106 protein-coding genes (1 of these 106 cut by a window edge) are annotated in these 111,697 nt (G+C 66.1%); 53 read left to right on the top strand and 53 right to left on the bottom strand.

From position 1 onward, the window contains the following. Positions 1–196: 196 nt before the first annotated feature. From AC3FJ6_RS20285 to AC3FJ6_RS20300, 4 genes are all read right to left on the bottom strand, one after another. Positions 197–2,056 carry a chorismate-binding protein gene (locus AC3FJ6_RS20285; RefSeq protein ID WP_488773480.1) on the bottom strand — a complete coding sequence of 620 codons (1,860 nt, stop codon included), beginning with the start codon at positions 2,054–2,056 and terminating at the stop codon, positions 197–199. A 114-nt stretch (positions 2,057–2,170) separates the two neighbouring features. Continuing rightward, positions 2,171–3,313, bottom strand: coding sequence for a molecular chaperone DnaJ (gene dnaJ, locus AC3FJ6_RS20290; protein WP_092601499.1), 1,143 nt, complete (start codon positions 3,311–3,313; stop codon positions 2,171–2,173). Positions 3,314–3,487: 174 nt separating this feature from the next. Beyond that, positions 3,488–5,434: a molecular chaperone DnaK gene (gene dnaK / locus AC3FJ6_RS20295; RefSeq protein WP_400391406.1), complete on the bottom strand. Its 1,947-nt coding sequence runs from the start codon at positions 5,432–5,434 to the stop codon at positions 3,488–3,490. 169 nt (positions 5,435–5,603) lie between these two features. After that, the gene (locus AC3FJ6_RS20300) at positions 5,604–6,158 is read right to left on the bottom strand and encodes a cob(I)yrinic acid a,c-diamide adenosyltransferase (protein ID WP_488773482.1); all 555 of its coding nucleotides are present in this window, start codon (positions 6,156–6,158) and stop codon (positions 5,604–5,606) included. Between the two features lie 193 nt (positions 6,159–6,351). On the opposite strand from AC3FJ6_RS20300, the gene AC3FJ6_RS20305 reads away from it, so the two are divergent. The 10 genes from AC3FJ6_RS20305 to AC3FJ6_RS20350 all read left to right on the top strand — a co-directional run bounded on the left by AC3FJ6_RS20305 (position 6,352) and on the right by AC3FJ6_RS20350 (position 16,362). Further along, the gene (locus AC3FJ6_RS20305; RefSeq protein ID WP_400391399.1) at positions 6,352–7,770 is read left to right on the top strand and encodes an FAD-binding oxidoreductase; all 1,419 of its coding nucleotides are present in this window, start codon (positions 6,352–6,354) and stop codon (positions 7,768–7,770) included. Between the two features lie 10 nt (positions 7,771–7,780). Continuing rightward, a complete protein-coding gene (locus tag AC3FJ6_RS20310; RefSeq protein ID WP_488773483.1) occupies positions 7,781–8,671 on the top strand; it encodes a LysR substrate-binding domain-containing protein in 891 nt (296 codons plus the stop codon). Between the two features lie 220 nt (positions 8,672–8,891). Beyond that, positions 8,892–10,403, top strand: coding sequence for an FAD-linked oxidase C-terminal domain-containing protein (locus AC3FJ6_RS20315; protein ID WP_400391393.1), 1,512 nt, complete (start codon positions 8,892–8,894; stop codon positions 10,401–10,403). Positions 10,404–10,482: 79 nt separating this feature from the next. After that, positions 10,483–11,421: an ion transporter gene (locus tag AC3FJ6_RS20320; protein ID WP_400391391.1), complete on the top strand. Its 939-nt coding sequence runs from the start codon at positions 10,483–10,485 to the stop codon at positions 11,419–11,421. A gap of 48 nt (positions 11,422–11,469) precedes the next feature. Beyond that, positions 11,470–12,585, top strand: coding sequence for a glycolate oxidase subunit GlcE (gene glcE, locus AC3FJ6_RS20325; RefSeq protein ID WP_488773484.1), 1,116 nt, complete (start codon positions 11,470–11,472; stop codon positions 12,583–12,585). A gap of 42 nt (positions 12,586–12,627) precedes the next feature. Further along, positions 12,628–13,899 carry a glycolate oxidase subunit GlcF gene (glcF, locus tag AC3FJ6_RS20330; RefSeq protein ID WP_488773485.1) on the top strand — a complete coding sequence of 424 codons (1,272 nt, stop codon included), beginning with the start codon at positions 12,628–12,630 and terminating at the stop codon, positions 13,897–13,899. Positions 13,900–14,067: 168 nt separating this feature from the next. Next, positions 14,068–14,439 carry a CidA/LrgA family protein gene (locus AC3FJ6_RS20335; protein ID WP_400391383.1) on the top strand — a complete coding sequence of 124 codons (372 nt, stop codon included), beginning with the start codon at positions 14,068–14,070 and terminating at the stop codon, positions 14,437–14,439. Further along, the gene (locus AC3FJ6_RS20340; protein WP_153947309.1) at positions 14,436–15,161 is read left to right on the top strand and encodes an LrgB family protein; all 726 of its coding nucleotides are present in this window, start codon (positions 14,436–14,438) and stop codon (positions 15,159–15,161) included. Before AC3FJ6_RS20335 ends, AC3FJ6_RS20340 begins: the two co-directional genes overlap by 4 nt. Before the next feature lie 75 nt (positions 15,162–15,236). Continuing rightward, entirely contained in the window at positions 15,237–15,662 is a 426-nt protein-coding gene (locus tag AC3FJ6_RS20345; protein WP_488773486.1) for a VOC family protein, read from the top strand. Positions 15,663–15,669: 7 nt separating this feature from the next. Then, positions 15,670–16,362, top strand: a complete 693-nt coding sequence (locus tag AC3FJ6_RS20350; RefSeq protein WP_092601546.1) for a helix-turn-helix transcriptional regulator — start codon at positions 15,670–15,672, stop codon at positions 16,360–16,362. 33 nt (positions 16,363–16,395) lie between these two features. On the opposite strand, the gene AC3FJ6_RS20355 is transcribed toward AC3FJ6_RS20350, so the two are convergent. The 3 genes from AC3FJ6_RS20355 to AC3FJ6_RS20365 are packed head-to-tail and all read right to left on the bottom strand — an operon-like array spanning position 16,396 to position 19,138. After that, positions 16,396–16,890 (bottom strand): glutathione peroxidase, encoded by a 495-nt coding sequence (locus AC3FJ6_RS20355; protein ID WP_400391373.1) that lies wholly within the window; start codon positions 16,888–16,890, stop codon positions 16,396–16,398. Between the two features lie 55 nt (positions 16,891–16,945). Beyond that, positions 16,946–18,085: a PilT/PilU family type 4a pilus ATPase gene (locus AC3FJ6_RS20360; protein WP_153947305.1), complete on the bottom strand. Its 1,140-nt coding sequence runs from the start codon at positions 18,083–18,085 to the stop codon at positions 16,946–16,948. A 9-nt stretch (positions 18,086–18,094) separates the two neighbouring features. After that, a complete protein-coding gene (locus AC3FJ6_RS20365) occupies positions 18,095–19,138 on the bottom strand; it encodes a type IV pilus twitching motility protein PilT (RefSeq protein ID WP_153947304.1) in 1,044 nt (347 codons plus the stop codon). A 112-nt stretch (positions 19,139–19,250) separates the two neighbouring features. Here AC3FJ6_RS20365 and AC3FJ6_RS20370 point away from each other — a divergent pair, with 112 nt between their 5' ends. Then, positions 19,251–19,940, top strand: coding sequence for a YggS family pyridoxal phosphate-dependent enzyme (locus tag AC3FJ6_RS20370; RefSeq protein ID WP_488773487.1), 690 nt, complete (start codon positions 19,251–19,253; stop codon positions 19,938–19,940). A 92-nt stretch (positions 19,941–20,032) separates the two neighbouring features. Then, positions 20,033–20,851: a pyrroline-5-carboxylate reductase gene (proC, locus tag AC3FJ6_RS20375; protein WP_488773488.1), complete on the top strand. Its 819-nt coding sequence runs from the start codon at positions 20,033–20,035 to the stop codon at positions 20,849–20,851. Between the two features lie 51 nt (positions 20,852–20,902). Here proC and ubiA read toward each other — a convergent pair whose 3' ends face one another. The 5 genes from ubiA to recG form a co-directional block, all read right to left on the bottom strand. Next, the gene (gene ubiA / locus AC3FJ6_RS20380) at positions 20,903–21,787 is read right to left on the bottom strand and encodes a 4-hydroxybenzoate octaprenyltransferase (RefSeq protein ID WP_488773489.1); all 885 of its coding nucleotides are present in this window, start codon (positions 21,785–21,787) and stop codon (positions 20,903–20,905) included. 118 nt (positions 21,788–21,905) lie between these two features. Further along, entirely contained in the window at positions 21,906–22,391 is a 486-nt protein-coding gene (locus AC3FJ6_RS20385) for a Dps family protein (protein ID WP_153947300.1), read from the bottom strand. 83 nt (positions 22,392–22,474) lie between these two features. Continuing rightward, on the bottom strand, positions 22,475–22,660 hold the full coding sequence (locus tag AC3FJ6_RS20390) for a hypothetical protein (RefSeq protein WP_153947299.1): 186 nt from the start codon (positions 22,658–22,660) through the stop codon (positions 22,475–22,477). 243 nt (positions 22,661–22,903) lie between these two features. Further along, on the bottom strand, positions 22,904–23,860 hold the full coding sequence (locus AC3FJ6_RS20395; protein WP_488773490.1) for a LysR substrate-binding domain-containing protein: 957 nt from the start codon (positions 23,858–23,860) through the stop codon (positions 22,904–22,906). A gap of 123 nt (positions 23,861–23,983) precedes the next feature. Then, the gene (recG, locus tag AC3FJ6_RS20400; protein ID WP_488773598.1) at positions 23,984–26,212 is read right to left on the bottom strand and encodes an ATP-dependent DNA helicase RecG; all 2,229 of its coding nucleotides are present in this window, start codon (positions 26,210–26,212) and stop codon (positions 23,984–23,986) included. A gap of 182 nt (positions 26,213–26,394) precedes the next feature. Here recG and queA point away from each other — a divergent pair, with 182 nt between their 5' ends. From queA to secF, 5 genes are all read left to right on the top strand, one after another. Further along, positions 26,395–27,447, top strand: a complete 1,053-nt coding sequence (gene queA, locus AC3FJ6_RS20405) for a tRNA preQ1(34) S-adenosylmethionine ribosyltransferase-isomerase QueA (RefSeq protein WP_488773491.1) — start codon at positions 26,395–26,397, stop codon at positions 27,445–27,447. A 33-nt stretch (positions 27,448–27,480) separates the two neighbouring features. After that, positions 27,481–28,611, top strand: a complete 1,131-nt coding sequence (gene tgt / locus AC3FJ6_RS20410) for a tRNA guanosine(34) transglycosylase Tgt (protein WP_488773492.1) — start codon at positions 27,481–27,483, stop codon at positions 28,609–28,611. Between the two features lie 221 nt (positions 28,612–28,832). Then, positions 28,833–29,159: a preprotein translocase subunit YajC gene (yajC, locus tag AC3FJ6_RS20415; protein WP_061955498.1), complete on the top strand. Its 327-nt coding sequence runs from the start codon at positions 28,833–28,835 to the stop codon at positions 29,157–29,159. A 213-nt stretch (positions 29,160–29,372) separates the two neighbouring features. Further along, positions 29,373–31,235, top strand: coding sequence for a protein translocase subunit SecD (secD, locus tag AC3FJ6_RS20420; protein ID WP_488773493.1), 1,863 nt, complete (start codon positions 29,373–29,375; stop codon positions 31,233–31,235). 24 nt (positions 31,236–31,259) lie between these two features. After that, positions 31,260–32,234, top strand: a complete 975-nt coding sequence (gene secF / locus AC3FJ6_RS20425; RefSeq protein ID WP_488773495.1) for a protein translocase subunit SecF — start codon at positions 31,260–31,262, stop codon at positions 32,232–32,234. A gap of 105 nt (positions 32,235–32,339) precedes the next feature. Here the strand turns inward: secF and AC3FJ6_RS20430 are convergent, their stop codons facing one another. From AC3FJ6_RS20430 to purB, 8 genes are all read right to left on the bottom strand, one after another. Next, on the bottom strand, positions 32,340–33,332 hold the full coding sequence (locus tag AC3FJ6_RS20430; protein WP_488773496.1) for a response regulator: 993 nt from the start codon (positions 33,330–33,332) through the stop codon (positions 32,340–32,342). Then, complete coding sequence (locus AC3FJ6_RS20435) at positions 33,329–34,462, bottom strand: ATP-binding protein (RefSeq protein WP_488773497.1); 1,134 nt, start codon at positions 34,460–34,462, stop codon at positions 33,329–33,331. Before AC3FJ6_RS20435 ends, AC3FJ6_RS20430 begins: the two co-directional genes overlap by 4 nt. A 7-nt stretch (positions 34,463–34,469) precedes the next feature. Next, positions 34,470–35,801, bottom strand: a complete 1,332-nt coding sequence (locus tag AC3FJ6_RS20440) for a sensor histidine kinase (RefSeq protein WP_400391935.1) — start codon at positions 35,799–35,801, stop codon at positions 34,470–34,472. A gap of 40 nt (positions 35,802–35,841) precedes the next feature. Next, on the bottom strand, positions 35,842–37,233 hold the full coding sequence (locus AC3FJ6_RS20445; RefSeq protein ID WP_488773498.1) for a class I SAM-dependent methyltransferase: 1,392 nt from the start codon (positions 37,231–37,233) through the stop codon (positions 35,842–35,844). Positions 37,234–37,623: 390 nt separating this feature from the next. Next, a complete protein-coding gene (locus AC3FJ6_RS20450; protein ID WP_153947290.1) occupies positions 37,624–38,214 on the bottom strand; it encodes a YceI family protein in 591 nt (196 codons plus the stop codon). Between the two features lie 76 nt (positions 38,215–38,290). After that, a complete protein-coding gene (locus AC3FJ6_RS20455; RefSeq protein WP_153947289.1) occupies positions 38,291–38,866 on the bottom strand; it encodes a YceI family protein in 576 nt (191 codons plus the stop codon). A gap of 70 nt (positions 38,867–38,936) precedes the next feature. Then, the gene (locus AC3FJ6_RS20460; RefSeq protein ID WP_488773499.1) at positions 38,937–39,500 is read right to left on the bottom strand and encodes a cytochrome b; all 564 of its coding nucleotides are present in this window, start codon (positions 39,498–39,500) and stop codon (positions 38,937–38,939) included. A gap of 357 nt (positions 39,501–39,857) precedes the next feature. Continuing rightward, the gene (gene purB, locus AC3FJ6_RS20465; RefSeq protein ID WP_153947287.1) at positions 39,858–41,234 is read right to left on the bottom strand and encodes an adenylosuccinate lyase; all 1,377 of its coding nucleotides are present in this window, start codon (positions 41,232–41,234) and stop codon (positions 39,858–39,860) included. 381 nt (positions 41,235–41,615) lie between these two features. On the opposite strand from purB, the gene AC3FJ6_RS20470 reads away from it, so the two are divergent. Next, positions 41,616–42,230 carry a glutathione S-transferase C-terminal domain-containing protein gene (locus AC3FJ6_RS20470; RefSeq protein WP_488773500.1) on the top strand — a complete coding sequence of 205 codons (615 nt, stop codon included), beginning with the start codon at positions 41,616–41,618 and terminating at the stop codon, positions 42,228–42,230. A 65-nt stretch (positions 42,231–42,295) separates the two neighbouring features. Here AC3FJ6_RS20470 and mnmA read toward each other — a convergent pair whose 3' ends face one another. From mnmA to AC3FJ6_RS20495, 5 genes are all read right to left on the bottom strand, one after another. Continuing rightward, positions 42,296–43,375 carry a tRNA 2-thiouridine(34) synthase MnmA gene (mnmA, locus tag AC3FJ6_RS20475; protein ID WP_488773501.1) on the bottom strand — a complete coding sequence of 360 codons (1,080 nt, stop codon included), beginning with the start codon at positions 43,373–43,375 and terminating at the stop codon, positions 42,296–42,298. After that, positions 43,372–43,902: an NUDIX hydrolase gene (locus tag AC3FJ6_RS20480; RefSeq protein ID WP_488773502.1), complete on the bottom strand. Its 531-nt coding sequence runs from the start codon at positions 43,900–43,902 to the stop codon at positions 43,372–43,374. The genes mnmA and AC3FJ6_RS20480 overlap by 4 nt, the downstream gene beginning before the upstream one ends. A 59-nt stretch (positions 43,903–43,961) precedes the next feature. Further along, positions 43,962–44,870 (bottom strand): 4-hydroxy-tetrahydrodipicolinate synthase, encoded by a 909-nt coding sequence (dapA, locus tag AC3FJ6_RS20485; RefSeq protein ID WP_488773503.1) that lies wholly within the window; start codon positions 44,868–44,870, stop codon positions 43,962–43,964. Beyond that, a complete protein-coding gene (locus AC3FJ6_RS20490; protein WP_488773504.1) occupies positions 44,857–45,177 on the bottom strand; it encodes a hypothetical protein in 321 nt (106 codons plus the stop codon). Before AC3FJ6_RS20490 ends, dapA begins: the two co-directional genes overlap by 14 nt. A 140-nt stretch (positions 45,178–45,317) precedes the next feature. Next, entirely contained in the window at positions 45,318–46,112 is a 795-nt protein-coding gene (locus tag AC3FJ6_RS20495; RefSeq protein ID WP_488773505.1) for a TorF family putative porin, read from the bottom strand. Positions 46,113–46,454: 342 nt separating this feature from the next. On the opposite strand from AC3FJ6_RS20495, the gene AC3FJ6_RS20500 reads away from it, so the two are divergent. From AC3FJ6_RS20500 to AC3FJ6_RS20515, 4 genes are all read left to right on the top strand, one after another. Further along, positions 46,455–47,579, top strand: coding sequence for a Re/Si-specific NAD(P)(+) transhydrogenase subunit alpha (locus AC3FJ6_RS20500; RefSeq protein WP_153947281.1), 1,125 nt, complete (start codon positions 46,455–46,457; stop codon positions 47,577–47,579). A gap of 143 nt (positions 47,580–47,722) precedes the next feature. Continuing rightward, complete coding sequence (locus tag AC3FJ6_RS20505; protein ID WP_066732243.1) at positions 47,723–48,055, top strand: NAD(P) transhydrogenase subunit alpha part 2; 333 nt, start codon at positions 47,723–47,725, stop codon at positions 48,053–48,055. After that, the gene (locus AC3FJ6_RS20510; RefSeq protein ID WP_488773507.1) at positions 48,055–49,527 is read left to right on the top strand and encodes an NAD(P)(+) transhydrogenase (Re/Si-specific) subunit beta; all 1,473 of its coding nucleotides are present in this window, start codon (positions 48,055–48,057) and stop codon (positions 49,525–49,527) included. Before AC3FJ6_RS20505 ends, AC3FJ6_RS20510 begins: the two co-directional genes overlap by 1 nt. 221 nt (positions 49,528–49,748) lie before the next feature. Then, positions 49,749–50,798: a response regulator gene (locus AC3FJ6_RS20515; RefSeq protein ID WP_153947278.1), complete on the top strand. Its 1,050-nt coding sequence runs from the start codon at positions 49,749–49,751 to the stop codon at positions 50,796–50,798. 78 nt (positions 50,799–50,876) lie between these two features. Here AC3FJ6_RS20515 and AC3FJ6_RS20520 read toward each other — a convergent pair whose 3' ends face one another. The 9 genes from AC3FJ6_RS20520 to AC3FJ6_RS20560 form a co-directional block, all read right to left on the bottom strand. Beyond that, positions 50,877–52,142 carry a THUMP domain-containing class I SAM-dependent RNA methyltransferase gene (locus AC3FJ6_RS20520; protein ID WP_488773508.1) on the bottom strand — a complete coding sequence of 422 codons (1,266 nt, stop codon included), beginning with the start codon at positions 52,140–52,142 and terminating at the stop codon, positions 50,877–50,879. Between the two features lie 68 nt (positions 52,143–52,210). Beyond that, the gene (locus tag AC3FJ6_RS20525; RefSeq protein WP_153947276.1) at positions 52,211–52,816 is read right to left on the bottom strand and encodes a 2-hydroxychromene-2-carboxylate isomerase; all 606 of its coding nucleotides are present in this window, start codon (positions 52,814–52,816) and stop codon (positions 52,211–52,213) included. 35 nt (positions 52,817–52,851) lie between these two features. Then, positions 52,852–53,274, bottom strand: coding sequence for a CopD family protein (locus tag AC3FJ6_RS20530; protein WP_488773510.1), 423 nt, complete (start codon positions 53,272–53,274; stop codon positions 52,852–52,854). Between the two features lie 18 nt (positions 53,275–53,292). Further along, positions 53,293–54,573 carry a glutamate-5-semialdehyde dehydrogenase gene (locus tag AC3FJ6_RS20535; RefSeq protein ID WP_488773512.1) on the bottom strand — a complete coding sequence of 427 codons (1,281 nt, stop codon included), beginning with the start codon at positions 54,571–54,573 and terminating at the stop codon, positions 53,293–53,295. Positions 54,574–54,678: 105 nt separating this feature from the next. Then, on the bottom strand, positions 54,679–55,749 hold the full coding sequence (holA, locus tag AC3FJ6_RS20540; RefSeq protein WP_488773513.1) for a DNA polymerase III subunit delta: 1,071 nt from the start codon (positions 55,747–55,749) through the stop codon (positions 54,679–54,681). Between the two features lie 43 nt (positions 55,750–55,792). Then, a complete protein-coding gene (locus AC3FJ6_RS20545; protein WP_153947272.1) occupies positions 55,793–56,308 on the bottom strand; it encodes an LPS-assembly lipoprotein LptE in 516 nt (171 codons plus the stop codon). A 26-nt stretch (positions 56,309–56,334) separates the two neighbouring features. Beyond that, positions 56,335–58,956 (bottom strand): leucine--tRNA ligase, encoded by a 2,622-nt coding sequence (gene leuS, locus AC3FJ6_RS20550; protein WP_488773514.1) that lies wholly within the window; start codon positions 58,954–58,956, stop codon positions 56,335–56,337. A gap of 174 nt (positions 58,957–59,130) precedes the next feature. Then, a complete protein-coding gene (gene dapB / locus AC3FJ6_RS20555; protein ID WP_488773515.1) occupies positions 59,131–59,928 on the bottom strand; it encodes a 4-hydroxy-tetrahydrodipicolinate reductase in 798 nt (265 codons plus the stop codon). Positions 59,929–60,032: 104 nt separating this feature from the next. Next, positions 60,033–60,647, bottom strand: coding sequence for an outer membrane protein assembly factor BamE (locus AC3FJ6_RS20560; RefSeq protein ID WP_488773517.1), 615 nt, complete (start codon positions 60,645–60,647; stop codon positions 60,033–60,035). Positions 60,648–60,847: 200 nt separating this feature from the next. Here AC3FJ6_RS20560 and fur point away from each other — a divergent pair, with 200 nt between their 5' ends. Next, positions 60,848–61,279 carry a ferric iron uptake transcriptional regulator gene (fur, locus tag AC3FJ6_RS20565; protein WP_066732268.1) on the top strand — a complete coding sequence of 144 codons (432 nt, stop codon included), beginning with the start codon at positions 60,848–60,850 and terminating at the stop codon, positions 61,277–61,279. Between the two features lie 97 nt (positions 61,280–61,376). On the opposite strand, the gene AC3FJ6_RS20570 is transcribed toward fur, so the two are convergent. Beyond that, the gene (locus AC3FJ6_RS20570; RefSeq protein ID WP_153947268.1) at positions 61,377–62,381 is read right to left on the bottom strand and encodes a LysR family transcriptional regulator; all 1,005 of its coding nucleotides are present in this window, start codon (positions 62,379–62,381) and stop codon (positions 61,377–61,379) included. 294 nt (positions 62,382–62,675) lie between these two features. Here AC3FJ6_RS20570 and AC3FJ6_RS20575 point away from each other — a divergent pair, with 294 nt between their 5' ends. Further along, positions 62,676–63,272: a flavin reductase family protein gene (locus AC3FJ6_RS20575; protein WP_488773518.1), complete on the top strand. Its 597-nt coding sequence runs from the start codon at positions 62,676–62,678 to the stop codon at positions 63,270–63,272. A 65-nt stretch (positions 63,273–63,337) separates the two neighbouring features. On the opposite strand, the gene gap is transcribed toward AC3FJ6_RS20575, so the two are convergent. Together gap and tkt are read right to left on the bottom strand one after the other, a co-directional pair. Further along, positions 63,338–64,336, bottom strand: a complete 999-nt coding sequence (gene gap / locus AC3FJ6_RS20580) for a type I glyceraldehyde-3-phosphate dehydrogenase (protein ID WP_153947266.1) — start codon at positions 64,334–64,336, stop codon at positions 63,338–63,340. A gap of 85 nt (positions 64,337–64,421) precedes the next feature. Beyond that, positions 64,422–66,509, bottom strand: a complete 2,088-nt coding sequence (tkt, locus tag AC3FJ6_RS20585) for a transketolase (protein ID WP_488773519.1) — start codon at positions 66,507–66,509, stop codon at positions 64,422–64,424. Between the two features lie 10 nt (positions 66,510–66,519). Here tkt and AC3FJ6_RS20590 point away from each other — a divergent pair, with 10 nt between their 5' ends. The 4 genes from AC3FJ6_RS20590 to AC3FJ6_RS20605 all read left to right on the top strand — a co-directional run bounded on the left by AC3FJ6_RS20590 (position 66,520) and on the right by AC3FJ6_RS20605 (position 69,292). Further along, a complete protein-coding gene (locus AC3FJ6_RS20590) occupies positions 66,520–67,431 on the top strand; it encodes a spermine/spermidine synthase domain-containing protein (RefSeq protein WP_488773520.1) in 912 nt (303 codons plus the stop codon). 62 nt (positions 67,432–67,493) lie between these two features. Continuing rightward, complete coding sequence (locus AC3FJ6_RS20595; protein WP_400391520.1) at positions 67,494–67,928, top strand: VOC family protein; 435 nt, start codon at positions 67,494–67,496, stop codon at positions 67,926–67,928. Continuing rightward, positions 67,928–68,671 carry a 16S rRNA (uracil(1498)-N(3))-methyltransferase gene (locus AC3FJ6_RS20600; protein WP_488773521.1) on the top strand — a complete coding sequence of 248 codons (744 nt, stop codon included), beginning with the start codon at positions 67,928–67,930 and terminating at the stop codon, positions 68,669–68,671. Before AC3FJ6_RS20595 ends, AC3FJ6_RS20600 begins: the two co-directional genes overlap by 1 nt. A 15-nt stretch (positions 68,672–68,686) precedes the next feature. Continuing rightward, on the top strand, positions 68,687–69,292 hold the full coding sequence (locus AC3FJ6_RS20605; RefSeq protein ID WP_488773522.1) for a YidB family protein: 606 nt from the start codon (positions 68,687–68,689) through the stop codon (positions 69,290–69,292). An 88-nt stretch (positions 69,293–69,380) separates the two neighbouring features. Here the strand turns inward: AC3FJ6_RS20605 and AC3FJ6_RS20610 are convergent, their stop codons facing one another. The 3 genes from AC3FJ6_RS20610 to AC3FJ6_RS20620 all read right to left on the bottom strand — a co-directional run bounded on the left by AC3FJ6_RS20610 (position 69,381) and on the right by AC3FJ6_RS20620 (position 73,086). Then, complete coding sequence (locus AC3FJ6_RS20610) at positions 69,381–69,989, bottom strand: barstar family protein (protein WP_092601383.1); 609 nt, start codon at positions 69,987–69,989, stop codon at positions 69,381–69,383. After that, the gene (locus AC3FJ6_RS20615) at positions 69,986–70,333 is read right to left on the bottom strand and encodes a guanyl-specific ribonuclease (RefSeq protein ID WP_488773523.1); all 348 of its coding nucleotides are present in this window, start codon (positions 70,331–70,333) and stop codon (positions 69,986–69,988) included. The genes AC3FJ6_RS20610 and AC3FJ6_RS20615 overlap by 4 nt, the downstream gene beginning before the upstream one ends. Before the next feature lie 428 nt (positions 70,334–70,761). Further along, a complete protein-coding gene (locus AC3FJ6_RS20620) occupies positions 70,762–73,086 on the bottom strand; it encodes an NADP-dependent malic enzyme (RefSeq protein ID WP_153947257.1) in 2,325 nt (774 codons plus the stop codon). 234 nt (positions 73,087–73,320) lie between these two features. Between AC3FJ6_RS20620 and thiL the strand changes: the two genes are divergently transcribed. The 3 genes from thiL (at position 73,321) to AC3FJ6_RS20635 (ending at position 75,544) form a co-directional block, all read left to right on the top strand. After that, entirely contained in the window at positions 73,321–74,301 is a 981-nt protein-coding gene (gene thiL, locus AC3FJ6_RS20625) for a thiamine-phosphate kinase (protein ID WP_488773524.1), read from the top strand. Between the two features lie 103 nt (positions 74,302–74,404). Continuing rightward, the gene (locus AC3FJ6_RS20630; protein ID WP_488773525.1) at positions 74,405–74,986 is read left to right on the top strand and encodes a phosphatidylglycerophosphatase A family protein; all 582 of its coding nucleotides are present in this window, start codon (positions 74,405–74,407) and stop codon (positions 74,984–74,986) included. 60 nt (positions 74,987–75,046) lie between these two features. After that, complete coding sequence (locus tag AC3FJ6_RS20635) at positions 75,047–75,544, top strand: CinA family protein (RefSeq protein ID WP_153947254.1); 498 nt, start codon at positions 75,047–75,049, stop codon at positions 75,542–75,544. Positions 75,545–75,630: 86 nt separating this feature from the next. Here the strand turns inward: AC3FJ6_RS20635 and pyrF are convergent, their stop codons facing one another. Continuing rightward, a complete protein-coding gene (pyrF, locus tag AC3FJ6_RS20640; protein ID WP_153947253.1) occupies positions 75,631–76,449 on the bottom strand; it encodes an orotidine-5'-phosphate decarboxylase in 819 nt (272 codons plus the stop codon). A gap of 225 nt (positions 76,450–76,674) precedes the next feature. Between pyrF and AC3FJ6_RS20645 the strand changes: the two genes are divergently transcribed. Together AC3FJ6_RS20645 and corA are read left to right on the top strand one after the other, a co-directional pair. Continuing rightward, positions 76,675–77,559, top strand: coding sequence for a DMT family transporter (locus tag AC3FJ6_RS20645; protein WP_488773526.1), 885 nt, complete (start codon positions 76,675–76,677; stop codon positions 77,557–77,559). 475 nt (positions 77,560–78,034) lie between these two features. Next, positions 78,035–78,997: a magnesium/cobalt transporter CorA gene (gene corA / locus AC3FJ6_RS20650; protein WP_066732294.1), complete on the top strand. Its 963-nt coding sequence runs from the start codon at positions 78,035–78,037 to the stop codon at positions 78,995–78,997. Between the two features lie 152 nt (positions 78,998–79,149). Here corA and mtgA read toward each other — a convergent pair whose 3' ends face one another. From mtgA to mpl, 8 genes are all read right to left on the bottom strand, one after another. Beyond that, complete coding sequence (gene mtgA, locus AC3FJ6_RS20655; protein WP_488773599.1) at positions 79,150–79,851, bottom strand: monofunctional biosynthetic peptidoglycan transglycosylase; 702 nt, start codon at positions 79,849–79,851, stop codon at positions 79,150–79,152. Positions 79,852–79,932: 81 nt separating this feature from the next. Further along, a complete protein-coding gene (gene aroE / locus AC3FJ6_RS20660) occupies positions 79,933–80,811 on the bottom strand; it encodes a shikimate dehydrogenase (RefSeq protein ID WP_153947251.1) in 879 nt (292 codons plus the stop codon). Beyond that, complete coding sequence (locus AC3FJ6_RS20665) at positions 80,811–81,746, bottom strand: energy transducer TonB family protein (protein WP_488773527.1); 936 nt, start codon at positions 81,744–81,746, stop codon at positions 80,811–80,813. The genes aroE and AC3FJ6_RS20665 overlap by 1 nt, the downstream gene beginning before the upstream one ends. Before the next feature lie 119 nt (positions 81,747–81,865). After that, positions 81,866–83,983 carry a ribonuclease catalytic domain-containing protein gene (locus AC3FJ6_RS20670; protein ID WP_488773528.1) on the bottom strand — a complete coding sequence of 706 codons (2,118 nt, stop codon included), beginning with the start codon at positions 83,981–83,983 and terminating at the stop codon, positions 81,866–81,868. Between the two features lie 166 nt (positions 83,984–84,149). Beyond that, positions 84,150–84,890 carry a 3-oxoacyl-ACP reductase FabG gene (gene fabG / locus AC3FJ6_RS20675; RefSeq protein WP_488773529.1) on the bottom strand — a complete coding sequence of 247 codons (741 nt, stop codon included), beginning with the start codon at positions 84,888–84,890 and terminating at the stop codon, positions 84,150–84,152. Next, complete coding sequence (locus AC3FJ6_RS20680; RefSeq protein WP_488773530.1) at positions 84,887–85,537, bottom strand: chorismate--pyruvate lyase family protein; 651 nt, start codon at positions 85,535–85,537, stop codon at positions 84,887–84,889. The genes fabG and AC3FJ6_RS20680 overlap by 4 nt, the downstream gene beginning before the upstream one ends. After that, positions 85,534–86,133 carry a YqiA/YcfP family alpha/beta fold hydrolase gene (locus tag AC3FJ6_RS20685; protein WP_488773531.1) on the bottom strand — a complete coding sequence of 200 codons (600 nt, stop codon included), beginning with the start codon at positions 86,131–86,133 and terminating at the stop codon, positions 85,534–85,536. The genes AC3FJ6_RS20680 and AC3FJ6_RS20685 overlap by 4 nt, the downstream gene beginning before the upstream one ends. Before the next feature lie 17 nt (positions 86,134–86,150). Then, complete coding sequence (gene mpl, locus AC3FJ6_RS20690; protein WP_488773532.1) at positions 86,151–87,530, bottom strand: UDP-N-acetylmuramate:L-alanyl-gamma-D-glutamyl-meso-diaminopimelate ligase; 1,380 nt, start codon at positions 87,528–87,530, stop codon at positions 86,151–86,153. Positions 87,531–87,679: 149 nt separating this feature from the next. Here mpl and AC3FJ6_RS20695 point away from each other — a divergent pair, with 149 nt between their 5' ends. The 10 genes from AC3FJ6_RS20695 to AC3FJ6_RS20740 all read left to right on the top strand — a co-directional run bounded on the left by AC3FJ6_RS20695 (position 87,680) and on the right by AC3FJ6_RS20740 (position 96,788). Beyond that, the gene (locus AC3FJ6_RS20695; RefSeq protein ID WP_488773533.1) at positions 87,680–88,360 is read left to right on the top strand and encodes a UDP-N-acetylmuramate--alanine ligase; all 681 of its coding nucleotides are present in this window, start codon (positions 87,680–87,682) and stop codon (positions 88,358–88,360) included. A 67-nt stretch (positions 88,361–88,427) separates the two neighbouring features. Continuing rightward, positions 88,428–88,982 carry a TlpA family protein disulfide reductase gene (locus AC3FJ6_RS20700; protein WP_488773534.1) on the top strand — a complete coding sequence of 185 codons (555 nt, stop codon included), beginning with the start codon at positions 88,428–88,430 and terminating at the stop codon, positions 88,980–88,982. 240 nt (positions 88,983–89,222) lie between these two features. Then, positions 89,223–89,702: a type II 3-dehydroquinate dehydratase gene (gene aroQ / locus AC3FJ6_RS20705; RefSeq protein ID WP_488773536.1), complete on the top strand. Its 480-nt coding sequence runs from the start codon at positions 89,223–89,225 to the stop codon at positions 89,700–89,702. 141 nt (positions 89,703–89,843) lie between these two features. Further along, positions 89,844–90,314, top strand: coding sequence for an acetyl-CoA carboxylase biotin carboxyl carrier protein (accB, locus tag AC3FJ6_RS20710; RefSeq protein WP_400395241.1), 471 nt, complete (start codon positions 89,844–89,846; stop codon positions 90,312–90,314). A gap of 114 nt (positions 90,315–90,428) precedes the next feature. Continuing rightward, complete coding sequence (accC, locus tag AC3FJ6_RS20715) at positions 90,429–91,796, top strand: acetyl-CoA carboxylase biotin carboxylase subunit (protein WP_153947242.1); 1,368 nt, start codon at positions 90,429–90,431, stop codon at positions 91,794–91,796. 42 nt (positions 91,797–91,838) lie between these two features. Further along, positions 91,839–92,750, top strand: coding sequence for a 50S ribosomal protein L11 methyltransferase (prmA, locus tag AC3FJ6_RS20720; RefSeq protein ID WP_488773537.1), 912 nt, complete (start codon positions 91,839–91,841; stop codon positions 92,748–92,750). Positions 92,751–92,759: 9 nt separating this feature from the next. Further along, the gene (locus tag AC3FJ6_RS20725; protein ID WP_488773538.1) at positions 92,760–94,625 is read left to right on the top strand and encodes a DUF3426 domain-containing protein; all 1,866 of its coding nucleotides are present in this window, start codon (positions 92,760–92,762) and stop codon (positions 94,623–94,625) included. Positions 94,626–94,701: 76 nt separating this feature from the next. Further along, on the top strand, positions 94,702–95,202 hold the full coding sequence (gene tpx, locus AC3FJ6_RS20730; RefSeq protein WP_488773539.1) for a thiol peroxidase: 501 nt from the start codon (positions 94,702–94,704) through the stop codon (positions 95,200–95,202). Between the two features lie 105 nt (positions 95,203–95,307). Beyond that, a complete protein-coding gene (locus AC3FJ6_RS20735) occupies positions 95,308–96,255 on the top strand; it encodes a carbohydrate kinase family protein (RefSeq protein ID WP_400395572.1) in 948 nt (315 codons plus the stop codon). 65 nt (positions 96,256–96,320) lie between these two features. Further along, positions 96,321–96,788 carry an outer membrane lipoprotein gene (locus tag AC3FJ6_RS20740; protein WP_092601343.1) on the top strand — a complete coding sequence of 156 codons (468 nt, stop codon included), beginning with the start codon at positions 96,321–96,323 and terminating at the stop codon, positions 96,786–96,788. 234 nt (positions 96,789–97,022) lie between these two features. Here the strand turns inward: AC3FJ6_RS20740 and AC3FJ6_RS20745 are convergent, their stop codons facing one another. Beyond that, positions 97,023–97,673: a histone H1-like DNA-binding protein gene (locus AC3FJ6_RS20745; RefSeq protein ID WP_153947238.1), complete on the bottom strand. Its 651-nt coding sequence runs from the start codon at positions 97,671–97,673 to the stop codon at positions 97,023–97,025. A 732-nt stretch (positions 97,674–98,405) separates the two neighbouring features. Between AC3FJ6_RS20745 and AC3FJ6_RS20750 the strand changes: the two genes are divergently transcribed. The 5 genes from AC3FJ6_RS20750 to AC3FJ6_RS20770 all read left to right on the top strand — a co-directional run bounded on the left by AC3FJ6_RS20750 (position 98,406) and on the right by AC3FJ6_RS20770 (position 104,730). Continuing rightward, entirely contained in the window at positions 98,406–98,864 is a 459-nt protein-coding gene (locus AC3FJ6_RS20750) for a hypothetical protein (protein ID WP_488773540.1), read from the top strand. Between the two features lie 813 nt (positions 98,865–99,677). After that, positions 99,678–100,151, top strand: coding sequence for a DUF2147 domain-containing protein (locus tag AC3FJ6_RS20755; protein ID WP_153947237.1), 474 nt, complete (start codon positions 99,678–99,680; stop codon positions 100,149–100,151). 174 nt (positions 100,152–100,325) lie between these two features. Further along, positions 100,326–101,297 carry a Bug family tripartite tricarboxylate transporter substrate binding protein gene (locus tag AC3FJ6_RS20760; RefSeq protein ID WP_488773541.1) on the top strand — a complete coding sequence of 324 codons (972 nt, stop codon included), beginning with the start codon at positions 100,326–100,328 and terminating at the stop codon, positions 101,295–101,297. Positions 101,298–101,681: 384 nt separating this feature from the next. Continuing rightward, on the top strand, positions 101,682–103,970 hold the full coding sequence (locus AC3FJ6_RS20765; protein ID WP_488773542.1) for a TonB-dependent receptor: 2,289 nt from the start codon (positions 101,682–101,684) through the stop codon (positions 103,968–103,970). 73 nt (positions 103,971–104,043) lie between these two features. Then, positions 104,044–104,730, top strand: coding sequence for a Fe2+-dependent dioxygenase (locus AC3FJ6_RS20770; protein WP_488773543.1), 687 nt, complete (start codon positions 104,044–104,046; stop codon positions 104,728–104,730). A 67-nt stretch (positions 104,731–104,797) separates the two neighbouring features. Here the strand turns inward: AC3FJ6_RS20770 and AC3FJ6_RS20775 are convergent, their stop codons facing one another. Continuing rightward, positions 104,798–105,688: a LysR family transcriptional regulator gene (locus tag AC3FJ6_RS20775; protein WP_488773544.1), complete on the bottom strand. Its 891-nt coding sequence runs from the start codon at positions 105,686–105,688 to the stop codon at positions 104,798–104,800. Between the two features lie 153 nt (positions 105,689–105,841). On the opposite strand from AC3FJ6_RS20775, the gene AC3FJ6_RS20780 reads away from it, so the two are divergent. Together AC3FJ6_RS20780 and AC3FJ6_RS20785 are read left to right on the top strand one after the other, a co-directional pair. Then, positions 105,842–106,240, top strand: coding sequence for a tautomerase family protein (locus AC3FJ6_RS20780; protein ID WP_488773545.1), 399 nt, complete (start codon positions 105,842–105,844; stop codon positions 106,238–106,240). Between the two features lie 129 nt (positions 106,241–106,369). After that, entirely contained in the window at positions 106,370–107,203 is an 834-nt protein-coding gene (locus tag AC3FJ6_RS20785) for an aldo/keto reductase (RefSeq protein ID WP_488773547.1), read from the top strand. Positions 107,204–107,246: 43 nt separating this feature from the next. On the opposite strand, the gene AC3FJ6_RS20790 is transcribed toward AC3FJ6_RS20785, so the two are convergent. Beyond that, positions 107,247–107,741, bottom strand: coding sequence for a hypothetical protein (locus AC3FJ6_RS20790; protein WP_488773548.1), 495 nt, complete (start codon positions 107,739–107,741; stop codon positions 107,247–107,249). Between the two features lie 212 nt (positions 107,742–107,953). Between AC3FJ6_RS20790 and AC3FJ6_RS20795 the strand changes: the two genes are divergently transcribed. Continuing rightward, positions 107,954–108,553, top strand: a complete 600-nt coding sequence (locus AC3FJ6_RS20795; protein WP_488773549.1) for a BPSL1445 family SYLF domain-containing lipoprotein — start codon at positions 107,954–107,956, stop codon at positions 108,551–108,553. 175 nt (positions 108,554–108,728) lie between these two features. Beyond that, entirely contained in the window at positions 108,729–109,664 is a 936-nt protein-coding gene (locus tag AC3FJ6_RS20800; RefSeq protein WP_400395996.1) for a recombination-associated protein RdgC, read from the top strand. A gap of 81 nt (positions 109,665–109,745) precedes the next feature. Here AC3FJ6_RS20800 and AC3FJ6_RS20805 read toward each other — a convergent pair whose 3' ends face one another. Beyond that, on the bottom strand, positions 109,746–110,273 hold the full coding sequence (locus AC3FJ6_RS20805; RefSeq protein ID WP_488773550.1) for a hypothetical protein: 528 nt from the start codon (positions 110,271–110,273) through the stop codon (positions 109,746–109,748). A 604-nt stretch (positions 110,274–110,877) separates the two neighbouring features. Between AC3FJ6_RS20805 and AC3FJ6_RS20810 the strand changes: the two genes are divergently transcribed. Beyond that, on the top strand, positions 110,878–111,697 hold the 5' portion of the coding sequence (locus tag AC3FJ6_RS20810; protein ID WP_488773551.1) for a tripartite tricarboxylate transporter substrate binding protein. Its footprint extends 167 nt past the window's final position; the window shows 820 of its 987 coding nt (coding positions 1–820); the start codon lies at positions 110,878–110,880; its stop codon lies beyond the right edge, outside the window.

Here is a 111,697-nt window from a genome sequence, read left to right on the forward strand (position 1 = left end):
TTTCCCGTTTTTTGCCTGTTTTTTTAATTTTTTTTTCTCTTTTAAAAAACACCGGGGGGGGGGGGGGGCCCCCCGGCCGGGGGGGGGGGGGGGGGGGGGGCGCCCCCCCCCGGCGATTGCGGTACCAAGCGAGGATCTCGCAGCCGAAGCGTTTGCCCTCTCCCCCAACCCCTCTCCCGCGTGCGGGAGAGGGGAGTCAATCAGTAGACGGTGCGTCACGCAACCGCCCCCGCATCGTCCCCCTCAGCGCATTGGCGATGACGATCGCCTCGGCCCTCCGCACCGCCTCTCGCGTCACTGTCGTCTCGGCCACCGGGCCGTCGATCAGCGCGTCGCCCGCCTCCAGCACCACCGCGCGCATCACGCCGGGCAGGATGTCGGCAGACAGCGGCGGCGTCAGCCACTGCCCATCGACCTTGACGAACACCGAGCTGCGGCCACCTTCGAGCAGTTCGTCGCGCGTGTTGAAGAACAGGCAGTCGAATGCCCCGGCACGCTCCGCGGCCTGCCAGCCCTGATCGAAGGTATGACGCGCGCTGAGCTTGTGGCGGCGCAGCGGATCGGCCACGGGCAATCGCAGTTCCGCCATTTCGAGATCGACTGTCGCGGCTGGCAGCGGCGCGAGCGGTCCGCTGGCAAAGGCGATGCCGCCGCGCTTGTCGACGCTCATCCGCAAGCGCCAGTCGCCGTCGCCCAGCCGCGCGGCCTCGGCCTGCAACGCAGCACGAGCGGCCGGTGTGTCGAATGCGAATCCACAAGTTTTTGAAGATTTTGCGATGCGCGCGAGATGCCGTTCGCGATGCAGCACGACGCCGTCGTGCGCATGCATGGTCTCGAACAGCGTGAAGCCCGGGTCATGCGCCGTCAGGAAGCGCGCCTTCCAGCCGCATTCGGCGAACTCGTCGTCGGCCACGCTGTCATGGACGATGCCGCCGCCCACGCCCATCTCGCCGCGCCGCAGGCCGGTCTCGTCGGCTGCGGCCAGCACCAGCGTACGGATTGCTACGGACATGCCGAAAGCGCCCAGCGCGCCACCGGCGCGCGGCGCGTCGAGCCAGCCAATCGACCCCGTGTAGAGCCCGCGTGGCGAGGATTCCAGTTCGGCGATGATCTGCATGGTGCGGCGCTTGGGTGCGCCCGTGATCGACCCGCACGGGAACAGCGCCTGCATCAGGCTGCCGAACGACGTGCCGGCCTGCGCCGTGGCGGTGACCGTGGACGTCATCTGCAGCACGCGGCCGAACGGCTCCACTACAAACCGATTGGGCACCGCCACGCTGCCGGGCACGGCCAGGCGACCCAGGTCGTTGCGCAGAAGGTCGACGATCATCACGTTCTCGGCGCGATTCTTCGGATCGGCGGCCAGGACCCTGGCCGATCGTGCATCCACGTCGGCATCGCCGGTGCGCGGGGCCGTGCCTTTCATCGGGCGGGCCACCAGATGGCCCCCGCCATCGTGCGCCACGAACAGTTCCGGTGACAACGACAGCACCCAGCCATCGCCGGGCAACCGTGCCAGCGCGCCGAACGGCACGGGCTGGGCATCGCGCAGCGCGGCGTAGAAGGCCACCGGATCGCCGAACGCCTGGAAACCGAGCCGTTGCGTGAAGTTGACCTGGTAGGTATCGCCCGCCTCGATGTACGCATGGATGCGCGCGATGGCGGCGGTGTACTGTTCGCGCGACAGGTTGCCGGCCACGTCGAGCACGCCAGCCGGGCCGGGCCGGGCCTGGGCATCGACCCACTGCTTCACCTGTCCGGCGTCGAGCAGCGTCAGCGTACGGAACCACAGCAGGCGCAAGGCGCCATCGTGGAACGGTAGCCGTTCGTCCAGATGGACCGGAGCGCCGACGAGATGGCCGCCGAACTCGTACGGCGCAAACAGGGCAACGTGCAGGCCGTCGCGCCAGCCTTGTGCCAGCAGTGCGTCGAGCGCGGCGGCATCGGTGCCGGCCGGCACGATGTCCTGGCGTACGAAGCCGGTGTACAGGCGCGATGCGGCGACGCCAGGCGCGTGGGCATCGTCGAGCAGAACGAAGGGATCGGTGAGAGACATCAATCTGGCGAACGTGGTCGGGAGACGGACCGGGCCGTTCCAGCACCAACGATACATAAAAAAACCGGCCACGTTGCTCACGTAGCCGGTTTCTGTTTCCAGCGGCGCGAAGGCTTAGCTGAAGAAGCTCTTCACCTTGTCCAGCCAGGATTGCTCCTGCGGGCTGTGGCGCGAACCGCCTTCGTGCACCGAGCGGTCGAACTGGCGCAGCAGTTCCTTCTGGGCGTCAGTCAGCTTGACCGGCGTTTCCACGTTCACATGCACGTACAGGTCGCCGGGATAGCCCGAGCGCACGCCCTTGATGCCCTTGCCGCGCAGCCGGAACGTCTTGCCGCCCTGCGTGCCTTCGGGCACCGGGAAACTGGCCTTGCCGCCCAGCGTCGGCACCTCGAGCTCGCCGCCCAGCGCCGCCGTGGCGAACGAGATCGGCATCTGGCAGTGCAGGTCGTCGCCATCACGCTCGAATACCTCGTGCGGCTTGATATGCACTTCGACGTACAGATCGCCCGGGGGGCCGCCGTTGATGCCCGGCTCGCCATTGCCCGAAGAGCGGATGCGCATGCCTTCGTCGATCCCGGCCGGAATCTTCACTTCGAGCGTCTTCTGCGACTTCAGCTTGCCCTGGCCGTGGCACTTGGTGCATGGCTTGGGGATGAACTTGCCGCTGCCGTGGCACTTCGGGCAGGTCTGCTGCATCGTGAAGAAGCCCTGCGACACACGTACCTGGCCTACGCCGTTACAGGTCGGGCAGGTTTCCACCGACGACCCTGGCTCGGCGCCGTTGCCGTGGCAGTGATCGCAATCGTCCCAGTGCGGCACGCGGATCTGCGCCTCGTGGCCGTGCGCGGCCTGCTCCAGCGAGATCTCCATGCTGTAGCGCAGGTCGGCGCCCCGGTAGGCCTGCGGGCCGTTGCCGCGCCGGCCGCCACCGCCGGCCGCCTGGCCGAAGATGTCGCCGAAGATGTCGCCAAACGCCTCGGCGAAGCCGCCGCCGCCAAACCCGCCGGCGCCGAAGCCGCCGGCCATGTTCGGGTCCACGCCCGCATGGCCGTACTGGTCATAGGCAGCCTTCTTCTCGGGGTCGGAAAGCATCTCGTAGGCTTCCTTGGCCTCCTTGAATTTTTCCTCGGCTTCCTTGTTGTCCGGATTGCGGTCCGGGTGGTACTTCATCGCGAGCTTGCGATAAACCTTCTTGATCTCATCTTCGCTCGCGTTCTTGCCTACCCCGAGCACTTCGTAGTAGTCACGTTTTGCCATGGTGGCTCAATACCTGATGGGCCCGGCGGGTCATGAAAACACCCGGCGGGCGATAAGCAAAAAAGCCGAGCGCGGTGTCCGACCGTGGTTTGCACCGTGAGTCAGACCACCGTCGCCCGGCGTCGGGAACGGGCAGCGGCGCCGGCATCACCCGCGCCGCCGCCCCCTTCCCGCTTACTTCTTGTCGTTCACTTCCTTGAACTCGGCGTCCACGACGTTATCGTCCTGGGGCTGGGCCTGCTGCTGGCCGGCACCGGCCGCGCCTGCACCCGCCGCGCCGGCTTCACCGGCCTTGGCCTGCATGTCGGCATAGACCTTCTCGCCGAGCTTCTGGCTGACTTCGGACAGCGCATTGACCTTGGCATCGATCTCGGTCTTGTCGCCGCCGCGTGCGGCGTCTTCCAGTTCCTTGATCGCGGCTTCGATCTTTTCCTTCTCGCCGGCCTCGAGCTTGTCGCCATGCTCGGTCAGGGCCTTGCGGGTCGAATGGATCAGCGCATCGGCCTGGTTGCGGGCATCGGCCAGCTCGCGGGCCTTCTTGTCTTCCTCGGCGTTGGCCTCGGCGTCCTTCACCATGCGCTGGATCTCGTCTTCCGACAGACCCGAGTTCGCCTTGATCGTGATGCGGTTTTCCTTGCCGGTGGCCTTGTCCTTGGCGCCCACGTGCAGAATGCCGTTGGCGTCGATGTCGAACGAGACCTCGATCTGCGGCATGCCGCGCGGCGACGGCGGAATGCCTTCCAGGTTGAACTCGCCCAGCAGCTTGTTGCCGCTGGCCATCTCGCGCTCGCCCTGGAACACCTTGATCGTCACGGCCGGCTGGTTGTCGTCAGCGGTCGAGAACACCTGGGCGTGCTTGGTCGGGATGGTCGTGTTCTTCGAGATCATCTTGGTCATCACGCCACCCAGCGTCTCGATGCCCAGCGACAGCGGCGTCACGTCCAGCAGCAGCACGTCGGTACGGTCACCCGACAGCACCGAACCCTGGATGGCGGCACCCACGGCCACGGCTTCGTCCGGGTTCACGTCCTTGCGGGCTTCCTTGCCGAAGAACTCGCGCACCTGCTCCTGCACCTTCGGCATGCGGGTCATGCCGCCCACCAGGATCACGTCGTCGATGTCGCTGACCTTGACGCCGGCGTCCTTGATCGCGGTACGGCACGGTTCGATCGTGCGGGCGATCAGGTCTTCCACCAGGGCTTCGAGCTTGGCGCGCGTGATCTTCAGGTTCAAGTGCTTCGGACCCGAGGCGTCGGCCGTGATGTACGGCAGGTTGATCTCGGTCTGCTGCGAGCTCGACAGTTCGATCTTGGCCTTTTCGGCGGCTTCCTTCAGGCGCTGCAGGGCCAGCACGTCCTTCGACAGATCGACGCCCTGTTCCTTCTTGAACTCGCCGATGATGTAGTCGATGATGCGCTGGTCGAAGTCTTCGCCGCCCAGGAACGTGTCGCCATTGGTCGACAGCACTTCGAACTGCTTCTCGCCATCGACGTCGGCGATTTCGATGATCGAGATGTCGAACGTGCCGCCACCCAGGTCATACACCGCAATCTTGCGGTCGCCCTTCTCGTTCTTGTCCATGCCGAACGCGAGCGCCGCGGCGGTCGGTTCGTTGATGATGCGCTTGACTTCCAGGCCCGCGATGCGGCCGGCGTCCTTGGTGGCCTGGCGCTGCGAGTCGTTGAAGTACGCCGGCACCGTGATCACGGCCTCGGTCACCGGCTCGCCCAGGTAGTCCTCGGCGGTCTTCTTCATCTTGCGCAGCACTTCGGCCGACACCTGCGGCGGGGCCAGCTTCTGGTCGCGCACGCCAACCCAGGCGTCGCCGTTGTCGGCCTTGACGATCGAGTACGGCATCAGGCCGATGTCCTTCTGGACTTCCTTCTCCTCGAACTTGCGGCCGATCAGGCGCTTCACGGCATACAGCGTGTTGCGCGGATTGGTCACGGCCTGGCGCTTGGCCGGGGCGCCCACCAGGATCTCGCCATCTTCCATGTAGGCGATGATCGACGGCGTGGTGCGCGCGCCTTCCGAGTTTTCGATGACCTTTGGCGTGTTGCCTTCCAGGACCGACACGCAGCTGTTGGTGGTACCCAGGTCGATACCGATGATCTTACCCATAGTGTTCTCTCCTATTGCCCTGTCTCTCAGTCAGGGACTGCAATCTCGACTGAGAGCGAAATGTGGCCGTCCCGGGCCATTTCAAGGGTGTAATCTGCAAATCCGAGTAATTTTCTCGGTTTATCCGGCCAGACCCGCCAGCCGGCTGAAAGTTAGTTATTCGTCACAATCAGGACGGCCGCCCGCGCTGCCACAACACGTCGGTGCCGCCGTCCACGCGATTCAGCACGCGAGCCAGTACGAAAAGCAGGTCCGAGAGCCGGTTCAGGTACTGGCGCGGCGCGTCGTTGAGCGATTCGGCGGCGCCCAGTTCCACCAGGGAACGCTCGGCGCGCCGGCACACGGTGCGGCAGACATGGGCGTGGGCGGCGGTGCGGCTGCCCCCCGGCAGGATGAATTCCGCCAGGCGGGGCAGGCTGGCGTTGTAGTGCTCCAGCCAGGTATCGAGCTGCGCCACCTGGGGTTCCTTTAGCAGGGTGTATCCGGGAATCGACAGTTCGCCACCGAGGTCGAACAGGTCGTGCTGGATATGAAGCAGCGCATCGCGCACGTCGGCCGGCAGGTCCGGCTCGGTCAGCAGCAGGCCGATCTGGGAATTCAGCTCGTCGACGTCGCCGATGGCGGCAATGCGCAGGCTGTTCTTGCCCACGCGGCTGCCGTCACCGAGCCCGGTGGTGCCGGCATCGCCGGTGCGCGTGGCAATCTTGGACAGGCGGTTGCCCATGCCGGTCTCCTCGTTTTCTGGGGTTGGTGCTTCGAAGTGGCGCAATTATGGCCTGCTTCCGGTCCGGGATGGCCGTTTATCGGCCGGATGGCGGCCATTGCCCGCCCATCAGGTGGCGCACGCGGCGTAGGCGAGTCGTAGAATAGCGGCATTCCATTGCATACAGAGCCATACGGCCCGCCCGGAGACCCGCATGAACCACCCCACACCTGCCGCCGCCCTGGCGCGCCGCCCGTTCCCGTCCGCGCTGGCCGATGCCCTGACCTCCCGTTTCGGCGACCGCTTTTCCACCTCGAACGGCGTGCGCGAGCACCATGGCCGCGACGAATCGCCATTTCCGCCCGCCCTGCCCGATGCCGTGGTATTTGCCCACAGCACCGAGGAAGTGGCCGAGGTGGCCAGGCTGTGCAACACCCACGGCGTGCCGCTGATTCCCTACGGCGCCGGTTCGTCGCTCGAAGGCCACCTGCTGGCCGTTGCCGGCGGGGTCAGCCTTGACCTGTCGCAAATGAACCGCGTGCTGGCCGTCCATCCCGAAGACCTGACCGTCACCGTGCAGCCCGGCGTCACGCGCAAGCAGCTGAACCAGGAAATCAAGGACACGGGCCTGTTCTTCCCGATCGACCCGGGCGCGGACGCGTCGCTGGGCGGCATGTGCGCCACGCGCGCGTCGGGCACCAACGCCGTGCGCTACGGCACCATGCGCGAAAACGTGCTGGCCTTGACCGTGGTCATGGCCGACGGCCGCGTGATCCGCACCGGCACCCACGCGCGCAAGTCGTCGGCCGGCTACGACCTGACCCGCCTGTTCATCGGTAGCGAAGGCACGCTGGGCATCATCACCGAGGTCACGGTGCGCCTGTATCCGCAGCCCGAGGCCATTTCGGCTGCCGTATGCGCGTTCCCGAGCATGGGCGACGCGGTGCGTGCCACCATCCAGACCATCCAGCTGGGCGTGCCCGTGGCGCGCGTGGAATTCGTCGATGCGCTGGCCATCCGCGCCATCAACCGCCACGACAACCTGACGCTGCCCGAGACCCCGCACCTGTTCTTCGAATTCCACGGCACCGAGGCCGGCGTGCGCGAGCAGGCCGAGACCGTGCAGGAGATCGTGGCCGAGCATGGCGGCCAGGGCTTCGAGTGGGCCACCCGCCCCGAAGACCGCACGCGGCTCTGGAATGCCCGTCACACGGCCTACTTTGCGATGCTGCAGCTCAAGCCCGGCTGCCGCGCGGTGACCACCGACGTCTGCGTGCCGATTTCGCGCCTGGCCGATTGCGTGACCGAGACCGAGCGCGACCTGAACGCATCGTCGCTGCCCTGCCCGATCGTCGGCCATGTCGGCGACGGCAATTTCCACGTGGCGATCCTGGTCGATACCGGCAAGCCCGAGGAAATGGCCGAGGCCGAGGCCATCAACCGCCGGATCGTCGAGCGCGCGCTGTCGATGGGCGGCACTTGCACCGGCGAGCATGGCGTGGGGCTGCACAAGATCGGCTTTCTGGTGCAGGAGCACGGCGAGGACGCGCTGGACTTGATGCGCGCCATCAAGGACGCGCTGGACCCGAACCACATCCTGAACCCGGGCAAGATCTTCAGCGCGTCGCGCTGAGCCCGCGGCCATGGCATCGGTCTTCCAACGCGTTCCGCCGCTGCACCTGCTGATCGCCTTCGAATCGGCGGCGCGCCTGGGCAGCTTTGCCCGCGCGGCCGAGGAACTGTCGGTCACGCCCAGCGCGGTTTCGCATCGCATCAAGAACCTGGAGGAGCTCTGGGGCGAGGACCTGTTCGTGCGCTCGAACGCCGCGCTGCGGCTCACGGCGGCCGGCACGCGCTACCAGCGCAACGTGCAGGATGCGCTGAAATCGCTCAACGAACTGGCGCGCCCCGAGTACAACAAGCTGCGCACGCGCCTGCGCGTGGCCATTCCGCCCACCTTCGGGCGCCAGCACCTGGTGCCGCGCCTGCCCGAGTTCAGCGCGCTGTATCCGCATATCGACCTGGAACTGCACCTGGCGGTGCCGTTCCTGGATGTGAAGGCAGAGGATACCGACATCGAGATCCGCTACGGCACGGGCCGCTATCCGGACCTGAAGACCACCAAGCTGCTGGTGGAGCCGGTGTTCCCGGCGTGCGGCCGCGAATACTACGAGCGCGTGAACGGCTTTGCCATCACCAGGCCCGAGGACCTGCACAACCTGACGCTGCTGCGCAGCCCGCTGGAACCGTGGCGCCCGTGGTTCGAGACGGCGGGCCTGGACTGGCCCGAGCCGCAGACCGGCGCCCAGTTCAACGACATCGGCCTGATGCTGGAGGCCATCGTGTCGAACCAGGGCGTGGGCCTGGTGCGCCAGCGCATGGCGCGCCAGTGGCTGGCGGCCGGCCAGATGGTCAAGCTGCTCGATGTGGAATCGATCTCGCCGCACGGCTATTACATCGTCGAGCGCGAGCAGGCGCCGCTGCTGCCCGAGGCGCGCTACTTCATCGACTGGCTGCTCGGGCTGGACTGGTAGCGCCTGAGCCACTACGCTGGAAGCGTCCCCTGCCCGACGACGGTGTGCGCCGGTGCCGCCCCCCTGCCCGCGCCGGCATGAACCATTTTGATCGGGTCGGCATGCGGAATTCACGTGCCCGGGCGCCCGCCTGGCGAGGTGCCTGCGCTATAGTCTGCCGTCCCGGCCGCGTGCCTGCGAAGCAGCATGCGGCGCCCGGTCCGTCACAGGAGTTGCTGCCATGAACGCCCCGCAAGACGCCCGCACCGTTGCGGATGTATCCGCCCAAGCCGCCGATGGCCGCCGTGCCGCGCTGCTGGCCCGGCTGTCGGCCATCCTGCCCGACGCGGCCGTGCTGTGGCGGGCCGAAGACACCGTCCCCTACGAGTGCGATGGCCTGGCCGCCTACCGGCAGGTGCCCGATGCCGTGGTGCTGCCCGACACCGAGGACCAGGTCTGCGCCGTGCTGCGCCTGTGCCACGAACTCGGCGTGCCCGTAGTGCCGCGTGGTTCCGGCACCAGCCTGTCCGGCGGCGCCATGCCGGTCGCGGGCGGCCTGGTGCTGTCGCTGGCCAAGTTCAAGCGCATCCTGTCGGTCGATCCGTATTCGCGCACGGCGGTGGTCCAGCCCGGCGTGCGCAACCTGGCCATTTCCGAAGCGGCCGCGCCGCACAATCTCTATTACGCACCCGACCCGTCGTCGCAGATCGCCTGCTCCATCGGCGGCAACGTGGCCGAGAACTCCGGCGGCGTGCATTGCCTGAAGTACGGGCTGACCGTCCACAACGTGCTGCGCGTACGCGCGGTGACGATGGAGGGCGATGTGGTCGTGTTCGGCTCCGAGGCGCCCGATTCGCCGGGCCTGGACCTGCTGGCCACGATCATCGGCTCCGAAGGCATGCTGGCGGTGGTCACCGAGGTCACCGTCCGGCTCATCCCCAAGCCGCAGCTGGCGCAGGTCATCATGGCCAGCTTCGACGACGTGGAAAAAGGCGGCAATGCCGTGGCCGACGTGATTGCCGCGGGCATCATCCCGGCCGGCCTGGAGATGATGGATCGCCCCGCCACGGCCGCCGTGGAGGAATTCGTCAAGGCCGGCTACGACCTCGATGCCGCCGCCATCCTGCTGTGCGAGTCGGACGGCACGCCCGAGGAAGTGGCCGAGGAAATCGGCCGCATGAGCGAGGTGCTGCGCGCTTCGGGCGCCACGCGCATCACGGTGTCGCAGAACGAGGCCGAGCGCCTGCGCTTCTGGAGCGGCCGCAAGAATGCCTTCCCGGCCGCCGGCCGTATCTCGCCCGACTACTACTGCATGGACGGCACCATCCCGCGCAAGCACATCGGCACGCTGCTCAAGCGCATCGAACGGATGGAGCAGAAGTACGGCTTGCGGTGCATCAACGTGTTCCATGCCGGCGATGGCAACATGCACCCGCTGATCCTGTTCGATGGCGGCGACGTCGATGAATGGCACCGCGCCGAACTGTTTGGCGCCGACATCCTGGAGACCTGCGTCGAACTGGGCGGCACCGTGACCGGCGAGCATGGCGTGGGCGTCGAAAAGCTCAATTCGATGTGCGTGCAGTTCTCGCGCGAGGAATGCGAGGCGTTCTTCGGCGTGAAGGCGGCGTTCGATCCCGCGCGCCTGCTCAACCCGGACAAGGCCATCCCGACGCTGGCACGCTGTGCCGAATACGGCAAGATGCACGTCAGGCGCGGCCTGCTGCCCCACCCCGACATCCCGCGATTCTGATCGACGCGCCGGGCCCGGCGGGGGATGGCGGCACGCCGCCTGTTTATCCACCCGCCCCCGCTTACCCGTTTCGTCAGACATGCCACAACGCCACACCAACGCCATGATCCGCCAGCGCCTGGGCCAGCCCGAATCGGGCTGGCGCCAGCACTGGTACACGATCATCTTCGAAGCCGACACACGCCCGGGGCGACTGTTCGACGTCGTGCTGCTGATCGCCATCGTCGCCAGCGTCGGCGTGGTGATGCTGGACAGCGTGCCGTCCATCCACGCCCGGCTGGGCACGGCGTTCACGGCGCTGGAATGGATGTTCACGCTGCTGTTCACGGCCGAGTACGTCATGCGGCTGTGCGTGGTGAAGCGCCCGCTGCGCTACGCGCTGAGCTTCTACGGCATCATCGACTTCATCTCGATCATGCCCACCTGGGCGTCGTTCTTCGTGCCCGAGCTGGCGTTCCTGATCGACGTGCGGCTGCTGCGCCTGCTGCGGGTGTTCCGGATCCTCAAGCTCACGGTGTACTTCGAGGAGGCCGAGATCCTGGCCCGCGCACTGGCCAACAGCCGGCGCAAGATCTTCGTGTTCCTGGCCACCGTGTTCATCATCACGGTGATCCTGGGCACCGTGATGTACGTGGTCGAAGGCCCCGAGCACGGCTTCACCAGCATTCCGCTCAGCATGTACTGGGCCATCGTCACGCTGACCACCACGGGCTTCGGCGACATGGTGCCGAAGACGCCGATCGGGCAGTTCATCACGTCGCTGACGATCCTGCTGGGCTACGGGATCATCGCCTTCCCGACCGGCATCGTCGGCGCCGAGCTGGCCGCCAGCATCATCAAGCGGCCGCTGACCACGCGCTCGTGCGAGCAATGCCTGACCGAAGGGCACGAGCCGTCCGCCAGGTTCTGCCAGCACTGCGGCAGCGCGCTGCCGGCGTACCGCAGCGAGCCAGGCCTGGAGGGCCGGCTCGAAGGCGCCGTGGAGAACCGGCCGCCACCCAGGCCGCCGCGCCCATGATTGGCCCGATGCGCCCCTGACCCACCCACCCTATCACGACACGTCCTCATGCAAGCCACCCTCGACGCCACCCTCGCGACCTTCCGCGACGCGATTCGCCAGGCCGGCGACAGCCGCACTCCGCTGCGGCTGCGCGGCGGCGGCAGCAAGGATTTCTACGGCCAGGCGCTGATCGGCACCGTGCTCGACACGCGCGCGTATCGCGGCATCGTCGACTATGACCCGGCCGAGCTGGTGATCACCGCGCGCTGCGGCACGCCGCTGGCCGAGATCGAGGACGTGCTGGCCGAGCGCCGCCAGATGCTGGCCTTCGAGGCGCCCCATTTCGCCGCGCACGGCCAGGCCAGCACCGCCACGCTGGGCGGCGCCTTCGCGGCGGGGCTGTCGGGGCCGCGCCGACAGTCGGTGGGCGCCCTGCGCGATTTCGTGCTTGGCGCGCAGCTGATGGACGGCAAGGGCGAGATCCTGAACTTCGGCGGGCAGGTCATGAAGAACGTGGCCGGCTACGATGTATCGCGCCTGCTGGCCGGCTCGCTCGGCACGCTGGGCCTGGTCACCGAGGTATCGCTGAAGGTGCTGCCCGTGCCGTTCGACGACGCCACGCTGCGCTTTGCGTTGTCCCAGGCCGACGCCATCGACCAGCTCAACAAATGGGGCGGCAAGCCGTTGCCGATCGCGGCGTCGGCCTGGCATGACGGCGTGCTGTGTGTGCGCCTGAGCGGCGCCACCGCCGCCGTTTGCGCGGCGCGCGACAGCCTGGGCGGCGAGGTGGTGGATGCCAGCCACGCCCGACAGCTGTGGACCGCCCTGCGCGAGCAGACCTATCCGTTCTTCACCCCGGCACGCGACGCCGGCCGCGCGCTGTGGCGCATTGCCGTCCCGCCGGTGACAACACCGCTGGACCTGCCCGGCGAGCAACTGGTGGAATGGGGCGGCGGCCAGCGTTGGTGGCTGGCGCCCGACGACAGCGCCGCGTCGGCCGACCACGTCCGCGCAACCGCGCAGGCCGTGGGTGGCCATGCCACGCTGTTCCGCAACGGCGACAAGGCCGTGGGCGTGTTCACGCCGCTCGCGGCGCCGCTGGCGGCGATCCACCGGCGGCTGAAGGCCAGCTTCGATCCAGCGGGCATCTTCAATCCGCAGCGCATGTACAGCGGGCTTTGAGCCACGTCCGGACACGGTCCCCAACGATAACGATCCCCCACCATGCAAACCACACTGGCCGAATTCCTGCGCAACACGCCCGAAGGCGAAGAGGCGAAATCGATCGTCGGCAAATGCGTGCACTGCGGCTTCTGTACCGCCACCTGCCCCACCTACCAGCTGCTCGGTGACGAACTGGACGGCCCGCGCGGGCGCATCTACCTGATGAAGCAGGTGCTCGAAGGCAGCACGGTGACCGAAAGCACGCGCCTGCACCTGGACCGCTGCCTGACCTGCCGCAACTGCGAATCGACCTGCCCGTCGGGGGTCACGTACGGGCGCCTGGTCGACATCGGCCGGCAGATCGTCGATGACCGGCTGGCCGAACAGGGCGTCCAGCGCCCCGCCAAACAGCGCATCGCGCGCTGGATGCTGCGCGAGGGCCTGACCCGGCCCGGGCTGTTCGGCCCGGCGCTGAAGCTGGGCCAGATCGTGCGGCCGCTGCTGCCGCAGACGCTGCGCAACAAGGTTCCGGCGCACCCGACGCCGCCGGGCACCTGGCCGCGCAGCGAGCATCCGCGCAAGATGCTGTTGCTCGACGGCTGTGTGCAGCCCGCCATGTCGCCCAACATCAATGCCGCGACGGCGCGTGTGCTCGACAAGCTCGGTGTGCAACTGGTGTTGGCGCGCGAGGCCGGCTGTTGTGGCGCGATCCGCTTCCACACCGGCGACCATGCGGGCGGGCTCGACAACATGCGCGCCAACATCGACGCCTGGTGGCCCCATATCCAGGCCGGCGCCGAGGCCATCGTCATGACGGCATCGGGCTGCGGCGCGATGGTCAAGGACTACGGCCACCTGCTGCGCAATGATCCGAAGTACGCCGAACGGGCCGCACGCGTGTCGGCGCTGACGCGCGACCTGTCCGAGCTGCTGCCCGACTTCGCCGACGACCTGCACCGGCTGGCCGGCGCGGTGCCGCGCGATGGCCGCCGCGTGGCGTGGCATCCGCCCTGCACGCTGCAGCACGGCCAGCAGATCCGCGGCAAGGTGGAATCGCTGCTGACGCGCCTGGGCGTGGACGTGCGGCTCTGCGCAGACAGCCACCTGTGCTGCGGCTCGGCGGGCACGTACTCGGTACTGCAGCCCGAGCTGTCGTACAAGCTGCGCGACGACAAGCTGGGCAAGCTCCAGGCCACGTCGCCCGATGCCATCGCCACGGCCAATATCGGCTGCATCACGCACCTGCAAAGTGGCACGGACACGCCGGTGATCCATTGGGTGGAGCTGGTGGACCGCATGCTGGCGCCGACAGTGGCGGCGCAGGCGGCGTAGGGGATGGTTGCTCCCCTCTCCCGCAAGGCGGGAGAGGGGTCGGGGGAGAGGGACCAGCGCCTGCATGGCGAGGGCCGTGTTCCCGGCGCAACGGCCCGGCGCCTCATCTTGCACACATCTTGTCCGGGAGTAACATGGCGGCACATCGGATTCTCCCAAGCTGCCCCCATGCTCCAGACGTTTGCCATCCTGCTGGTCTTCCAGACCGTGGGCGAAGTCATCAGCTACGCCTTGCGCCTGCCCGTGCCCGGTCCCGTGCTCGGCATGTTGCTGCTGTTCGGCTGGCTCGTATTCGACAACCGGCTGCTGCCCGTGATCCAGGGCTCGGCCAATGACCTGCTCAAGCACCTGTCGCTGCTGTTCGTGCCGGCCGGCGTCGGCATCATGGTGCATGCCAACCGCATCGGCAGCGAATGGCTGCCGATCGTCATCGCGCTGGTGATCTCCACCTGGGTGGCCATCGCCGTGACCGCGCTGGTCACGCGGGCACTGATGCGCAAGCCGCCCGCCGATGCCGTGGATGCCGGAGCCCAGCCATGATGTCGCCGCGTCTCAATGAAATCTGGGTGTACCTGGCCGCCAGTCCGCTGATCGGGCTGACCGCCACGCTGATTGCCTATGTGTTCGCGTTCCGCATCTACGAACGGGCGCGGTTCTCGCCGCTGGCCAATCCGGTGATGATCTCGGTGGCCATCCTGGTCACGGTGCTGACCGTGACTGGCACGCCGTACAAGACCTACTTCGACGGCGCGCAGTTCGTGCACTTCCTGCTGGGGCCGGCCACCGTGGCGCTGGCTGTGCCGCTGTACACGCAGTTGCCGAAGCTGCGCAGCAATGTGCTGCCGCTGCTGGCCGGCTTGCTGGCCGGTTCGGTGGCCGCCGTGGTGTCGGCGGTGGGCATCGCCTACCTGCTTGGGGCCTCGCCCGAGGTGGTGCTGTCGCTGGCGCCGAAGTCGGTGACGATCCCGATCGCGATGGGCGTGTCCGAGAAGATCGGCGGCCTGCCGTCGCTGACCGCCGTGCTGGTGATGGCCACCGGCATCATCGGCGCAATCAGCGCCACCGGCCTGCTGAACCTGCTGCGCGTGCGCGACTACACCGTGCGCGGCTTTGCCACGGGCGTGGCAGCCCACGGCATCGGCACGGCCCGGGCGTTTCAGGTCAGCCAGGAGGCCGGCGCGTTTTCGGCGCTGGGCATGGGGCTGAATGGCGTACTGACGGCCATCCTGGTGCCGGTGATGGCGGCCTGGATGCCGCATTGAGACCTCACCCGGGCCCCTGACATGCTCCTGACAGCACGCTGTCAGGAGTGTCCGCGCATGATCCGGTCTCCCGACATGACGAAGAGGAGCGCCACCATGGCCAACCCGTCCAATGCACTGGTCAACTGGCTGGAAATCCCGGTGACCGACATGAAGCGCGCAATGCAGTTCTACGAAACGGTGTTCGAGCATCCGCTACGCCGCGAAACCGTGGGCGACGTCGACCTGGCCGTATTCACCCATGCCAGCTCGGCCGGTGCGCTGGTGCGCGGCGAGCAATACCGGTCCAGCGCGTTCTACGGCCCGGTGCCGTATTTCAACGCCCCCCAACTTGACGACGTGCTGGCGCGCGTCACCTATGCCGGAGGCCGCACCGTGCGCGGCCCGGTACAGTTGCCCGACAACATGGGCCGCTTCGCCCATATCACCGACAGTGAAGGCAACCGGATCGGCCTGCACGAACCGGCCATGGTTGCCGCACCCGCCGCCGTCGCGCACTGACGCCGCCATGAGCCGACGCGCCGACCGCCTTTTCCAGATCGTCCAGGTCCTGCGCGGGCGCCGCCTGACCACGGCCGCGCTGCTCGCGCAGCGGCTGGGCGTGTCCGAACGCACGGTCTACCGCGACATCCAGGCGCTGTCGCTGTCCGGCGTGCCTGTGGAGGGCGAAGCCGGCATCGGCTACCGCCTGCGGCCCGATTACGATGTGCCGCCGCTGATGTTCACGTCGATGGAAGTGGAGGCCATGGTGGCGGGCCTGCGCCTGCTCAAGGCCTGGGGCGGCGGCGCGCTGGCCGCCGCGGCCGAGCCATCGCTGGAAAAGCTGATGGCCGCCCTGCCGCCGCAACGGCGCCTGGCCGCGCAGCAGAGCCGCATCTTCGCGCCCGAATATGCCAACCACCCCGCCGTGCGCGAGGCGTTCGACATCGTCCACACGGCCATCGGCGCGCAGCGGCTGCTGCAGATCGACTATTCCGATGCGCAGCAGCGCGACACCGTGCGCGTGGTGCAGCCGCTGGGGTTGTTCTTCTGGGGCAATGTCTGGCTGGTGGCCGCCTGGTGCACGGCGCGCGAGGACTACCGGAGCTTCCGGCTGGACCGCTGCCGCAAGCTGACCATGCTGGCCGAGCATTTCCACGAAACGCCGGAGCGTTCGCTCAACGGCTTCCTGCGCGCGGTCCGGGCGGACTCGCACGGCTGAAGCCGGCCGCCGCCGGTCGCCGGCCGGTCTGTTTCAGGCGCCCGGATCGCTCAGCAGTGTCTCGATGTCGCCGCGAATCTCGTCAGGCTTGGTGGTCGGCGCATAGCGCTTGAAGATCGTGCCGTCGCGGCGCAGCAGGAACTTGGTGAAATTCCACTTGATGGCCTGCGTGCCCAGCAGCCCCGGCTTTTCCGACGTCAGCCACTTGTAGAGCGGATGCGCATCGGCGCCGTTGACATCGATCTTCGCGAACATCGGAAAGGTGACGTGGAAGCGCGATTCGCAGAACGCGCCGATCTGTTCGGCATCGCCCGGCTCCTGCTTGCCGAACTGGTTGCACGGAAAGCCCAGCACATCAAAGCCGCGCGTCTGGTAGCTGTCCTGCAGCGTCTGCAGACCCGCGTACTGGGGCGTGAAGCCGCACTCGCTGGCCGTATTGACGATCAGCAGCACCTTGCCCCGGAAGTCAGCCAGCGGCACCGGCTGGCCTGCCAGCGAACTGGCCTCGAACTGGTAGACGTTGCTCATCGTCGGTCTCCTGAAAGGTAATGGGCGCAAGGATACCGCGCCCCGGCCGCCTGCGTCAGATCACGTTCAGGTGTTCGGTGCCGGCGCCAAGATCCGCGTCGCGATGCCGCGTGCTATGGAGCTTGATCATCAGGCGCAGGTCGTTCAGCGAGTCGGCGTTCTTGAGCGCGTCCTCGTAGGTGATCTTTTCGGCCTCGTACAGTTCGAACAGCGCCTGGTCGAACGAGATCATGCCCTGCTCACGCGATTTCTTGATGACTTCCTTGAGCTCGTGGATCTCGCCCTTGAAGATCAGGTCGGCCACCAGTGGCGTGCCGATCATGATCTCCACGGCCGGCACGCGGCCCTTGCGGCCGGCGCGCGGCAGCAGACGCTGCGAGATCATCGCCTTCAGGTTCAGCGACAGGTCGATCAGCAGCTGCTGGCGCTTTTCCTCGGGGAAGAAGTTCACGATCCGGTCGATGGCCTGGTTGGCGTTGTTCGCGTGCAGCGTGGCCAGGCACAGGTGGCCCGTCTCGGCGTACTGCATCGCGTATTCCATCGTCTCGCGGTCGCGAATTTCGCCGATCAGGATCACGTCGGGCGCCTGGCGCAGCGTGTTCTTCAGCGCGATGTGCCACGACTCGGTATCGATGCCCACCTCGCGCTGCGTGACGATGCAGTTCTGGTGCGCATGCACGTATTCGATCGGGTCCTCGATCGTGATGATGTGGCCGTACGAGTGCGCGTTGCGGTGGTCCAGCATGGCCGCCAGCGAGGTCGACTTGCCCGAGCCCGTGGCGCCGGTCACGATCACCAGCCCGCGCTTGGACATCACGATGTCATGCAGCGACTGCGGCAGGTCCAGGTCTTCCACCGACGGGATGCGCGTGTTGATGGTTCGCACCACCATGCCGGCGCGGCCCTGCTGGATGAACGCCGACACCCGGAAGCGGCCCGCGTTGGGCGCCGTGATCGCGAAGTTGCATTCGCGCGTGTCGTCGAACTCCTTCACCTGGCGCTCGTTCATGATCGAGCGCACCAGGCCCAGCGCCTGCGTCGGGTTCAGCGGCTGCTGCGAGACCGGCGTGATCTTGCCGTCGACCTTGATGGCCGGCGGAAATTCGGAGGTGATGAACAGATCCGAGCCGCGGTTGTTCACCATCAGCTCGAGCAGGTCGTTGATGTACTTCGATGCGGATTCGCGGTCGAGCATGATCGCCCCTTAGCCCATGAATGCGTCCGGGTTCTTCGCAATCGCCCGCGCATCGTTGTAGTTGATCATGCCGCGCTTGATCAGGTCGCCCAGGCACTGGTCCAGCGTCTGCATGCCCATGCCGCTGGACGTCTGCATCATCGAGTACATCTGCGCAATCTTGTTCTCGCGGATCAGGTGGCGGATGGCGGGCGTGGCGATCATGATCTCGTGCGCCGCGGTGCGGCCATTGCCGTCGCGCGTCTTGAGCAGCGTCTGCGAGATCACGGCCTCCAGCGATTCGGACAGCATGGTCCGGACCATGTCCTTTTCCTCGGGCGGGAACACGTCCACCACCCGGTCGATGGTCTTGGCGGCCGAACTGGTGTGCAGGGTGGCAAAGACCAGGTGGCCGGTTTCCGCCGCCGTCAGCGCCAGGCGGATCGTTTCCAGATCCCGCAATTCGCCCACCAGGATCACGTCCGGGTCTTCCCGCAGCGCCGAACGCAGCGCATTGGCAAACGAATGCGTGTGCGGCCCCAGCTCGCGCTGGTTGATCAGGCTCTTTTTCGAGTTGTGGACGAATTCGATCGGGTCCTCCACCGTGAGGATGTGGCCCATGTCGTTGTCGTTGCGATGGTCGACCATCGCCGCCAGCGTGGTGGACTTGCCCGAACCGGTCGGCCCGGTCACCAGCACCAGTCCGCGCGGCTTCATGCACAGGTCGGCGAACACCGCCGGCGCATGCAGGTCGTCGAGCGTCAGCACCTTCGACGGAATGGTACGGAATACGGCGGCCGAGCCGCGCTGCGTGGTATAGGCGTTGACCCGGAAACGGGACAGGCCCGAGATCTCGAACGAGAAATCGACCTCCAGCCGTTCTTCATAGGATTTGCGCTGAACGTCGCTCATGATGTCGTACACCATGGCGTGGACGTCCTTGTGCGTCATCGCCGCGACGTTGATGCGGCGCATGTCCCCGTGAATACGCACCATCGGCGGCATGTCGGCCGAGAGGTGAAGATCGGATGCCTTGTTCTTGACCGCGAAGGCCAGAAGCTGTGCGATGTCCATCTATAATGACCCCACCCTGAAAGAGGCCCTGGCGCGAATATCGATTTGCCGGGCCTTCAAAGGTTTATTGTTGTACTTCTAGTTGTACTTCTTCGAATATATCCGCTGGATTATGTCTGTAATCGCCGCCAACTTGCAAGCCGTGAAAAATGACATCGCGGCGGCCGCACAACAAGCCGGCAGGGCGCCGGCCGATGTCACATTGCTGGCGGTTTCCAAGACGGTTTCGGCGCATCGGGTCCGCGAGGCCTTCGACGCCGGCCAGCGGGCTTTCGGCGAGAACTATGTCCAGGAAGGCGTGGAAAAGATCGCCGCGCTGGACGCGCTGCGCGGCCAGATCCAGTGGCATTTCATCGGCCCCCTGCAAAGCAACAAGACGCGGCCGGTGGCCGAGCAGTTCGACTGGGTCCATGCCATCGACCGGCTGAAGATCGCCGAGCGGCTGTCCGCCCAGCGTCCGGCAGGGCTGCCGCCGCTGCAGGTCTGCATCCAGGTCAATATCAGCAACGAGGACACCAAGAGCGGCGTGGCGGCGGCCGAGGTGCCGGCGCTGGCCCAGGCCATCGCGGCGCTGCCGAACCTGCGGCTGCGCGGCCTGATGGCCATTCCGGCGCCAGCGGCCGACCCGGCCGCCCAGCGTCAACCGTTTGCCGCCCTCCGTGCGTTGCTTGATCAACTGCGGCAATCCGGGCTACACGTGGACACGCTCTCGATGGGCATGTCCGCCGACATGGAGGCGGCCATTGCCGAGGGCGCCACGCTGGTGCGTATCGGCACCGCGATTTTCGGCGCGCGGCGCTGATGGCGCCCGGCATGGTCCGCGCCGTCTTTCGCATCCCATGACATGAAAAAACGCCGGCCGCCACGTATCGCGCCGGCACACCAGGAAACCTGATGCTCGATTCCCTCACCTTTGGCTTTCTCGGCGGCGGCAACATGGCCTCTGCCCTGATCGGCGGCCTGGTGGCCCGTGGCGTGCCGGCCGGGTCGATCCGCGTGGTCGATCCCTCGGAAGATGCCCGCCAGCGCCTGGCCCAGCGTGGCGTCAAGGCGCTGGCGGCGCCCGACGCAGCCTTTGGCGCCAGCAACGTGATCGTGCTGGCCGTCAAGCCGCAGCAGTTCCGTGACGCCGTCGCCGCGCTTGAGCCGCTGCTGACCGACAACCTCATCATCAGCGTCGCGGCCGGCATCCGGCTGCAGGACATGGCCCGCTGGCTGGGCCGCAGCCGTCTGGTACGCGCCATGCCGAACACGCCCGCGCTGGCCGGCTTGGGCATGACCGGCCTGGCCGCAGCCCCGGGGCTGTCCGGCGCCGACCGGGATATCGCCACGGCCGTGGCCGAAGCCGTGGGCCAGTGCGTCTGGGTGGACAACGACGACCAGATCGACGCCGTCACCGCGATCTCGGGCAGCGGGCCGGCCTACGTGTTCTATTTTGTGGAGGCGATGGAGCGCGCGGCCGTGGAAATGGGATTGTCCGCCGAACATGGCCGGAAACTGGCCGTGGAAACGTTCCGTGGCGCGGCGGCGCTGGCGGCCAAATCTCCCGAGCCGGTGGCCACGCTGCGCGAGCGCGTCACGTCCAAGGGCGGCACGACTTATGCCGCCTTGACGGCGATGGATGCCAGCGGCATGAAGGACGCTTTCGTCAAGGCCATGCACGCCGCCGCCGCGCGCGGACGCGAGATGGGTGCGGAGTTCGGCAAGGATTGACGGGATGGCGCCGTGCTTCCATGCCATGGAAGCGCGGCGCAAACAACCGGTCTATTTCAGCAGGTAAGCCGCGAAGGTGCCGGCAAACACGCAGGCGCCCAGCCAGTTGTTGTGCCGGAACGCGGCAAAGCACTTCATGCGGTCCCGCTCGCGGATCAGCGTGTAGTGGTAACCCGCCAGCACGGCGGCCGCCACCAGCCCGGCGTAGTAGGCCCAGCCCAGGCCCAGCAGTGCGCCGGCCCCGGCCATCAGCCCCAGAAAGGCCGCGTAGCAGATCATGATCGCGGCCACGTCGAAGCGACCGAACGTGATGGCCGACGTCTTCATGCCCAGCAGCAGGTCGTCGTCACGATCGACCATCGCATAGGCGGTGTCGTACGCCACCGCCCAGAACACGTTGCCTAGCAGCATCAGCCAGGCCACGACTGGCACCTCGCCCTGGATGGCGGCGAACGACATCGGAATGCCAAACCCGAAGGCAATACCCAGGTAGGCCTGCGGAATCGCAAAGAACCGCTTGAAGAACGGGTAGGTCCCGGCCAGCACCGCCGCCACCACGGCCAGCCATTTGGTCAGCCCGTTCAGCGGCAGGATCAGCGCGAATGCGATCAGCGCCAGCACGGCGGCCACGGCCAGCGCTTCCCAGCCGGCGATCAGCCCGGCGGTCAGCGGCCGCTCCCTGGTGCGCTTCACGTGCTTGTCGAAATCGCGGTCGGCCCAGTCGTTGATGGCGCAGCCCGCCGAGCGCATCAGGAACGTGCCGGCGAAGAAGATCCAGAAAATCTGCCAGGACGGCGGCCCGCCGGCAGCCATCCACATCGCCCAGAGCGTGGGCCACAGCAGCAGCAGCGTGCCGATTGGCTTGTCGATGCGTACAAGTCGGGCATACAGCGCAATTCGGCTTGGATGATGGGGGGCGGCGGAGGGATGAGACATGGCGGCGGACTTCTGACGAAACTTCCGGCAATACTACCGGCAATACCAAGCAAAAACGCGCCTTCGGCATGCCGAAGGCGCGTCGTACCGGTTCAACCGGTGTGCGGCATGGCCGGAATCAGGCCAGCAGCGAGCGCAGCATCCACGCGGTCTTTTCGTGCGTCTGCATGCGCTGGGTCAGCAGGTCGGCCGACGGCTCGTCGCCGGCGGCGTCGATCACGCCGAACAGCGAACGCGCGGTGCGCACCACGGCCTCCTGGCCTTCCACGAGCTTGCGGATCATCTCGGTGGCTTCGGGCACGCCCTCTTCCTCGGCGATCGACGACAGCTTCGCGTATTCCTTGTACGTACCCGGAGCCGGGTAGCCCAGCGCGCGAATCCGCTCGGCAATCGCGTCAACGGCCAGCGCCAGTTCGGTGTACTGCGTCTCGAACATGGTATGCAGCGTGTTGAACATCGGGCCCGTCACGTTCCAGTGGAAGTTGTGGGTCTTGAGATAGAGGGTGTAGGTGTCAGCCAGCAGCTTGCTCAGGCCTTCCGCGATCTTCTTGCGGTCCTTGTCCGAAATACCGATGTTCACGCTCATCTCATTCTTCTTTGCCATTTTTTTAAGCTCCATTCTGGTCTGGCCACGAGGATCGACCGCCCGCGCTACACGGACGAGCAGCGGCCATTATCGTATCAGGTTCAAGTCAGAAGGACGGACAGCCCCCGGGCCGCGTCAAGGAACATGACCATCGCGCCCAGCGCCACGACGGCCATGCCGATTTCCTTGCGCACCACCTTGCGGTGCAGCCGCCCGGCGCCGCCGTCGCGCACCGCGTCGGCTTTCAACTGCCGGAACTCGCTCACGAAAAGATTCAGCATTGCCATGACGATTCTCCAACTGTTTTTCGAGGGTCCGGCACGTCCGCCTGACGTGTCCCGGAACCGATGGAAGCAGTCTAATTCCGCGCTATCGATGTGGCTATTTGATAATTTCAACCTATCGAATAGGGGATGACTATATCCCTGTCCCGCGTAGGGGATTGCCTGGAACGTGGTGATTTCGTCACGAAAAACAGAAACGGCAGGGTCTCCCCTGCCGTTCGATGACATCGCCCAAGGCCGGCGACATCAGGCCGCCACGGCTTCCTCGGCCAGCGTGCTGCCGAGCTTGCGCACGCCGGGCAGGTCGCACGCGGTCACGGCGTTGGCCAGCGCCTCCATGGCGGGCAGGCGCGTGAAGCTCTTGCGCCAGGCCAGCACCACACGGCGGTCTGGCACCGGGTCGGCGAACGGCACGTACGACAGCATGTCGTTGCGCGGCTTGAGATCGGGCACCGACGTGCGCGGCAGCACCGTGATGCCCACGCCGCTGGCCACCATATGGCGGATGGTTTCGAGCGACGACCCTTCGAACGTCTTCTGGATGCCGTCGGCTGCCTGCGAGAAGCGCGACAGTTCCGGACACACGCCCAGCACGTGATCGCGGAAGCAGTGGCCGCTGCCCAGCAGCAGCATGGTTTGCTGCTTCAGTTCGTCGGGGTCCACCCTGGTCTGCTCGGCAAGCTTGTGCCCGCGCGGCACGGCCACCACGAATGGCTCGTCATAGAGCGGACGCACCGTCAGGCCTGAATCCGGGAACGGCTCGGCCATGATCGCGCAGTCGATTTCGCCCTGCTTGAGCAGCTCGATCAGCTTGTTCGTGTAGTTTTCCTGCAGCATCAGCGGCATCTGCGGCACGGTGTCGATCATCTGCTTGACGAGTGCCGGCAGCAGGTACGGCCCGATCGTGTAGATGACGCCCACGCGCAGCGGTCCGGCCAGCGGGTCCTTGCCCTGCTTGGCGATTTCACGAATCGCCATGGTCTGTTCCAGCACGCGCTGGGCCTGCGCCACGATCTGTTCGCCGATGGCCGTCACCGACACCTCGGACGTGCCGCGCTCGAAAATCTGCACGGTGAGCTCGTCTTCCAGCTTCTTGATGGCAACCGACAGCGTCGGCTGCGAAACGAAGCACGCCTCGGCCGCCCGGCCGAAATGGCGCTCGCGCGCTACGGCAACGATGTACTTGAGTTCGGTGAGCGTCATGATTAATCAAATCCGGTTAGGCGATAGATTTTAGCTTCGATTGCGTCGTCTGTCAGATCGCCGAAGCAATGTCAGTCATCCACCACTTTTTCGGACCCGCGGGACGACGCGCCCGGAGGGTGTCTACGCCTTCAGAAAGTGCTCGCGTCCGCCCAGCCAGCGCAGTAAATGTGCCTCAACCGCCTCTGGAAACCGGTCCAGCATCAGCTCGGCGGCTTGCTGGGCATAGTCAATCAGCCAGGCATCGGTTTCCAGGTCGGCAAAGCGCAACATGGCCTCGCCCGACTGCCGCGCGCCCAGGAATTCCCCCGGACCCCGGATCTGGAGGTCGCGCCGGGCGATTTCAAAGCCGTCGGTCGTCTCGCGCATGGTCGCCAGACGCTCGCGCGCCGTGGGGGACAGCGGCGCCTGGTACATCAGCAGGCAGACCGATTCCGCGCTGCCACGGCCCACACGCCCGCGCAGCTGGTGCAACTGGGCGAGCCCGAAACGCTCGGCATGCTCGATCACCATCAGCGATGCATTGGGGACGTCCACGCCCACTTCGATCACCGTGGTGGCCACCAGCACCTGCAGGCGGTTGGCGCTGAAATCGTCCATCACGGCCGCTTTCTCGGCGGGCGGCAGGCGGCCATGCACCAGCCCCACGCGCAGGTCGGGCAGCGCGGCCACCAGCGTCTCGAAGGTCTCCACGGCCGTCTGCAGCTGCAGCGCCTCGCTTTCTTCGATCAACGGACACACCCAGTAGACCTGGCGCCCTTCGGCGGCCGCATGATGCACGCGCTCGATCACCTCGTCGCGACGCGCATCGTTGACCAGCCGCGTCACGATCGGGGTGCGGCCCGGCGGCAATTCGTCGATCACCGACACGTCCAGGTCGGCGTAGTACGTCATCGCCAGCGTGCGCGGAATGGGCGTGGCCGACATCATCAGCTGATGCGGCACCTTTTCGTCGGCCGGCACCGGCGCGTCGCCTTCGGCCGCCTTGCCGCGCAGCGCCAGCCGCTGCGCCACGCCAAAGCGATGCTGCTCGTCCACCACGGCCAGGCCCAGGTTGGCGAACTTCACGCCGTCCTGGATCAGCGCGTGCGTGCCGATCACCAGCCGGGCCTCGCCCGATTCGGCCCGCGCCACGGCTTCGCGCTTGGCCTTCGTCTTCAGGCTGCCGGCCAGCCACGCCACGGGCACGCCCAGCGGCTCCAGCCAGGCCGACAGCTTGCGGTAGTGTTGCTCGGCCAGGATTTCGGTCGGCGCCATCAGCGCGGCCTGGTAGCCCGCGTCGATGGCCTGGCAGGCGGCCAGCGCGGCCACGATGGTCTTGCCGCTGCCCACGTCGCCCTGCAGCAACCGGTGCATCGGGTGCGGCAGCGCCATGTCGGCGGCGATTTCCTCGACCACGCGCTGCTGCGCACCGGTCAGCCTGAACGGCAGCGCCGCCAGGAAGCGCATCAGCAGGCCGTCGGCACGGCGCGGCATCGATGGGGCGTTCTTTTCCTTGCGCGCGGCCTGCGAGCGCCGCAGCGAAATCTGCTGCGCCAGCAGTTCGTCGAACTTGATGCGAACCCAGGCCGGATGAGAGCGATCGGCCAGCGCGGCCTCGCTTTCCTGCGGCGGCGGGTTGTGCAGCAGGCGCAGGCAGTCGATCAGCGGCGTCAGCTTCAGCGGCGCCAGCGGTCCGCGCAGGATGGCCTGGGGCAAGGTCTCCGGCATTGGCGTGCGCGACATCGCCCCGCCGATGGCCTTGCGCAGATAGGCCTGCGAAATGCCGGCCGTGGCCGGATAGACCGGCGTCAGGCGGTCGGGCAGCGGTTCGTCGGGTGTGATCGGCCGTACCGTGGGATGGACCATTTCGGCGCCGAAGAAGCCCCCGCGAATCTCGCCGCGCACGCGCAGGCGCACGCCTTCGGCCATCTGCTTGGTCTGGCTGCCGTAGAAATTGATGAAGCGCAGCGTCAGCTCGCCGGTTTCGTCGGCAATCTTGACCACCAGTTGGCGGCGCGGGCGGAACGTCACCTCGTTCGACACCACCTCGCCTTCCACCTGGGCGGCCAGCCCCATGCCCGCGCGGCGGATGGCGTCGCGGATCGGCTCCAGCGTGGTTTCGTCCTCGTAGCGCAGCGGCAGGTGCAGCACCAGATCGACCGGCCGCCGCAGGCCCAGCTTGGCCAGCCGGGCCACGGCCGACGACGGCTTGGCCTTGTCGCCGGCCTTGTCGCCAGCCTTGGCGTCGCCTTTGGCCTCCGTCCTGCCCGCGCCGCGCCGCGCCGGCTTGTCGCCGGCTGGGGCGGACGGGGTGGACTGGGCGGCCGTCGGGGCAGGATCGTCGATCGGGTCGGTGGCGGTGCCTGGCATCAGCGCGGGAATATAGGGGTCACAAGCGGGCATCGGGCGAAGCCGGGCGCCCAAGCCTTACAATGTCGGATTCGCCGATTGTACCCATGCCGTACCGATGCCTGCGGCGGCACTTCGTTCCGGAGTGCTGCCCGGCTCGCGTATTGCCTGGCGCTTTGCCCCGAATACCTCGCTGAACCGCAATGCTGACCCTGTCCGATTTCGATTTCCCGCTGCCGCCCGAACTGATCGCGCAGTCTGCCCTGCCCAACCGCAGCGCCAGCCGCCTGCTGGTGGTAGAGCGGACGGCGCCGGATGACACCGCCGACGCGGTGCGGCTGGTGGACCGCGCGTTCAGCGACATCCTCGAATACCTGGGCCCCGACGACCTGCTGGTCTTCAATGACACGCGCGTGATCAAGGCGCGCTTTTTCGGCCAGAAACCCAGCGGCGGCCGGATCGAGGTGCTGGTCGAGCGCGTGGTGGACAGCCACACCGTGCTCGCCCAGGTGCGTGCGTCGAAGACCCCGGCAGAGGGCAGCCCGCTGCATCTGGCCGATGGCGCCTTCACGGTCACCGTGGGCCCGCGCGTGGACCAGTTCTTCACGCTGCGTTTTCCGGAACCCGCGCTCGACCTGATCGAACGGTATGGCCGCCTGCCGCTGCCGCCGTACATCACGCACGATCCAGACGCCTATGATGAAACGCGCTATCAGACCGTGTACGCGCGCAATCCGGGCGCCGTGGCCGCACCGACGGCCGGCCTGCATTTCGACGATGCGCTGTTTGCGCGGCTCGACGCCGCCGGCATCCGCCGCGCCTTCCTGACGCTGCACGTGGGCGCGGGCACCTTCCAGCCGGTGCGCACCGAAGACTTGTCCGAGCACAAGATGCACTCGGAGTGGTACGCCGTGAGCCAGGAACTGGCCGATGCCGTGCGCGACACGCGCGCCCGTGGCGGCCGCGTGATCGCGGTGGGCACCACGTCGCTGCGCGCGCTGGAATCGGCCGCGGCCGAGGACGGCACGCTGCGTCCCGGCACCGGCGACACCGACATCTTCATCACCCCCGGCTATCGTTTCCGCGCGGTGGACGCGCTGATCACGAACTTCCACCTGCCCAAGTCGACGCTGCTGATGCTGGTGTCCGCGCTGGCCGGCGTGGAAGCCATCCGCGCCGCCTATCGCCATGCCGTGGCCCAACGCTACCGCTTCTTCAGCTACGGCGACGCCATGCTGCTGACCCGCCGCGACTGACACCGCGCGACCGACCGATTTCGAGAACCGAACATGCTGAACTTCGAACTGCTGACCACCGATGGCAACGCACGCCGTGGCCGCGTCACGCTGAACCATGGCGTAGTAGAAACGCCAATCTTCATGCCCGTGGGCACCTATGGGTCGGTCAAGGCAATGTCGCCGCTGGAACTGAACGAGATCGGCGCGCAGATCATCCTTGGCAACACGTTCCACCTGTGGCTGCGCCCGGGCCTGGACGTGGTGGACACCCATGAGGGCCTGCACAAATTCATCGGCTGGGACAAGCCCATCCTGACCGATTCGGGCGGTTTTCAGGTGTTTTCGCTCGGAGAACTGCGCAAGATCACCGAAGAAGGCGTCACCTTCGCGTCGCCGGTAAATGGCGACAAGCTGTTCCTGTCGCCCGAGATCTCGATGCAGATCCAGCGCACGCTGAACTCGGACATCGTCATGCAGTTCGACGAATGCACGCCCTACGAGATCGACGGCCGTCCGGCCACGCATGACGAGGCCGCCCGCTCGATGCGCATGAGCCTGCGCTGGGCCAAGCGTTCGCGCGACGAATTCGACCGCCTGGCCAACCCGAACGCGCTGTTCGGCATCGTCCAGGGCGGCATGTTCGAGGACCTGCGCGACGAATCGCTGGCGGGGCTGTCCGAACTGGACTTCCACGGCTACGCCATTGGCGGCCTGTCCGTGGGCGAACCCAAGGAGGACATGATGCGTGTGCTGGAACACGTGGGCCCGCGCCTGCCGGCCCACAAGCCGCACTACCTGATGGGCGTGGGCACGCCGGAAGACCTGGTGGCCGGCGTGGCGCATGGCGTGGACATGTTCGACTGCGTCATGCCCACCCGCAATGCCCGCAACGGCTGGCTTTTCACCCGGTTTGGCGATGTCAAGATCCGCAACGCGGCGCACCGCAACGACCCGCGTCCGCTCGACGAGCAATGCGGCTGCTACACCTGCCGGAACTTCTCGCGCGCCTACCTGCACCACCTGCACCGCGTGGGCGAGATCCTGGGCGCGCGCCTGAACACGATCCACAACCTCTATTACTACCTGGAACTGATGCGCGAGATGCGCACAGCCATCGAGGAACACCGCTTCGACGCGTTCCGCCGCCAGTTCGCCGAACACCGCGCCCGCGGCACCAAATAGAGAATGTTCTGAAAACCAGACAGGCAGCCGAACTTTTGGCGGTCTGCTGGTCGAATGACTGGCCGCAACGCAAGCCTGCGGGGTGTTTTCTGCAACGTCCGCAAAGTACTTGTAAAGCACCCCGAACAAACCCGTAATCCGCCCTAGAATGCCAGGGCGGGACAACAACCGGGTGATAGAATGCCCGATTCCCTGATTGACCTTTGTGACGGAGAAGTAACGTGCTGATTTCGAACGCTTTTGCGCAGACCGCCGGTGCCGGCGGCGCGGCCGGTGGCCTGATGAGCTTCCTGCCGATCATCCTGATGTTCGCGGTGCTGTGGTTCATCATGATCCGCCCGCAGATGAAGCGCCAGAAGGAATCGAAGGCCATGCTGGAAGCCCTGGCGAAGAACGACGAAGTCGTGACCGCCGGCGGTATCCTCGGCCGTGTGACCAAGGTCAACGAGAACTACGTGACGCTGGAAGTGGCCGAAGGCACGGAAATCACCGTGCAGAAGAACGCCGTGACCACCGTGCTGCCGAAGGGCTCGCTGAAGTCGCTCTGATCCCGGACGGTCTTCCCAGCCTGATCCCGGCAGGTGTCGTGTGGCGCCAGACGCTCCGCCGACCCTGCCCTGCGCAGCCGCCTGCACCAGCCTCCACGGTCCTTCCCTGACGCGTGACCGGGCTGCCAGGCGGCTGTTTGCCAACCGGTCCAGCCGAACCGGCGCGCCTTGTGCGCGACTTGTCGGCATGCCAACTGCAATGACTGGCCGAAGATGAATCGCTATCCGCTTTGGAAATACATCGTGATCCTGGTGGCCCTCGCCATCGGCATCACCTACACCCTGCCGAACTTCTTCGGCGAGGCCCCCGCTGTCCAGGTATCGTCGGCCAAGGCCACGGTCAAGGTCGACCTGTCCATGCAGAAGCATGTGGAGGAAATCCTGGCGCAGAACCAGCTGCAGCCGGACGGCGTCTTTTTTGACGTCTCCGGGCAATCGGGCTCGGTCAAGGCGCGTTTCCGCACCACCGACGAGCAGCTCAAGGCCAAGGACGTGCTGTCCCGCGCGCTGAACCCTGACGCCAGCGACGCCACTTACGTGGTCGCGCTGAACCTGCTGTCGGGCTCGCCGCACTGGCTGACCGCGCTGCACGCGCTGCCGATGTACCTGGGCCTGGACCTGCGCGGCGGCGTGCACTTCCTGCTGCAGGTGGACATGAAGGGCGCCGTCGACAAGAAGCTCGACAGCCTGTCCGGCGATGCGCGCACGCTGCTGCGCGACAAGAACGTGCGCCACAGCGGCATCGAGCGCGATGGCGACCGCCTGACCGTGCGCTTCGGCAACGCCGACGACGCCACCCGCGCGCGCGGCATCCTGGCCGACAACCTGCGCGAACTGGCCTTCTCGATCGACGGCACCAACGTGGTGGGCGTGTTCACCGAGGCCGCCCGCAAGGCGGTGCAGGACGCCGCGGTCAAGCAGAACATCACCACGCTGCACAACCGCGTGAACGAACTCGGCGTGGCCGAGCCCGTGATCCAGCAGCAAGGCGCCGACCGTATCGTCGTGCAGCTGCCGGGCGTGCAGGACACGGCCAAGGCCAAGGACATCATCGGCCGTACCGCCACGCTGGAAGCCCGCCTGGCCGACCCGGCCGTGCGCAACCCGCGTCCGGGCGACCCGGTTCCGTTCGGCGACGAACTGTTTACGCAGGGCAACGGCGCCCCGGTCATGCTGCGCAAGCAGGTGATCTTTACCGGCGACCGCATCGAAAGCGCGTCGGCCGGCTTCGACCAGAACCAGCGCCCGTCGGTGAACATCAAGCTCGACGCCCAGGGCGGCCGCGTGCTGCGCGACGTATCGCGCGAGAACATCGGCAAGCCGATGGGCATCGTCCTGTTCGAAAAGGGCAAGGGTGAAGTGCTGACGGTGGCCACGATCCAGTCCGAACTCGGTTCCAGCTTCCAGATCACCGGCTCGTATTCGACCGAGGCCGCCAACGACCTGGCCCTGCTGCTGCGCGCCGGCTCGCTGGCCGCCCCGATGGAAATCATCGAGGAACGCACGATCGGCCCGTCGCTGGGTGCCGACAACATCCAGAAGGGCTTCGATTCGGTGGCCTACGGCTTTGCGGCCATCGCGGCGTTCATGATCCTGTACTACATGCTGTTCGGCGTGTTCTCGGTACTCGCGCTCGGCATCAACCTGCTGCTGCTGATCGCGGTACTGTCGATGCTGCAGGCCACGCTGACGCTGCCGGGTATCGCCGCTATCGCGCTGGTGCTGGGCATGGCCATTGACGCGAACGTGCTGATCAACGAGCGGATCCGCGAGGAATTGCGTGCCGGTGCGTCGCCGCAGATGGCCATTGCCATCGGCTTCGACCGCGCGTGGGCCACCATCCTGGATTCCAACGTGACCACGCTGATCGCCGGCCTGGCGCTGCTGGCCTTTGGCTCGGGCCCGGTGCGCGGCTTCGCCGTGGTGCACTGCCTGGGGATTCTGACCTCGATGTTCTCGGCGGTCTTCTTCAACCGCGGCCTGGTCAACCTCTGGTACGGCCGCAAGAAGAAGCTCCAGAGCCTGGCCATCGGTCAGGTCTGGAAGCCGGATGCCGACGCACCGGTCGCCAAGTAAGCCAGGACATATCAGGAACACATCATGGAATTCTTCCGCATCAAGCGCGACATTCCGTTCATGAAGCACGCGTTGATCTTCAACGTGGTGTCCTTCCTGACGTTTGCCGCCGCTGTTTTCTTCCTCTGGCACAAGGGCCTGCACCTGTCGATCGAGTTCACGGGCGGCACGGTGATGGAGGTCAACTACCAGCAGACCGCCGATTTGGAGAAAATCCGAGGCCAGGTCAGCAAGCTCGGCTACACCGACGTGCAGGTGCAGAACTTCGGCACCTCGCGCGACGTGATGATCCGCCTGCCGCTGCAGAAGGGTCCGGACGGCAAGCAGGTGACGTCGGCGCAGCAGAGCGAACAGGTGATGGGCGCCCTGACGGCGGCCGAGCCTGACGTGAAGCTGCAGCGCGTGGAGTTCGTCGGCCCGCAGGTGGGCAAGGAACTGGCCACCGACGGCCTGCTGGCGCTGCTTTGCGTGGTGGCCGGTATCGTGATCTACCTGTCGTTCCGCTTCGAGTGGAAGTTTGCGGTGGCCGGCATTATCGCCAACCTGCACGACGTGGTCATCATCCTGGGCTTCTTCGCGTTCTTCCAGTGGGAATTTTCGCTGTCGGTGCTGGCTGCCATCCTCGCGGTGCTCGGGTACTCCGTGAACGAGTCGGTGGTGATTTTCGACCGGATTCGCGAAGCCTTCCGGAAGTACCGCAAGATGAGCACGCACGAGGTGATCGACCACGCGATTACCAGCACGATGTCGCGGACCATCATCACCCACGGCTCGACCGAAATGATGGTGCTGTCGATGTTCTTCTTCGGCGGCCCCACGCTGCATTACTTCGCACTGGCCCTGACAGTGGGTATCCTGTTCGGTATCTATTCGTCGGTGTTCGTGGCGGCAGCCCTGGCCATGTGGCTGGGCGTGAAGCGCGAAGACCTGGTCAAGGGCGAGAAGAAGGGCGGCGATGCCCCCGACCGCAACGACCCGAACTACGGGGCGCAGGCCTGACGGTTCGAGCGCCTGAGCGGCAAAACAATAAGGCACCTTCGGGTGCCTTATTGTTTATCGTTTGCCTGCCCTACGCCGCCCGGCGGCAGCGGGCACAAACCCGTGCTATGCCTCGGTCAGCTGTTCGATCCACACCGCGAGGCGGTCCGAGGCGAACGTATCTGCCCGGGTGCCAGCGCGGGCGGCAATGGCGTCGCCTTCGCGCACCAGTTGCAGCGCGCCGCCGGCCTCTTCCAGCCACAGCAGCACGGCCAGCCAGCCGGCGTGTTCGGCCGACACCGCTTCGGCCACGGGACGGGACACGAATTCGTTCAGCGTGGCGGTTGACGTCCAGGTAATCACGTCGCCGTCGCGGCGGACCGAGGCGCCCAGCGTTTCAGCCAGCACCGCCGCGGCATCACCCGCCGCGCGGCCAGCGCCGCGCAGCTTCGACAGCGAGGTGGCCACGGCATGGCCGAACGAACCGCTGCGCTGGCTTTCCGCGCCCACCAGATCGGCATAGTCCAGGCGCTGCCAGTCCGGTTCGGCGTTCTGCGCGCCGGCCAGATAGGTGCCGGACAGATACGTCTCCACGGGCTGGAAGCGGCCCGGACCGATCAGGCTGGCGCACAGCGCGTGGATCATGCCCACGCGCGATGCCACGGTCTGCTTCTGCAGCACCATCAGCTTTTCGCGCACCAGCTGGTCGCGCTCCTTGCGCAGCCCGGACAGCTCCAGCGCCTGCTTCAGTTCCATGCGCAGCGCGGTAATGTCCCACGGCTTCTTGATATAGCGATGGATCTGGCCCTGGTTCACGGCCTCGACGGTCTGGTCGAGTTCGGAATAGGCCGTGGTCAGGATCCGGACGATATGCGGATACCGCTCGCGCGCATACCGCAGCAGTTCGTTGCCGTACTCGCCCGGCATGCGCTGGTCTGACACCAGCACGGCCAGGCTGTCGGCATGGGCGTCCAGCATGGCCTTGCCTTCTTCCACGGACTGGCCGGTCACCACCGGCGCCAGCTGGCCGATGGCCCGCTGGAAATACTTGACCGCAGTCGCTTCGTCGTCGACGAACAGAATCGCCGGGGGTGCCTGCGTGGTATTCGGTTCGGTCATCGATCACTCCTGTGCATACGATTCTTGGAATTTGGGAAATCGAGGGTTACGGTGGTGCCCGCGCCGGACGCCGACGCAATCCGGATGCCGCCGCCAAACGACTGCATCACCCGGTTGCAGAAGATCATGCCCATCCCGCTGCCGCCCGCCGATGCGTGCGTGGTCACCGGGTCCACCAGCAGGCGTCCCATGATTTCGGGTGGGATGCCCGGGCCGTTGTCGGCAATGCGGATCTCGGGGCGCTCGCCCGCCACCACCACGAAGCGCAGCGAGGGATCGCGAACATCGGCCAACGCGCGCAACGCATTGCTCATGACCGACGACAGTACCAACGCCACGCAGTTGGGCAGCGTCTGTACCGGAAAATCGCCCTCCATCTCCACCTGCACCCAGCTACGCTGGTTATCGGCAAAAGGATAGGCATCCAGCAACGACGCCACCAGCGCACCCGCGCTGACTTCCTGCCCAGCGCCCGGCTTCGGCGGCGCACCGCCCGCGCTGCTGCGCACCGACTGGAGAAACGACGACAGCACCGCGAGGCAATACTGGGCGTTGTCGTGCATGGCACTGGCCGCCCGGCCAATTTCCAGCTGGCGCTGCCCGCTGTACTCGGCATCGACCCGCGACCCGATACCGAGCGCAAAATTGGCGATGGCCGCCAGCGGTGTGTTCAGTTCGTGCGCCAGGAAGGCCAGCGTCTCGTCGATGGCCATCAGCCGCTGCTGGCGCACCGCCCGCTCGCGGAAGCGGTCGCCCGCCAGCCGCAGGATTTCTCGGACATCGGCCACGCCGATCGGCTTTTCCAGGATGCGGAACACCTCGCCGGAATTGACGGTCTGCAGCAGCATGTCCTTGTCGGCATAGGCCGTGACCAGGATGCGCACGATCTGCGGATACTCCTGGGCCACCTGGCGCAGCAGGTCGCCGCCGTCGCGCCCGGGCATGCGGAAGTCCGTCACCAGCACCGAGATTCGGGCATGGTGCGCGCGCAGGATGCCCACCGCCTCGTCGGCGCCGTTGGCCGACAGCACTTCGTATTCGCTGCCCACTGCGCGCGCGAAATACTTGCACGCCATCTCCTCGTCGTCGACGTAGAGGATGGTGGGGCGCGGCTGCGTGGTGTCGGTCATGACAGCATTACTCCGCACGCGGCAGGTCGAAACTGAAAGCGGCCCAGTGGCCGACTTCGCTTTCGGCGAACAGCACGCCTTCGTGGCGCTCGATCACCGCATAGCTGATCGACAGGCCGAGACCCAGCCCCTGTCCCACCTCGCGCGTGGTGAAAAACGGTTCGAACACGCGTGCCAGGTGTTCGGGGGCAATGCCCGGGCCGTTATCCTTGACGGTCACGTGCAGGCGCTTGTCCTGCCAGCGCACGGTCGTATGGATGGCCGGGTCCTTGGTGCCCGCCTTGCGCATGGCCAGCGCGGCATTCGAGAACAGATTGATCAGGACGCCAATGATGGCCGCTTCGTCGCCCATCACGAGCGTATCGTCGGGCATTTCTCGCGTCATCTTGACGCCGCGCAGCTCGTGCGCGGTCAGCCGCTGCGACGAATCGAGCGCCTTCTCGAACAGGAACGGGGTGCCCTCCACCTCGGCGCCCGGCTTGCGATAGGCGAATGTCTTCAGATCGGACACGATATGCTGGATGCGCTGCATGCCCTGCTTGGCATCGACCAGGCATTCCTGCAGCATCGGCTCCGACTTGGCCGCCGGCTCTTCCATGGCCACCTCGATGGCCATCAGGCAGAAGTTCACCGGATTGTTGACCTCGTGCAGCAGGCCTGCCGCCAACGTACCGATGGCCGCCATTTTTTCCTGCTGCAGCATCTGGCCCTTGATATCGACCAGCTTGCGGTTGATGACTTCCAGCTCGGTATTCTTGTCGGCCACCTCGGCCTTCAGGCGGAACAGCATGAATCGGGCACGTTCATTGAAGAATGTGTACACGCCGCTGGCCGCCGCGGCAAACAGCAGAAATAGCGAATTGACGATAAATGTGCCCATCGGTTCGACGCCGCCCGGATGCAGCAGGCAAGCGGCCGCGTAGAGCACGTACGACAGGATGCCGAACACCAGGTTTTGCCAAAGCCCGAATGGCAACGCAATGCCCGACGCGAAGATCGCCAGGTTCAGGCCCACGTAGTACGGCGATTCGACGCCTTCGGTCCGCGAGATCATCCAGGCAATCATGATCTGCGGCAGCAGCAGCCACGTCATGGTCAGCCATGGCGCGAAGCGTCGGCCGGCCTGGCTGTACAGCGCCACGATGACACCGGCGATCATCAGCGAGACCACCACGCGCGCAATCGCAAACGGCAGCTGGAAGTGCGGATACTGGCCGTAGTCCAGCCCTACGCCCAGCAGCACCAGCGCGATGGCCGTGTAGGCGCCGCCCCGGCTGAACGCCAGGCGAAAGTCGGCCAGCTCGGACTGGTATCCGGCGTAAAGTTGATTCGCGCTCATGACCTTGGCGGGTGGTGCCGCGTCTTCGGCGTCCGGGACCTCAGCGGACAGTGGCTTCGGCGAAGACATTGACGCCGGTTTCATCGACATAGAGTCGGTGGGCATGCGAGTTCTCCGGCAAGAGCGAGGACATCCCGGCCTCGTCGCGATAGATCAGATACCACTCGAGCAGGTGCTCCATCCCGAATTTCTCGGGATTGTCCGAGTGGACATTGGTGACCAGCACCTGACCGTCCGGCTTCGAGCGCGACGCGAAATACTGGAGCAGGCGCGCGCAGACCTTGTCGGACAGGTAGTCGAACAGCCCGGCGCAGTAGACGGCATCGAACTCGCGCACGCTCGGATCGTCCGCCGCAATGCGGCGCTTGAGCAGGTCGTGCACCGACTGGTGCACCATTTCGACCGATACCTTGTGGCCGGCCCCGGCGGCTGCACGCTCCACCGACGCGCGCGTGTAGCCGAGCGTTTCCTCGCTGAAATCGACCAGCTGGAACGACAGCAGCTCAGGATTCGGGTACTCGCGCACGAACCGCTGGATCTCGAACGCCGGTCCGCAACCCACGTTGAGCACGCGGAACTGGCGGCCTTCGGCGCGCGCCCTTTCAGCCTGGCGCGTCAGGTAATCCACCAGCAGGTCGATCCGGTTGCGGTGCGCCGTGGCCACCGCCGCCTTCAGGAAGGCCGTGTTGACGATCTGGAAGTAAGTGGTGGGACCCTGCTGCGGATCGCTCAGGATCTGGTTCACCATTTCGTAGTCGCCCGCATAGCCAAGCGGCTTCGTGAACGTGCGATATACGAACGGCGCGCGCAGCAGCAGCGGATGCAGCGCCGCCTGGGCATAGGTGCGATGGACCGGCGCCAGTTCCTGGTCCACGCGCTGGGCCTCGTCCTCGAGCCAGTCGAGGTAAGTCTTCACCTTCCCCATCAGGGGCGTGGCCAGTTCGTAGAACACGTCCTCGCGCAACCGCCCTTCCTTCTTGGGCAGCGACTCGGTCAGGTCCACCTGCTCGACCCAGCGCGATACTTCGGACAGATAGGCGCGCATCTCGTTGACCACGATCTGGTAGTCGCGGCGGATATTGAAGCGCGTATCCCAGTCCTGCACGAACATCTCGGCTTCGCGTGCGACCGATTTCGGTGCATCGTTCACGTCGGTCAGTTCGCGCCACTCGTCGATCAGCGTCAGCGATACCACCGCCGTCAGGCCGGTGTTCACCAGGCTCATGACGACGGCCTTGCCCAGGTACGCGTTCTTCGCGCCCATGCGCACGCTCAGCTCGCTCAATACTTCGCTGACCTGGACAATCGAGTAGGGATTGTAGATTTCCATCACCAGCGACTTGCGCTGGAGATTGATGATCGTGCCCCGCACCTGCTCGCCCTGCGAGTTGCGGAAACTAACTACCGGATCGATTTGCGTTTTGGAGTACACGGTATCGCGCCAGGGAATTCCGAGAAACGCTGCGGGACACGGCGCCCGCGGGCGTCGGCCGGGTACAGCTCAAGGCAAGGGTCTTGCGGCGAAACTACCAATCAGGGAATGCAGCCAATGCTCATATCGATGCGCGGGACCTGTTTGCGGGACGCGCGCGCCAGCCGGCGAAGACCAGGGCGAACGCCGCCCCTGAGGGTGGGACTGCGGCGAACCATTGTACTGTGGCAATTCTGAACCGTACAACAGTCCGCCTGTTGCACGAAGGGGGGTATGCAAACGGCAAAAAAAATGAGCCAGCAACGCTGCTGGCTCATGTTTCATCATGTATTGGAGAAATGACAATTTCCCCGCTGGCGCAACTTCCGCCAGAAGTGTGTCCCGCCGTGATCAGTCGGCCTTGACGGCTTCCACCTGGATGGCCAGGTTCACGTCCTGCTTGAAGCCGTACTTGGCGCCGTAGTCGATGCCGAAGTCGGCACGGTTGAACTGGGCCACGGCGTCCGCGCCGCATGCCTCACGCTTGAGCATCGGGTGCTGGATGCACTTGAATTCCTTGATCTCGAGCTTCACCGGCTTCGACACGCCGCGCAGCGTCAGCACGCCATCCACCTCGGTCGGCACGTCGCCCTTGAACTTCGAAAACTTGCCCTTGTACGTGGCTTCCGGGAAAGCCTGCACGTCGAACATTTCCGGGCCCTTGGCGTGCTCGTTCAGCTTGTTGTTGCCGAAATCGATCGACGCGGCGTCGATCTTGATATCGACGGTGCCGGCCTTGGCCGCGCGGTCCAGCGTCACCACGCCGCTGGACTTGTCGAACTTGCCGCGCCACTTCGACAGGCCGCCCAGGTGGTCGGCCTCGAAGCTCGGGTACGTGTGGGTCGGGTCGATGTTGTACGTCGTGGCGTTGGCCATGGCGGTGCCGGCGGCCAGGGCGGCGGAGGCTGCGGCCACGGCGGCGATCAGGGTACGGATTTTCATATTGAGTCTCCCGTCAAGAAGTTGGAGAGGAAGGTCGAAAAAACGGCCAAGGAGCTGTAAGTGGGACAAACCCGCCTCAGCCCTTCTTCGCCGGGGTCACAAGGTGGAACTTGATCTGGACATCATCGGCCACGACGGAAGTGTCCTTCCACTCGCCGTCACCGATGTTGAACGTGGTGCGCTTGATCGGCAGCACGCCATCGAACACCTGGCTGCCGTTTTCCTGCTTGTACGTGGCGGGCACGGTCACGTCGATGGTCTTGCCCTTGATGGTCAGCTTGCCGGCCACGTCGTACTTGCCGGCGGCGCCGGCCTTGATGCTGGTCGACTGGAACACGGCCTTCGGATACTTGCCGGCGTCGAACCAGTCCTTGCCCTTCACTTCCTTCGTGGTCTCGGCATCGCCGATCTCGAAGCTGGACACGTCGATCTCGACCTTGGCCGACGACGTGGCCAGCTTGGCCGGATCGAAGTCCACGGTGGCGTCGAACTTCCTGAACTTGCCTTCCATCGGCACGCCGATCTGCCTGGCGGTGGCCGTGACCGTGCTCTTGGCGGCATCGATCTGGGCCCAGGCCAGGTTTGCGGCCAGGCCAGCCGTTGCCAGGGCGGCCGCCACGAATATCGTGCCGGGACGGGACATACGTTTCATCTGAGACTCCAGTGGTGACTGGCCATCACGGCCGGTTGGTCAGGCAAAGCGGTTGCGGTACGTCGGCAAATCAGCGCAGGAACGGGATCATGCGACCCAGCGTGCCGTCGCGATCCACCACCTGGTGCTTGACGGCGGCGGCGGCATGGACCACCACGATCGCGGCCATGAAGTAGTTCAGCCAGACATGGGCGAATTTCAGGATCGGCTTGAGCGTGTCGCTGGCTTCGATCAGCGGCGGCAGCTTCCACAGGCCCAGGTACACCACCGGCACGCCGGCGGCGGAACTGTAGAGATAGCCGGTGATCGGGACGATCAGGATCAGCAGATAGAGCAGATGGTGCGCGGCGGCGGCGGCCCTGGCCTGCCAGGCCGGCGTACCGGGTGCCACGGGCGGGGCGGCATGCGTGGCGCGCCAGAGCACGCGCAGCACGGCCACCACGAAAATCGTCACGCCCAGCCACTTGTGCCACGAGAACAGCTTGAGCTTGGTCGGCGTCAGACCCGGAATGCCCGTCATGTACAGGCCCAGCCCGAACGCGGCAAAAATGCCGAAGGCGATCAGCCAGTGCAGGCCGATGGCAGTGGCAGTGTACGTCGCCTGGCCCCCCGGCCCGGATGCTTTGAAACCCATGTCAGTCAATCCCTTCGATCCTTATTACTTATTCTGCTATGTCGGCGCCAAGACAGTCTGTTGCAGTAGCGGTCCGGCCCTTCGCTGCCAATTCTCGCATTATTCGATGACCGGCTGTGCGTTGGAAGCGCCGAACTTCATGAAGTTGTTCAAATCATTTGATGTGTCGAGATGTCGCACCCGCCGCCCGGGAACCGATCGTAACGCGGCGGGGGGCCGCATGACACTGGCCGCTGGTATCCGCAAGGTAATGACTCTCGAAACTTGCGCGGCAAACAAAAAGGGCCGACCCCTTCGGGTCAGCCCTGTTCTGTTACCTTGCGGCGCCCCGGCATGTCGCGGTGCGCCGGGCGGCGATCAGATGCGGTTGGCCAGTTCCACGGCCTTGCCGATATAGCTGGCCGGCGTCATGTCCAGCAGCAGCTTCTTGGCGTCGTCGGGAATCGCCAGGCCCTGCACGAACGTCTGCAGCGCCTCGCGCGAGATGCCCTTGCCGCGCGTCAGTTCCTTCAGCTGCTCGTACGGGTTGGGCACGCCAAAGCGGCGCATCACGGTCTGCACCGGCTCGGCCAGCACTTCCCAGCAGTTGTCCAGGTCTTCGTTCAGGCGCTCGGGGTTGGTTTCGAGCTTGCCCAGGCCGCGCAGGCAGGCCTCGTACGCCAGCAGGCTGTAGCCAAAGGCCACGCCCATGTTGCGCAGCACGGTGGAATCAGTCAGGTCACGCTGCCAGCGCGAAACCGGCAGCTTTTCCGACAGGTGACGCAGCACGGCGTTGGCCAGGCCAACGTTGCCTTCCGAGTTTTCGAAATCGATCGGGTTGACCTTGTGCGGCATCGTCGAAGAGCCAATTTCACCGGCCTTGGTCTTCTGCTTGAAGTAACCCAGCGCGATGTAGCCCCACACGTCGCGGTTCAGGTCCAGCAGGATCGTGTTGGCGCGGGCCACGGCATCGAACAGCTCGGCCATGTAGTCGTGCGGCTCGATCTGTATCGTGTACGGGTTGAACGTCAGGCCCAGGCGCTGCTCGATCACCTGCTTCGAGAACGATTCCCAGTCGAACGACGGATAGGCCGACAGGTGCGCGTTGTAGTTGCCGACGGCACCGTTCATCTTGCCCAGCAGCTCCACGCGCTCCACGCGCTCGATGGCGCGGGCCAGGCGGGCAGCCACGTTGGCCAGTTCCTTGCCCAGCGTGGTGGGACTGGCCGGCTGGCCATGCGTGCGCGACAGCATCGGCTGCGTGGCGTTGAGCCTGGCCAGTTCCACCAGGCGGGCCTGCACGCGCTTGAGCGCCGGCACGATCACACCGTCACGGGCGCCCTTGAGCATCATGCCGTGCGACGTGTTGTTGATGTCTTCCGACGTGCAAGCGAAGTGGATGAACTCGCTGGCGGCTTCCAGTTCGGCGTTACCCTTGACCTGCTCCTTGAGCCAGTATTCGACGGCCTTCACGTCGTGGTTCGTGACCGCCTCGATGTCCTTGATGCGGGCGGCGTCGGCTTCGGTGAAGTTGTCCACCAGCGACTGCAGCTTGGCTTCCGAGGCGGCCGAGAACTTCGGCACGTCGGGCAGCCCGGCCTGGGCCAGCGCGATCAGCCAGTTGACCTCGACCTTTACGCGGTTGCGCATGAAGGCCGCCTCGGACAGCCATTCGCGCAGCGCATCGGCCTTTGCGGCATAGCGGCCATCGATGGGAGACAGGGCGGTGAGCGGCGAAAGGGAAGACGTGGACATGCTGGCAACCGGGAGAAAAGAGGAATGTGGAGGTTCGTGCGGGGGCGCAAGGAACCACGCGACAAGGGCCGGATGCGACGAATCCGCCGCATTGCCCTGCCGATGCAAGGGCCGGTTCGGCAGACGGCGCACACCGTCCCGCCAAACGCGCAACGCGGGATTTTACCATCGCCCCATGGCGCTGTGCGGGTCGCTGTGGGCGCCAGCCCTCCATGCGTGCGCAAGGCCGCATTGATGCCGCATTCCCGTGACTCCGCAGGTATACTCGCGCTCGCCCATCCGTTAGCCTGTTATGAAGTCCATCGGGCACGCCGCCGCGCCTGCCAGCGCACCCGTGCCACCGAGCGCCGATGCACTTCATAACAAGCTCAAGGGGAGAACATGAAGCTGTATGCGTCCCAGACCAGCCCGTATGCGCGCAAGGTGCGCGTGGTGCTGGCGGAGAAGAAGATCGACTACCAGATGATCGAGGAAAACGTCTGGTCGCCCGACACCATCATTGGCCAGTTCAACCCGCTCGGCAAGGTGCCGTGCCTGATCATGGAAGACGGGGGCGCGGTCTTCGATTCGCGCGTGATTGCGGAGTACGCCGACACGCTGTCGCCCGTCAGCCGCCTGATTCCGCAGGGCAGCCGCGAGCGCCTGGAAGTGCGCTGCTGGGAAGCCCTGGCCGATGGCCTGCTGGACGCCGCCCTGCTGGTGCGCCTGGAGGGCACCCAGCGCCAGCCCGCCGAACGCAGCGAAAGCTGGGTGGCACGCCAGCGCGGCAAGATCGACGCCGCCGTGGCCGCCATGTCGAAGGGCCTGGCCGACAAGCCGTGGTGCACCGGCATCCACTACACCCTGGCCGACGTGTCCGTGGGCTGCGCGCTGGCCTACCTGGACTTCCGCTTCCCGGACATCGCCTGGCGCGACCAGTACGCGAACCTGGTTGCCTTCCAGGACAAGATCGAAAAGCGCCAGTCGTTCATCGATACGGAGCCGCCGGCGGCCTGATTGCGAACACGCAGGCAAACGGCCGCTGATGCGGCCGTTTTTCGTTGGGGCGTCGTCTTTTCCTCCTACCGAATAATCCCCCCACCGAGACAAACCTCCCCGTCATACAACACGGCCGACTGTCCGGGCGTCACGGCCCACTGCGCCTCGGCAAACGACAGCCGCAGTTCATCGCCTTCGGCCTTGACGACCGTGCACGGGGCGTCGCTTTGCCGATAACGCGTCTTGGCGGCCATCGTCGAACCTGCTGCCGGCGGTTCGCCGGCGACCCACGACAGGTCTGCCGCGTCGAGTTCGGGCTTCAGCAGCCACGGGTGGTCGTGGCCTTGCACGACGTAGAGCGTGTTCGATGCCATGTCCTTGCGGGCCACGTACCAGGCGTCGCCGCTGCCGTCCTTGCTGCCGCCCAGGCCGATGCCCTTGCGCTGGCCCAGCGTGTAGAACGCCAGGCCGATGTGCTGGCCGACGACCTTGCCTTCGTCGGTCACCATCGGGCCGGGCCTGGTCGGCAGGTAGCGGTTCAGGAAGTCGCGGAACGGGCGTTCGCCGATAAAGCAGATGCCCGTCGAATCCTTTTTCTTCGCGTTCGGCAGGCCGATTTCGGCGGCGATTTCGCGCACCTTGGTCTTCGGTATTTCGCCGAGCGGGAACATCGTGCGTGACAGTTGCGCCTGGTTCAGCCGATGCAGGAAGTAGCTCTGGTCCTTGGTATGGTCGAACGCCTTGAGCAGCTCGAACCTGCCGCTGGCGGCCTGGCGCACGCGCGCATAGTGGCCGGTGGCGATCAGTTCGGCGCCCAGCGACATCGCATGGTCCAGGAAGGCCTTGAACTTGATTTCGGCGTTGCAGAGCACGTCGGGGTTCGGCGTGCGGCCGGCCGAGTATTCGCGCAGGAAATCGGCGAACACGCGGTCCTTGTATTCGGCGGCGAAGTTCACCGCTTCCACGTCCACGCCGATCACGTCGGCCACGGACGCCACGTCGAGCCAGTCCTGCCGCGTGGAGCAATACTCGCTGTCGTCATCGTCCTCCCAGTTCTTCATGAACAGGCCGATGACTTCGTAACCCTGCTGCTTGAGCAGCCATGCCGTGACCGACGAATCCACGCCGCCCGACATGCCCACCACCACTCTCTTGCCGCTCACGATGCCGCTCCCGGTGCTGCGGCCGCGGCCGCATCGGTGGCGCCCGCGATGGCGGTGGGATGGGTATGCAGCAGGTCCAGCGCGAAACGCTTGCCGGCCAGGTAATCGTCCACGCAGGCCATGACCAGCGGCGAGCGATGGCGGTCGGCGCAGGCGCGCAATTCCTCGGCGGTCATCCAGACCGTGCGGACAATGCCGGTATCGAGCTGGCGGCCGGCGTCGAGCGAGCCCAGGTCGCCGGTGAAGCCGAAGCGGATATAGGTGGTATCGCCCCCGTCGCGCGACGACCGGCCACGGCTCATGTAGCAGCCGAGCAGCGCGCGCGGCTCGAACGTGTGGGCGGTTTCTTCGAGCGTTTCGCGGATAACGGCGCGGATCAGGCTTTCGCCCGGCTCCAGGTGGCCCGCCGGCTGGTTCAGGCGCAGGCCATCGGCCGTTTCCTCTTCCACCAGCAGAAAGCGGCCGCCGCGCTCGATGACGGCGGCAACCGTGACGCTGGCAATCCATTCACGTGACATGATGCACATTTTTTAAGCAATCCGGCATTTTACCGGTTGCCGTTCGAACGTGCATGGCGCGCGGCGTTTCAGGCCGCCTCGGCCGTCAGCATGGGGGGCAGCAAGGCGATGGCCGCGTCGATGCGGGCCACAAGTGACTTTGACGCCGGCATCAGCGGGCGACGCACCTCGGCGGTGGTCATGCCGGCCAGCGCCAGCGCGGCTTTCACGGGCGCCGGATTGGGCTCGGCGAACATCAGCCCGATCAGCGGCGACAGCTGCCGGAACAACGCCCGTGCGGCCTCGTCGCGCCCGGTTCGCGCCAGATGCAGCAGCCGCACGAACAGGTCCGGCCGCACATGCGCCGCGGCCGGCACGACGCCCTGGCCGCCGCGCAGCAGGTGGTCGAGCATCGACGCATCGTCGCCGCAATACACCCCGATCAGGTCCTGCATGACCAGCGTACGCATGCCGGCCGGGTCGCATTCCTTGACGGCCACGATCTGCGGATGGGCGGCCAGGCGCCATGCCAGTTCGGGTGAAATCGTGGAACCCGTGCGCCTGGGTACGTTGTAGAGCATCAGCGGCTTGCCAGTCTGGGCGGCCACGCTGCGCATATGCCAGGCGATGCCTTCGTCGGACACGCGCAGGTAGTACGGCGGCGGCACCAGGTAGCCGGCCAGCGGCAGGCGGTCGAGCCTGCGCACCTGCTCGCATACGGCATGCGTGGCCACCCCGCCCACGCTGGCCATCACCGGCAGCGTGCCCGCGACGGCCTCGAGCACCGCCGCCGTCAGCATGAACCGCTCGGCATCGGTCAGCAGGCCGCCCTCGCCTGTCGTGCCCAGCACGATCAGGCCATCGACACCGGCCGCCGCGTAGTGCGACGCCAGGCGCTGGGCGGCGTCGAGATCCACCTGGTCGTTGCGCAACGGCGTGACCATCGGCAGCCACAGGCCATCGGCAATCGCGCCGCGCTGGGGATCAATGCGTGCCATGGTCGTCTCCGAGCATAGTCGCGGCGCCAAATTCCGCCGCGGGCAAGGCCGCCATGATCGCGTGCATGGCCGCGTCGCGGTCGCCGCGTTCCACCTCCACGTGCAGCGATGTCTCGCCGTTGCGATGATCCACTTCCACCACGTAGATGCGGGCCATGTTGCCGATCGCGCGATGCAGCGTCTGGCGCAGCGCGAAGACCTGTGACGACGAGACGGCCAGGCGCAGGCGAATCCAAGGGTCCTGGGCAATGGCACGGCGTCGCGGAACCGATGCAAACGCCACGGCGAGACTCGATGACTGTCGCATGAAGCGAAGATCCGCGCGGGGCGGATCGTCTGTTGAACATGGCTCCATGCTAGGGAGACCGGCCTCAATTTGATGCAGCGTTTGGCCGGCCCGCCATCAAGAACGCGTAAAGGTGCAGGCCGCCAGCACGTGTCCGGCGCTCAGAACGTCTTCGTGATCGACGCGAAGGCCGTCGCCTTGCCCAGGTAGCGCCCGCGCGTGTTCGTGTAGGCCGCCTTGCTGGCGTTCGTGTCGATATAGGCCACGGCCAGCGAGAACCCGCTGCCCAGGTCCTTCGTCAGCCCGAGCTTCCAGTCCGTGTAGGAGGCATCGCTGAAATGCTGCACGCCCTGGTAGCCGACATGCGCGTTCAGCGTCAGGCCCCACACGTTCAGCGGCACGTTGGCCGTCAGGTCGACGTAATAACTGTTCTTGCTGTCGGCAAACCCGAACAGGTTGGTCACCGCATGCGAGTACTTCAGGAATACGGGCCCCCAGCCGATGCCGGCATACAACTCGGTGGTGTACGGACGCGTGGCCGTGTAGCCGCCCGGATAGTAGTACTCGAGCACGCCCACGTCGTAGTTGAATGCCTGGTCGGCCAGCGTGAACGTGTTCCTGAAGCCGCCATAGAAATCCATCTCGACAGGCGCGGACACCGTCGCATCGGCATCGCCCAGCCAGCTGATACTCGAGTTCCAGTTGCCGACGTAGAAGCCGCTCTCGTGGGCATAGTCGAAGCCGCCCTGGATGGCCGGGCGCCGGTCGGTCTGGCTGATCCCGCGGTAGCGGTAATCGGACACCACCGACACGTTGGCCGTAAAGGTGTGCGGCGACGCCGCCTGCGCAGTGTCGGGGATCACCTGCTGTGCGACTGCGTTGGAAAACGGGGCGGCAAGCAGGACGGCGGCGGCCAGCGTGGCCGGCGCCGAGGTCATCAGACGGGTTGCAATCATCAATGAAAAACCGGTGGGCGTATTGGGAAAAACGGCTCGAAAGAGACGTGGACGCCACGATACGCAGCCTCGCATCAAATCGGCGTCAAGATTGCAGGTGACGCCGATGTCATTTCATCAATGGCCGGAATGCAAGGGAATCCGATGTGCATCAAACGAGTCGTTTCATGACTGGAAAAGATGAGTCTCGGTGAAAGCACATATACCCGACCGGCGAGTCACCACCGAACGTAAGTTTCGGGTAAGCTGCGCAAAAATTGAGGCATTCTTTTGCAATGCATCAACGGGCGAGGACGTTGGCCCGACCAGATTACGAACGACGCCAGACAGGAGAAATTGACGATGCATATCGGTATCCCGCTTGAGACGCGGGCAGGTGAGACGCGTGTCGCCGCCACCCCGGAGACCGTCAAGAAGTACGTAGCGCAGGGCCATCAGGTAACGGTGCAAGCCGGTGCCGGTGTGCGTGCCAGTATTCCCGATGCCGCGTTCGAGGCGGCCGGGGCCCGGGTGGGCTCCGGTGCCGATGCGCTGGGCGCCGAGCTTGTGCTCAAGGTGCGTGCACCCGACGATGCGGAGCGCGCGCAGATGAAGCCGGGGTCCGTACTGGTCGGCATGCTCAACCCGTTCGACGTCGAGAACAACGCCCGCATGGCCAGCGCCGCCGTCACGGCGTTCGCGCTCGAGGCCGCGCCGCGCACCACGCGCGCCCAGAGCATGGACGTGCTGTCGTCGCAGGCCAACATCGCCGGCTACAAGGCCGTGCTGGTGGCCGCGCACCACTACCAGCGATTCATGCCGATGCTGATGACCGCGGCGGGCACGGTCAAGGCCGCCCGCGTGCTGATCCTCGGTGCCGGCGTGGCGGGCCTGCAGGCCATTGCCACCGCCAAGCGCCTGGGCGCCGTGATCGAAGCCTCCGACGTGCGCCCCGCCGTGAAGGAGCAGATCGAATCGCTGGGTGCCAAGTTCCTGGACGTGCCGTTCGTCACTGACGAAGAGCGCGAGATCGCACAGGGCGTGGGCGGCTATGCGCGCCCGATGCCGGCCGACTGGATGCGCCGCCAGGCCGAACTGGTGCACCAGCGCGCCACGCAGGCCGACATCGTCATCACCACCGCACTGATCCCCGGCCGCCGCGCCCCGGTGCTGCTGGCCGAGGACACCGTCAAGCAGATGAAGCCGGGTTCGGTCGTGGTCGATCTGGCCGCCGCGCAGGGCGGCAACTGCCCGCTGACCGTGGCCGACGAAGTGGTGGAGCGCCACGGCGTGATCCTGATCGGCCATACCAACCTGGCCAGCATGGTGGCGGCCGACGCGTCCGCGCTGTACGCGCGCAACGTGCTGGACTTCCTGAAGTTGATCATCGACAAGGATGGCCGCTACACGCTGAACCTGGAAGACGACATCGTCGCCGCCTGCCTGATGTGCAAGGACGGCCAGGTCGTCAGGCAGCAGGCCGCCTGATATCCCGTCTGAAGATGCCGCGGCGCTGAAAAGAGCCCTGCGCCACGGCCCGCCGCGTCCCCGGCACGCTTGATCCTGCAGTTTCAGCCCGCCCGCGCGGACGCGACGCCCGGCAGTATTCAAAAGCAACGGAGGAGAAGTCGATGGAGATGGTGAACCACACGGTGATCAACCTGATCATCTTCGTGCTGGCAATTTACGTGGGGTACCACGTGGTGTGGACGGTCACGCCCGCGCTGCACACCCCGCTGATGGCCGTGACCAATGCGATCTCGGCCATCATCATCGTCGGTGCCATGCTGGCGGCCGGCCTGACCGAAGGCGGCGTGGGCCGCGTGATGGGCACGCTGGCCGTGGCACTGGCCGCGGTGAACGTGTTCGGTGGCTTCCTGGTGACCCAGCGCATGCTGGAGATGTTCAAGAAGAAGGAGCCACGCGCCAAGGCCGGGGCTGAAGCCGCCAAGGGAGGTGCGTGATGGAAGGCATCAGCATGAACCTTGTGACGCTGCTGTACCTGGTGGCGTCGGTCTGCTTCATCCAGGCCCTGAAGGGGTTGTCGCACCCGGCATCGGCCCGCAAGGGCAATGCGTTCGGCATGGTGGGCATGGCGATTGCCGTGGTGACCACGCTGGTGCTGATCGTCAAGCTCAAGAACGAGTTCCTGGCCGTGGGCGCTGCACAATCGTCGGTCGGCACCGGCCTGGCGCTGATCTTCGGCGCGCTGGTGGTGGGCGGCGGCATAGGCGCCTACGTGGCACGCAAGGTCGAAATGACCAAGATGCCGGAACTGGTGGCGGCGATGCACTCGCTGATCGGTCTGGCCGCGGTGTTCATCGCCGTGGCCGCCGTGGCGGAGCCGGCCGCGTTCGGCATCACGCCGGCCGGTACGCACCTGATCCCGCTGGGCAACCGTATCGAGCTGTTCATCGGCTGCTTCGTGGGGGCGATCACGTTCTCGGGCTCGGTCATCGCGTTCGGCAAGCTGTCGGGCCGCTACAAGTTCCGCCTGTTCCAGGGCGCACCGGTGGTGTTCCCGGGACAGCACTGGCTGAACCTGCTGCTGGCCATCGCCATGATCGGCTTCGGCGTGATCTTCTTCCTGTCGCAGTCGTGGCTGCCGTTCCTGATCATGCTGGCCATCGCGTTCGTGCTGGGTGTGCTGATCATCATCCCGATCGGCGGCGCGGACATGCCCGTTGTGGTGTCGATGCTGAACTCGTACTCGGGCTGGGCGGCGGCGGGCATCGGCTTCTCGCTGAACAACCCGATGCTGATCATCGCGGGCTCGCTGGTGGGCTCCTCGGGTGCCATCCTGTCGTACATCATGTGCCGCGCGATGAACCGTTCGTTCTTCAACGTGATCCTGGGCGGCTTTGGCGCCGAGGCTTCCGCTGCCGGCCCGGCCGGCGCGCAGGCCCAGCGCAACGTGAAGTCGGGCTCGGCCGACGACGCCGCGTTCGTGATGAGCAACGCCGAGACCGTGATCATCGTGCCCGGCTACGGCCTGGCGGTGGCGCGTGCGCAGCATGCACTGAAGGAATTGACCGAAAAGCTGACCGAGCACGGGGTGACGGTGAAGTACGCCATCCACCCCGTGGCGGGCCGCATGCCGGGCCACATGAACGTGCTGCTGGCCGAAGCCGAGGTGCCGTACGACCAGGTGTTCGAGATGGAGGACATCAACAGCGAGTTCGGGCAGGCCGACGTGGTGCTGGTGCTGGGCGCCAACGACGTGGTCAACCCGTCCGCCAAGACCGATCCGAAATCGCCGATTGCCGGCATGCCGATCCTGGAAGCCTACAAGGCGAAGACCATCATCGTGAACAAGCGGTCGATGGCGGCCGGCTACGCGGGCCTGGACAACGAGCTGTTCTACATGGACAAGACCATGATGGTGTTCGGCGACGCCAAGAAGGTGGTGGAGGACATGTTCAAGGCCGTGGAATAAGCTGCCGTTAATGTTCGGCAGTGGCCGTCAGGCACGCAGTGCTGCCAAGTGAATAAAGAAGCGCGCAGACCTGAAATCAATAAAATCGAAGTAGTGCGGCCAGCAACCAACGCTGGCCGTTTCCTTTTGCGTGGTCTGGTTGCGCATGCAGACGCAGGCGCTATACTGGCTTGCCCCGTTCTTTTTCCCCCTTGCGGCCGGCGGCCAGATTTGATCGCACCATGACATTCCCCGCGCACGACCGGAACCTGTCGGTTTTCCATCACCCAGTCCTGACGGTACTGGTGGACGACAGCAAGTCGTTTATCGACAGCCTGGCTTTCCAGATGGATGCATCGCGCGCGGTGGTCAGCTTCACCGATCCGCGCGACGCGCTGACGTGGATTCGCGAAGCGTATGCCACGCGGCATCCCGCATTCCTGCCGGTACGCGTCACGCACGACGACCTGACGTTCCTGTCCGAACGCCGCACGGTGCAGCTCGATGTCGACCGCATCCATCGCCAGATCCACGATGTGCATCGCTTCCTGCAGCCCGGCGTGGTGGTGGTGGATTACTCCATGCCACAGATGGACGGGCTCGAATTCTGCCAGGCGCTGGAAGACCTGCCGTGCAAGACCATCCTGCTGACCGGCACGGCCGATGAAAGCATCGCCGTGCAGGGCTTCAACCACGGGCTGATCGACCGCTACGTGAAGAAGCACGATCCAAACATGGTGGCGCGGCTGAACGACGAGATCGACGCGCTCCAGCAGCAGTACTTCGCGTCGATCTCGCGCACGCTGCGCGACCTGCTCACGCGCCATTCGTACTCGTTCCTGTCCGACCCGATCATGGCCGACCGCGTACGCCAGACGGCGGCGCGCTATGGCTTTATCGAGTACTACCTGTTCCCGAACCCCGTGGGCATGCTGCTACTGACCGCACAAGGCCATGCCACGCTGATGGTGATCGAAACCCGCGCCGGGCTGATGAGCCAGGTGGAGTCGGCCGAAGCGTACGAGGCGCCGGCGGCATTGATCGAAGGGCTGCGCGAGGGGCGCATCGTACCGTTCTTCTGGCCCGGCAACGGCATGTACACGCCGGCCTGCATGGACTGGGAGCAATACTGCCTGCCGGCGGAACGCTGCGAGGGTAACGAGGAATATTTCTACGCGCTGTTCGACCTGCCGCGCCACATGCTGCAGGAGCCGGTGGTCAGCCTGCAGAGCTTCCTTTCGGAGTTTTCGCGCAACGGCGCGGCGATGACCGGGCGGAACAAGCTCGCGTAGTACTTCTACGATTTACACCGTTCTCCACACCGTTGGAGTGGCGTGCCAAGCCAGCGCGCACCGGATCGCCTTCGCGCGTCAGCCTTCTTTCTTCGCCTGATCCCGATTGCCGCCGCGCACCATGTCGAAACGGAACAGCCGGCATTCGATATTGCCGTTGTAGAGCGGCGTGCGGCGCGATTCCTTCAGGCGCAGCCGCTTGGGCATCGACAGATCGCCCGTGAACACCCAGGCCTGCCAGCCCGCGAAGTTCTGCTTGAGCGTGGTGGCAAAGGCGCTGGCGAACTGGTTGGCGGCGGCCTCTTCCGCTTCGTCGGGCGGCGCGTCCTGCATCGCATCGCGGCGGCTGCCGCGCACCGCGATACGCTCGCCATACGGCGGATTCATCATCATCAGGCCCGGCTCGGCAAACGGCGGCTGCACGAAGCGCGCATCGACCTGCTTCAGCGAAATATCGCCGGGCAGGCCGGCGCGCTGCCAGTTGGCCTGCGCCATCGACAGCATGTCCGTCGAAATATCAGACCCGGCGACCTGCAGCGTCGCGGCGCGGCTGGCGGCCGACTCGCGGGCGCGTTGCGCATCGGCACGCAACGCCTGCCACGCCCTGGTATCCGCGCCCTTCAGCCATTCGAACGCGAACGTGCGGCCTACGCCCGGCGCGATGCCCAGCGCCACCTGGGCGGCTTCCACCAGGAACGTGCCGCTGCCGCACATCGGATCGAAGAACGGCCGGTCAGTCTGGCCGGGCACCCAGCCAGCCAGGCGCAGGATGCCGCCGGCCAGGTTTTCCTTGAGCGGCGCCTCACCCTTCTCCATGCGCCAGCCGCGCTTGAACAGCGGCTCGCCCGTGGTGTCCAGGTACAGCGTGCAATCGGTCTCGGTCAGGTGGGCGTAGATGCGGACGTCCGGACTGACCGTATCGACGCTGGGGCGTGCGCCCAGCCGTTCGCGCATGGCGTCGCAGACCCCGTCCTTGACGCGCAGCGCCGTGAAGTTGAGGCTGCGCAGCTGCGACTTGTGGGCGGTAATGTCCACGCGCAGCGTCTCGTCCGGCGAAAACCATTGCTCCCAGCGTTGCTGGCGCGTCAGCGCGTAGATGTCGTCCTCGTGGCGGTAGCCGCGCTGTGCCACGCGCAGCAGCACGCGGCTGGCAATGCGCGAATGCAGGTTGACCGCATAAGCCGCGGCCATCTCGCCCGAAAACGTCACGCCGCCCGGCATTTCGCGATGCACCTCGAACGGTGCCGCCGCCACCACGGCCGGGTACTGCGCAATCTCGCGCAGCTCCTCGGCCAGTGCCGGTTCAAGGCCACGCGGGCAAGGAGCAAAGAAGGCTTGAGTCATGGCGAGTCTTTCCAGAAAACAAAAACGTCCGCATCGCGGACGGGCAAGGCATGGGTCCGGTGTGCCGATCAGCCTGCCGCCAGGGCGCGGTCAAGGAAATCGAGCCGGTCCTGGCCCCAATACGGTTGGCCGTCGTAGACGAACCACGGCGCGCCGAACACATTGGCGGAAATCGCATCCTGCGTGTTCTGCGCATAGGCGGCCTGCACGGCCTGGCCTTCGCTGGCCTTGAGCAGGCTGGCGCCATCGAGGCCGTTCTCGTCGGCGATCTGCGACAGCGTGCCGCCATCGGCGATATTGCGCTGCTCGGCCCAGACGGCCCGCGTGATGGCGCCGGTCAGCGCCAGCGCACGGGCCGTGCCATGCGCGAGCTGGGCCGCGATGATCAGTTTGGCGGCGGCATCTCCCGACACCGGGAAGAACGTCGGATGCAGGTTCAGCGGGATACCCAGGAAGCGGCTCCAGCGTTCAAGCTCGACCAGCCGGTACGCCTGGCGCTGCGGCGGGCGCTGCGCCAGCGGCACGCCGCCCGAGACCGAAAACACCTTGCCCAGGTCGGCCGGCTTCAGCAGCACCTGCGCCTGGTGGCGGTTGGCGATTTCCACAAAGCGGGCATGGCCCAGGTAGACGAACGGCGACTGCGGCGCCAGAAAGTACTCGACCTGCTTGCTCATCACGACCTCATCGAAAACAGTAGGAATCCGACAGCTTAGAACGGCTTTACGACAACCAGAATCACGATGGCCAACAGCACCAGCACCGGCAGCTCGTTGAACCAGCGGTAGAACGTGTGCGAGCGTGTGTTGGCGCCGCGTTCGAACTTGCGCAGCAGCACGCCGCAGCCGTGGTGATAGCCGATCAGCACCAGCACCAGCGCCAGCTTGGCATGCATCCAGCCCTGCCCCGCGCCGCGCCCGATGCCGTAGCCGAGGAACAGCCACAGGCCGAACACCAGGGCCGGCACAGCCAGCATGGTCATGAACCGGAACAGCTTGCGCGCCATCAGCAGCAGGCGGCGCACGCTGGCCGGATCGGTTTCCATGGCCAGGTTGACCAAGATGCGCGGCAGGTAGAACAGGCCCGCGAACCACGAGACGACGAACAGGATATGGAAGGCCTTGACCCAGAGCATCTGCGTTCCCGCCTCCCCTTACGTGCGCACTTCGCCGTGACCGAACACGACGTACTTGAGCGACGTCAGACCCTCCAGCCCCACCGGACCACGGGCGTGCAGCTTGTCGTTCGAGATGCCGATCTCGGCGCCCAGGCCGTACTCGAAGCCATCGGCAAAACGCGTCGAGGCATTGATCATCACGCTGGCCGAGTCCACTTCGCGGATAAAGCGCATGCCGGCGCTGTAGTTCTCCGTCACGATCGAATCGGTGTGGGCCGAGCCGTAGGTGTTGATATGCGCAATCGCGGCGTCCAGACCGTCCACGGTACGGATGGCCAGCACAGGCGCCAGGTATTCCAGCCGCCAGTCTTCCTCGGCGGCGTCAACCAGGCCGCTGAAGCCGGCGGCTTCCAGCGTGGCGCGCGTGTCGGCGCAGACGCGCAGTTCCACGCCCTTTTCCTGGTAGATGCGGCACAGCGGCGGCAACACGGTGGCCGCGATCTGGCGCGACACCAGCAGCGTTTCCATCGTGTTGCACGGCGCGTAACGCTGCGTCTTGGCGTTGTCGCAGATGCGCACGGCCTTTTCCACGTCGGCATCGTCGTCGATGTAGACATGGCAGATGCCGTCCAGGTGCTTGATCATCGGCACGCGGCCTTCCTCGATCAGGCGCGCGATCAGGCTCTTGCCGCCGCGTGGCACGATCACGTCGACGTATTCGTTCATCGTGATCAGACGGCCAACGGCGGCGCGGTCCGTAGTCTCGATGACCTGCACCGCCTCGCCCGGCAGCCCGGCGGCGGCCAGGCCCTCGGCCACCAGCGCGGCCAGCGCCGTGTTCGATTCGATCGCCTCGGAGCCGCCACGCAGGATCGTGGCGTTGCCGGACTTCAGGCACAGCGCCGCGGCGTCGATGGTCACGTTCGGGCGCGATTCGTAGATGATGCCGATCACGCCCAGCGGCACGCGCATCTGCCCCACTTGGATACCTGTCGGGCGGAACTTCATGTTGCTGATCTCGCCGATCGGGTCCGGCAGCGCGGCAATCTGCTCCAGGCCGGCGGCCATGGTGTCGATGGCCTTGTCGGACAGCGTCAGGCGGTCCACGAAGGCGGCGTCCTGGCCGTTGGCGCGGGCGCGTTCCACGTCGCGGGCATTGATGGCCTTGAGCTTGCCGGCATCGCGCCGGATGGCCGCGGCAATCGTCAGCAGCGCACGGTTCTTGTCGGCCGTGGAGGCCCGCGCCATGGCGCGCGATGCCGCGCGGGCCTGCTGGCCGACGCGGTTCATGTAAGCGTGGAGATCGAACTCGGTCATGATGGTGTCCGGGCCCAGCCCGGTCTGCTGTGGGTGCCGCGATGTCGAAGCGCCGGCGCGGCTGCCGGCAGTATTCTGGTTGGTTCGCTGCCTGGGTCCGGGACGTCAGGCTGGGCGCGCGATCAGCAGCGCCAGTTGCAGCAGGCCGTCCCATGGCTCGGCTGGCAGGCTGCCCGCCGCGCCACCGGCGCCTGGCAGGTCGGCCAGGCCCTTGACCTGGCGGTCCAGCCGTGCGGCCATGGCCAGCGCGGCTTCCAGCTGCGGCATCGACAACCGTTGCGCGGCCTGCGGCACCAGGCGCTCACGCGGGCCCCAGACGCGCAGTTCGCGCATCAGCACGCCCGCCGGCTTGCCGGCCGCCAGCCCTTGCCGGACCTTGGATAATACGCGAATTTCCTCGGTCAGCGCCCACAGCACCAGCACCGTGGCCTCGCCCTCGCCGCGCAGCCCTTCGAGCATGCGCGTGAGGCGCGGCACATCGCCGCCCAGCATCGCCTCGGACAGCTTGAACACGTCGTAGCGGGCCACGTTCAGCACCGCGTCGTGCACCTGGTCGAACGTCAGAACCCCCGCCGGGTACAGCAGCCCCAGTTTCTGGATTTCCTGATGCGCGGCCAGCAGATTGCCTTCCACCTTGTCGGCGATGAACTGCAGCGAGCGCCGGCCGGCCTCGCCCGGTTCCACGCGCTGCTGCTGCAGGGCCAGCCGCTCGCCCACCCACGCGGGCAGGCGCGTGCGGTCCACGGCATCCACCTTGATCGATACGCCCGCCGACTCCAGCGCCTGGAACCAGGCCGATTTCGACGTGGCAAAGTCGAGCCTCGGCAACGTGACCAGCATCACAACGTCCGGCGACGGCTGGGCTGCCACGGCGCGCAAGGCCTCGCCGCCATCCTTGCCGGGCTTGCCCGACGGCACGCGCAGTTCCACGATCTTGCGGTCGCCGAACAGCGACATCGACTGCTGGGCCTCGGTGACCTGGCCCCACTGGAAGCCGCGCTCGGCCACTAGCACTTCGCGCTCGGTAAAGCCCGAGTCCCGCGCGGCGCGGCGCAGGCGGTCCACCGCCTCCAGCACCAGCAGGTGCTCGTCGCCATGCACCACGTAGAGCGGCGCCAGGCCCCTGGCCTGGGCCTGCTTCAGGTGTGCATCGAGTCCGTCGAGCTTGAGCTGCATCGTGTTGCCCTGTGCCTGCGAAGCGATCCGCGCGCGGCCGCGATCAGATCGTCTTGACCGCTGCCAGGCGGCGCATCAGCTGCTGCACGATGTCCTTCTGCATATCGCGGTAGAGCTGCTGCTCTTCGTAGTCCTTGGCCAGCGTATTGGCTTCGTTGTACGTCAGGTCGCGCGTCAGGATCAGCGTCGACGCCGGAATCAGCTCCTTGCCCGCGGCATCGCGCAGCCGGAAGCTGAACCGCTGGGTCAGCCGGTATTCGCGCACCACGCCCTGGGCCGTGATAGACAGAATCGACTTGCCGCGCGTATCGGCCAGCACGTCCAGCAACGCGTCCGCTTCCTCGCGCTCCTCCACGACCTTCGTGTCGGAGCCGTTGCGGATATTGCGGCGCAGGTCGGCGCCCATCAGCGAATTGGGCGGCAAGCCGATGTAGAGCCGCTTGAAAGCGAAATCGGCGTTCCCGCGCATGTGAAAGCCGCAGCCGGCCAGCAAGCCGGCCGCCGCCATTGCAGCCCCGATGGCGAGAAATCCGCGGCGTCCCATGTCCGGTCGATCCATTGCTTGTGTCTTCCTGGCTGTGTGGCTCAGAGCACCACGTTGACGAGCCGGCCCGGCACCACCACGATCTTCTTGGGCGCGGCGCCGTTGGCAAACTTCGCCACGGTCTCGCTGCCGGCGGCCACGGCCTCGATGGCGGCGCGGTCGGCATCGGCCGGCACCGTCAGGCTGCCACGGACCTTGCCGTTGATCTGCAGCACCAGTTCGATTTCAGTGCGTACCAGCGCGCTTTCGTCCACCTGCGGCCAGGCCGCGTCGAGGATGTCGCCGGCTTCGGCTGCATAGCCGAGTTCGGTCCAGAGCCCGTGCGCGATATGCGGCACCACCGGATACAGCACGCGCAGCAGGATGCTGAAGCCTTCGCGGCGCGCGGCCGGCGACGCGGCCTTGGCATCTTCCAGCGCGTTCAGCATCTTCATCGTCGCCGACACGACGGTGTTGTACTGGATCCGCTCGTAGTCATAGTTGGCCTGCCTGAGCACCGTGTGCAGCTCGCGACGCACATCGGCGTCAGCCGCCGTGAACTGGGTGCCCGCGCCATCGCGAATCGCCTGGGCGTTGGCGTAGCCGTAGTTCCACACGCGGCGCAGGAAGCGCGACGCGCCGTCCACGCCCGAACCGCTCCATTCGAGCTGCTGCTCCGGCGGTGCGGCAAACATCACGAACAGGCGGGCCGTATCGGCGCCATGCTGGTCGATCAGCGCTTGCGGGTCGATACCGTTGTTCTTCGACTTCGACATCTTCTCGATGCCGCCGATCACCACCGGCAGGCCGTCGGCCTTGGCCGTGGCGCCCACGGGGCGGCCCCGCTCGTCGGTCTGCACGTCCACGTCGGCCGGGTTGTACCAGGTCTTCTTGCCCGACGCGTCTTCACGGTAGAACGTCTCGTTGAGCACCATGCCCTGCGTGAGCAGGTTCGTGAACGGCTCGTCGAACTTGACCAGGCCCATGTCGCGCATGACCTTGGTCCAGAACCGCGCGTACAGCAGGTGCAGGATCGCGTGCTCGATGCCGCCGATGTACTGGTCCATCGGCATCCAGTAGTCGTTGCGGCCGTCCACCATCGTGCTGGCATCGGGGCACGTATAGCGCATGTAGTACCAGCACGAGTCGATGAACGTATCCATCGTGTCGGTTTCGCGGCGCGCGGGCTTGCCGCACGACGGGCACGTGCACGCCAGGAAACGCGGGTCCTTGTTCAGCGGATTGCCGGTGCCGTCCGGCACCAGGTCTTCCGGCAGCACCACCGGCAGGTCCTTCTCGGGCACCGGCACCACGCCGCAGCTGTCGCAGTGGATCAGCGGAATCGGCGTGCCCCAGTAACGCTGGCGCGAGATGCCCCAGTCGCGCAGGCGCCACGTCACCTTTTTCTCGCCCAGGCCCTTGGCGGCCAGGTCGGCGGAAATGGCATCGACGGCCGCCTGGTAGGCCATGCCGTCGTACTTGCCGCTGTGGATGCAGGTGCCGTGTTCCTTGTCGCCGTACCATTCCTGCCAGGCGTCGGTCGAATACGGCTGGCCCTTGACGTCGATGACCTGCTTGATCGGCAGGTTGTACTTCTTCGCGAACGCGAAGTCGCGCTCGTCATGCGCCGGCACGCCCATCACGGCGCCATCGCCGTACGTCATCAGCACGTAATTGCCGACCCACACGTCCACCTGCTCGCCGGTCAGCGGGTGCGTGACCTTTAGCCCGGTGGGCATGCCCTTCTTCTCCATGGTCGCCATGTCGGCTTCCATGACCGAACCGTGCTTGCATTCGTCGATGAACGCGGCCAGTTGCGGATTGTTCGCGGCAGCGTGGGTGGCCAGCGGGTGCTCGGCGGCCACGGCGCAGAACGTGACACCCATGATGGTGTCCGCACGGGTGGTGAACACGAACAGCTTGCCGTCGCCCACCAGCTTGCCGTCGGCGCCCTGGATCTGGTGCGGGAAGGCAAAGCGCACGCCCTCGCTGCGGCCGATCCAGTTCTGCTGCATGATCTTGACGCGCTCCGGCCAGCCCAGGTCGTCCAGGTCGCCCAGCAGTTCCTGCGCGTAGTCGGTGATGCGCAGGTAGTACATCGGGATCTCGCGCTTTTCGACCACCGCGCCCGAACGCCAGCCGCGGCCGTCGATCACCTGCTCGTTGGCCAGCACGGTCTGGTCCACGGGGTCCCAGTTCACGGTGCCGGTCTTGCGGTAGGCGATGCCTTTTTCCAGCATCTTCAGGAACAGCCACTGGTTCCAGCGGTAGTAGTCGGGGCTGCAGGTGGCCACTTCACGCGACCAGTCGATCGCCAGGCCCATCGACTGCATCTGCTTCTTCATGTAAGCGATGTTGTCGTAGGTCCAGGCGGCCGGCGCCACCTTGTTGTTCAGCGCGGCGTTTTCCGCCGGCATGCCGAACGCATCCCAGCCCATCGGCATCAGCACGTTGCGGCCGTTCATGCGCAGGTAGCGCGCCATCACGTCGTTGATGGTGTAGTTGCGCACGTGCCCCATGTGCAGCTTGCCCGACGGATACGGCAGCATCGAGCAGGCGTAGAACTTCTGCTTTTCCTTGCCGTCGGGCCCGACCGCGTGCTCCGATACCTTGTAGGCATCGATCGCTTGCCAGTGCTGCTGGGCGGCTTGTTCAACGGCGGACGGAAGATATTTGTCTTGCATGGTCGGGACGACGGTCTGGGCAACGGTCACGCGCGGCGACTGGCGCGCCGGCGGCCGGGGGGATCGGAAAAACGAAAGAGACGATTATAACCGTGGCCGACGACGATTCCGGCCCTGCCACGGCGGCGCCCAAAGGCGCAAACGGCCCGCCATGGCGAGCCGCGAGACAGCGGTTTACTTCAGGCCCAGCACATCCTGCATGTCAAACATGCCGCTGGGCTTGTCGGCCAGGAAACGGGCGGCGCGCACCGCGCCATCGGCGTACGACTGGCGGCTGGAAGACTTGTGGCTGATCTCGATGCGCTCTCCGATACCGGCAAACATCACCGTATGGTCGCCCACGATATCGCCGCCACGGATCGTGGCAAAACCGATCGAATTCGGATCGCGCGGGCCCGTATGGCCTTCGCGGGCATACACGGCACAGTCGTCGAGGTTACGCCCAAGCGCATTGGCGATCACTTCGCCCATCGTCAGCGCGGTGCCGGACGGGGCATCGACCTTGTGGCGATGATGCGCCTCGATCACTTCGATGTCGTAACCGGTGGACAGCAGCCTGGCGGCCACGTCGAGCAGCTTGAACGTGGCGTTGACGCCCACGCTGAAGTTCGACGCGAACACCACGCCGATCGACTTGGCGGCGTCGGCCAGGGCCTGCTTGCCGGCGGGGTCGAAGCCGGTCGTGCCGACCACGATCTTCTTGCCCAGGCGCTTTGCGGCATCCAGGTGGACCAGCGTGCCCTCGGGGCGCGTGAAGTCGATCAGGCAATCGGCGGCGCCGAGCACGGCCTCGATATCGGCCGTGATCTTGACGCCCGTCACCTGGCCCAGGAACAAGCCGGCGTCCTGGCCCAGCGCGGGCGACGACGCATGCTCCAGCGCACCCGCCAGCGTGACGCCGTCGGTATTCAGAACGGTTTCGATCAGCATGCGGCCCATGCGGCCGGAGGCACCTGCGATGGCGATTTTCATGGCGTGGCGTTGCGGTGGCGGAAAGACTGGGAAGACTGCGACCCGGCCAGACGGGCCGGGCGCACGGATGCGATGGGTGGCAGCCGGCTGGAGCCGGCTTGCGATCAGCTGGCCGGTTTGTCCGGGGTGGCGCTCGTGGCCGGCCCCTGGGCGGCCGGTTCGGAGGCGGGAGGCGTCGATTCCACGGCAGGCGCCGGCGCGGCTTCCGGAGCCGAGGCGCCAGTAGCGGCCGGCGCGGAGGCCGGCTGCGAAGCACTGGCGCTGGACGTCGCAATGCCGATCTTCTGGTTGCGCTGCGCCGCCTTCATGCCGTCAATTTCGGCAATGAGTTCATATTCCGACGGCAAATCGCCACCCTGCCACTTCACCAGCTTGTCGTCATCAAAGAACACCGTGAACTGGCGCGACTGCACCACCGGCGTGCTGCCCCGGCGGAACGAGAAATAGTAGTCCCAGCGATTGCCGTGGAACACGTCCTGCAGCAGCGGCGTACCCAGCAGGAAGCGCACCTGGTCGCGCGTCATGCCTTCGCGCAGTTGCGAAGCCGCCTCGCGGGACACGAAGTTGCCCTGAACGATGTTGATGCGATATGGCGTGATGGCCTCTGCCACCTTGCGCGACGTGCTGTCGTAGGCCGAGCAGGCGCCGGCCAGCAGCGCGGCGGCCAGCAGGGAAGACACCAGCGCGGGGCGCATGGCGGACGAACGGAATGAACGCATGTATCTCGCTTCCAGACGGGAATGGTTCTGTGCCGGTCCCGACGCTCCGCAGACAAGCGGAGGCGGCCGGCACGGCCAGGCGCATCGCGGGTACGCCACCTTGCGGGCGGCGGCCGGGCGCCATGGCACCGGGGCGACTTTTGTCGCCAAAACCCTTATGATTCAACTATCCAGACATTGTACTCTAGGGAGTCACGCCCATGCCGAGTCCGGCGGACCTCAAAAATATCGGCCTCAAGGCGACTGTCCCCCGCCTGAAGATTCTTGAAATCTTCCAGACCAGCGAGCAGCGCCATTTGAGCGCGGAAGACGTTTACCGGATCCTGCTCAACGAGCACATGGATATCGGCCTCGCCACGGTCTATCGCGTCCTGACGCAGTTCGAACAGGCGGGCCTGCTGTCCCGCAACAACTTCGAATCGGGCAAGGCGATTTTTGAACTCAACGAAGGCAAGCACCACGATCACCTGGTGTGCCTGGATTGCGGTCGCGTCGAGGAATTCTTCGACGGCGATATCGAGCAGCGCCAGCAGAGTATTGCGCGCGAGCGCGGTTTTGCCTTGCAGGAACACGCGTTGTCGTTGTACGGCAACTGCACCAAGAACGACTGTCCCCACAGACCCAAACGATAAGCTCGGGGGGGCGCGGTCCAGTCCCCACCATGCAGGCATTAAAAAACCGGCACGAGAGCGCCGGTTTTTTATTGGGCTTGCCGAATCGGCCGGCCGCTTATTCCTGCGGCAGGTTATCCTGTTCGGCCTCGGTCACCACGCGCAGGGTACGTGCCGCGGCGACTTGAGGCAGACCCACGAATTCTCCAACGACCTGACGAAACAAGTGTCGGGCCCAGACCAGCATCGGATGCGTATTCCGGCTGCGGTGCCAGAACATGTTCAGGCCCAGCGTCGTGTTTAGTTCCGCCGGCAGCGGGAACGCCTTGAGACCATAGGTCTCGCAGGCCATGTCCTTGGTCAGCGCGTTGACCGTGAAGATCATGTCGGTCTGCGCCGCCAGTTCGGCCTGGGCACGCCACGAATGCACTGTCAGCGTGGCATTGCGCTTCAGACCGCGCTGCTGCAGCGCGTAGTCCAGCGGAATCAGCGCCGGCGCCGGCCGGCCTGTGCCGCCCGAATGCGCCATGAAGATATGGCTGCATTCCAGGTATTGCTCCAGCGTGCAATCGGTCTTGAGCAGTGGATGATTCTTGCGCGCGCACACCCACAGGTTCAGCGAGGTCACCATTTCCTCGACGATTTCCGGATGGCGCGTGGGGAATGGAGAAAATGCCAGGTCCAGCTCATTGGCGCGCATGGACGCCACGTCACTTTCCCAAGAGTGCGATTCCACCAGCCGGATATGCAGGTCCGGGGCCAGCTGCTTGATCCGCAGCACGAAACGATTGAAGACGGTATCGCCCAGCTCGGCCGCAAAGCCGATGCTCAGCGTGCCGGTGGCCACCGCGGGATCGAAATTGTCTGCATCGCCCTCGTTGATGGACGACCACAGGTCGAGCATGTCCCGGATTTTTGGACCCAGCTCCAGCGCACGGGGCGTTGGCGTCAGCCCGTGCGGCACGCGGATAAAGAGAGGGTCGTCGAAGATTTCGCGCAAGCGCCCAAGCGAATGCGATACGGCGGGCGCCGTCATATGCATTTTCTCCGCCACATAAGTGGCGTTCCGCTTGCTCAGCAGCTCGGTAAAAATCACCAGCAGCTTGGTATCCACGTTCACCATGATCAGGCCCGGTTGTTATGTCTCGCGCTTCTGGATGGCCCCACCACTTTCACTGGCTGCACATCAGATTTCAACAGATTCTTCCGAGTGTAAGAGAAAAAAACGGCAGGGAAAAGCAAATTCGGCATTTCTCGCACTACGCGATTCGGTAATCGGGGGATTTTTGACAACATTGGGACAGATAATGTCAAAAACCATGATCCCGGCGCGCGCGAGGCCCGCTATATTGACCTGAAAGGGCTCGATCCTGCCTTGCGCGCACTCACATTACCTCGGAATTTTCGGACGTGCATCATGACTTCCCCTCGTCTCGGCGTTGACCTTGCCAAAGCCTATCGGCTGCTCAATCACGGTCCCACGGTACTGGTCAGCGCGGCTCACGGCGGCCAGCGCAACATCATGGCCGCCGCCTGGGCGATGCCGCTCGATTTTGCGCCGCCCAAGGTGGCGGTCGTGCTGGACAAGGCCACCTGGACGCGCCGCCTGCTGGAAGCCAGCGGCGAGTTCGCGTTGCAGGTGCCCACGGTCAGCCAGGTCGATATTACCCAGGCGCTGGGCTCCAGTTCCGGACTGACCATGCTGGAACAGCAAGGCATCGACAAGTTCGCGGCCTACGGGCTGCAGACGTTTGCCGGCAGCGTGATCGGTGCACCCTTGCTGGAAGGCTGCGCGGCCTGGCTCGAATGCCGGCTGCTGCCCGAGCCCGCCATCCAGGCCGGCTACGACCTGTTCCTGGGCGAGGTGGTGGCCGCCCATGCCGACAGCCGCGTCTTCAGCGAAGGCCGCTGGCACTTTACCGGCCATGACGGCCTGCGCACCATCCACCATGTGGCGGGCGGCCATTTCCTGGTGGACGGCGATGCCGTGGATGCCAAACCGCTGACACCCTGATCCCGCTTGCGGCCGAGAATAAAAAAACGCGCCCGAAGGCGCGTTCTTCATGAGGCGAGCACCAATTACTTGGCGACGACGCGTGCCATTTCCAGGCACTTGTTCGAATAACCCCATTCGTTGTCGTACCAGCTCACGACCTTGATGAACGTGCCGTCCAGCGCGATGCCGGCTTCGGCGTCGAAAATCGAGGTACGGGCGTCGCCGCGGAAGTCCGTGGCCACAACCTTGTCTTCCGTGTAACCCAGCACGCCCTTCAGCGCGCCCTGGCTCTGGGCCTTCATCTCGGCGCAGATTTCTTCGTACTTGGCCGGATTTTCCAGTTCGACGGTCAGATCGACCACCGACACGTCCGACGTCGGCACGCGGAACGACATGCCCGTCAGCTTCTTGTTCAGCTGCGGAATCACCACGCCCACGGCCTTGGCGGCGCCGGTCGACGACGGGATGATGTTTTCCAGGATGCCGCGGCCACCGCGCCAGTCCTTGTTCGACGGGCCGTCAACGGTCTTCTGCGTCGCCGTGGCAGCGTGCACGGTCGTCATCAGGCCGCGCTTGATGCCCCACTTGTCGTTCAGCACCTTGGCCACCGGGGCCAGGCAGTTCGTGGTGCAGCTGGCGTTCGAGATGATCGCTTCGCCCTTGTACGTTTCGTGGTTCACGCCGTACACGAACATCGGGGTGTCGTCCTTCGACGGGGCCGACATGATCACCTTCTTTGCGCCGGCGTCGATGTGCTTCTGCGCGCCTTCCTTGGTCAGGAAGATGCCGGTCGACTCGATGACCACGTCCGCGCCAACCTCGCCCCACTTCAGTTCGGACGGGTCCTTGACGGCGGTCAGGCGGATCTTCTTGCCGTTGACGACCAGCGTGTTGCCTTCCACCGACACTTCGCCGTCGAAGCGGCCATGGACCGAGTCGTACTTCAGCATGTAGGCCAGATAGTCCGGCTCCAGCAGGTCGTTGATGGCAACGACTTCAATGTCCTTGAAGTTCGCGGCGGCGGCGCGGAATACCATGCGTCCGATACGGCCAAAGCCGTTGATGCCGATCTTGATGGTCATGTCTATCTCCTAGAGTGCAATCGATAAAGCCGGTGGCCGGCGCCGGTCGCCGGCGCATCGCACCGGCTGACCGCGCGGGCGGAAATTACTGGGCGAGCGTGGCGCGAACGGTGTCGGCCACATTGTCCACCGTAAAGCCGAAGTGCTTGAACAGCACGCCAGCCGGAGCCGATTCGCCGAACGTGTCAATGCCGACGACCGCCTGGACCTGGTACTTCCACCAGAAATCGGTCACGCCGGCTTCCACGGCGACGCGCGGCACGCCGGCCGGCAGCACGCTAGCCTTGTAGGCGGCGTCCTGCTTGTCGAACACCGTCGTGGCGGGCACCGACACCACGCGCACATGCACGCCCTCGGCGGCCAGCGCATCGGCGGCGCCCACGGCCAGGCCCACTTCCGAGCCCGTGGCCAGGATCACGGCGTCCGGACGCTTGGTGCGGGGGTTCTTCGCATCGCGCAGCACGTAGCCGCCGCGTGCGATATTGGCACGCGTGACATCGTCGCGCTTCTGGAACGGCAGGTTCTGGCGGCTGAAGATCAGGCAGCTCGGGCCGTTCGTGCGGCGGATCGATTCGGCCCAGGCCACGGCCGTTTCGGTCGTGTCGGCGGTACGCCAGACGTCCATGTTCGGGATCAGGCGCAGGCTGGCCACATGCTCGATCGACTGGTGCGTCGGGCCGTCTTCGCCCAGGCCGATCGAATCGTGCGTGAACACGAACAGCGTGCGGATCTTCATCAGCGCGGCCATGCGCAGCGCATTGCGGCTGTAGTCCGAGAACGTCAGGAACGTGGCGCCGTAGGGCACGTAGCCGCCATGCAGCGTGATGCCGTTCATGATGGCGCTCATGCCGAATTCGCGCACACCGTAGTTGATGTGGTTGCCCCATGCATCCACGCGCACGGCCTGGGTGCCCGACCAGTTGGTCAGGTTCGAGCCGGTCAGGTCGGCCGAGCCGCCCAGGAATTCGGGCAGCACCGGCGCAAACGCCTCGATGGTGTTCTGGCTGGCCTTGCGCGTGGCGATCGTCTCGGCCTTTTCCTCGCACTTGGCGATGAAGGCATCGACCGCGGCATCGAACGCGCCCGGCAGTTCGCCGCGCATGCGGCGCTTGAATTCGCCGGCTTCATACGGATGCACTTCGGCGTAGGCGTCGAACAGCGCGTCCCAGGCCTTTTCCAGCGCGCTGCCGGTGGCCTTGGCGTTCCAGGCGTTGTACACGTCTTCCGGCAGTTCGAACGGGGCGTGGGCCCAGCCCAGCGCCTCGCGCGTGGCCAGCACTTCGGCGCCGCCCAGCGGGGCGCCGTGCACGTCGTGGCCGCCTTCCTTGTTCGGCGCGCCCTTGCCGATGATCGTGCGGCAGCAGATCAGCGTCGGCTTGTCGCTGGCCTTGGCCTGGGCGATGGCGTTGTCCACCGCCACCACGTCGTGGCCGTCCACGCCGCGGATCACGTTCCAGCCGTAGGCCTCGAAACGCTTCGGCGTGTCGTCGGCAAACCAGTGCACCACGTCGCCGTCGATCGAGATGCCGTTGTCATCCCACAGCGCGATCAGCTTGTTCAGCTTCAGCGTGCCGGCCAGCGAGCAGGCTTCGTGGCTGATGCCTTCCATCAGGCAGCCGTCGCCCATGAACACGTACGTGTGATGGTTGACGATGTCGAAGCCCGGGCGGTTGAATTCCTCGGCCAGCAGGCGCTCGGCCAGTGCCATGCCCACCGCGTTGGTGATGCCCTGGCCCAGCGGGCCGGTGGTCGTTTCCACGCCCGGGGTAATGCCGTATTCCGGGTGGCCGGCGGTCTTGCTGTGCAGCTGGCGGAAGTTGCGCAACTCTTCCACCGGCAGGTCGTAGCCGGTCAGATGCAGCAAGGCATAAATCAGCATCGATCCGTGGCCGTTAGAGAGCACGAAGCGGTCGCGGTCGGCCCAGTGCGGATTGACCGGGTTATGCTTCAGGTGCCGCCCCCACAGCGCCACGGCGATGTCCGCCATACCCATCGGCGCGCCGGGGTGACCGGAGTTGGCCTGCTGGACGGCATCCATGGCAAGCACGCGGATGGCATCGGCCATCAGCTTGACGGGTTGATTGGCAAAAGGACTGGTTGCGGGATGGGCGAGGGCAGACATGCGAGAACCTGACGGCGGGAAAACCGCAATTTTAGCAGAAGCAGGCGGCATTTCCGGGCGCGTGGACGCACCGCGACGGGGGTCTCAGACGTGGACCGAATGGCTGGCGCCCGGTGTCGGCACCACGCTGTGCGATATCGCCGTGCTGGCCGCGGCGCGCACGGCCCACCAGCAAGTGGAAATTGGCGAGAACGCGCAATTTGGCCGCATTTTTCGCCTGGATGGGCGCGTGATGAGCACCGAAGCCGATGCCCATATCCAGCATGAACTGATGACCGTGCCGATAGCCGCAGTGCACGGTTCGCCACGTAGCGCGCTGGTGGTGGGCGGTGGCGATGGCGGATCCGCCTTCGAACTGCTGCGAATTCCCACCATGCGGGAAGTGGTAGTGGCCGAACTCGATGCAGAAGTCGTCCGTCTGGCGCGCGAATGGCTGCCCGGCATTCACCGTGGCGCCCTGGACGAACCGGGCGATCCGCGCCTGCACCTGGCCATTGGCGACGGGCTGGGCCTGATGGAAGCGTTTGCGCGGGCCGGCCGCCAGTTCGACCTGATCGTCTACGACCTGACCGAAGCCGACGACGGCAGCCCGGCAGCGGCCCTGTTCGCGCCGCACGGGCTGCAGACGGCGCGGCGCTGCCTGAGCGCCGGCGGCGCGATGTCGGTGCACCTGGGTCCGCCCTGGCACCGGCCGGAGGCCACGCGGCTGCTGCTGGCGCGCCTGCGCCAGGTATTCCGGAACGTGGCACCGCTGACCACCTTCGTGCCGGCGTACGGTGCGCTGTGGGGCATCGCGCTGGCCAGCGATACGCTGGACATCGCGGCCCACCCGCCCGAGCGCATTGCGGCGCGCCTGCAACAGTGGGGGCTCGATGGCGCGCTGCGCGCCTACCACGCCGGGCTGCACCCGGCGCTGTTCAACCACCCACGCCATTTGCAGGCGATCTTCGACAGCGCAGGCCGTCCCGCGTAACATGCACAAACGCCCCGCCGCTGCCTTGCGCGCGGAGCTTTCGTGCCATCCGGGAGACCCGCATGTCCAGACCGCCCAACACGCCCTGGCTGACGCCCTATCTCACGGTCGCCAGCGGACGCGCCGCCCTTGATTTCTACCAAAGGGCATTCGGCTTCAAAGCCGGGCATGTCGTCGATGAGAACGGCGTGCCCACCCACGCCGAAATGCACTACCAGGGCCAGATCGTCATCATGTTCGCGCCCGAGGGCGCCTGGGGCAGCACGGCCCGTACGCCGCGCTCCATGGGCGTGGAAGCGCCGCAGACGTTCTACCTGTATTGCGAGGATGTCGACGCGCTGTACGCGCAGGCCACTGGCGCCGGGGCGACCAGCGTCATGCCGCCCGCCGACCAGTTCTGGGGCGACAGATACTGCATGGTCGAAGATCCCGATGGATACCGATGGGGCTTTGCCACGCCGCTGGCCAAGGCTCCGGACGCCAAACCCACCCCCTGATGCCTCCCAGATTCTTTGTCGATGCGGCGCTGGCCGCCGATGCCGTATTGGATTTGCCCGAAGCCGTGGTGCGCCATGTGCAGGTGCTGCGCCTGGCCCCGGGCGACGCCGTCACGCTGTTCAACGGCCAGGGCGGCAGCCATGCCGCCACCCTCGCCGAGATCGGCAAGCGTCACGCCACGGCGCAGATCGGCGCGCATGACGCCGCCGATGCCGAAGCGCCGTTTGCGGTCACGCTGGCGCAAGGCCTGGCCGGTGGCGACAAGATGGACTGGCTGATCGAAAAGGCCGTGGAACTGGGTGTGGCCGCCATCCAGCCGCTGCAGGCCGCCCGCTCGGTCGTGCGCCTGTCTGGCGACCGCGCGCTCAAGCGCCAGGCACACTGGCAGGCGCTGGTGCAGGCCGCATGCGAACAATGTGGCCGCAATCGCTTGCCGCATCTGGCGCCGGTCGCTACTTTTGAAGCGTGGCTGGCGGCAGCGCCCGCCACGGGCGCCCGGCTGCTGCTGTCGCCGCGTGCCACGGGGTCGCTGCCCGAGCTTGCCCAGGCGCATCGCGACGCCTGGCGTGCCGAAGGGGTGACACTGCTGATCGGCCCCGAGGGGGGCCTTTCCCCGGACGAAGAAGACGCCGCGCGGCGTGCCGGTTTTATCGGCGTGTCACTCGGGCCGCGCATCCTGCGCACGGAAACCGCCGGGCTGGCTTGCCTGGCAACGCTGAACGCCATCCTTGGCGGATTTTGAGATAAGGAGTCTGAGATGGGACTACTCGATAGCGTACTCGGGGGCGTGCTCGGCCAGCTTGGCGGCCAGCATCAGGAAGGCCAGTCCGGCGGCATGAATCCGAAGCTGATGATGGCCCTGGGCCTGCTGGCAATGCTGGCGATGCGGCACAAGAGCCAGGGTGCCGACGGCAGCGTGGCGCCGGCCGATGCCGGCGACAATCCGCTGGGTGGCCTCGGCGGGCTGGGCGGCATGCTCGGGGGCATGCTGGGCGGCGGCAGCGTACGGGCCCCGGGCGGGCTCGATCTGGGTTCGCTGCTCGGTGGGCTGCTAGGCGGACAGGGCGAAGCCGGCGCTTCGGCCCAGGCGATTGGCGCGGCCAGCGGCGGCATCGGCGCGCTACGCGACATCCTGGCGCAGGCGGGTCTGGGTCAGCAGGTGGACTCCTGGATCGGCACCGGCACCAATCAGGCCGTCAGCGCCAATGACCTGTCGGCGGCGCTGGGCCACACAGGCGCGCTGCAGTCGCTGGCTGAAACCACCGGCATGTCGTCGGACGATGTGGCCGCCAGTCTCAGCGAAGGCCTGCCCGAACTGATCGACCGCCTGACACCGACCGGCCAGGTGCCCCCCGCGGCCTGACGCGTCGCCCGGCCGGGGACGCGCTGACGCACAAACAAAAAGCCCGCTGACACCAGCGGGCTTTTTCGTGGGCGATTCGTACGGACCGTCAGGCGAACGAGTAGAACACCCGGAACTGCACCTTGCGCTCGCTCCAGAACTCGGCGGCGTCGCGGAACACGTCCAGCAGCACTTCGCGGGCTTCCTTGTCGAACTTCTGCGCGATCGGCAGGCCTTCGAGCACGATCACGAAACCCGGCTGCGGCCCCGCCTTGTGGATCATGTCGGTCAGGCAGTCGGACAAGGCATCGAAATTCTTGCCGAAATGCTTCGGAAACGTGAACTCGGTAGCGATACGCTCAAGAATCTCGGCCTTGCTCGCGCAGTCGGCACAGTTCGCGTACAGGAAATGCTGATTCAGCGCGGCGGCTGCCTGGGCCAGCTCGGGTACGCGGAATGCGCGGATCGACTGGACGATGTTAGGGCGCACCGTCTTGAACAGATTCATGGCTCCCTCGTTGGTGCCGTCGTCAGCCCATGTGGCCATGACAGGGGCACAGGCGGGCGGAAGTCGGGGCGTCAGATCCTGGCGCGGCATCATCAGCACGTTGTCGTAAAGGTTCTGGGCCTGATGGTGAGCCCGTTGCCAGCCATCTCCGGCGCCGCGCTCCTCGCGGGCGGCAAGGGCGTCGCCCAATCCGAAAATGTCAGTCATCATTTGGTTATCCGTTTGAAACTGTTGTAGTGGTCTTCCGTGTAGTAGCAGTCGTTGGCGGCGCGTTGATCACCACCGCAAACTATCCGCTTGGCTCCCCGATTCCGGCTTTTGCTGTTCTTGACGGTGTATTCGCGGTAATACCCGCGAGGCTGCTGCGGCAGGATGCGTTCGTAGTTGCCGAACCGCGAACCATCCTTGTCATACGGAAACGGGCCGCCGGCCTCTATCAGGTCCAGCGTTTGCCGCGCCTCGTTGGGCAACTGCTGTGCCGGGATGGTTCCCACCCCGGACACGTCGGGCGACTGCCTTGCCATCGCGCCTTGCGGCGACAGGGCCAGCGCCATCGATAGCGCCGCGCCAGCCAACACGTGGCCCAGGCTTCGCGCCAGACTCAGGGACTGCCAATGTGACTGCCGCTGCGACTGGCTTTGAGAAATCCGGGAACCCACGATAGTGAATGAATCGTTGGCGAAAGTTGATGGCGGGTCATTCCGGCATCGCCTCAGTCTCTTTTCGGACCCAAAGCCGCTACCGGCACGCCCAGGCGAGCGTCCGCATTCAAAGGCGTAAGGTTACGCGCAAGTCCATCATTAATCAATCCCTGCGCCCCGGCGGCCCGAATTTCCTCAATTGTTTCAACATGTTATTGATATGTGTGCGCATACTAACCGCGCAGGCGGCAATTTGACGCGGGCATGAAAAAGCCGGGCGAACCCGGCTCTTGCACCACATGGCTCCGGCGGCCGGACCTGGCCGCCGGTAAAACGGCCGATCAGACCTTGGCGGCGGCGTCCACCACCACCAGCGCCGTCATGTTGACGATACGGCGCACGGTGGCCGACGGCGTCAGGATGTGAACCGGCGCCTTCACGCCCAGCAGGATCGGACCGATGGCCACGTTGTTGCCGGCCGCCACCTTGAGCAGGTTGTATGAAATGTTGGCCGCGTCGATGTTCGGGCACACCAGCAGGTTGGCTTCGCCCTTGAGCGAGCCGTCCGGCACCAGCGAATCGCGCAGCTTTTGATCCAGCGCGCTGTCGCCGTGCATTTCGCCGTCGACTTCCAGTTCCGGGGCGCGCTCGCGCAGGATGGCCAGCGTTTCGCGCATCTTGCGGGCCGACGGGGCTTCCGACGTACCGAAGTTCGAGTGCGACAGCAGGCCAACCTTGGGCTCGATGCCAAAACGTTTCAGTTCCTCGGCGGCCATCAGCGTGATCTCGGCCAGCTCGGCGGCGGTCGGATCGATGTTGACGTGCGTGTCCACCAGGAAGATCTGGCGGCCCGGCAGCACCAGGCCGTTCATCGCGGCGTAGACGCAGTTGGTCCCGCCCAGCACCTGGTCGATGTAGCGCAGGTGGGCCGCAGTCGTGCTGACCGTGCCGCAGATCATGCCGTCGGCCTCGCCCCGCTTGACCAGCATCGCGCCGATCAGCGTGGTGCGGCGGCGCATTTCCAGCTTGGCGTACTGCTGCGTGATGCCTTCACGGGCCATCATGCGGTAGTAGGCGTCCGAATAGTCGCGGAAGCGGTCGTCGTGCTCGGGGTTGACCACGGTGAAGTCCACACCCATGCGCAGGCGCAGGCCGAAACGTTCGATGCGGTGCGACAGCACGGCCGGACGGCCAATCAGGATCGGGTTGGCCAGCTTTTCGTCGACGATCACCTGCACGGCACGCAGCACGCGCTCTTCTTCGCCCTCGGCAAAGACGATGCGCTTCTTTTCCATCTCCACCTTGCGCGCGGCCGCGTAGATCGGCTTCATCAGCGTGCCCGAGTGGTAGACGAACTGCTGCAGCTGCAGGCGGTAGGCGTCCATGTCCTCGATCGGACGCGCGGCCACGCCCGACTTGGCGGCGGCTTCGGCCACGGCCGGTGCGATCTTGACGATCAGGCGCGGATCGAACGGCTTCGGGATCAGGTATTCGGGGCCGAACGACAGGTCCTGGATACCGTAGGCCGAGGCCACGATATCGCTCTGCTCCTGGCGCGCCAGTTCCGCCACGGCATTGGCGGCGGCGATTTCCATTTCACGCGTGATCGTGGTGGCGCCGCAATCGAGCGCGCCACGGAAGATGAACGGGAAGCAGAGAACGTTGTTGACCTGGTTCGGGTAGTCGGTGCGGCCCGTGGCCATCACGGCGTCCGGACGGATTTCCTTGACCAGTTCCGGCATGATTTCCGGATTCGGGTTGGCCAGCGCCAGCACCAGCGGCTTGTCAGCCATCTTCTGCACCATCTCGGGCTTCAGCACGCCGGCGGCGGACAGGCCCAGGAAGATGTCTGCGTCGTCGATGACTTCGCCCAGGCGGCGCTTGTCGGTCTTCTGCGCGAAGCGTGCCTTTTCCGGGTCCATCAGCTCGGTACGGCCTTCGTAGACCACACCGGCCAGGTCCGTCACCCAGATGTTCTCGATGGGCAGGCCCAGGTCGACGAGCAGGTCCAGGCAGGCCAGCGCGGCGGCGCCAGCGCCCGAGGCCACCAGCTTGACCTTCGAGATGTCCTTGCCCACCACCTTCAGGCCGTTGATCACGGCGGCGCCCACCACGATGGCGGTACCGTGCTGATCGTCGTGGAAGACGGGAATCTTCATCCGTTCGCGCAGCTTGCGCTCCACGTAGAAGCACTCCGGCGCCTTGATGTCTTCCAGGTTGATCCCACCGAACGTCGGCTCCAGCGACGCGATGATGTCAACCAGCTTTTCGGGGTCCGTCTCGTCGATTTCGATGTCGAAGACGTCGATACCGGCGAACTTCTTGAACAGGCCAGCCTTGCCTTCCATCACCGGCTTGGACGCCGCGGCGCCGATATTGCCCAGGCCCAGCACGGCGGTGCCGTTGGTGATCACGGCCACGAGGTTGCCCCGGGCGGTGTAACGGAACGAATCGGCCGGGTTGGCGACGATTTCCTCGCACGCGGCGGCCACGCCCGGCGAATAGGCAAGGGCCAGGTCGCGCTGGTTCGACAGCGGCTTGGTCGGGGTGACGGAAATCTTGCCGGGGGTCGGAAACTCGTGATATTCGAGTGCGGCCTTGCGCAGCGCCTCACGCTGCTGCTGTTTCAGATCGTCTTGGGACGGGGACTGCTGAGGGCTTGTCATCTGCGCATCTTCCGATCGGTGGAGCCGCACTGAATAACGCTGGGAGATCAAGGGCCGGCTCCACGAACCCGTCGTCTCCGCTTGTACGCGCTTAAGATTTGCACGCTTAAGGATGGCGCATTTTATATTGTGAAAAACTATTTCACAATGGGCGTTTTGCGCGGGGCACCTTTGCGTTTCGGTACAATATGCCGCATGCCGATGGGCTTGACCAGCCGGTATGCTCCACACCTGATGCCAGATCCCACGCCCGCTTCCCTGTCCGAATTCGACCTGATTCGCCGATTCTTCACGCGCCCCGTCCGCAAGGCTGCGCTGGGGGTGGGCGATGACTGCGCGCTGATCGACGCCCGGCCAGGCCATCAGCTTGCCATCAGCACCGACATGCTGGTCAGCGGCCGCCACTTCTTTCCGGACGTGCCGCCGCGCTCGCTGGGACACAAGGCGCTGGCCGTGAACCTGTCCGACCTGGCCGCGATGGGCGCCGAACCGCGCGCGTTCACGCTGGCGCTGGCCTTGCCGGAGGCCGATCCCGCCTGGCTCGAAGCGTTTGCGGGCGGCATGCTCGCCTTGGCCGACGACCACGGTTGCGAGCTGATTGGCGGCGATACCACCAAGGGGCCCCTGACGCTGTCCATCACCGTGTTTGGCGACGTGCCGCCGCGCCAGGCCCTGCGCCGCGACGCCGCGCGCCCCGGCGACGACATCTGGATCTCCGGCACGCTGGGCGATGCCCGGCTGGCCCTGGGCGACTGCCGCGGCGAATGGCTGCTGCCCGAACCCGATTTCACGGTGATCCGCCCGCGCATGGATACGCCCACCCCGCGCGTGGCGCTCGGCATGGCCTTGCGTGGCGTGGCGCATGCTGCACTGGATATATCCGACGGCCTGATCGGCGATCTGGGCCATATCCTGGCGCGCTCGTCGGTCGGCGCCATCCTGGACGTCGATGCGCTGCCCCGCTCCGAGATTCTCGGGGCGCAGCCGCTGGCGCTGCAGCGCGAATGCGTGCTGGCCGGCGGCGACGACTACGAGCTCTGCTTCACCGCCCCGGCGGGCCATCGCGAGGCCATCGCCGCCATCGGCCGGCAACTCGGCCTGCCGCTCACACGTGCCGGTTCGATCACATCGGAAGCCGGCCTGCGCATCGTCGATAGTCAGGGCGACCCGTTCGCCTTTACGGGTGCGTCATTCGATCATTTCAGCGCCCCGTGACACTTCGCACGCAAGCCGTGTCATGATGCCAGGCATGCGCGCAACAGGGAGAACTGCACACTTGCGCGCCATATATCACTAGAAAAGTCGAGCCAGGTTCTTGATGTCCGCCTATCCCCCCGGGGCCGCGCCGCGCGATCCCGCCAATCCTGCCGAGCCCGTCACGCTGGACGCCGGCCAGACCGCCAAGGTCATGCGCCCGACCGCCCGCTTCATGCTCGGCCATCCCGCCCGCCTGATTGCGCTGGGCTTTGGCTCCGGCCTGTCGCCGGTGAGCCCGGGCACGGTCGGCACGCTGTATGGCTGGCTGTCGTACGTCGTGATCTCGATGTGGATCGCGCCGAACACGTGGCTGTGGATCATCGCCGGCGGTTTCCTGGTCGGCATCTGGGCCTGCCTGCGTACCGCGCGCGACATGGGCGTGTACGACCACGGCAGCATGGTCTGGGACGAGATCGTCGCCTTCTGGCTGGTGCTGGTGTTTGTCATGCCCACCGGCTTCTGGGGCCAGTTCGCGGCCTTCCTGTGGTTCCGCTTCTTCGATATCGTCAAGCCGGCGCCGATCCGGTACTACGACCGCACGCTCAAGGGGCCCGGGTTCACCGGCGCGTTCGGCGTGATGTTCGACGATATGTTCGCGGCGTTCTATACGCTGCTCGTCTTCGCCCTGTGGCGCTCGTTCTGAGCGCCCGCGCCATTTCATCGCGCCTTCATCACTGCATCAGGATCTCGGGGAACCGTCGCCATGTCCGTCAGCCGCCTGCTCGACCAGCTTGCCATCCAGGCCGGAGCCGTCCTTGCGGAACGTTCGCTCATGCTGGCCACCGCCGAATCCTGCACGGGCGGGCTGGTGGCGGCGGCCATCACCGATGTGTCGGGGTCGTCGGGCTGGTTCGAGCGGGGCTTCGTGACCTACTCCAACGAAGCCAAGACCACCATGATCGGCGTGCCCGCCAAACTGATCCGCGACCACGGCGCGGTCAGCGAGGAGGTGGCCCATGCCATGGCCGAGGGTGCCCTGCTGAACAGCCGCGCACAGGTGTCACTGTCGATCACGGGCGTGGCCGGGCCGAACGGCGGCTCGCCCGAAAAGCCGGTGGGCATGGTCTGCTTCGGCTGGAGCAACCGCATCACCACCCGCACAGAAACCCAGCGATTCAAGGGCGACCGCGCCCAGATCCGCCGCCAGGCGGCCGAGCACGCGATGCGCGGGCTGATCGAACTGATCCGGAACGAGGAATAGGTGAAGGGAAGGCGTGGTTTTCTCCCCTCTCCCATGCAATGGGAGAGGGGAGCAACCGACGAGCCCATCCATCATGCGTCAACGCGTCAGCCGTGGCGATACCGGTTGATTGTCTCGCGCGTCTGCAGCGCCACGTTGCGTGCGGCGGCGGCAAAATCCTTTTCGCGGCTGGCGTACAGGATGGCGCGCGACGAATTGATCATCATGCCGGTGCCATCGGCCGTGCGGCCTGCCTTCACGGTGGCCTCGATGTCGCCGCCCTGGGCGCCGATGCCCGGAATCAGCAGCGGCATGTCGCCCACGATCTGGCGCACCTTGGCGATTTCGTTCGGGAAAGTCGCGCCCACCACCAGGCCCATCTGGCCATTGGTGTTCCAGCGTTCGCGCGCGGCCTCGGCCACCACCTGGTACAGCGGCTTGCCGTCGACCTGCAGGAACTGCACGTCCGAACCGCCCGGGTTCGACGTGCGGCACAGCACGATCACGCCACGGCCAGGATGCGCCAGGTACGGCGACATCGAATCGAAGCCCATGTACGGGCTGACGGTCACCGCGTCGGCCTTGTAGCGATCGAACGCCTCGATGGCGTAATGCTCGGCCGTCGAGCCGATGTCGCCGCGCTTGGCGTCCAGAATCACCGGAATCCCGGGATGGGCGTCGTGGATGTACTCGATCAGCTGCTCGAGCTGGTCTTCGGCGCGCTGGGAGTGGAAATAGGCAATCTGCGGCTTGAAGGCGCAGACCAGGTCGGCCGTGGCGTCGACGATTTCGCGACAGAACGAAAAGATCGCCCCGCCGGTGCCGGTCATCGACAGCGGCAGCTTGGCCGGGTCCGGATCGAGCCCGACGCACAGCAGGGAATCGTTTCGCTGCCAGGCATTGGACAGCAATTCGGTAAAGGTCATGGGATGCTCGGTATTCGGGTGAAGCCGGCGGCCCGGCTGCGTTCGACAGTCTTCACAGCATAACGCGGGTCGGCGCCGGCCGGTTGGCGCGGCGGGGCGAACAAGGCATCCCGCGGCCCAACATATGGCGTGGGCGGCATTCTACCTGCTGGCGTGATATTGTCTGGAGCTTCCGCTTAAAAAGAGCGACCCCGTCACATCAGGTCGCCGCCCCCCTCCTGCGCCATGCACCTCGACCGCCGCGGCCTTGTCCTGCTCGTCATCCTGACCATCGCCTGGGGCCTGAACTGGCCGATCATGAAGGTCGGCGTCGCCCACTTCCCGGCCATGGGATTCCGGCTGCTGTGCATGGCCGGCGGGCTGGTGGCGCTGGGCCTGGCCCTGAAGCTGCGCGGCGATTCGCTGCGGGTGCCGCGCCAGGCGTGGGCCACGGTGGTCAAGCTGGCCATCCCGAACATGGTGATCTGGCATTTGTTCGCCATCTGCGCGGTCAAGATGCTGTCGTCGGGCCGGGCGGCCATCCTGGGCTACACCATGCCGATCTGGGCCGTGGTCTGGGGCCTGCTGGTCTTCCGCGAGCGGATTGCGCTATCGGCCTGGATCGGCATCGCCTGCGCGCTGACCGGCACCGTGCTGCTGCTGTCGGGCGAGATCGCCGCGCTGACCGGCAGCCCGGCCGGCACGCTGCTGATGCTGGTGGCGGCCGCCGGCTGGGGCTTCGGCACCCAGCTGATGAAGCGCACCCCGACCGATGTGCCGATCGGCGCGCTGACCTTCTGGATGCTGGCCGTCACGCTGCCGTTCCTGGCCGTCGGATCGCTGCTGTTCGAGACCGGCTGGCGCATGCCGGCCGGCATCGAATGGGCCGCCATCGCCTACAACGCCGTGGTGGTCTTCGCGTACTGCCACCTGGTCTGGTTCGCGCTGGCGCGCAGCCTGCCGCCCGTGGTGTCCAGCCTGTCGATCATGTTCATTCCCGTGGTGGGCGTGTTCTCGGGCATGTGGCTGCTGGGCGAGACGCCGCACTGGCAGGACTACACGGCCATCGTGCTGATGTTCGCGGCGCTGTCGTCGGTGATGCTGGCCCCGCTGCTGCGGCGGCGCCTGTGAGCAACACCGGCGCAGAGATTTCGCTTAACAAGCCCCCCCGCGTTGGATTACACTCGCGGCCATCAGAATCCCGGAGAAACTACGTGGGCAGTAGCATCGGGTGTTCGGGTTGTAGCGGCCAGGCCGCGTCATCGCCGGATGCCATGTCACTGCGGGCTGCGTAACGCCGATCCGCGCGGGGCCATTGCCCTGCTCGTCGCCGTACTTGCCCGCAGACACCTGCGGGTGAGTGTGTCTTTCCGTTTCTCCTGCGGCCGCCTGCCGGCCGCCGCGCGCTGCGGATCTTCCCCTCCCCCCGGCTTGCCAGCCAGATACAGGCAACAGGCAAACGTCATCGCCTTGCAACGGACCGGCATCCGCCGTCCGCGCGCAGCGCGATCACGCTTGCCGGCCGCCCCATGGTCGCTTTGCTGGCGATGCCTTGCCTGCGCCTGTTTCCGGACAAACGCGCAATCAGTAACAAGGAATCCAAGGGATGATCAATCTGTTCGTCCTGCAGAAAGGTCGGCTCGCCCAGGAGCAGGTCGACGAGCGCAATGAGCTGCTGCAGCACAAGCCCATCTGGATCGACGTGGTCAGCCCCGACGACGAGGAGCTGGCGTGGATCAAGGAAGCCTACGGCGTCGTCCTGCCGGAACTCGAAGACCTCGGTGACCTGGAGGCATCGGCGCGTTACTTCGAGGGCGAGGACGAGAACATCCATATCCGCACCGACTTCCTGCTGGCGGAAGACGAGGCGTCGCGCAACGTGCGCGTGGCGTTCGTGCTCACGCGCGACGTCCTGTTCTCGATCCACGACGAAGACCTGCCCGTGTTCCGCCTGGTACGGCTGCGTGCCCGGATGCGGCCCGGATCGGTGCGCAACGCCAAGGACGTGCTGATGGACCTCTACGCGACCGACGCCGAGTATTCGGCCGATTCGATCGAGGAGATCTACGAGCGGCTGGAAGAAGCCAGCCGCCGCGTGCTGGCCGAGAACGTGACCGATGCCGCCGCCGCCGACGTGCTGGAGACCATCGCCCGCGAGGAAGACTTGAACGGCCGCATCCGCCGCAACGTCATGGACACGCGCAGGGCGGTGTCGTTCCTGATGCGCAGCCAGCTATTGTCGGCCGAGCAGCAGGACGAGGCACGCCAGATCCTGCGCGACATCGATTCGATCGAAAACCACACCGCGTTCCTGTTCGACAAGATCAACTTTCTGATGGACGCCACGGTCGGTTTCATCAACATCAACCAGAACAAGATCATCAAGCTGTTCTCGGTGGTGTCGGTGGCGCTGATGCCGCCCACGCTGATCGCCAGCATCTACGGCATGAACTTCAAGCTGATGCCGGAACTGGACTGGGCCATCGGCTACCCGTGGGCCATCGCGCTGATGGCCGTGTCGGCGGCCATCCCGCTGGTGTATTTCAAGCGCAAGGGCTGGTTGAGCTGACGGCCGTGTTTTCCTCCCCTCTCCCGCATGCGGGAGAGGGGTTGGGGGGAGAGGGCTCGGCGGTTCTGCTTGCCGACCTGTCGCAATTTGAACGGCAAGGCCCTCTCCCCCGCCCCTCTCCCATGCCATGGGAGAGGGGAGCAAAACAGGTGTCAATCCGGTAGCGTCGCCGCGCCCATGCGGCGGGCGATGATCGATGCCTTGACGCGGAAATTCACACGCACGTTCGCGCAGTATTCCTTCTTGTCGAAGCACTTCGGCGCCGGCAGCGCCGCGGCCAGCCGTGCGGCCTGGCCCACGGTCAGCTTCGCGGCGGAGGTGTGGAAGTAGTGCTGCGCGGCCGCCTCGATGCCGAACACCCCCTCGCCCCACTCCACCGAGTTCAGGTAGATCTCGAAAATCCGCTGCTTGTCGAGCCAGAACTCGAGCATCCACGTGATGGCCAGTTCCTGGCCCTTGCGCACGTAGTATTGCTCCGAAGACAGGAACAGGTTCTTGGCCAGCTGCTGAGTAATCGTAGAACCGCCACGTTCGATATGGCCCCGCTTCTTGTTGCGCTCCCAGGCATCCAGCATCGCGTCGAGTTCGTAGCCCGGATGGTTGACGAAGTCGGCATCCTCGCTGGCAATCACTGCCCGCTTGATATTGCGCGACATCTGGTCATAGCCCACCCACTTGTGGTCGATCGCGCAGCTCCAGAAGTTGAAGCCGCACAGGCGCCAGCCTTCGGCGCGCATGAACGACGTGGATGACGGATTCAGGTATTGCCAGGCGGCAATCTGCAGGAAGAAGTACAACTGCAGCGCCAGCACGCCAACGATCAGGCATTCGCCCAGATAGCCCACCCAGCGCAGCGGATTGGCCGCGCCCGATGCCCTGGACGGTGCGCGTGCGGCGCCGCTTCGCTGGCGTGCCAAGTCGGCTCCGCGCGTGGATCAGCGGGTCGCTTCGGCCTGCAGCGCGGCGCGCAGCTCGGCCAGGACCGGGGCGGTGTTCGGACGCACGCCGCGCCAGTTGTAGAACGCCTCGGCCGCCTGCTCCACCAGCATGCCCAGGCCGTCCGACGTGCGGGCGCCGCATTTGGCCGCATAGGCCAGGAACACGGTCGGCCTGGCGCCGTACATCATGTCGTAGGCCAGCACGCCTTCGCCCAGCAGGTATTCCGGCACCGGCGGCAGTTCGCCCTGCAGGCTGCTGGCCGATGCGTTGATGACCACGTCGCAGGCTTCGTCCTCGGACAGCGCGCTCAGCGCGTCCAGACCGCCCGCCCACAGTTCCACGCCGTACTGGTCGGCCGCTTCCACGAACTGCTCGACCACGTCGCTGGCCTTTTGCGCCGTGCGGTTGGCCACCACGATCCGCGCAGGGCGGCATTCGATCAGCGGCAGCAGCGCGCCCATGGCCGCGCCCCCGGCGCCCAGCACCAGGATGCGCTTGTCTTCCAGCAGCACGTCGAGGTTGTCCTGGATGTCGCGCACCAGGCCCACGCCGTCGGTGTTGTCGCCGTGGATCAGCCCGTCCTCGATCCACATCGTGTTGACCGCGCCGGCGGCTTCCGCGCGCGGCGTCAGGCGATCCGCCAGGTCATAGGCCTCTAGCTTGAACGGCGTGGTCACGTTCAAGCCATGGCCGCCGTCGGCCAGGAACTTGCGCACGGTGTCGGCAAACGCGTCGAGCGGCGCCTCCAGGCGATCGTACTGGACGGCTTCGCCGGTCTGGCGCGAAAACGCGGCATGGATGGCCGGCGACCGGCTGTGCGATACGGGGTTGCCCACCACGACATAGCGGTCGGCGGATTGCTGTTCTGCGGTCATCAGCGTCCTTGCAGGCGGACATCGAGCCCGCTGCGCGTGAACTTGAAAGTGGAAATGACTTCGAGGATGTCCTGCTTCGCCTGCATCTCGGGCGTGAAGGCGCCGAACGGTGCAGCGGCACGGACAATGGCCACGGCCTGGCGGTCCAGCGCGGGGTCGCCCGAACTCTTGGCCACGTCGATCGCCTCGACGTTGTAGCCGTCGCGGTTGTAGCCCAGCTTGCCCTGGCGGTTCACGTTGAGCACCAGGATCAGCTGGCCATAGAGCGGCTTGCCGTTCTTCTGCGGGAAGTCGCTCGTGCCGCGCGCCTCGATCTTGCGGCGCAGGCGGTCGTAATACTGGGCATAGTCCACCCCCTGGGCACTGGTGGCCGTCAGCTGCATGCGCTTGGGCCGCTTGGCGTAGTGCTCCAGGTTGCGGCCGATCTCGGCTTCGAGCTTGGCCATCTCGTCGGTGGACGTGCGGTCGTCCTGCCCGCGCGTCGGGGTATCGGTGCGCTGCTCGCCCGGCTTCACCGGCTGGCTGCGCACGGACGGCGCGGCCACCCTGGCCTGCGTCATCAGGCGGCGCTGCTCTTCTTCAAGCTCCTGGAGCCGGCGCTGCGTGAGCCTGATGAGGTCGCCTTCCTTCGATTCGGTCTGCGCCGGCAGCGGCGTGGTGGCACGCTGGGCATCGTGGTCGCCGCCGCCGTCCAGGTTGGCCTGCGCCAGCACGGTCGGGTTGCGCGGCTTCTGGGCGGACTTCGCGTTCACCAGCACCACGTCGAGCTGCGGATCGGAACGCTTGATCTCGAACACCTCCGGCGCGGCGATCCGCACCATCAGCAGCACCGCGTGGATGGCCACGGACACGACAAGCGCCTTGACCAGCGTGTTGCTGGATTGCCACCGGTCGCGCAGGTGCACGTGGCGGGGAGCAGGGAGAACGGCGTTCACGATGGGTCAGGAACCTGGACGGTCGGAATGGGGGCTCGCTCGAAAGCCGGCCACCCCACGGCGGAGGGGGGCCGGAACCGACTCCGATTGTACGGGAGCCGCCCCGTTTACCGAAGGACTCAGGCGGGGGGGTTGGTGCCGGTGTCGCGTGGCGCCGACGCATCGTCGCCATCCTGGCCGGGCGCCGGAGTGGCGCCCTCCTCCGCTGCGGCTTCCGAGGCATCCTCGGCAGCCGCTTCGGCCGCAGCCTCTGCGGAAACCTCGGCCAGGTCGTCGTCGCCGTCGTCGCTGTCGCCTTCGAGCTCTTCCTCGGGCACCTCGCCCTCACCGGCGAAGATTTCCAGCACGCGGCACGACACATCGAGCGAAATCTCGTCGGTCGACGCGATTTCCAGCAGCACCTGGGTGCCGCGGTTGGCCTGCGCCAGTTCCGGCACGCGCGTCACCAGCGGAATCTCGGTGAAGCGCACCGCGCCGTCCTTGAGCACGGTGGCCATCAGCTTGTCGCGGCCCTCCTGGGCCAGCCAGCGCAGGCACCAGTAGCGTTCCATGGTCGACTGGTGGTCGGCATAGGCGGCATAGGTGCCTTCGAAATCGGCCACGGCCGCCAGCAGGTCGGCGTCCTTGGGCTTGAACGGCGCCACCAGCTTGGCTGTGACGCCATGCTGGGCCACCGCCAGGATCTGCCACTGGTTGACCAGGTCAACATAGCGCCGCAGCGGCGAGGTGCTCCACGCGTACTGCGCCACGCCCAGGCCCTCGTGCGGTGCCGGATAGGTCTGCATGCGCGTGCGGTGCATGCCCCAGGCCTTCTGCGTGCGATAGATGCCCGGCACGCCGTGATCGGCCAGCAGCTTGCCCCACGTGCTGTTGGCCAGGATCATCAGCTCGGCCACGATCTTGTCCAGCGGCGACCCGCGGCGGCGCTGCTCGATGCGCACCCGCTCGCCGCCGTTCGGCAGGGGGTCGATATAGAAATTGAAGTCCGCGCGGTTGTGCGTTTCCGGACGCAGGCCGCTGGCCAGACGCGCCTTCTGGCGCTCGTCATGCAGATGGTTGGCCAGCCGGAACAGCTCGGTCAGCGGCTCGCGGAACGGGTAGTCGCCAGTGCCTGCCGCCAGTGCCTGCTCGGTCACCAGGTCTTCCAGCAGGTTGTGACGCAGGTTGGCGGCAATCGGCACCAGTTCGGCACGCGTTTCGCTGCCGAGGATGGTCACGCCATCGATGCCGTCCATGTCCACCGTCACATAGAGCGACACGGCCGGACAGGTGCGGCCTTCCTGCAGCGTGTATTTGTCCACCACGCTGTCGGGCAGCATCGTGATCTTGTCGCCCGGGAAATACACCGTGGACAGCCGCTGGCGCGCGATGGCGTCGAGCGGCTCGCCGCGCTTGAAACCCAGCGCCGGCGCCGCGATGTGGATGCCCACCCGCAGTTTGCCGTCGGGCATGCGCGTCACCGACAGCGCATCGTCGATTTCCGTCGTCGTGACATCGTCGATCGAGAATGCCTGGACGTCGGCCACGGGCAGGTCGCCGGCCGGATCGGGCACGTCCACGTCGGGGAAGCCGGTGCCTTTCGGGAAGCAGTCGGCCAGGAACTTGGCCTCGTGCAGCGCGCGCGGGCTTTCCACGCCGCCCACCGCCACCATCAGCCGCATCGGCGTCATGCCCAGCGCGGTGCAGGCGGCATCCATGGCCTTGAATTCGAGGCTGTTCTTGTCCGGCTTGAACAGCAGCTGCAGCACCTTGCCGCGGAACGCGTCAGGCAGCTTGCGCGCCTTGAGCTGTTCCTCGTACTCGGCCTGCACCAGCAGTTGCTGCTTCTTGCGCTCCACCGCGGCCAGCGCGGCCTTGAGCTGGTCTTCCGGGGCGCGCATGTAGCGGCCGCGGCCCTTGCGGCGGAAATAGACCGGATTGCCATGCAGCGCCATGGCCAGCGCGGCCTGCTGCACGGCGCCGGCATCGGCACCGTAGTACTCGGCAGCCAGCTCGCCGAAGCCGAATTCCTCGGCCGGCGCGCATTCCCAGAGGAAGTCGAGATCGATCTCGGCGGTCAGTTCGCCGGTTTGCCGCACCATTTCGATCGCCGTTGGCTGGGCAAACTGCAGCAGCACGTCCTTGGCCTTGACCTTGGTGCGCTTGCCCGCAGGCAGCTCGACCTGGTAGGCCTCGCCCTGTTGGGCGAGCACGGTGCCGGCGCGAATCTCGCCGCCTTCTTCGAACAGCAACTGCATGGATCGGTACTTTCAGAAGTGCCGGGACAGGGGCGCGCGATGTGCGCTGCAACGCGCAAAACACGGCCTGTCCGGACGGGTATACGACCCGGGATGATACCGCACCCCGCCTTGCGGCAACGGCGGCACACCCTGGGTCAGAAACGACGGGCCGGGGCCCTGCGGGTCAGAGCGACATGCCGCCGCTGGCCTCGATCGTCGTGCCGTTCACGTAACTGGCGTCGTCGCTGGCCAGGAACGCGTAGATGGCGGCGATCTCCGCCGGCTCGGCCAGGCGGCGCATCCAGCAGTGTTCCTTCATGCCGTCCAGCACCTTTTCCGGCACGCTTTGCAGGATCTCGGTGTTCACGAAACCGGGGCACACCGCGTTCACGCGCACGCCCTTCGGGCCTAGTTCGCGCGCCCAGGTCTTGGTGAAGCCGATCACGCCGAACTTGCTGGCCGCGTAGTTGGTCTGGCCGAAATTGCCGTACAGGCCAACCACGCTCGACGCGTTCAGGATCACCCCCTTGCCCTGCTCGGTCATCACGGCGGCCACGGCCTGGGCGCAATGGAACACGCCCTTCAGGTTGACGTCGATCACGGCGTCGAACTGCGCTTCGGTCATTTTGGCCAGCCGCGCGTCCTTGGTGATGCCGGCGTTGTTGACCAGGATGTCGATGCGGCCATGGCGCGCCAGCGTGGCCGCCACCACGCCATCCACCTGGTCGCGGCTGGTCACGTCGATCTTGTGCGCATCGACGCTGACGCCCGTGGCGGCCAGCCGGTCGGCGGCCTCGCGCACGCGCGCTTCGTTCACATCGCAAAGCACCAGCTTCGCGCCCTCGGCGGCAAATCGCTCCGCCGTGGCAAACCCGATACCGGCAGCTGCGCCGGTGATGATGGCGACCCGTCCTTCCAGTTTCATGATGCTTGTCTCTCTTCCTTGCTGTGTGTGTCGATACGGCGGGGCAGTCTGGTGCCGCCCGCGCCAATGTTGGCAGGCGCCGCCCGCGCCAGCAGGTCTGGCAGAAAGACCTCTGTCACGAGCATGGCGCCGCCGCCGCGCCGGAATACCGAGCGCCTGGCAGGCAGCATCGGCACTGACGCAAACGCCGGCAATACCCGCTGCAGCGCCTGGCGCAGCGGGTGGTGGATCGATAGCCGCGCGAACTGGAACGGCTCGCGCCGCACGCGCGGGTCCACGAACAGCGCGCCGCCCAACGGGCGGTTCCCCAGCCCGCGCAGGAACGGCCAGTCGCGGCGCGCCCGGTATGGATCGACGATGGTATGGGCGAAGACCGCCGGCACTTCGTCGCAGATGAGCAGCACTTCGCGCGTGATGGCCGGTACCGGGCGCATCAGGCCCAGCGCCTGCCATTCGTCGGCAAACGGCAACTGGGGCGCCTGCGCCAGCCTTTGCACGCGGAAGCGCGACGATGCCGACATCAACCGGGCCGTCAGCGACCCCTCGCCCGCAATCCAGCGGCGCTGGTTCAGCGGAATCGCCGCGTCATGCGGCAGATGGGCGTGCCAGGCGGCGCGCAGGCCCTTGAGGCCGCTCGCGCCCGTCATACCTTGCGTTTTCCGCCCGGCGCATAGCCGCAGAAGGCCAGGACATCGTCGACGTAGTCGCCGAATTCGCTGATACCGTGATCGCTGCCCTCGATGATGCGGATGTGGGCGCCCGGGCAGGCCGCGACCATCTCGCGATAGTCCAGCACCTCGTCCCCGGTGGCGGCCAGCAGGTAGTAGCGTTCGGGCCGCGTGATGGTGTCCACGCGCAGCGCCAGCAGTTCCTGCAGATGTTCGGGCCGCACCACGACCGAGCCGCCGCCGTGGTACAGCGGCTGCTCGCCCAGGTATTTCTCCAGATCGGTCCATGGATGGATCGCCGGATTCAGCAGCACGGCGCGGCAGCCATGTTTTTCGGCCAGCCAGCGCGCGTAGAAGCCGCCGAGCGACGACCCGACGATGGCGATATCGGACTCGCCGCCCGCGCGGGCGCCACGGATGGCAGCCTCAGCCTGAGCGATCGCCTCGGACGGCGACACGTTGAGCATCGGGCAGGCGAAATACTTCTCCAGGCCCCAGGCGCGCATCCGGTCCTGCACCAGGCGCGACTTCATCGACTGCGGCGAGGACCGGAAACCGTGCAGGTACAGCAGCATGTGATGTCCTGCCGTGGTCAGGCGCGGGCCTTGATGGCGTCGAGCAGTTTCTGGTGGACGCCGCCGAAACCGCCGTTGCTCATCACCAGCACCTGGTCGCCGGGCCGCGCGGCGGCGGTTACCGCCGCGACCAGCGCGCCCAGGTCGTCGAAGGCTGCGGCCCGGTCGCCCAGCGGCGCCAGGGCCTCGCCCAGGTTCCAGCCCAGGGCGTCCTTGCCAGCCGGCGCGCCGTAGCCGAACACCAGGTCGGCGGCTTGCAGGCTGGCCGGCAGCTGGGCAGCCATCACGCCCAGCTTCATCGTATTGGAACGCGGTTCCAGCACGGCCAGGATGCGGGCGTTGCCCACGCGGCGGCGCAGGCCGTCCAGCGTGGTCTGGATGGCGGTGGGGTGATGCGCGAAATCGTCGTAGACCGTGACGTCGTTGGCCACGCCCCGCACTTCCATGCGGCGCTTGACGTTCGCAAAGCGGCCCAGCGACTCGATGGCCTGGGCCGGCGGCACGCCCACGTGGCGCGCGGCGGCAATCGCGGCAATCGCGTTCATGCGGTTGTGCGTGCCTTGCAGATCCCAGACGACCGTGCCTTGCAGTGCTTCGCGGAAGTACACGTCGAAGGCGTCCTTGCCGGCCGGCGCAGGCGTGCGGGCATCGCCCTCGCGCCAGTCGCCCATGCCGAACTGCTCCACCTCGCTCCAGCAGCCGCGCTCAAGCACGCGGGCCAGCGCCGGCTCGTTGCCGTTGACGACCAGGCGGCCCTGACCCGGCACCGTACGCACCAAATGGTGGAATTGCGTCTCGATCGCCGCAAGATCGGGGAAGATGTCGGCGTGATCGTATTCCAGGTTGTTCAGGATGGCCGTGCGCGGGCGGTAGTGGACGAACTTGCTGCGCTTGTCGAAGAAGGCGGTGTCGTATTCGTCGGCTTCGATGACAAAGAAGTCCGATTCCGTCAGCCGGGCCGAGATGCCGAAGTTCTGCGGCACGCCGCCCACCAGGAAACCGGGGTTGTAGCCGGCATCCTCGAGCAGCCAGGACAGCATCGACGTGGTGGTGGTCTTGCCATGCGTGCCGGCCACGGCCAGCGTCCACTTGCCGTTCAGCACGTGTTCGCCCAGCCATTGCGGGCCCGACACGTACGGCAGGTTGCGGTCCAGGATGGCTTCCATCAGCGGGTTGCCGCGCGACACCACGTTGCCGATCACGTACAGGTCGGGGTTCAGCGACAGTTGCTCCGGATCGAATCCTTCGATCAGGTCGATGCCCTGGGCTTCGAGCTGGGTGCTCATCGGCGGATAGACGTTGGCGTCGCAGCCGGTCACGCGGTGACCCGCCTGGCGCGCCAGGACCGCAAGGCCGCCCATGAACGTACCGCAGATGCCAAGGATATGAATATGCATGGGAGCTTCGGGAATGCGTGGGGCCGCGGCGGCCGGGCCGCACGGCACTGGAAAGAAGGCTCTGATTGTACCTGCATGCGACAGGTTCCCCGGGCTGCGCCACCGTGCCGCGGACTTCGTTGTCCGGCCATGCGGGTATCATCGACACCATGTCCAGACGTACCCCCTCCGACCCCGGCCGCCTGCGCGAGGAAATCGCCCAGGCCGCCGCGCGCATGATCGCCGAAGATGGCGCCGATTACGCCACCGCCAAGCGCAAGGCCGCGCGCCAGCTGCTTGGCGACTTGCGCGTGGCCGGCGAATGGCTGCCCGACAACGACATGATCGAGGAGGAGGTGCGGGCCTACCAGGCGCTGTTCCACAGCGAGGAGCAGCCGCGCATCCTGGCCCTGCTGCGGCAGCTGGCGCTGTTGGCCATGGGCGACCTGGCCCCGTTCCGGCCCTATCTGGTGGGCGCCGTGCTCAACGGCACGGCCACCGAGCATTCCGACGTCTATATACAGTGCTTCTGCGACAGCCCCAAGGACGTGGCGCTGCACCTGCTCAACGCCGGGGTCGATTTCGAGACCAGCGAGAGCCGGCACTTCGCCGGGCGGGCCGATGTGGAGACCCTGAGCTTCCTGTGGCGCGGCCAGTGGCCGACCCTGCGCGAAGCGCGCCAGCTGGCCGGCGAGGTGCGCGCCACGCTGGGCGCCCCGGTGGGCATCCATATCGCGCTGTATGATGCCGACGACGAACGCGGCGCGGCGCGGGCCGACGCCAGCGGCCGCGCGGTCCGCGCCGACGCCAACGCCGTGCGCACCCTGCTGGGCGAGGCACGCGACCATTGATCCCCGCTCGGGTCCATGCCGGCCCGATCGCCCTATCTATATAGAACTGCCATCAACGTCACCCACCATGACTGCATCGACGCCCGGTTCCACACCCGCCCCCCGCTCATCCCTGGTCATCTGGATCGTCGTGGCCATCGTGGCCGCGGCCGCCGGCGTCCTGGTGGCGAACTTTGCCCTGGCCCCCAAACAGGCGTCCGACCAGGCCGTGGAATCGCTGTTCCAGGCAAAAATGCACGATCCGTCAGGCACCGAGCTGGACCTGTCGAAGTTTCGGGGCAAGACGCTGGTGGTCAACTTCTGGGCGCCCTGGTGCGGGCCCTGCGTCGAAGAAATGCCCGAACTGACCGCGTTGCATGGAGAATATGCCCAGCGCAACGTCGAATTCATCGGCATCGGCATCGATTCCGCCAGCAACATCCAGGAATTTCTCAAGAAAGTGCCCGTGAACTATCCGCTGGCCGTGGCCGGCTTCACGGGCACCGAACTCGCCAAGAGCTTTGGCAATGCACAAGGAGGCCTGCCCTACACGGTGATCATTACCCCCGAAGGCGCTGTGAAGTACCGCAAGATGGGGCGTGTCCACGTCGACGAACTGCGTAAGGCGCTGCCCGGCGCCTAAGGCAGCCCGCACGGTGCGCATGCCAAATAGCACGGATCTGCATCTAACTACACCAAACATGCACCGAACTGGCTGCCAACCTTCGGGCAAACCCCCAACAAAACCGGTTTTGCGCCTGAAACGGCGCTTTGGGGGCCGGAAATGTCTTAAAGGCGACATCCCGGCTTGTATCCCGTGCTAGACAAATCCCTCTAAGCTACGGTAATCTCCGCGCAATTTCGTTGAACTGGTCGAGCCGCCGTGTCTACCACCCCTACCGTCAGCCGCTCCGCCCGCTACCGCAAAGTGCTGGTTCTGCATGGTCCGAACCTCAATTTGCTCGGTACGCGCGAGCCGCAGACCTACGGACATACCACGCTGGCCGACATCAACGATGCGCTGGCAAAACGCGCGGCGTCCGCAGGCATCGGGCTGGACACGTTCCAGTCCAATCACGAGGGCGCCCTGGTAGATCGCGTTCATGCCGCGCGCGGCGAAGGGGTAGATCTCGTCATCATCAATCCCGCGGCTTTCACGCATACCAGCGTGGCGCTGCGCGATGCGCTGGCCGGCGTGGCAATCCCATTTGTCGAGGTTCACCTGTCCAACGTGCACCGCCGCGAGCCGTTCCGCCATCACTCGTATTTTTCCGATCAGGCGATCGGGGTGATCTGCGGCCTGGGCTGGCAGGGATACCTGCTGGCGCTGGAATACGCGCTGGCGCAGGAACAGGACAGCTAGCACCCGCACCGCCTCTGCAAACGCGAGAAAACCGCGGCCTGGCACGCTTGCGTGGCAGGCCAAATCAATCATGACTGACCGCCGCCGTCCCCTTCCCTGACATGAAGGTGACCGGACAACCCGATTCTGGAGGATAAGAAGATGGACCTGCGCAAGCTGAAGACGCTGATCGACCTGGTGGCCGAATCCGGCATTTCGGAGCTCGAAGTGACCGAGGGCGACGGCAAGGTTCGCATCGTCAAGCAACCGCCGCAGGTGCTCGCGCCGGTTGCCATGCCCCAGTTCCAGGCCCTGCCGCCCGCCGCCGGCGCCGCCGCCCCCGTGGCGGGCGCTGCCGCCCCGGCTGCCGCCGCCGAAGCCGCCCCGCAACTGCCGGCCGGCCACGTGGTGACGTCGCCGATGGTTGGCACGTTCTACCGCGCACCGTCGCCGGGCGCCGCGCCGTTCGTGAACGTTGGCGATACCGTCAAGGAAGGCCAGACCGTCTGCATCATCGAAGCCATGAAGCTGCTCAACGAGATCGAGTGCGACAAGGCTGGCGTGATCAAGGAAATCCTCGTCGAAAACGGCCAGGCTGTGGAATACGGCCAGCCGCTGTTCGTGATCGGCTAAGCCGTCAGCCGGCTGACGCGGCACGCGGGCCCCGAAAGGCCCCTGCCGCATGCGTTGGCCCGGTGCGCCACCCTGGCGTGCGCGGGCCCGCCCCTGTTCTCGCAGAGAGAGACCATGTTTGAAAAAATTCTGATCGCGAACCGCGGCGAAATCGCCCTTCGCATCCAGCGCGCCTGCCGCGAGCTGGGCATCAAGACCGTGGTGGTGTACTCGGAAGCCGACAAGGAAGCCAAGTACGTCAAGCTGGCCGATGAAGCCGTCTGTATCGGCCCGGCCCCGTCGCCGCTGTCGTACCTGAACATGCCGGCCATCATTTCGGCCGCCGAAGTCACCGACGCCCAGGCCATCCACCCGGGCTACGGCTTCCTGTCGGAAAACGCCGACTTCGCCGAGCGCGTGGAGAAGTCCGGCTTCGTGTTCATCGGCCCGACGTCCGACAGCATCCGCCTGATGGGCGACAAGGTGTCGGCCAAGCAGGCCATGATCAAGTCCGGCGTGCCGTGCGTGCCGGGCTCGGAAGGCGCCCTGCCCGACGATCCCAAGGAAATCCTGGCCACCGCGCGCCGCGTGGGCTATCCGGTGATCATCAAGGCAGCCGGCGGTGGTGGTGGCCGTGGCATGCGCGTGGTGCATACCGAGGCCGCGCTGATCAACGCCGTCAACATGACGCGCGAGGAAGCGGGCCGTGCCTTCGGCAACCCCGAGGTCTACATGGAGAAGTTCCTCGAGAACCCGCGCCATGTGGAAATCCAGATCCTGGCCGACCAGCACAAGCAGGCCATCTGGCTGGGCGAACGCGACTGCTCGATGCAGCGCCGCCACCAGAAGGTGATCGAGGAAGCGCCGGCGCCGCACATTCCGCGCCGCCTGATCGAGCGCATCGGCGACCGCTGCGCCGAGGCCTGCAAGAAGATCGGCTACCGGGGCGCCGGCACGTTCGAATTCCTGTACGAGAACAACGAGTTCTACTTCATCGAGATGAACACGCGCGTGCAGGTCGAGCACCCGGTCACCGAGATGATCACGGGCATCGACATCGTGCAGGAACAGATCCGCATCGCCTACGGCGAGAAGCTGCGCTACCGCCAGAAGGACGTGGAACTGCGCGGCCACGCGATCGAATGCCGGATCAACGCCGAGGACCCGTTCAAGTTCACGCCGTCGCCGGGCCGCATCACCGCCTGGCACATGCCCGGCGGCCCCGGTGTCCGCGTGGACTCGCACGCGTATGATGGCTACTTCGTGCCGCCCAACTACGACTCGATGATCGGCAAGATCATCACGTACGGCGCCACGCGTGACCAGGCCATCGCCCGCATGCGCATCGCGCTGTCGGAAATGGTGGTGGACGGCATCCTGACCAACGTGCCCCTGCACCGCGAACTGATGCTCGACGCCAACTTCGTGGAAGGCGGCACCAGCATCCATTATCTTGAACACCGCCTGGCCCAGAAGGCCAACGCCCAGGGCGAAAAACCCTGAAGCGGGGCCTGACCGGCCGGCATTGCAGTCAAAAGGAAACCCGTGGCATTCCAGGAATGTGTGATCGAAATTGCGCAGGATCAAGCTGAAGCGTGGTCCGATGCATTGTTCGACCTCGGCGCGCTGTCGGTATCGGTGGAAGACGCCGACGCCGATACGCCTGACGAGCAACCGCTCTTTGGAGAGCCCGGGCTGGAGCCGACGCGGCTGGCGTGGAACCGCTCGCGCGTGGTGGCGCTCTTCGACGAAGAGACCGACCCCGCGCTGGTGGTGACCGCTGCCGCGAACGCACTCAAGGTCGACCCCGTGCCGCCGTTCGTGCTGCGCTCGGTGGAAGACCAGGACTGGGTGCGCCTGACCCAGTCGCAATTCGAACCGATCCGCGTGGGCGAGAAGATCTGGGTCGTGCCGTCGTGGCACGACGCGCCGGAGCCCGACGCGGTGATCCTGGAACTCGATCCGGGCCTGGCCTTCGGCACGGGCAGCCATCCGACCACGCGCCTGTGCATGCAGTGGCTGGAGCAGAACGTGCGGGCTGGCGAGACCGTGCTGGACTACGGCTGCGGCTCGGGCATCCTGGCCATCGTGGCAAAGAAGCTCGGCGCGGGCGAGACCATCGGCATCGACATTGATCCGAACGCCGTCGAGGCCTCGCGCTACAACGCCGAGCGCAACCAGGTGCAAGCCAGCTTCGCGCTGCCGGAATCGGTGTCCGAAGCCACCTACGACCTGGTGGTGGCCAATATTCTTTCCAATCCGCTCAAGCTGATGGCCGCGATGCTGTCGGCGCGCGTGCGCCCCGGCGGCCGGCTGGTGCTGTCCGGCGTGCTGGAACGGCAGGCCGATGAAGTGGCTGCGGCCTACGCGCCGTGGCTGGCCATGTCGGTCTGGCGCAGCGAGGAAGGCTGGGTGTGCCTGCACGGCACGCGCCCGTTGACGGCCAACCGTTCCTGATTCGTCATCATGGCCGCCGCCAAGCTCGTCACGCGCTGCCCGGCCTGCCGCACCGCGTTCCGGCTCGTTGCGGATCAGCTGCGGCTGCGCCAGGGCCTGGTCCGCTGCGGACAATGCGATACCGTCTTCGATGCACGCGAACACCTGATCGAGGTGCCCGCGCCGGCCCAATCGGCCCAATCGGCCACCTCGGCTGCGTCGAACCCATCGGCCGCCGCCGTGACGATGGCGGCCGCGCTGGCCCACGCCGAGCAGACCCAGGCAACGGCCCGCGCGCGCGAAGACGAGGCCCCATTCGACCCGGGCTTTGATCCGGGCTACGAAGTCCCCGCGCTCGATTCGCCGACGACGATGATGTCGGAGCCGTTGCCCGATGCAGTGGCGCAGGCGCCGAGCCCCGGGACGGTCGCCGGCGACGCGCGTCAGGAAGCGGAAGCGGATGCGGATGCGGACGCCGATGCCGATGCCGATGCCGATGCCGATGCCGACATCGAACCCGATCTCCCGGCCGACCACGAACCCGACCTGACGCCCGCCGGCGAGGCGGCAATGCCCGCGGCCGAGGGCGAGCCGGCGTCCGACGCATCGACTCCCGCATCGGCCGACACCGCGCCGCCAGCGGAACCCCCACTGACCGATCCGCCGGCGCCATGGCCGATGCTCGACCATTCGGCATTCGACGATGAGCCGGTGCAGACACCATCGCCGGCCGCGCAGGCGTCGCAGGCATCCCACTCTTCGCTGGACCCGGCTGCGGCTTTCGCGCCAAAAAACCCGTCGGGCATGCCGCCCTACGGCGCGTACAGCGCCAAGGCCAGCTGGCCGCCGCTGCGCCCGGCCAATGCACCGTCGAGCCAGCCCATGGATGAAGCCGGTGCCGAAACGCCCGAGACGTCCGCCACCGAAGCGGCTCCGGCCGCCGATGCGGTGCCGGAGGACGCAGGCGCCGGGGCCGTGGCCGATGCATCGGACGCATCGGACGCATGGGACACATCGGACGCAATGGCTGCATCGCAGGATTCGGATGTGCCCCATGTGCCGGCCGATGCATTGCCCACGCCCGAACCGTTCCCGCAGGCAGATCCGGTGCCTAGCGCCAGCGGCTTCCTGCGCGCCGAGGATCCGGCCGACCCCGAAGCCGAAGCGTGGGCCGCACAGGCCAAGGACGTCATCGAACACGACCTCGGCGTCACGTTGCGCGATGGCACGCCCAATGCCGTGGCACGCGAGACCGCCACACGCCACTGGCTGAACCGTCCCGGCGCATCGGCGGGATCGCCATCCGCATCGGCGGGCACGGCAGCAAGCGGGCCGGTCTTCGCGCCCGATTTCCTGCGCCATACGCGCGAACGCGAACAGTCCCGCGCGCCCGGCGTGAAGGTCTCGGTGCCCGGCAACCGGCGCATCTGGATGCGCGCGGGGGCCGTTGTGCTGGGCCTCGGCATCCTGCTGCAGGGCATCTACCTGGCCCGCAGCCAGATTGCCGGCAGCATGCCGGTGCTGCGTCCGGTACTTGAGGCGGCTTGTGCACCGTTTGGCTGCGATGTGCCGCCGTGGCGCGACCTCGAGGCGCTGCGCATCGACAGTTCGCAACTGCAGAAGCAGGACGAGGCCAGCGACGTCTATCTGCTGGCGGTCACCCTGCGCAACCAGGGGCGCGCCACCACGGCGCTGCCGGCGATCGAGCTGGTCATGACCGATCTGCAGGACCAGTTGCTGCTGCGCCGCGTGCTGCTGCCGGCCGAGTACCTGGAGCCCGTCCAGCGCGGCTTCGCGGCCACGGGTCTGCGCGCGGGCAGCGAGCTGCCGGTTCGGGTACGATTCCGGACACAGCAGGCGGCTGCCAATTACCGCGTGCTGATTTTCTACCCCTGAATTCCATCGCCCCCCTCGCCACGCCGGCCGGCAATGCACCGGGCCGGCGGGCTGTACTTTTCTGACAGGAGCAACCATGAGCAATGTGACCCTTGGCGGCAACGCCATCGAAGTTGGCGGCAAGTTTCCCCATGCTGGCGACAAGGCACCGGCTTTCACGCTGGTCGGCAAGGACCTGAAGGACGTGACGCTGGCTGACTTCGCAGGCAAGCGCAAGGTGCTGAATATCGTCCCGAGCCTGGACACGCCCGTCTGCCAGGCGTCGGCACGCAAGTTCAACGAGGCTGCCAGCAGCCTGGCCAACACCGTGGTGCTGACTATCTCGGCCGACCTGCCGTTCGCCATGGGCCGCTTCTGCACCGCCGAAGGCCTGAACAACGTGGTGACGCTGTCGACGATGCGCGGTGCTGACTTCAAGAACGCCTATGGCGTGGATATCAAGAGCGGCCCGCTGGCCGGCGTCTGCGCGCGTGCCGTGGTGGTGGTCGACGAGAACGACACCGTGAAGTACAGCGAGCTGGTGCCGGAAATCAAGCAGGAGCCGAATTACGACGCTGCTCTGGCTGCACTGAAATAATCTGTGCGGTAGAACACAGTCGTACCAGCGTTTCCGCCCGTCATGCACGGGCGGAATTATTTAACGTATCTGTTGCGGCCCTTCGCCGGGCCATTTGGAGAAGAGATGTCCAGCCTGATCTGCGGTTCCGTCGCCTACGACACCATCATGACGTTCGACGGCCGGTTCCGTGAACACATTCTTCCGGACCAGATCCACATGCTGAACGTCTCGTTCCTGGTGCCGGGCATGCGGCGCGAGTTCGGCGGCTGCGCCGGCAACATCGGCTACACGCTCAAGATGCTGGGCGGCGATCCGATCGTGATGGCCACCGTGGGCCAGGACGCCGGCCCGTACCTGCAGTACCTGCGCGACCTGGGCATCGCCACCGACCATATCCGCACGCTGCCCGACACGTTCACGGCGCAGGCGATGATCACGACCGACCTGGACAACAACCAGATCACCGCATTCCATCCGGGCGCCATGGGCCAGTCGCAGCTCAACAGCGTGCAGGACGCGCTGGGCGCCGGCAAGCGCCCGGCACTGGGCATCGTGGCCCCGGACAGCCGCGAAGGCATGCTGCACCACGCACAGCAGTTCGCCGATGCCGGCATTCCGTTCATCTTCGACCTGGGCCAGGCCATGCCGCTGTTCAACGGCGAGGACCTGCGGGCGTTCATTGAACTCGCCAGTTACGTGACGGTCAATGACTACGAAGCACAGGTCATGCTGTCCCGTACCGCCTGGACCAGCGCCGAAGTGGCCGCCAAGGTGCGCGCGTTCATCGTGACGCACGGTGAACGTGGCGCCAGCATCTTCGCCGATGGCCAGCAGTACGCCATCCCGGCCGTGCAGGCCGAGCGCGTGGTGGACCCCACCGGCTGTGGCGACGCCTTCCGCGGCGGCCTGCTCTACGGCATCGAGCAGGGCATGGACTGGGAAACCACCGGTCGCCTCGCCTCGCTGATGGGTGCGCTCAAGATTGCCCAGCAAGGCCCTCAGAACCACTGGATTTCGCGTGAGGAAATCGGCAGCCGCTTCGCGGCGGCGTTCGGTTACCAATACGCCTAAGATGAAAAGGTGAACCGCGCACACCGGACGACGACGAAGGGCGCGGCATTCAGACGGGAGTTGCGATGAATCAGATCCTTCGAATCGGCGGTGTCGCGGTGCTGGCTACCGTGGCGCTGGTCAGCGGCTGTGCCAACTACTCCAATTCCGGCAGCGTCTACGCACCGGGGCAGGCACAACGCGAGCAGACCGTGCGCTATGGCGTGGTCCAGGGTGTGCGCGAAGTCATGATCCAGGGCGGCTCGACGGGCGCCGGCACGCTTGCCGGGGGCGCCATCGGCGGCGTCGCGGCGGGCAGCACCATCGGCAGCGGCGGAGGCTCCGTGGCAGCTGGCCTGCTGGGTGCCGTGCTCGGCGGCATTGCGGGCAGCGCGGCAGAGAACCGCATCACGCAGCGCCGCGGCCTGGAGATCACGGTTCAGCTCGAAGACGGCGACATGCGCGCCATCACCCAGGAAGCCGACGAGGTGTTCCGCCCCGGCGACCGGGTGCGCCTGCTGTCATCGGGAGGCGTGACACGCGTCTCGCACTGAAAACCTTACAAGCCGTCAGAAAGAAACGCCGCGTGCCCTCGGGCCGCGGCGTTTTTCATTTGACGCGGCCATCGGCGCGCGCGCCCAATAAAAAACCCGCCGGGCACGGATGCCATCGGCGGGTTGGCAAGACTCGCTGTCTTGCAGACCGGATACGGCGTATCCGGTCAGTGTGGCACGCGATGCGTGCCCAGGCGTTTCCCGGTTGTGATCGCTCGCACGAGGGCGAGGCAATTACGGACGGTTGCCCGTCGGGAACGGCCAGGCCGCTGCCGGGTTCAGCGCGGTCTTGGCGGGTGCGGCAGCAGCCGGTGCAACGGCGGGCGCAGCAGCGGGCTTGGCAGCCTTGCGGGCAGCCGGCTTCTTGGCGGCAGCCTTCTTGGCAGCAGGCTTCGCAGCCGGCTTGGCGGCGGCCTTCTTGGCAGCCGGCTTTGCAGCAGCCTTCTTCGCGGCCGGCTTGGCAGCAGCCTTCTTGGCAGCCGGCTTCTTGGCAGCAGCAGCCTTCTTGGCCGGTGCGGCCTTCTTGGCGGCAACCTTCTTCACTGCGGCCTTCTTTGCCGGTGCTGCCTTCTTGGCGGCGACCTTCTTGGTTGCAACCTTCTTGGCGGCAACCTTCTTCACTGCAGCCTTCTTGGCCGGTGCTGCCTTCTTGGCGGCGACCTTCTTGGTTGCGACCTTCTTGGCGGCAACCTTCTTCACAGCGGCCTTCTTGGCAGCCGGAGCAGCCTTCTTGGCGGCTACCTTCTTCGTAGCAACCTTCTTCACGGCAGCCTTCTTGGCGGCCGGCGCTGCCTTCTTGGCGGCGACCTTCTTCACAGCGGCCTTCTTGGCGGCCGGCTTGGCAGCCTTCTTGGCGGCCGGCTTTTTCTTTGCAGCAGTTGCCATGGATAACTCCTTCACTAGCGTGAAATATCGAATGACCTAAATGGACGACCCGACCGATCCGAGGCGCATGGAGGCATGCCCCAATCGAGCGAGCGATTCATCGGCGCACGACAGCTTGAACCGCACGCTAATGAATTCGGTGGCAGGGATCCCGGCGCGACCCGTGTCGCGCACCGCGGTGTTTTCACGGCAGCGCAAAATCCGCGCGCTGGCTGCAAAGCCAGCTTCCAGGCGGATTTCCGGGGCATGCCGTGCCCTGGAATATTCGATCGGCCCGCGCCGCACATCGTGTCGGCGCGCAGCCTGAATAGAGGAGATATCGGTCAGCAGGTCTGCAGCACGGGCTTCGCCTCGCGCACTGCAGACGGTAATTCCACGGGGGTAGCTCGCCCATCCCGTCACTGGGCCACAGGAGACTGCACGCGTTGTAAGAAGCCTGATCGGCCCGGTCTGCGTCAAAGTTCTGGTGCTCCTCGGCTACCCGCATTCACTGCGACAAAGCATCGCGTCATCGTTGCTTCTTGCTTGCCTTCTTGCGACGCCCGCTTCGTCAAACACATCGATGCAATGAAGTGAGACTCTTGTCAAGGCGAATCATAATTCGTTTGCTCGATGATGTTAAGAAAAAAGTGCAAAAAAACTTGCGCGCAAGAACGAATCGATCTAATTCACGCGCGCACGCCGATCACAACACCATCGATACGCTCTCTCATCGAGACGCGCGTACACCAAATGAAGTTCCATCACGCGTGTGTTTCGATGGTGGAAGAACACCTGGCGACGCGACTGCGCAGCGTGTGTTCGCACCCTCCGCGCGCGTCGTCCAACCGCCTGCGCGGCACGCCGATGCGCGACATCACGGCGACGCTTCGCATGGATCGGTGCCGACTGGAAACCCGCGTGAATATTGGCTTTCCGACACACACGCAGTGGCGCGGCAGCGTGCCGCCCGGTGGCATCGCACAGAGCGATCCTGGGACGCCGGCGGTCACGCGCCAGTGCCTTGGCAAGACGCGCGCGCGCCCTTCGACAAGCCGATCGAGCGGCGGTCGCGTCGATGTGTCGGTGAGCCTCGCGTGCGTCGATCAGACAGTTGCGCGAGCACGACGAAGGAGTGATGCGCCTACGCAACGGTTTCCCTCTTCGACACGTATCGACGCGTATCGACACGTATCGACACCCGCGTTTTGACATCAGTCGTGCGATGGATGATGTGTCGACGCGCGTACGAACTGGTGGTCGCGGTGCCCCGCGCTTGTCCGGCATCGCATCGCGCGTCGTGTCGTCGGTCGGCCGGTCGGGCGATCGTGCGGACCGAGCGATCGCCGTGCACCGCCGGCGTTTCGGCAACCGGTGCGCCTGCCGTCGACTCACCGTGCGCGGCGGCGTCGCATCGGTCGGCGCGCATCGATTGTCCATCGTTCGACGCGTCGGTGGCCGCCGGCAAACTGCTGCGCTGTCAACCATCCGCCAGGCACGATCATTGATCTGCTGACGATGCGCGCATTCGGGTTCCTACCGATGCCGTCACCGCCGCCGCGCAGCCGGTCGGCCGACGTCGCCAGAGACACCGCGGCGACCGCGCGTCCGGGCGTCGGTGGCGCGCGCGGGTGTGGCGCCCCTGCGCCACGGGCCGGCTAGAGGAATGTCTCGGGTACGCTTCCCGCGCGGTGCTTGTTGCAGGACAAAATCAAGGCCAGCCGCCGCCGGGCGGGCGATTGCAGGGGGTGCCGCGGTACGCTCTGGTGCGTACGCAAATGGATGCGGGAGATTGCAGCGAACGACGCGCGCCAGTAGATTGGCGTCGCGCGATGCCGATGCCGGCCAGCGCGGCACGCGGTTCATTGCGGACCGTCGCAATCGTGCTGACCGGAAGCCGGCATCCTGCACGTCGTGTACGACTTGCGTGTCAGACCTGCCGGCTGGCTGCAACCTTACCGACCGGACATAACCCGCGCCGCGCACTGGCGAATCCGCCATCGCGACACTGAACTGGAGATCTTCATGCGCATGACCGACCCCCGCGCCCTGCTTCGCCATACCGCCCGCGCCGCCGTGTTCGCCGCCGCACTCACCGCCAGCGCCCTGGCGATGGCGCAAGCCACCCCGGCGGGCACATGGCAAACCATCGACGACGCCACCGGCAAGCCGCGCGGCGTGATCGAGATTACCGAGAAGGATGGCGTGTACAGCGGCAAGCTCGTGAAGAGCCTGGTGCCGTCCGAAGGCCCGCCCAAGGTGTGCGACAAATGCACCGACGCGCGCAAGGACCAGCCCATCATCGGCATGACGCTGCTGACCGGATTGCGCAAGACCGGCGACAACGAATGGACCGGCGGCGAGATCCTGGACCCCGAGACCGGCAAGCTGTACAAGTGCAAGATGTCGATGGCCGACGACGGCAAGAAGCTCAACGTGCGCGGCTTCATCGGCATCAGCCTGATCGGCCGGACGCAGACCTGGGTGCGCCAGCAGTGACGTGCTGATGCCATCGCCCGCGCGCCGCACTTGCTGTGGCGCACGAACGGCGCACGGGCGACACGGAAAAAGCGCAGCAAGAACGACGCCACCCACGCCATTCAGCAAACTCACAGCTTAGTTCGGTAAGATCGATCCCCCGATCCTCTTTACAACAACTACCGGAGACTAAGCATGCCATTGTCCCCTCGCGGCCGCACGCTGGCCCTGGCGCTCGCCGCCACCTCGCTGATCGCCACCACCGCCCACGCCGCTGATGCCTGGCCCAACCACGTGATCAAGTTTGTCGTGCCGTTCACGGCCGGCGGGGCCAATGACCTCGTGGCACGCGCCGGGGCCGACGCCGTCAGCAAGCGGATTGGCCAGCCCGTGGTGATCGAAAACCGTCCCGGTGCCGGCGGCATCGTGGGCGCCGACTACGTGGCCAAGAGCAAGCCCGATGGCTACACGTTCCTGGTGGGTGCCGTGGGCACCGTCACCAACAGCCTGATCCGCACGAAGATGCCCTACCAGCCCGACGACCTCGTGCCCGTAGGCCTGATCGCGGTCAGCCCGTCGGTGATCGTGGCATCGCCGTCGCTGCCGGCGAACAACGTGAAGGAACTGATCGAATATTCGAAGAAGCAGGGCGGCGTGCCGTTTGCCACCGCCGGCAGCGGCAGCACACCGCATTTCGTTGAAGAAATGCTTAAGGAAAATGGTGCGCAGCTGACCGTGGTGCCGTACAAGAGCGGCTCGGAAAGCATCACCGCCGTGATCGGCAACCAGGTGGCCGCCACGTCCGAGGCATCGATCGTGGTGCTGCCGCAGATCAAGGCCGGCAAGCTCAAGGCGCTGGGTGCCACGTGGGACAAGCACATGCCCGCCGCACCGAACATCCCCACCACCGCAGAGCAGGGCCTGCCTGAAGTGCGCATCGGCCATTGGGCCGGCATCTTCGCGCCGAAGGGCACCGATCCCGCGATCATCAAGAAGCTCAATGCCGAGCTGAGCGCCGGCATGCAGAACCCCGAGATTCGCGAGCGCCTGATCCAGAACGGGATCGAGCCGGCCGGCGGTTCGGTGGAGAGCTTCGTATCCTTCATCAAGACGGAGCGCGAACGTCTTGGCCGTATCGCCAAGAACGCCAACATGACGGCCGACTGACCGGCAGGGAATGGGCCGGCCGATGGTGGACTCATCGTCGGCCAACGCCCCATCCGAAACTTTTTTCGGGTGCGATCACCGGCCCCGGTGATCCTATGTCTGCAAGCGGCCCGCGACATGCGGGCCGTTTGCATGCTGCAGGACCTTGTCAGATTTGACAGATCGTGGCGACAATGTGCGCAACGCTGCCCAATACCACCGTTAGGCCAGCTTCCGATGTTTGATCTTGCAGACATCCGAATACGCGTCAGCGTGTCTGTGATCGCCACGCAACGCGATTGCAACGAGAATGGTTCCTATTTATATTGCCGATCGCCCGAACATTTAGCCCCGGTGGTGAAGCCGGTAAAGGGCCCGGCAGTACGGGGCGCACTGGAACTGACAATGCTCCGTCGCACCCCTGTGGCTACCGCGCTGGTGGCCCTCTTTGCCGCACCCGCCGTCTTCGCGCAGCAAGCCGCTCAGCCGGCGCAGCAGGCGCCCGCCGCAGCCCCTGCCCCATCGACCGCCCTATCTACCGCCCCATCGGCGCCGCAAAAGGGCGAATCCGTGCCGCAAACGCTGCGTGAGGTCACGGTCCAGGGCTCCGCCGCCCGCGACGACTTCAACCCCATCGGCAGTCAGCTGTCGAAGCTGCCGGCCGACCTGCGCGATGTGCCGCAATCGGTGACGATCGTCAACCGGGCGCTGATGGAATCGCAGGGCGCCAGCTCGCTGGCCGATGCGCTGCGCAACGTGCCCGGCATCACCATCGGCGGCGCCGAGGGCGGGCAGATCGGCAACAACATCAACCTGAACGGCTTTTCGGCGCGCACCGACATCTACCTGGACGGCTTCCGCGATCGCGGCCAGTACTACCGCGACACCTTCGCGCTGGACCAGGTCGAAGTGCTGATGGGCCCGTCGTCGATGCTGTTCGGGCGCGGCTCCACGGGTGGCGTGATCAACCAGGTCACCAAGAAGCCCAAGCTGCAGGCCGCCACCGAGGTCACCGGATCGGTCACCACCAACGGCCTGGTGCGGGCCACGGCCGATGTGAACACGCCCACCGGCGACACCTCGGCCTTCCGCATCTCGGCCATGGCCCAGGACGGCAAGCCGAGCACGCGCGACGAGATGACCGTGCAGGATTTCGGCATCGCGCCGTCGTGGCGTTTTGGCATCGGCACCTCGACGGAGATCACCCTGTCGGCGTTGCTCCAGCACAACGAGGACATGCCCGACTACGGCCTGCCCGCCATCAACGGTCATCCGGTCAACGTCGATCGCAATACGCACTACGGCTTCAACAACGACCGTACGCGCCAGAACATCGTGTCGCTGAATGGCGCCATCGACCACAAGTTCTCGCCCAACCTGCGCCTGCGCAACGTCACGGCGTTCAACTATGTGGAAACCGATGCGCGCGAGACCGCGCCGAACGCGGTGGGATCGATCAACGGGGCGGGCGCCTTTACCGCGCTGACCACCACCAACCTGCCGCTGTCGCAACTGTACGTGCGCCAGCAGAGCCATGACCGCAACATCCGCGACTACTCGATCTTCAACCAGACCGAGCTGACCGCGAAGTTCGACACGGGCCCGGTCAAGCACACGCTGCTGACCGGCCTGGAGCTGGGCCACGACGGCTACAACAACCAGAACTACTACCGCAACGGCAGTTGCGGCAGTACGCCACTGAACCCGGCCACGGGCACGTCCGGCTTCGTGGCGTGCACGCCGGTCATCGATCCGCCGTACCAGGATTCGCCGGCCAGCGTGGCCACCCGCACCGGCAACCTGCAGGGCGGCTCTGCCAACACGGTGGCCGTCTACGCCAACGACTCGATCGAGTTCTCGAAGCAATGGAAGGCGGTGGCCGGCCTGCGCTACGACAAGTACATCGCCAGCATCAGCAACTCGGTCAATTCCGGCAACACGGCCGGCAGCACGGTGCTGCCCAACGCGAGCCAGGACGTCCACTTCACCAGCGTGCGCCTGGGCGGCATCTGGCAGCCGACCGAGACGCAGTCGTACTACATTTCCTACGGCACGTCGTTCAACCCGTCGCTGGAACAGCTGGTCGGCACGGTGGGGCAGCAGTCGCTGGACCCCGAAAAGAACAAGGCCTACGAGGCGGGCGGCAAGTGGGATCTGATGAGCGGCAACCTGTCGTTGACGTCGGCCATCTTCCGCATCACCAAGGACAACGCGCGCAGCCAGATCGACGCCACCACGTACGCGCTGACCGGCAAGATCCAGGTGGATGGCTTCCGCGCCGGCGTGACCGGCCGCATCACGCCGAAGTGGCAGGTGTTCGCGGGCTATACGTACCTGGATGCCGAGATCAAGAGCGGTATCGCGGCCGGCACGCAGGGCATGGTGCCGACCAACACGCCCAAGCACACGGCCACGGCATGGACCAGCTATGCCATCCTGCCAAGCTGGGAAGTGGGCGGCGGGGCGTTCTACATGTCACAGCGTTATGCCAACAATACCAATACGGTGCAGGTTGGCGGCTTTGTGCGCTGGGACGGCATGATCGCCTACCACCAGCCCAAGTACGACGTGCGCCTGAATCTGTTCAACATCTTCGACAAGAAGTATTACGATGCGCTGATCCAGTCGGACGGCGGACGGTCGGTGCCGGGCACGGGCCGTACCGCAATGCTGTCGTTCACCTATCGCATGTAAGCGCCGCCGGGGCCGCACGCCGCGCCTGGCTGTTTCGCCATGGCCTGCCCCCGGCCCCAACCGGATGTCTCCGATGCTGGTTCGTATTCCGAAGGTTCTCAACGCCGAACAGGTGGCCGTGGTGCTGGCGCAGCTGGAACATGCCGGCGATGCCTGGGTGGACGGCCGCGTGTCGGCCGGCTATTCCGGCGCGCCGGTCAAGTTCAACCAGCAGATCGACGAAAGGTCCGAAGTGGCCGCCCAGTGCCAGCACCTGATCCTGGCCGCGCTGGAACGCCATCCGCTATTTATTAGTGCGGTGCTGCCGAACATCGTCTATCCGCCAATGTTCAACCGCTACAGCGAGGGCATGACGTTCGGCGCCCATGTCGATGGCGGCGTGCGCATCCATCCGCACACCGGGCGCAAGCTGCGCACCGATGTGTCCGCCACGCTGTTCCTGTCGGACCCCGACAGCTACGACGGGGGCGAGTTGCAGGTGGAAGACACGTACGGCGTGCACGCGGTCAAGCTGGCCGCCGGCGACATGGTGGTCTACCCGGCCACGAGCCTGCACCAGGTGACACCGATCACGCGCGGCACGCGGGTGGCCAGCTTTTTCTGGATCCAGAGCCTGATCCGCGACGACGGCCAGCGCGCGCTGCTGTTCGACATGGACAACGCGATCCAGACGCTCAACCAGACCAACGCCGACGCGCGCGCGCGGCGCAGCCTGGTTGGCTGCTATCACAACCTGCTGCGGCAGTGGAGCGAGACCTGAGCGCGGCCGCCCTGGCCCGCCCCGATCTGACCTGGCCCATCGGCGCCATCTAGCCCCATCTAGCCGTTCAGCCAAATTGCTCCGCCAGCGCCTGCCGCGCCTGGCCGATGAATTCGCTCTCGCCCCGGCGCGCCCCTAATAGATAGAACTCCGCCGAAGGCAGTGCCGGCAGCTTCCAGCCGGACACGTCCGCTGCATCCAGCGGCGTCACGCCGGGTCCGATGGCCGATGCGTTGAGGCACGACACGCCCAGCCCGGCCGCCAGCGCCAGATGCAGGCCCGCCACGCCCGAGGCCGAGTGTGCGATCTCGAATTCACGCCGGCGCCGCATCAGCAACTGCACGACGAACTGGTGCATCGAGCAGGTATCGGGCAGCAACACCAGCGGCAGCGTAGCCTGGGGTTCTTCAGAAATTTCCGGTGCGGCCACCCAGGCTAGCGCCTCGCGCCGCAGCACCGTGCCGCCGCGTGTGGCGCCCGAAGTCTTTTCCGCGCCGCGCGCGCCGATCAGCCGCATGCTCAGGCCGATGTCGAACGCATCCATCTCGGCCGCCGCCTCGATGGCGGCGCTCTTCATGACCGTGACGTGCAGCTTCAGGTAGGGATAGCGGTCGCGCAGGCGCCGCAGCATGCCAGCGATTTCTCCGGGGCGGAAATAGTCGGTCACCGCCAGCCGCAGTTCGCCATCGAGCGTCTGGCCGCGCAATTCGGCCAGTGCCTGTTCGTTCAGCGACAGGATGCGCCGGGCATAGTCCAGCAGCCGCGCCCCGGCCGGCGTCACCGCCGCGCCCTTCTTGCCGCGCGTCAGCAGCGGCACGCCGGCACGCTCCTCCAGCTTGCGCAACTGCTCGCTGACCGACGATTGCGACAGGAACAGGCGGGGCGCCGCGGCCGACAGGCTGCCGCTCTCGGCCACGGCCACAAAGGTTCGGAGCTGGTCCGTTTCGAATCCGCGCATGATTTGAAGTTTCGGCTATTCCGATAGATGGCATCGTATATTCCCGCTTTTCCGATTTCAAGGCAACGCCTACGATGACATCACCGCAGCACGCCAATACGCCAACCCGCAAGCGCGCCGCAACGTGAAACCCAAACCCGAAAGGAGCCAGTCATGCCCCACGTATCCCTGCAGATTTCCGGCCATCCCGATACCGAACTGACGCGCCGCGCCGTGGCCATGGTGGGTGAACTGACCCAGCGCGTGCTGGGCAAGGAAGCCCCCGTGATTGCCACCACCGTGACGTTCATCCCGCGCGAGCAGTGGTTCATTGGCGGCAAGCCGCTGTCCGACCATGACAAGGGGCGCAACGCCTTCCAGCTCGACATCAGCGTGACCGACGAGACCAACACCAAGGCCGAGAAAGCCGATTACCTGCGCCAGTCGCATGCCGCGCTGTCCGAGCTGATCGGCGATGTCAACGAGGTGTCCTATATCCATGTGATCGACGCGCGCGCGGCCGCCTATGGCTATGGCGGCAAGACCCAGGAATTCCGGCACCAGCACCGCTGATGGCCGGCGCGGCCCGCGCTGCACCGATTGCTGCAGTCAGGTAAAAAGTGCCGTGCGGGCGGTGCGCTTGTGCCGGGTGGCGATGTTCACTAGTGTGGAGGGCAAGTTTCCCGATACCGGAGGCATCGCATGAAACAAGTCACGCTACCCGGCGGCGAGCGCGTGCCCGCGCTGGGTATGGGCACCTGGAATATCGGCGACCACCGTGCCACGCGCGCCGAGGAAATCGCCACGCTGCAGATGGGCCTGGACATGGGCCTGCGGCTGGTCGATACCGCCGAGATGTATGGCGAAGGCCTGTCCGAATCGCTGATCGGCGAGGCCCTGGCGGGCCGCCGCGGCGACGCCTTCCTGGTCAGCAAGGTCTATCCGCACAACGCCAGCCGCAAGGGCGCGGTGGCGGCGTGCGAGCGCAGCCTGCGCCGGCTGGGCACCGACCATCTGGACCTGTATTTGTTGCACTGGCGCGGCGACGTACCGTTCGAGGACACGATCGAGGCATTCCAGGCGCTGCAGGCGGCCGGCAAGATCCGTTATTTCGGCGTCAGCAACCTGGACCTGTCCGATATGGAGGAGTTCTGGGACACCCCGGGGGGCGATGCGGTAGCGGTGAACCAGCTGCTCTACAACCTGAGCCGGCGCGGCATCGAGTTCGACCTGCTGCCATGGTTGCGCGAACGCAACGTCCCGGTGATGGCCTACTCGCCAATCGAGCAGGCGCGGCTGCTGCGCAACGCGGGCCTGAAGGGCTTTGCGGCGAAGCATGGCATGACGCCCGCGCAGGCGGCGCTGGCCTGGCTGCTGGCGTCAGACGACATCATTGCGATTCCCAAGACCGGCCAGCGCGACCGCCTGCGCGAGAACATGGGCGCGCTCGATATCACGCTCACGCCCGGCCAGCTGGCCGAACTGGACACGCTGTTCGCGCCGCCGCGTCACGCGCAGCCATTGGCGATGCTGTGACGCGGAGCCGTTTCAGGCCAATAGGACGAGGTGGAACCCGCGCTCAGTGCTGGCCTGCCTTGTAGCGTTCCACTTCCACGTAGCGGGTCAGGTAGGTGCGGGCCTTCTCGCGGGTGTCCGTGGTCACGCGCTCGGCGGCCTGGCGAGCGCTGGTCTGGCCGTGCGCGCTGCTCATCTGCGCCGACAGGTACGACTGGAAGGCGTCGTGCATGACCTTCAGCTGGCCCTTGCACGCGTCGATCGCGCCGGCAGCCACCTCCTTCGAGGTGCCCTTGCCCTTGGCGCCGTCGCTGGCGCGGTCCTGCACGCAATCCATATATTTGGCGCGCTCGGCCTGCCAGCCGGCGTTCATCTGGGCCGATTCCTGCTTGGCTTCGGCCGTTTCGACCGCCGGCTGGGACGCACAGGCGGCCAGCAGCAGTGCCGCCAGCGGCATGGCCAGCGCGCCGGCACGCCGCCATCCACGCGGGCGCTGCACTGCAGCATGGGGGTTCGACAGACGGGAAACGGGCTGGACGTTGGACTTCTGGAATGACATGGGTATGGGGGCGGTTGGCGGATAGATTGTCGACAGACCGGTATGGTATCCGCCCGGTTCCGGAACAAGTTCCGCCGATTTGCAAGAAAGTATGACCAAGTCATGTCAGAGGCCTGTCCCCTCCGTGTCAGACAAAATCGCATTTGCGGATGTGCCTTGCCAGCCTATGCTTTAGAGGCGGTTGCAACACATGAACCCTCCTGGAGGAAATAATGAAACGTCGAACCTTCCTGTCCGCCGGCAGTGCCGGGGTTGTCGGCCTCACCGGTCTGTCCGTGGGCGCCTTGTCGCTTGCAGGATGCAGCTTCACCGGCCCCAAAGACTCGGGCGACGCGGCGTCCAAACGCCGTGAGATCGACACGGGCGCCACTGACACGCTGAACCGCCTCTATTCCACGACCAACGGCGCGCGGGATCTGGGCGCCAAGGCCAAGGGCATCCTGATCTTCCCGAAACTGCTGTCGGCGGGCTTTATCGTCGGCGGCGAGTACGGCGACGGCGTGCTTCGTTCCGGCGGTGCGGACCGCGGCTACTACCGGGCCATTTCGGGCTCGGTCGGCTGGCAGATCGGCGCACAGTCCAAGGCCTTCATCCTGATGTTCATGACCCAGGAAGCCTACGACAAGTTCGTGCGCAGCAGCGGCTGGCAGGTTGGCGCCGACGCCACGGTGGCGCTGGCCACGATCGGTGCCAATGGCCAGATCGACACCAACACCGCCCAGCAGCCGATCATCGGCTTTGCCATGACCAACGCGGGCCTGATGGCCGGCCTGAGTCTGGAAGGCACCAAGATCTCGAAGCTCAACATCTGACAGGCGGGTCCGGCGCCCGCCCGGCGCCCATCCGTTGCGTACCACACGGCGCCCACGTTGCGGAACTCTTGCATTCCGTAACATGGGCGCCGCTTTTCTTCGTTTCACCCCCGCGCCAAGCCGTTAGAATTCGTCCCTTGCCAATTTTCCAACCCGCACGCGAGGCCGAATTCTCATGTGGTTCAAGAATCTCCAGATTCATCGTTTCTCCGCCCCGTGGACGCTGAGTGCAGACGATGTTGAGGCCTGCCTGGCCAAACACGCGTTCTATCCGGGCACCAGCCTGGAAATGCAGACCCAGGGCTGGGCGTCGCCGCGCGACAACGACCAGCTTGTGCATTGCGTCAACAAGCAGATGCTGCTGGTGCTGCGCACCGAAAAGAAGCTGCTGCCCGCCACCGTGGTCAATCAGGTGACCAAGGCGCGCGCCGCCGAGATCGAGGAGCAGCAAGGCTTCAAGCCGGGCCGCAAGCAGCTGAAGGAACTGAAGGAGCAGGTCACCGAGGAACTGCTGCCGCGCGCCTTCAGCATCCGCCGCGACACGCGCGTATGGATCGACCCCGTCAACGGCTGGCTGGCCATCGACGCCGCCGGCACGGCCAAGGCCGACGAAGTGCGCGGCATGCTGTTCAAGGCCATCGACCCGCTGCCCGTGGTGGGCCTGCAGGTCAACCTGTCGCCGGTTGCGGCCATGACCGAGTGGCTGGCCACCGACACCGCCCCGGCCGGTTTCACGGTCGATCAGGAAATCGAACTGCAATCGAGCAGCGAGACCAAGGCCACCGTGCGCTACGTGCGTCATCCGCTCGACCCCGAGGACCTGCGGCGCCATATCGAAGCCGGCAAGCGATGCACGCGGCTGGCCATGACCTGGAACGACCGCGTGTCGTTCGTGCTGACCGACGCGCTGGCGGTCAAGCGCGTGAATCCGCTCGACGTGATCAAGGAACAGGCCGACGCCACGCTCCACGACGAGAACGAACGCTTTGACGCCGATTTCGCGCTGATGGCCGGCGAACTCGCGGGCATGCTGGCCGACCTGACCGACGCGCTCGGCGGCGAGCGCAAGGCCGAAGGCGCGATGCCGGCTGACCTGCGCAAGGCCGCCTGAGCCCCGTTCCACCGTTCCCCTGACCGTCCCCACGCCCCGCCCGGTCGGTGCATTCACCGGGCCGGGGTGGGAGCAGCCCGCTCAGTCCAGCGTCAACACCACGCGCTGGCCGGGCTCGCCTGCCTGGCGCCAGGCGGACGCCACTTCGCCCATCGGCACCTGCCCGGGCGGGTCGATCGACAGGTAGCCGGCGTGCATGCAGCCCAGGACATCCTCCACCAGGAAGCGCAGGTCTTCGGCCGGCGGATGGCTGGCGGCGCCGCACCCCATCAGCACCGCGCGTGAATCGCGCAGCGCCATCGGCGCCAGCATGACGCTGGCCGCCCGGCGATCGACCACGGACACCACACGCGTGGCGTGGTCGGCCGGCAGGGCCGACACGCCATCCGCCTGGACCAGCGCCGACAGCAGCAGCTCCAGCGTCTCGCCCCAGACAAAATCGAGCACGACGTCGATGCCATCGGCGGCATGGGTGGCAAACGCATGCTGCAGCAGGCTGGGCGCCTGGCCGAGGTCGATCTGCGCATCGGCGCCCGGCATGGTCTGCAGGTCGATCCGGTGTGCCGCCACGATGACACGCCCGGCGCCCTGCAGCCGCGCCGCCTGCATGGCCAGGCGCCCCGCCAGCCCGGCTGCCCCAGGATCAGCACTGTCTCCCCCGGTGCCAGGTCCGCACGCGCCGCCAGCGGCAGCCACGCCGCCAGCGCCGGCCCGACCAATGCGGCGGCGTCGGCGGAGGCCACCGGGTCGGGGATCGGCACCACCCATTGCGCCGGCACGAACTCCGCCATCGCACCAAACGGACTGCGGCCCGCGCGGAAATAGACGCGCCGCCCGTCGGCCAGGTAGCCAACGCCGTCTCGCCCGCAGACATAGGGCAATTCCAGCGGCATGCAGGCATGGTGCCCGCGCGCGATGGCCAGGTCCGCCGGCCGGATCACCGCCGCGCAGACGCGCACCATGACTTCGCCGGCGCGCGGCTCGGGATCGCGGAATTCGGTAAAGCGCGGGACTTCGCCCAGCTGTTGCACTACTACGGCTCGCATCGTGTCGTTCTCCTTGGTTGAGATCCACGAACGATCGTATGCGGCCATTTGCCCAGCGTCTTTGAGGCGATTCTGAAAGCGAAGCACGCGTAGAATCGGGTCAAAAGAGCAAAAAGACGCCACGGACCAAGACGTCATCGCCATCCAAACCCGTTGAGGAGACCCCCTTGAAGTCGTTGCGCCCCTTTGCCAGCCCCGCTTTTGCGGCCCGTACGCTGGCTGCCCTGCTGCTGGCCGCTGCCGGCACGGCCCACGCCGCCTGGCCAGACCGCCCCATCAAGCTTATCGTGCCGTTCCCGCCCGGGCAGGCCACCGACATCTTCGCCCGCGCGCTGGCCGAAAAACTCGGCAAGCAGCTGGGCCAGCCGGTGATCGTGGAAAACCGCGCCGGCGCCGGCGGCAACATCGGCATGGAAGTGGCCGCCAAGGCCCCGGCCGACGGCTACACGATCGTGATGGCCGGCAGCGCCATGGCCATCAACCAGACGCTGTACAAGAAGCTCAATTACGATCCGCGCCAGGACTTTGCGCCGGTGACGGGCGTGTTCTCGGTGCCGCTGGTGTTCCTGGCCACGCCGCAATCGGGGTTCACGTCGCTGCGCGACCTGATTGCCAAGGCCAAGGCCGCGCCGGGCAAGTACAGCTACGCCAGCGCGGGCATCGGCGGCACGCAGCACCTGTCCGCCGAGATGCTCAAGGCGCAGACCGGCACCTTTATCGTCCATATCCCGTACAAGGGCAGCGGCCCGGCCCAGGCCGACTTCCTGGGCAACCAGATTCCGCTGATGGTGGACTCGGTCACCGCCGCCATGCCGCTGATCCAGACCAACAAGGCGCTGCCGCTTGCGGTGACCACGGCCAGGCGGGTGCCCCAGTTGCCATCGGTGCCCACCGTGCGCGAACAGGGCGTGCCGGGGTTCGAGGCGCTGGGCTGGGCCGTGATGATGGCGCCCGCCGGCACCCCGCCGGCCATCGTCACCCAGCTCA

This window comes from Cupriavidus sp. 94F1, assembly GCF_057798875.1.

Excerpts from the sequence above, each read along its gene's own strand:
- AC3FJ6_RS20285 (WP_488773480.1), bottom strand. The coding sequence starts at position 2,056 with ATGTCTCTCACCGATCCCTTCGTTCTGCTCGACGATGCCCACGCGCCT.
- dnaJ (WP_092601499.1), bottom strand. The coding sequence starts at position 3,313 with ATGGCAAAACGTGACTACTACGAAGTGCTCGGGGTAGGCAAGAACGCG.
- dnaK (WP_400391406.1), bottom strand. The coding sequence starts at position 5,434 with ATGGGTAAGATCATCGGTATCGACCTGGGTACCACCAACAGCTGCGTG.
- AC3FJ6_RS20300 (WP_488773482.1), bottom strand. The coding sequence starts at position 6,158 with ATGGGCAACCGCCTGTCCAAGATTGCCACGCGCACCGGCGATGCCGGC.
- AC3FJ6_RS20305 (WP_400391399.1), top strand. The coding sequence starts at position 6,352 with ATGAACCACCCCACACCTGCCGCCGCCCTGGCGCGCCGCCCGTTCCCG.
- AC3FJ6_RS20310 (WP_488773483.1), top strand. The coding sequence starts at position 7,781 with ATGGCATCGGTCTTCCAACGCGTTCCGCCGCTGCACCTGCTGATCGCC.
- AC3FJ6_RS20315 (WP_400391393.1), top strand. The coding sequence starts at position 8,892 with ATGAACGCCCCGCAAGACGCCCGCACCGTTGCGGATGTATCCGCCCAA.
- AC3FJ6_RS20320 (WP_400391391.1), top strand. The coding sequence starts at position 10,483 with ATGCCACAACGCCACACCAACGCCATGATCCGCCAGCGCCTGGGCCAG.
- glcE (WP_488773484.1), top strand. The coding sequence starts at position 11,470 with ATGCAAGCCACCCTCGACGCCACCCTCGCGACCTTCCGCGACGCGATT.
- glcF (WP_488773485.1), top strand. The coding sequence starts at position 12,628 with ATGCAAACCACACTGGCCGAATTCCTGCGCAACACGCCCGAAGGCGAA.
- AC3FJ6_RS20335 (WP_400391383.1), top strand. The coding sequence starts at position 14,068 with ATGCTCCAGACGTTTGCCATCCTGCTGGTCTTCCAGACCGTGGGCGAA.
- AC3FJ6_RS20340 (WP_153947309.1), top strand. The coding sequence starts at position 14,436 with ATGATGTCGCCGCGTCTCAATGAAATCTGGGTGTACCTGGCCGCCAGT.
- AC3FJ6_RS20345 (WP_488773486.1), top strand. The coding sequence starts at position 15,237 with ATGACGAAGAGGAGCGCCACCATGGCCAACCCGTCCAATGCACTGGTC.
- AC3FJ6_RS20350 (WP_092601546.1), top strand. The coding sequence starts at position 15,670 with ATGAGCCGACGCGCCGACCGCCTTTTCCAGATCGTCCAGGTCCTGCGC.
- AC3FJ6_RS20355 (WP_400391373.1), bottom strand. The coding sequence starts at position 16,890 with ATGAGCAACGTCTACCAGTTCGAGGCCAGTTCGCTGGCAGGCCAGCCG.
- AC3FJ6_RS20360 (WP_153947305.1), bottom strand. The coding sequence starts at position 18,085 with ATGCTCGACCGCGAATCCGCATCGAAGTACATCAACGACCTGCTCGAG.
- AC3FJ6_RS20365 (WP_153947304.1), bottom strand. The coding sequence starts at position 19,138 with ATGGACATCGCACAGCTTCTGGCCTTCGCGGTCAAGAACAAGGCATCC.
- AC3FJ6_RS20370 (WP_488773487.1), top strand. The coding sequence starts at position 19,251 with ATGTCTGTAATCGCCGCCAACTTGCAAGCCGTGAAAAATGACATCGCG.
- proC (WP_488773488.1), top strand. The coding sequence starts at position 20,033 with ATGCTCGATTCCCTCACCTTTGGCTTTCTCGGCGGCGGCAACATGGCC.
- ubiA (WP_488773489.1), bottom strand. The coding sequence starts at position 21,787 with ATGTCTCATCCCTCCGCCGCCCCCCATCATCCAAGCCGAATTGCGCTG.
- AC3FJ6_RS20385 (WP_153947300.1), bottom strand. The coding sequence starts at position 22,391 with ATGGCAAAGAAGAATGAGATGAGCGTGAACATCGGTATTTCGGACAAG.
- AC3FJ6_RS20390 (WP_153947299.1), bottom strand. The coding sequence starts at position 22,660 with ATGGCAATGCTGAATCTTTTCGTGAGCGAGTTCCGGCAGTTGAAAGCC.
- AC3FJ6_RS20395 (WP_488773490.1), bottom strand. The coding sequence starts at position 23,860 with ATGACGCTCACCGAACTCAAGTACATCGTTGCCGTAGCGCGCGAGCGC.
- recG (WP_488773598.1), bottom strand. The coding sequence starts at position 26,212 with ATGCCAGGCACCGCCACCGACCCGATCGACGATCCTGCCCCGACGGCC.
- queA (WP_488773491.1), top strand. The coding sequence starts at position 26,395 with ATGCTGACCCTGTCCGATTTCGATTTCCCGCTGCCGCCCGAACTGATC.
- tgt (WP_488773492.1), top strand. The coding sequence starts at position 27,481 with ATGCTGAACTTCGAACTGCTGACCACCGATGGCAACGCACGCCGTGGC.
- secD (WP_488773493.1), top strand. The coding sequence starts at position 29,373 with ATGAATCGCTATCCGCTTTGGAAATACATCGTGATCCTGGTGGCCCTC.
- secF (WP_488773495.1), top strand. The coding sequence starts at position 31,260 with ATGGAATTCTTCCGCATCAAGCGCGACATTCCGTTCATGAAGCACGCG.
- AC3FJ6_RS20430 (WP_488773496.1), bottom strand. The coding sequence starts at position 33,332 with ATGACCGAACCGAATACCACGCAGGCACCCCCGGCGATTCTGTTCGTC.
- AC3FJ6_RS20435 (WP_488773497.1), bottom strand. The coding sequence starts at position 34,462 with ATGACCGACACCACGCAGCCGCGCCCCACCATCCTCTACGTCGACGAC.
- AC3FJ6_RS20440 (WP_400391935.1), bottom strand. The coding sequence starts at position 35,801 with ATGAGCGCGAATCAACTTTACGCCGGATACCAGTCCGAGCTGGCCGAC.
- AC3FJ6_RS20450 (WP_153947290.1), bottom strand. The coding sequence starts at position 38,214 with ATGAAAATCCGTACCCTGATCGCCGCCGTGGCCGCAGCCTCCGCCGCC.
- AC3FJ6_RS20455 (WP_153947289.1), bottom strand. The coding sequence starts at position 38,866 with ATGAAACGTATGTCCCGTCCCGGCACGATATTCGTGGCGGCCGCCCTG.
- AC3FJ6_RS20460 (WP_488773499.1), bottom strand. The coding sequence starts at position 39,500 with ATGGGTTTCAAAGCATCCGGGCCGGGGGGCCAGGCGACGTACACTGCC.
- purB (WP_153947287.1), bottom strand. The coding sequence starts at position 41,234 with ATGTCCACGTCTTCCCTTTCGCCGCTCACCGCCCTGTCTCCCATCGAT.
- AC3FJ6_RS20470 (WP_488773500.1), top strand. The coding sequence starts at position 41,616 with ATGAAGCTGTATGCGTCCCAGACCAGCCCGTATGCGCGCAAGGTGCGC.
- AC3FJ6_RS20480 (WP_488773502.1), bottom strand. The coding sequence starts at position 43,902 with ATGTGCATCATGTCACGTGAATGGATTGCCAGCGTCACGGTTGCCGCC.
- dapA (WP_488773503.1), bottom strand. The coding sequence starts at position 44,870 with ATGGCACGCATTGATCCCCAGCGCGGCGCGATTGCCGATGGCCTGTGG.
- AC3FJ6_RS20490 (WP_488773504.1), bottom strand. The coding sequence starts at position 45,177 with ATGCGACAGTCATCGAGTCTCGCCGTGGCGTTTGCATCGGTTCCGCGA.
- AC3FJ6_RS20495 (WP_488773505.1), bottom strand. The coding sequence starts at position 46,112 with ATGATTGCAACCCGTCTGATGACCTCGGCGCCGGCCACGCTGGCCGCC.
- AC3FJ6_RS20500 (WP_153947281.1), top strand. The coding sequence starts at position 46,455 with ATGCATATCGGTATCCCGCTTGAGACGCGGGCAGGTGAGACGCGTGTC.
- AC3FJ6_RS20505 (WP_066732243.1), top strand. The coding sequence starts at position 47,723 with ATGGAGATGGTGAACCACACGGTGATCAACCTGATCATCTTCGTGCTG.
- AC3FJ6_RS20510 (WP_488773507.1), top strand. The coding sequence starts at position 48,055 with ATGGAAGGCATCAGCATGAACCTTGTGACGCTGCTGTACCTGGTGGCG.
- AC3FJ6_RS20515 (WP_153947278.1), top strand. The coding sequence starts at position 49,749 with ATGACATTCCCCGCGCACGACCGGAACCTGTCGGTTTTCCATCACCCA.
- AC3FJ6_RS20520 (WP_488773508.1), bottom strand. The coding sequence starts at position 52,142 with ATGACTCAAGCCTTCTTTGCTCCTTGCCCGCGTGGCCTTGAACCGGCA.
- AC3FJ6_RS20525 (WP_153947276.1), bottom strand. The coding sequence starts at position 52,816 with ATGAGCAAGCAGGTCGAGTACTTTCTGGCGCCGCAGTCGCCGTTCGTC.
- AC3FJ6_RS20530 (WP_488773510.1), bottom strand. The coding sequence starts at position 53,274 with ATGCTCTGGGTCAAGGCCTTCCATATCCTGTTCGTCGTCTCGTGGTTC.
- AC3FJ6_RS20535 (WP_488773512.1), bottom strand. The coding sequence starts at position 54,573 with ATGACCGAGTTCGATCTCCACGCTTACATGAACCGCGTCGGCCAGCAG.
- holA (WP_488773513.1), bottom strand. The coding sequence starts at position 55,749 with ATGCAGCTCAAGCTCGACGGACTCGATGCACACCTGAAGCAGGCCCAG.
- AC3FJ6_RS20545 (WP_153947272.1), bottom strand. The coding sequence starts at position 56,308 with ATGGATCGACCGGACATGGGACGCCGCGGATTTCTCGCCATCGGGGCT.
- leuS (WP_488773514.1), bottom strand. The coding sequence starts at position 58,956 with ATGCAAGACAAATATCTTCCGTCCGCCGTTGAACAAGCCGCCCAGCAG.
- dapB (WP_488773515.1), bottom strand. The coding sequence starts at position 59,928 with ATGAAAATCGCCATCGCAGGTGCCTCCGGCCGCATGGGCCGCATGCTG.
- AC3FJ6_RS20560 (WP_488773517.1), bottom strand. The coding sequence starts at position 60,647 with ATGCGTTCATTCCGTTCGTCCGCCATGCGCCCCGCGCTGGTGTCTTCC.
- fur (WP_066732268.1), top strand. The coding sequence starts at position 60,848 with ATGCCGAGTCCGGCGGACCTCAAAAATATCGGCCTCAAGGCGACTGTC.
- AC3FJ6_RS20570 (WP_153947268.1), bottom strand. The coding sequence starts at position 62,381 with ATGGTGAACGTGGATACCAAGCTGCTGGTGATTTTTACCGAGCTGCTG.
- AC3FJ6_RS20575 (WP_488773518.1), top strand. The coding sequence starts at position 62,676 with ATGACTTCCCCTCGTCTCGGCGTTGACCTTGCCAAAGCCTATCGGCTG.
- gap (WP_153947266.1), bottom strand. The coding sequence starts at position 64,336 with ATGACCATCAAGATCGGCATCAACGGCTTTGGCCGTATCGGACGCATG.
- tkt (WP_488773519.1), bottom strand. The coding sequence starts at position 66,509 with ATGCCGCCTGCTTCTGCTAAAATTGCGGTTTTCCCGCCGTCAGGTTCT.
- AC3FJ6_RS20595 (WP_400391520.1), top strand. The coding sequence starts at position 67,494 with ATGTCCAGACCGCCCAACACGCCCTGGCTGACGCCCTATCTCACGGTC.
- AC3FJ6_RS20600 (WP_488773521.1), top strand. The coding sequence starts at position 67,928 with ATGCCTCCCAGATTCTTTGTCGATGCGGCGCTGGCCGCCGATGCCGTA.
- AC3FJ6_RS20605 (WP_488773522.1), top strand. The coding sequence starts at position 68,687 with ATGGGACTACTCGATAGCGTACTCGGGGGCGTGCTCGGCCAGCTTGGC.
- AC3FJ6_RS20610 (WP_092601383.1), bottom strand. The coding sequence starts at position 69,989 with ATGATGACTGACATTTTCGGATTGGGCGACGCCCTTGCCGCCCGCGAG.
- AC3FJ6_RS20615 (WP_488773523.1), bottom strand. The coding sequence starts at position 70,333 with ATGGCGCTGGCCCTGTCGCCGCAAGGCGCGATGGCAAGGCAGTCGCCC.
- AC3FJ6_RS20620 (WP_153947257.1), bottom strand. The coding sequence starts at position 73,086 with ATGACAAGCCCTCAGCAGTCCCCGTCCCAAGACGATCTGAAACAGCAG.
- thiL (WP_488773524.1), top strand. The coding sequence starts at position 73,321 with ATGCCAGATCCCACGCCCGCTTCCCTGTCCGAATTCGACCTGATTCGC.
- AC3FJ6_RS20630 (WP_488773525.1), top strand. The coding sequence starts at position 74,405 with ATGTCCGCCTATCCCCCCGGGGCCGCGCCGCGCGATCCCGCCAATCCT.
- AC3FJ6_RS20635 (WP_153947254.1), top strand. The coding sequence starts at position 75,047 with ATGTCCGTCAGCCGCCTGCTCGACCAGCTTGCCATCCAGGCCGGAGCC.
- pyrF (WP_153947253.1), bottom strand. The coding sequence starts at position 76,449 with ATGACCTTTACCGAATTGCTGTCCAATGCCTGGCAGCGAAACGATTCC.
- AC3FJ6_RS20645 (WP_488773526.1), top strand. The coding sequence starts at position 76,675 with ATGCACCTCGACCGCCGCGGCCTTGTCCTGCTCGTCATCCTGACCATC.
- corA (WP_066732294.1), top strand. The coding sequence starts at position 78,035 with ATGATCAATCTGTTCGTCCTGCAGAAAGGTCGGCTCGCCCAGGAGCAG.
- aroE (WP_153947251.1), bottom strand. The coding sequence starts at position 80,811 with ATGACCGCAGAACAGCAATCCGCCGACCGCTATGTCGTGGTGGGCAAC.
- AC3FJ6_RS20670 (WP_488773528.1), bottom strand. The coding sequence starts at position 83,983 with ATGCAGTTGCTGTTCGAAGAAGGCGGCGAGATTCGCGCCGGCACCGTG.
- fabG (WP_488773529.1), bottom strand. The coding sequence starts at position 84,890 with ATGAAACTGGAAGGACGGGTCGCCATCATCACCGGCGCAGCTGCCGGT.
- AC3FJ6_RS20680 (WP_488773530.1), bottom strand. The coding sequence starts at position 85,537 with ATGACGGGCGCGAGCGGCCTCAAGGGCCTGCGCGCCGCCTGGCACGCC.
- AC3FJ6_RS20685 (WP_488773531.1), bottom strand. The coding sequence starts at position 86,133 with ATGCTGCTGTACCTGCACGGTTTCCGGTCCTCGCCGCAGTCGATGAAG.
- mpl (WP_488773532.1), bottom strand. The coding sequence starts at position 87,530 with ATGCATATTCATATCCTTGGCATCTGCGGTACGTTCATGGGCGGCCTT.
- AC3FJ6_RS20695 (WP_488773533.1), top strand. The coding sequence starts at position 87,680 with ATGTCCAGACGTACCCCCTCCGACCCCGGCCGCCTGCGCGAGGAAATC.
- AC3FJ6_RS20700 (WP_488773534.1), top strand. The coding sequence starts at position 88,428 with ATGACTGCATCGACGCCCGGTTCCACACCCGCCCCCCGCTCATCCCTG.
- accB (WP_400395241.1), top strand. The coding sequence starts at position 89,844 with ATGGACCTGCGCAAGCTGAAGACGCTGATCGACCTGGTGGCCGAATCC.
- accC (WP_153947242.1), top strand. The coding sequence starts at position 90,429 with ATGTTTGAAAAAATTCTGATCGCGAACCGCGGCGAAATCGCCCTTCGC.
- AC3FJ6_RS20725 (WP_488773538.1), top strand. The coding sequence starts at position 92,760 with ATGGCCGCCGCCAAGCTCGTCACGCGCTGCCCGGCCTGCCGCACCGCG.
- tpx (WP_488773539.1), top strand. The coding sequence starts at position 94,702 with ATGAGCAATGTGACCCTTGGCGGCAACGCCATCGAAGTTGGCGGCAAG.
- AC3FJ6_RS20735 (WP_400395572.1), top strand. The coding sequence starts at position 95,308 with ATGTCCAGCCTGATCTGCGGTTCCGTCGCCTACGACACCATCATGACG.
- AC3FJ6_RS20740 (WP_092601343.1), top strand. The coding sequence starts at position 96,321 with ATGAATCAGATCCTTCGAATCGGCGGTGTCGCGGTGCTGGCTACCGTG.
- AC3FJ6_RS20745 (WP_153947238.1), bottom strand. The coding sequence starts at position 97,673 with ATGGCAACTGCTGCAAAGAAAAAGCCGGCCGCCAAGAAGGCTGCCAAG.
- AC3FJ6_RS20750 (WP_488773540.1), top strand. The coding sequence starts at position 98,406 with ATGAAGTTCCATCACGCGTGTGTTTCGATGGTGGAAGAACACCTGGCG.
- AC3FJ6_RS20755 (WP_153947237.1), top strand. The coding sequence starts at position 99,678 with ATGCGCATGACCGACCCCCGCGCCCTGCTTCGCCATACCGCCCGCGCC.
- AC3FJ6_RS20760 (WP_488773541.1), top strand. The coding sequence starts at position 100,326 with ATGCCATTGTCCCCTCGCGGCCGCACGCTGGCCCTGGCGCTCGCCGCC.
- AC3FJ6_RS20765 (WP_488773542.1), top strand. The coding sequence starts at position 101,682 with ATGCTCCGTCGCACCCCTGTGGCTACCGCGCTGGTGGCCCTCTTTGCC.
- AC3FJ6_RS20770 (WP_488773543.1), top strand. The coding sequence starts at position 104,044 with ATGCTGGTTCGTATTCCGAAGGTTCTCAACGCCGAACAGGTGGCCGTG.
- AC3FJ6_RS20775 (WP_488773544.1), bottom strand. The coding sequence starts at position 105,688 with ATGCGCGGATTCGAAACGGACCAGCTCCGAACCTTTGTGGCCGTGGCC.
- AC3FJ6_RS20780 (WP_488773545.1), top strand. The coding sequence starts at position 105,842 with ATGCCCCACGTATCCCTGCAGATTTCCGGCCATCCCGATACCGAACTG.
- AC3FJ6_RS20785 (WP_488773547.1), top strand. The coding sequence starts at position 106,370 with ATGAAACAAGTCACGCTACCCGGCGGCGAGCGCGTGCCCGCGCTGGGT.
- AC3FJ6_RS20790 (WP_488773548.1), bottom strand. The coding sequence starts at position 107,741 with ATGTCATTCCAGAAGTCCAACGTCCAGCCCGTTTCCCGTCTGTCGAAC.
- AC3FJ6_RS20795 (WP_488773549.1), top strand. The coding sequence starts at position 107,954 with ATGAAACGTCGAACCTTCCTGTCCGCCGGCAGTGCCGGGGTTGTCGGC.
- AC3FJ6_RS20800 (WP_400395996.1), top strand. The coding sequence starts at position 108,729 with ATGTGGTTCAAGAATCTCCAGATTCATCGTTTCTCCGCCCCGTGGACG.
- AC3FJ6_RS20805 (WP_488773550.1), bottom strand. The coding sequence starts at position 110,273 with ATGCAGGCGGCGCGGCTGCAGGGCGCCGGGCGTGTCATCGTGGCGGCA.